Source organism: Paraburkholderia nodosa (assembly GCF_001718195.1).
GTDB classification, from domain to species: Bacteria; Pseudomonadota; Gammaproteobacteria; order Burkholderiales; family Burkholderiaceae; genus Paraburkholderia; species Paraburkholderia nodosa_A.
Genome location: NZ_MCNV01000012.1, coordinates 1 through 115,101, shown reverse-complemented (window position 1 = coordinate 115,101; position 115,101 = coordinate 1). Strand labels below are relative to the sequence as shown.

Below are 115,101 nucleotides of genomic sequence, written 5' to 3'. Positions count from 1 at the left end.
TCCAGAGCGAATCGCGGCGGGCAGCCGACCGACTCATTCCTTGAAGGTCCGGTCTGGAGCCCGTCCGGCCATCTCTATGTGACCGACATCCCGCACGGCCGTGTGTTCCGTATCTCCGCCGCCGGCAAGTGGGAGCTCGTCGTCGAATACGACGGCGAGCCGAACGGCATGAAGCTCGTCGATGACGGCCACCTGCTCATCACGGATTACCGCAACGGCCTGATGCTGCTGGATATCGAACGCGGCGAAGTCACGCCATATCTTGAGCGGCGCAACACGGAACGCTTTCGCGGCGTCAACGACCTCACGTTCGACTCGAAGGGCAACCTGTATTTCACGGACCAGGGCCAGACGGGCCTACACGACCCGACCGGGCGCGTCTACCGGCTCACGCCCGAGGGCAGGCTGGACATGCTGCTCGGCAACTGCCCGAGCCCGAACGGACTCGTGCTTTCGCCCGACGAAAAGGTGCTCTACGTGGCGATGACCCGCGGCAACTGCGTATGGCGCGCGCCGCTTCAGGCCGATGGCTCGGTGAGCAAGGTCGGCCAGTTCTTCACGTCGTATGGCCCGAGCGGCCCGGATGGCCTGACCATCGATAGCGCGGGAAGGCTCTTCGTCGCCAATCCGGGGCTGGGTCGCGCGTGGGTGCTGAATCACCTCGCAGAGCCCGAACTGATCTTGACCAGCCCTGCGGGCGCTTCGCTGACGAACCTGTGCTTCGGCGGCCCGGATATGAAGACACTTTTCATGACCGAATCTGTCTCCGGCACCGTGCTGAAGGCCGAGCTGGACATCGCCGGGCCCCTTCCCAAACAGGCAAAAACGCCAAACCAGGCGACCTGAAGAAAATTGCCGGCAGCGCGCAAACGCCAGCCGGCTTCGAGACAGCAAGTTGCATCGAGCAAAGAGCAACTGAGGAGCGCACATGCAGTTCTCCCAATCCCTCCGCGAGGCGGTTTCGTCTACGGACAATAAGGATGCCGAATCGACTCCTGCGTCGATGTCGGCCGCACAGCACGCTGAAAGCGAGCGCACGCTTGCGCGCGCGTTCCGGCGCATTCTGCCGTTCATTTTCGCGTGCTATGTGATCAGCTATCTGGACCGCACCAATGTCGGGTTTGCGGCGCTGACGATGAACAAGGATCTCGGCCTGACCGCGCAGCAATTCGGCGTGGGTGCGGGGCTCTTCTTCATCGGCTATTTCCTCTTCGAGATTCCGAGCAATCTGATCATGCAGAAAGTGGGCGCGCGTATCTGGATCGCGCGCATCATGATCACGTGGGGCTTGATCTCGATGGCGACGGCCTTCGTTGTCGAGCCGAAAAGCTTCGCCGCCGCGCGCTTTCTGCTCGGCATCGCCGAAGCCGGCTTCACGCCGGGCATCTACCTGTATTTCACGCAATGGTTCCCGGGCAAGTGGCGCGCGAAAGTCACAGCGGCCTTTCTCGTCGGCATTCCCGTTGCGAACATGATCGGCTCGCCCGTATCCGGAGCGCTGCTACAGCTCGGCGGCCTGCACGGGTTGCGCAGCTGGCAATGGTTGCTGCTCATGGAGGGGCTGCCCGCGATTGCGCTCGGTATCGCTTGCCTCTTCATCCTCGCAGACCGCCCCGAAAAGGCCCGCTGGCTGAGCCGCGAGGAAAAGGACGTGCTCGCGCATCGCCTCGCGCTCGAACAGCGCAGTATCGCCGGCAAACACGGCTCCAGCCTGCGCGACGCCATGACGAACTGGCGCGTGTTCGTGCTCGCCTTGATCAACTTCTGCGGCATTGTCGGTTCGATCGGCGTGGGCCTGTGGATGCCGCAGATCATCAAGCAGTTCGGCGTCGGCCACGCAACGGTGGGCTGGCTCGCAGCCATTCCCTATGCGCTCGGCGCCGTCGCGATGCTCTGGTGGGCTCGCCTCGCGAACCGTGCCGCACATCGCATTCCCTACGTGGCCGGTGCGCTCGTCATCGCGGCCGCCGCGCTCGCGATCAGCGCGATGCTCGACACGCCCCTCCTCAAGCTCGTCGCGCTGTGCGTGACCGTGAGCGGCATCCTGGCGTTTCAGGCGACCTACTGGGCGATTCCCTCCGGCTTCCTCACCGGCCGCGCCGCCGCGGGCGGCATCGCGCTGATCGTTTCGATCGGCAATCTCGGCGGCTTCGTCGGACCGTCGATGATCGGCGCCATCAAGGATATGTCCGGCGGCTTCACCGTGCCGCTACTCGCCGTGGCCGCCGTGCTGCTGCTCGGCGCGCTGACGATCGCATGGCTTGGCGACCCCGGCGCGGGCGTCGGAGAAGAGCCGAACGCCTGAATCAATTTTTCGCTTTTTCGTTGTCCGCTTCTCGCCAAAATCCGCACGCACTCAAACCAACAACCGGAGACACCATGCAGGAACACAAGACCTACACGACGCACGCCTTCACGCGCACTTCGCCGCGAGCTTTCGCGGCGACGGCAACGGCCGCGGCAGCAACGGCGGCATTCGCCCTCGCGCCGCACGCCGCTCACGCCCAAAGCAGCGTGACGCTCTATGGCATCGTCGATGTGGGCATCGAGCACATCAACAACACGCCAGGCGGCGGCGCGACCACGCGCGAAGTGTCGGGCAATCTCTCAGGTTCGCGCTGGGGCCTCAAAGGCGTAGAAGATCTCGGCGGCGGCATGAAGGCTATCTTCACGCTCGAAAACGGCTTCAACGTCAACGACGGCACGAGCGCGCAGTCGACCAAGGGCTTGGGCGCGAACGCGGCGACCACCTCGCGCCTGTTCGGCCGCCAGGCGTGGGTGGGCCTCACGTGGCATGGCCAGCAGATCACCTTCGGCCGCCAGAATTCGGTGCTCTACGATCAGGCCGTCGTGTTCGATCCGATGGGTGCATCCTCACGCTACTCCACGCTCTCCATCGACTACGCGACGGCGGGCCGCGTGGACAATTCCGCGAAGTACGTGGGCGCCTTCGGCCCCGTGAGTGTCGCTGCGATGTACAGCACGCGCTACGACACCGGCTACGGTAGCGAAGTGCCCGGCGCGCAACTCACGGGCCGCTACTTCGGCGGCTCGCTCACCTACGCGGGCGGACCGCTCGCCGCCAGCCTCTCGTACGAGCAGCGCAACAGCAACACGGTCGCGACCAACACTGCCACGGAGCGCCGCGCCACCGCCGCCGCAACCTGGCTCGTCGGCAGCTTCAAGGCGTTCGCGGGCTATCGCTACCTGCAGGCGTCGCGCGCCTTCCTGCCCGCGAATGCGATCGGCGCCGCCAACGGCTCGCAGTCGGGTGCGGCCAATCTCTGGTGGGCCGGCGCGAACTACGCGTTCACGCCCGCCTTCTTCGTGACGGCGGCCGCCTATTACCAGGACGTGCACGGCAGCAGCGCCGATCCGTGGATGTCCGTGCTGAGCGCCGACTATCTGCTCTCCAGGAGCACCGATATCTATGCCACCGCTGCGTTCGCACGCAACAAAGGCGGCTCCGCGCTCGGTGTGAACGGCTACGGCACGGTCGCGGCGAATTACGACCAGACCGGCTTCGTGGTCGGCATGCGCAAAAAGTTCTGAGCAAGAAAACCATGCAGATCGTCCACGCCCCGCATCTTCCAGTTCGCGACGCCTGGCTCGCGTTGCATCGCGAAGACGCGCTGCTGCCGGAGCTTCCCATCGTCGATGCGCATCATCACCTCTGGGACCGGCAGACAGGCCGCTATCTCGCCGACGAGTTCCGGCAAGACATGGCAGCCGGGCATCGCATTGTATCGACGGTGTTCGTGCAGTGCCGCTCGATGCTGCGAACCGACGGCCCGGATGCCATGAAGCCCGTGGGCGAGGTCGAGTTCGCCAATGGCGTCGCCGCGATGTTCGCGAGCGGGACGTATGGCGCGATGCGCTGCTGCGAAGCCATTGTCGCCGGTGCGGATCTTGCGCTGGGGCATGACGTCGATGCAGTCATCGAGGCGATGCTCGAGGTCTCCGGGGGCAGATTGCGCGGCATCCGCAACCCGTTGGCGTGGCACGCGGACGAACGGGTTCGCTCGAGCCCGGTGACACCGCCGCGCGATCTCATGCAGAACGCGGCGTTCATCGACGGCGTGCGCACGCTGGGCCGGTACGGACTCTCGCTCGATGTCTGGGTCTATCACACCCAGCTCGACGCGCTGCTCGAACTGGCGCGCCTCGTCCCGGACGTCACCATCGTCATCGACCACTTCGGCGGCCCGGTCGGCGTCGGTATTCACGCCGGCCAAACGACGCAGACGAGAGCGGCGTGGTCGGCATCGCTGCGGCGTCTCGCCGCCCTGCCGAACACACGGCTCAAGCTCGGCGGCGCCGGAATGCCCGTGTTCGGCTTCGACTTCGCCCAGGCCGAGCGTCCTCCTGCTTCGGAAACGCTCGCAGCCGCGTGGAAACCGTACTTCGACGTCTGCATGGAGCTATTTGGCGCCGAGCGCTGCATGTTCGAAAGCAACTTCCCCGTCGACAAGGGCATGTTCAGCTACACCGTCCTTTGGAACGCCTTCAAGCGACTCGCCGCCAGCGGATCGATGACGGAGAGGTCGGCGCTTTTCAGCCGCACCGCTACAACGACATACGGCCTCACGGTACCAGGAGACGAGTAAATGAAAGTGAACACCCCTATCGCCGGTGGGGCGCCCGCGAGTACGAAGCGCGCCGGCATCCGCTCCGTGACTGCGCCTGAGTGGCGGGCGCTGTCTCTCGCGGGACTCGGCTGGACGTTCGAGAGTTACGACTCCTTCCTGCTCTCGCTCCTGCTGCCGACACTCGCCTTGCAGTTTGGCCTCACGAAACCCCAACTCGCCGTGTTCACGAGCATCACGGCCGCCGGTCAGATCATTGGCGGCATCCTCTTTGGCTATGTGTCGGATCGAATTGGCCGCGTGCGCACCGCGCTGCTCTGCATCGGCATCTATTCCCTCTTTTCGGGCCTGCTCGCAGTCGTGCCGAACGAGCACTGGTTCGCCGTCACGCGGCTGTGCGGCGCGCTCGGCATGGGCGGCATGTGGACCGCCGGCGCGGCGCTGGTGGCGGAGACCTGGCACGCGAGCCGGCGCGGCAAGGGCGGCGCGCTCATGCAGATGGGGCTTCCCATTGGCGCGATCATCGCGATCAGCATCGCGGGCATCGTGACCGAACTGAATGGCGGATTGGGCGGTCAGGGCTGGCGCACGCTGTTCCTCATCGGCGCCGCGCCGTTCTTCATCCTCTTCTGGGTTGCGCGCAAAACTCCGGAATCTCCGATCTGGCTCGAGCGCAAGGCATCCGCACAGCGGGCCGCCGCCAGCCGGAACGCGCCGCGCGCACAGCTCAACGTCCGTGGCTTGCTCACAGCTTTCTTCTTCATCTTCTTTCTCCAGTACCTCTACTGGGGCGTGTTCACCTGGACGCCGACCTTCCTCGTCACGGTCAAGCACTTTGATTTCGCACACAGCCTGAAATTCGTGCTCGCACTGCAGTTCGGCGCCATCGCAGGCTTCCTGCTTTTCTCGGCGCTGGTCGACAAACTCGGGCGTCGCCCGATGTTCATCGCGTATCTCCTCGTGGGGGCGGTGGCGGTCGGCGTGTACATCGGCTCGGCGGAGCCGTTGTTGATTCTGTGCGCGATCTTTCTCACGGGGTTCGGCGTCAACGGCATCTTCGCGGGCGCCGGTCCGTTCCTCGCGGAAGTGATTGGTGACACCGCTTCGCGCGGCTTCCTCATGGGCCTCGCCTACAACGGCGGGCGTCTCGGCGGCTTTATCGCGCCTCTCATCATCGGCTCGCTCGCCACCACGCCCAGTGGTTTCGTCGAGGGACTCGCGACGACGATTGTTGCCTTCGCAGCCGCTGCGGTCGTCGTTCTGTTTGCACCTGAAACGCGTGGGAAGACGCTCGCATGAATACGGCGGCACGTCAAAGTGCGTTTTACGACCGGCTCTTCCCGGCGCTCGCGGAGCCCGCGCTGCGTCGCTACGCATGCGGGCAGGTGCTTTCCGTACTCGGCAGCTGGACCCAGAACATCACGCTGAACCTGCTCGTCTATCATCTCTCGGGCAAGGCCTCCGTCTTTGCACTCCTGAATTTCCTGCTCTACGGACCTCAGCTGATCGTCGCACCCGTGGCCGGCTCGCGCATCCGCGCCGCGAATGCACGCCGCGCCACGCTCTGCGTACTTGCCACGTCATTGACGCTGACGTCGATCCTGCTCGTTCTGTGGTTGGCTGGCGCACTCGGCGTGAAGCTCATCCTCCTGCTCGCGCTGGCGATTGGCATTTCGAGCGCAATCGAGACGCCGGCGCGGCAGCTCCTGCTCGTCAACAGTCTGCGCAATCCTTTGCTGACGTCCAACGCGGTCGCCATGAACACGATGGTCTACAACGTCGGACGCATGGTGGGTCCGAGCATCGCCGGGTTCGTCTATCCGCTGCTGGGGCCGGCGGCGGCTTTCGCGATGTACGGGTGCGCGTTGTGCGTGATGGCGATGTGCGTGCGTTCGATCCACCCCGCCAATCTTTCGGCCCGTTCGCGCGCGGACGGAGGCGGACTCCGGAATGCCGTGGGCTACGTCCTCTCGGATATGTTTTCCGCTCGCTACCTTCCGACGCTTGCCTGCATGGGCCTTTTCGCTGCGAGCTATCAGACGCTGGTGCCGCTGCTTGCCGACCACGCCTTTCATAACGCGGCGCGCTATACGGGCATTTTCTTCGCCGCTGCGGGCGGCGGCTCGCTCACTGCTGCGATTCTGCTCTCGTCCGCGTGGGGGCCACGTGCAACCAGGAAGCTGCTCGCTTTCGCACCGTGGCTCGCTGTCACCGCGCTTTTCACGCTGGCGTTCACCAACGATGCCAGCCTTTCCGTGCCCGCTTTCTGCGTGCTCGGCTTCAGCCTCACGTTTTCAGCAACCTCTACAAACGCCACCATCCAGCAGCGGTGCCCGGACCACGTTCGCGGCGGACTCGTCGGCATGTACGGCATGGCCTACAACGGCACGATGCCGTTCGGCTATCTGCTCGTCGGTACCGTGTCCGAAGCGTTGGGCGTGCGTTCGACTTTCACGGCGATGGCGATCGTGCTCGCATCGAGTGTCGTCGCCATTACCGCCCTGCACCATTTCAAGCAACGCCGCACAGGCGCACAATAAACGCATTGGAGACGCGTATGAACATTTCCAGCACTGATTTCGCAACCGAAGTGGAGACCCGGACCATCAAGAAAGTCGTCCTGCGTCTCGTCCCCTTCCTCACGCTCTGTTACCTGCTCGCATTCATCGACAGAGGCAACGTCGGCATGGCTTCGTTGCAGATGAACAATGACATCGGTCTGTCTGCACAGGTATTCGGATTTGGCAGCAGCCTGTTTTTTGTCTCGTATTTCATCTGCGAAGTGCCGAGCAACCTCGCGCTCCAGAAGTTTGGTGCGCGTGTGTGGCTTGCGCGCATCATGATTACATGGGGCCTTGTTTCCGCCGGCACCGCGCTGGTTCGCTCGCCGTCGAGCTTCTACGTGCTGCGCTTTCTCCTCGGTGCCGCAGAGGCCGGCTTCTTCCCTGGCGTGCTCCTTTACCTGTCGTACTGGATTCCGGCGAAGTATCGTGCGCGCATCATCGCGACTTTCATGGTCGCCATCCCGGCGGCAAGCTTTATCGGCTCGCCGATTTCCGCCGTATTGCTGCATATGGACGGATTCGCGGGCATTCGCGGGTGGCAGTGGCTGTTCATCCTTGAAGGCATCCCGACGGTCATTCTCGGCTTGATCTGCCTGAAACTGCTTACCGACAAGCCGACGCAAGCGACCTGGCTGAAGGATGATGAGCGCGAATGGCTCACGGCAGCGCTCTCGCAGGAAAAACGGGAACCCAAAAAAGTCGCTCAGATGTCCCTCGCGAAACTGTTCTGCAACCGCTACGTCCTCTGCCTCGCGCTCGTCGATGTATGCGCGTCGGGTGCGGGGAGCACGCTCTCGGTATGGCAGCCACAGTTGCTGAAGTCATTCGGGCTGACGGTCATGCAGACCGGCCTCCTCAATGCGGTTCCGTACGCGCTTTCCTCCGTCCTGATGGTCTATTGGGGACGTAGCTCCGACCGCCGCCAGGAGCGACGCTGGCACACTGTCATCCCCATGCTGCTGATCGGCCTCGGCCTCTTCGGCACGTCGCTGAGCGGCTCGCTCGGGCCAACCATCGTCATGCTCTGCGCGGTTCTCGTCGGCGCGTACGCCTTCAAGGGACCGTTCTGGGCACTGGCCTCCAGCATGCTTTCGAACGGCACGGCCGCAGCTGGACTGGCCACCATCAACGCCATCGCCAACCTGTTGGGCGGCGGCCTTATGGTCAACGTCTATGGATGGGTGAAGGGCGCAACGGGAAACTACGCGCTCGCGCTGATGCCGCTCGGCGCGCTCACCCTCGTCAGCGTCATCACGCTCGTGTTGCTCACGCGCCCCGGCTCGGGCAAGCAACTCCACAAGAACAAAGTCGAAATCGCCTGAGATGCAGACCAATCGCAGAAAGTTTCTCGCCGCGATCGGCGCGGCTGGAATTACGGCCAGCATGCGCGCGTTCGGCGCTGAAGAAGAAGTCTGGTCGACGGGTGTCAATCCGCCGTCGTTCAAAATGCCGGCAGGTGCTATTGATTGCCACATGCACATCTACGACGACCGCTTCCCCGTTGCGCCTGGCACTTCGCTTCGGCCGCCAAATGCGACAGTCGAGCAGTATCGACGCCTGCAGAAGCGCCTCGGCATTCATCGCAACGTTGTCGTTACACCGTCGACTTACGGAACCGACAACCGCTGTCTCATCGACGCACTTCGGCAGTTCGACGGCAACGCGCGCGGCGTAGCCGTCGTCGACACATCGGTGACCCGCGAGCAACTCGATGAAATGAATACGGCAGGCGTGCGGGCCATCCGCTTCAACCTGAGCTATCCAGGTGCCACGACCATCGACATGCTTGCGCCTCTCGCAGCGCGTATTGCGCCGCTGGGCTGGCACATCGAACTTGTCGTCCAGGGTGCCAGGCTGCCGGAACTCGCACCACGCCTGAACGCCTTGCCGTGCCCGCTGGTCATCGACCACATCGCGCACATCCCGCAACCGGACGGCCTCGGCTCGGAGGCAATGAAGGCCGCGCAGCGCCTCGTCGACAACGGGAAAACGTGGGTCACGCTCTCCGGACCATACGTGGATACAAAAGCCGGCGCTCCCGCCTATGCAGATGTGGCGCCGGTCGCCAAGGCCTTCATTGCGATGGCGCCCGACAGGATGCTGTGGGGAACCGACTGGCCGCATCCTACGGAAAAAGCGCGCAAGCCGGACGATGCCTTGCTGGTCGACGTCATGGCTTCGTGGATAGGACGAGCGGACTGGCGGGAGAAGATCTTCGTCGAGAACCCGGAGAGGCTTTATGGATTCGTGGGCGCAGAGTGAGCGAAACAAATGGTTGTGGGGGTGTACTGAGGCGGAACGGCCACGTCCGCCGCACGCTTTTTCGCGAAACATTGGGCGCTTTCCTCTGTCGATCGCGCACTGAGATTGCCCGGTTTGATGGACAGATTTGCAGTCGGCGATCTGCGGAAGCATCGTGGCGTCCAATACCTGGTTCCCCTCACCTCTACCAAACCGGAAACACGACGTCTGGTTGCGGCGTAAATTCAATGCCCGAGTCGGGGCAGGATACGCGTCCCCTGACGGCAACCCGCTGTTTCAGATACGGCAGCAGGAGCGTGGGGGATGGTTCGCCCCCCTCTCCAAGAAGGATGTCGGACACCACCTTGTGGTTGCAGGGCGAGGTGGAGGGGCGATCCAGCATGATTGTCGTATAGTCACCCGGCGCATACTCCCCGCTGCCACGCTGGACAGTCCCGGTGATCCAGATGTCGTGTTGCAGGGGCAACGTCGGCAGCGGCGGGCTGGCTGACATGGCGTTCTCTGACCATAACCCGGCAATCACAATTGCCGGGACCAAGGCACACAATCGTCTGTTCATGGTGCAAGCCTCTTGACGTCCAGTGACGCTCCCCTGCATGTGACGTTTTCTTTTCACTTCCCTGAAGCATGCCGCCGTGCGTACGTGCCTCACGACGAGCGTGTGCATACGGATCTCCAGTCCGTTGCGTATCTCGACTCTCAGCCGTTCCATTGAAGCACTCCCCTTCGCGCGGGTACCGGTATCGCACCCTCCATGCGGTGCTCGCGCGAAAACCGCTCCGAACGCGGCGCTGAACGCTTCGTGGGACGGCACCGAGTGCACGGCGCGAACGACGGCATACCGTCGTGGCAAACGGTGCCCGCGGGGCAACCGCCCTGCCAACGGCGGCACAGGCTCGACGTGAACTGGTGAAACGTCAGCTACCCGGCGGCGATGCGCTCCGACAGCGTGCGCCGGGCACGCTGCGCAACCGCCTGGAAAACGCCGGACACGGCGACGATCGTACGGGGGACGTGCCCGAACAACGTAGTCGAAGCCGGGCGGAAATGAAGGCAGCTCATCGTATTCTCCTTCGACGCAGCAAGGAAGAGAACGGGCTTGCGCGCTCCAGTTCGCCTGCCATGCTGCGGGGCAAACAAATCGAAACACGCAGCATGCAACCGATCCATCACCGGGCACACTGCCAGAGCTGGATATAAGTTAGTTTCACTGATGAAAATTTTCAAGGTGGCGCGATGGATCCCGCTCACCTGGACCCGACATCCCGGATTACCGGACGCTGAAAGCCGGCGTTGCCTGTCGGACGGATCGCGTCAGGATATGCGCCCGTGGCTCACGGAGGACACCACCTTTTCACGGTGGCGGGCCGGAGTGCAGCCGGGACCGGCTTGATAAAGGCAGTCGTCCCACTGCACCGGCCCCGGCATCGAAGGTGGCATCGCCGTAGGAAGCAGAATCCGGATGTGTGCCAGAGCAGCATGCGCCCGGATCTGGCGGCACAGCTCACACACCGGTCAGCGACATCGTCCAGTCCGTTATGATCAGATCGGTGGCTGGCGCAGGGCATGGTTGAGGGCCTCCACGCCATTGTGTGCGCAGTGCACGCCGTACCCGTTCGAGGGTGAACATGAGGCAGTAGGCGTCGGGCAGTTCAGGCGGGTCGTCGACAGGCAGGATAGAAGGTATTCTGCTGGTCGGTGGACTTGTTTCCGCCAAGCGGAGCAAATTGCGTTCCCGGCTGCCATCCTGGTCATTGTCCATTGACGGTGCGAGGAAACGATAATGTGTCCTCGCACGCAGGTCTTTCGAAATGGTGTCACGCATTGGTACGGATCATGACCGATTCTCAAACGGGAACTACCCTGCAGGCCCTCGCCGGATTTCTACGACGGGAACAGGCGCGCCTGACGGAAAGATGGATGCAGGCCGTCGCTGCCGATGCCGACCTCATCGAAGCCGACCGGCTGACGTGGGAGCAGCTGGCCGATCACCTGCCCGCTATCCTGAGCGGCATCTGCATCGCGCTCGAAGAGCAGGATCTCCAACCAGTCGAGCGGGCCATTGAACGCAATGCGAGGCAGCACGGGAACGTGCGCTGGCAGCAGGGGTACCGCGTTGATGAACTCGTGCGTGAACTGGAGCTGTTCCGGCAGGAACTGGCTGCCGCCGTCCGGGCATTCGCGGCGTCCGACGACACGTTCACACGCGACCACGAATCCCGCGCCCTGCATCTGATCGACGAGGCGCTCAGCTTTGTCACCCTGACATCGATCCGCGAGGTCATCGGCGAGCGTGACCGGACCATCGCCGAATACACGAGCCAGCTGGAGCGTGCTAACGAGGAACTGCGTGAGCAGCAACGCGAGGTCAGCGAACTGTACCGGTCGCGCATGCAGGTCACGCGCGGCCTCGTGCACGACCTGCGCAACTTTCTGAACGCCTTTTCGATCGACCTGCAACTGATTGCGCGCGTTCCGTCCCGAGCCGAGGCCGGACTTGCGCTCGCGACCCGGCAGGCGGAGGACATGAAGCAGCTGGTCGACGAAATGGTGGAATATTCGGTTGTCGTCGGCGACAGCAGCCAGATCTGCATCGAGCCGGTTGATCTGCCCATGCTGTTTGACGAACTGGTCACGAACGCCCGTCCAGCGATCGAAGGAAAAGGCCTGCGTCTGTCCGCCTCGCTTGAGGCCGGACTGGTCCGTGTGCAGTCCAACCGCATCAAGCTCAAGCAGGTTGCGCTGAACCTGCTGTCGAATGCAACGAAATATACCCGCGAGGGGGGAATCGAACTGGTCATCGCGAGATGCGGTGACGGCCGGTGGTTCATGCGCGTGGCCGATACCGGTGTCGGCATTGCGCCGTCAGATACGGAGCGCGTGTTCAGGGAGTTCGAGCGGGCCGCCAGCGACGACATCCCGGGCGCCGGCCTGGGTCTGGCGATCGTCAGGGAGCTGTGCCACGCACTCGAGGGCGAGATCCACTTCGAGTCCCGCGAGGGTCAAGGCACGACCTTCGAAATCCGCTTTCCGGTCGACCTGAAGCCGCGAGGCTGACGCGGCGCCCGCCCGGCTCGTGATCCGAACGGATGTAAGCAGGGTGAGCGCCTTTCGGTCAGTGTTCCCGGCGGGGTCGATATCGCGGATCCAGCCCGACCTGCTCCGCAGGACGGCCTTCGGCCGACGCCTCACGTCCTTGTCGCGCCGGGGGCACACTCCGGCGGCTGCCACCGGCCCGTCTGCAGCCCTGTCACTGGATCGGCGGTGCGGTGCCCAGCTTTTCGGCCAGCATCCGCTCGTACACGCCGAAGTGGAGGTCCACTTCAGACTGATCGACTGCGGTAACGATCAGGGTGATCTGGTCCGGCAGGAGACCAAGCACGCCTGCGATAAACGTTTCGAGCTGCGGCGCGCATACCTTGTCCTTGGCGACGGTCGTCCCGATCGTGACTTCATAGTTTTTTTCCTGTCGGCAGACCACCTCCACCAGGCGCGCGCGGGCGCTCATGTTGTTGTCGACCGCAGTCCGGATGACGTCCACCGCCTTACGCATTGCTTCTGTCGGAAAACCTTTGGTCGAGCGCAGACGCACGCGGTGAGGGCCCAGGGTCAACCAGTCGGTATCGAATTCCATCGTGTCCTCCGCTTGCTACATGTTTCCGCCGCGATGATATGAGCTGGCAAAATTTTTTCAAGGTGCAACGCTGCTTTTGCTCCTTGAAATCCTCGCCAGAGTACCTATCTTAGGATTCGCTCAGGCAGACGCGCGGGTTTCCGCGTCCCGTGCGCTGCGTGTTTCGATTGTTTGCCAGACGCTGGCAGGCGAGCTGGAGCGCGTAGGCCGGTTCGCCTCCTTGCGTCGTTCAAGGAGAACTGCATCATGAGCGATCTCTATTCTGGATCCGGCCTCTTCAGCGAGTTCGACCGGCTGCAGCAGCAGATGGCGAGCCTTCTCGGTACTTTCCCCTCCAGTCTGCGGGCGAGCCGCTTCGGCACGTTCCCGCCCGTCAATATTGGCGCCACCGACGACTCGATCGAGATTGTCGCGTTTGCACCGGGCATCAATGCGGCGGAGCTCAACGTATCGATCGACAAGGGACTGCTGACCATCAGCGGTGAGCGCAAGCCGGCGCAACCGGATACCGGCGAGGACACACGCGTTTATGCGCAGGAGCGCTTCACTGGCGCGTTCCGGCGGGTCATCGAACTGCCGGAGAACGCGGACCCCGACAAGGTTCAGGCACGCTACGAGAACGGTTGCCTGTCGATCGCCATCGGCAAGCGCGAATCTTCGAAGCCTCGAGCCATCACAGTCCAGTAATCCAGGGAGCTGAAAATGAGCGATACCACCGAACTGAGCAGGCGCGACCCGTCAGCGGTCGCGCGCAGCGAAAGCCGGCCCTCCGCACGGCGGATGACGATTACTCCCGCTGTCGATATCTACGAGAACACCCAGGGCGTCACGTTGTGGGCGGACCTCCCCGGTGTTACCCGGGACAAGCTCGATGTGCGAGTCCATGACGGCAATCTCGCCATCGAGGCTGAGGCGGTTGTGCCGACACCGGCAAATCTGCGGCTGCAGCATGCTGAGGTTCGTGAGCCGCGCTTTGCGCGCACGTTCACGCTCTCCCCGGACTTCGATACCTCGAAGATCGAGGCGAGCCTGAAGGACGGCGTACTGAAGCTCACGATTCCGCGCCGCGACGAGGCGCGCCCGCGACGAATCGAAGTGCGGACGGGCTGAGGTCGGCGCGCGGGCAACAACGGCAGGAAGCACCGGGTGGCGGCTGCCTGGCTGCCACCCTCTGACAGCGGAGGCCCGTCGACGGCAGATAAACGGCGGCGCGGGAGGCAAGTAGAGCGGCAGTTGCACGGTATCGATCTGCTCCTGAAGCCTGTCGAAAAGGTCCATAAAGCCCCCGGTGACATGTTGCAGGGCCACTTGAAATTTCCGTTCCTTGCGCTATTTTATGCATCGCTCAGGCAGTCGCGATCAAGCGCTGCGTGTTTCGATTTGTTTGTCGGCGGGGTTTCCCACGGGCAGGCGGACTGGAGCGCGTGGTTCCGTTCGTCTTTCGTGCGCGGCCCCGGTTTCAGGGAGCCAGTCATGAGCGATCTTTTCTTCAGCACCGATCTGCTGGGCGAATTCGACCGCCTGCAACGGCAGATGGCCAGCGTCTTTGCGGGCTTGCCCGCGAGCCTGCGCGCCACGCGCAGCGAAACCTTTCCACCCGTCAACATCGGCAGCACCGACGACAGCCTCGAGATCGTCGCGTTCGCGCCAGGACTCGATCCCGCCGCCATCAACGTTTCGATCGACAAGGGGGTGCTTGCGATCAGTGGCGAGCGCAAGCCGCCCGGACCTGAAGCGGACGATCAGACCCGCGTCTACGCCACGGAACGCTTCATGGGGGCATTCCGGCGCGTGATCGAGCTGCCGCAGCACGCGGACCCCGACAAGGTCAGTGCGCGCTATGTGAACGGCTGCCTGACGGTGAGCGTCGGACGTTCCGAGGCGTCGAAGCCACGCGCCATCGCCGTCCAGTGAGCCCGGCGCAAATGGAGTACGTGAAAGCACGGAGGACATCATGAACGACAGCACTGAACTGGCCGCCCGTGAGTCGCGCACTGACGTTGCCTCGCGCGAGGGTGCGCAACCTGCGAAGCAGCTGACCCGGATCTCACCTGCGGTTGACATCTTCGAGGACAGCCGCGGCATCACGCTATATGCCGACCTGCCTGGTGTGCCGCGCGAAAAGCTCGACGTGCGCGTGCAGGACGGCAGTCTGAACATCGAGGGCGAGGCAGTGATTCCCGTTCCATCAGGACTGCGCCTGCAGCATGGCGAGGTGGTCCACCCGCACTTCAGGCGCGCCTTCACGCTCAGCCCCGATTTCGACGCCTCGCGCATCGACGCACAGTTGCGCGATGGCGTCCTGAAGCTCACCGTTCCTCGTCGTGAGAAGGCAAAGCCGCGACGCATTGAGGTGAACGTTGGCTAGGCGTATGCACAGGGGCAAGGCCGGTCATGCGGCGTGGACCGGGCGGCCCGCGCCGCGTGACCTGTCACGCGGAGGTATTTATGGACGACGTACGCAGCGAATGCTGGAGGGGCTTCGTGATCGAGACCCGCGCGTTTCCGGTTCGGCACTATGCGCTGCCTCATGCCGGCCGCGATACGTACGTGGCCGTCGTGCGCATCCGGCACGCGGAGCAGATGGTCGCGGACTGGCATCTGCCGCGCTACGCCCAGCACTGGGCAAGCGTGGACGAGGCGCATCGGGAGACGGTCGAGTACGCGATACGCGCCATCAACGCAGGCTGTCTGAACGACACGGGTTCGCCGGCGCGATTCCTCGCGTGAGCGCGCCGCGTTGCATGGTAGCGCAGCCCCTTTCCGGCTTGCACTACGTTTCGTTTTTCTGCAGGGGACCGCTGCTTTCGGGACCCTGCCTTACGGGAGAAGAAAATGCTCAGTCCACACGAATTTGCGACCCTGATGCTGGTTCGTCAGGCGCCGGACCAGCTCGACATGGACCGCGCCGAACTCGACGCGCTGCTCGAACGCCAGCTGGTCATGCTGGAACATTGCGCCGAGGGCGCACGCCGCGCATACCTGACCGGGAAGGGCCGAACGTTCCTCGACGCGCTTCACCCGGGCGACGCAGCCCGCCGAAGCCGGAAGACCGCCGGCAACGGCAGTGGGGAGAGGCCGGAGCCGTCCCTCGTGCCGGGCAGCCAACCGGCGGATATCGTGTTGCCGGGACATGCAGGCTGAATGGGTGTGCGATCACAACGCCTGGCTTGTCATCTCCGCGGTCGCGTGTGGGCGCGAGGTTACCGTGAAATTCTCCGGTAACCCCGGTGCGATACAGGTCGTCGTCGGGCGTCCAACCGATGGCCACCCGAGCGTGCAGGTCGGGGAATGACACGTGCTGCGCTTGACGGACTGGACGCGAATTCCGCGTGTCCGGTGATGTTTCGGAAATGATGCTCAGCTGGAGATGTCATATGCAAACGGACAAAGTCATCGAGTATCACGGCTGCGAGGTCCGGCCGGTGGTCACCGCCACCGGGAGTGGCCGTTACGCAGCCGCGGCCGTCGTCACCGACCGGGCGGGCGAAATACGCACGCTCGGTGTCGATGGAGATTTTGCCAACGCCCAGGAGGCACGCGATGAAGCGCTGGAGCTTGCCGTCGCGTGGATCCAGCAGCGCTCGGTCGTTTCAGACCGGTATGTCCGACGAACCTAGCCGCCAATCAGCAACTGCCGTCCGGACGCACGGTGAACAACGGCGGATTCGAGGGTCGATCCGAGTCCGGTTCGCCGTGCTTCCGGAACTGTTTGGGCACAAGCCACATCAAGGAAAAGAGAATGACAGATATTGCAGTCATCGATCCCGACGACGAAGACGCGCTTTATGAACGCATCCGGCTCCTGCTCTTTAGCGCTGACCTGCCGGTGCAGCGTCTGCAAGCCGACATCGACGATATCGGACGTTTCACCACGCCGGATGTGCGCTCACCGCATCTGCACCTGGTCGAGGCCATGCCGCCGCTTACGCCCGCTGCGGAAGCGATCGTGCGCGCCATGATCCGCGCATACGGCATGGAGCTGTTCGGGCGCGGCAGCGCGAATTCCGGGCTGCGTGCCTTGATCAAGGCTGGACCGGTCAAGTTTGGACAAACTGCCTTGATGCTGGGGCCTGACGCCCCCGTTCCGGTGCGTGCCCGTCCACTCGTCGAGGCGTTCAACCGAATTTTCGAGCGCTACCCCGAAAGCGGCTTCCCGCAGGCGCGATACTTTCTTTCGGCTATTGGGCTGCCAGTCGGCCGCGACATGAATTCGCGAGTGCGTCGCTCGCTCCAGCGCAACTAGCACAGGCGTCATACAGCCAAATATCCCGCGTCGGGAACTTCGCTTCATGTCATAGCGGTCACCGAAATCATCGGGCTGATGCGTCACTGGAAATCGATCAGCACGGAACTGGAGTGTATGCAGCGGAACGATTTTTGCTGGGCATAACGTTGCTCGCACCGCTTTGGTCTTTCGGCGGCCGGGGCCTCCGATGCGCAAGGGCGCAGGCGATCCATACCTCCGGTGTCATCGATGAAAACTACCGACGTATTGACGGCAGGATCGGGCGGCCATGCCGACCACTGCGTGCACTTCTATGAAGACGACGCGCCGCTGATCCGGCGCGTCGCGGACTTCGCGGAAGAAGGGCTGGACGCCGGCGGCAGCGCGATCCTGATTGCAACGGAGCCGCATCTTGCCGCGCTTCGGGCGCGCCTGAGCGGTCGCAGCATCCGCGGCGATCCTGAGGCCCGCGAGTCGTCACTCGTCATGCTCGACGCGCAGACGACGCTCTCAGGTCTGAGCGTTGACGGCTGGCCGGACGAGCGTCTGTTCGATTCGACGGTCGGTGCCATTGTCGCCCGCGCTGCGCAACGCAGCGGACCCGTGCACGCGTTTGGCGAGATGGTCGCGCTGTTGTCCGCGCAGGGCCGGCATGACGCAGCCCTGCGGCTCGAGCACCTGTGGAACGCGCTGGGCACCCGGTACCACTTCTCGCTGATGTGCGCCTACCCGCAACGCCTCTTTCCGACTGGCGAAGAAACTGGCGTTTTCCGGCACATCTGCGACGCCCATACGCGCGTGCTGCCAGACGACATTTTCACCGCCGATTCGCCAGCGGAGGCATTCCGGCACACTGCGCTCTGGCGGCAAAAAGCGGGCGCCCTGGAGGCGGAAATCCTGCGCCGGCAGCGCGCCGAGCGACAGCGTGACGGCATGCTGATGAATTCACCTGTCGCCTCCGCACTGCTCGTCGGTCCCGATCATTGCTTCCGCCTCGCGAATCTCGCCTACGCGGCGCTGGCGGGTCATGATGACGTCATCGGTTGCCGCTACGCCGACGTGTTTCCCGGGGATCATGAGATCGTACAGGCGTTGCGGCGCGCGTTCTCGCGCGGCGAGGCGGTCGTCATCGACGAACACCGCCGTCACGGAGCCGCTGGCGCTGGGCGCGTGTTCACCGTGCACATCAATCCGCTGCATCCGGAAAGCGGCCAGCCCGTCGACAGCCTGATCCTGACGGCCGTTGACGTTACGGAGCATGTGCGTACGCGTGAACGGCTGGAACGACTGCATGCGGAACGGGCCACGCTGGTCGCTGATCTCGAGCAGGCAGGTCGCGTCAAGGATGAATTCCTCGCCATGCTGGGTCACGAACTGCGCAACCCGCTGGCACCGATTGTCACCGCGCTGCAGCTGATGCGGCTGCGCGGAGAAACGGCAGTGGCCCGCGAGCATTTGATCGTCGAGCGCCAGGTGGACCACCTCGTCCGTCTGGTCGATGACCTGATGGATGTTTCCCGCATCACACGCGGCGACGTGGTGCTGAAAAAGGAAGCCGTCAATGTTCGGGAGGCGATCGCGAAGGCAGTAGAAATGGCAAGCCCGTTGCTCGAGCTGCGCGGGCACGCCCTCGAGGTCGATATCGGGAGCGACATGATCTGCGACGCAGATCCCGTGCGCTTCGCGCAAATCATCAGCAATCTGCTTACGAACGCGGCACGTTATACCGATGCGGCGGGCAAGATAAGCGTAAGAGCTTCATGCGACGGTCAACATGTCCAGATCCGCGTACGCGATAACGGCATGGGCATCGCACCGGACTCGCTCACGCAAATCTTCTTGCCGTTCTATCGCGGCAACGCAGCCGACGGACGCGGTGCAGGCGGACTGGGGCTCGGTCTGGCGCTCGTGAAAAATCTCGTCGAGCTGCACGGCGGCTCGGTGCGCGCGACGAGCGACGGGCCCGAATGCGGCAGCGAATTCACCGTCGAGCTGCCGCGCGGCAACGTCGAACCGCTGCCTGCCGATGCGAAGGGCGGTATGGCGACTGTGACGGCAGCCGCGGGGCGGCGGGTCCTCGTGGTCGACGATAATGAAGATGCGGCCCTTGCGCTCGCCGAGTGGCTGCGGATCCATGGTCATATCGTAGAGACGCTTCATGATCCGGTCGCAGCCCTGCAATGCGCGCCGTCAATCGATCCTGACGTCGTCGTGCTCGATATCGGCCTTCCTGGCATGGACGGTTACGAATTGTGCAGGCGCTTACGCACCCTACTCGTCTCGCGGGCGCGCACGTACGTGGCGCTGACCGGCTACGGGCAGGACGGCGACCGGGCGCGCAGCCGCGCCGCAGGCTTCGATCACCACTTCGTGAAGCCGTTGCAGCCGCCCCTGCTTCTGGATATGATCCTGGCCTCGCCAGCAGGCAGGGAGCGAAAGTGATGCCATCTCGCCGAACATTGCGGTTTGTTCGCGCGCACACCGACGTTCATTCCTCACAGCCTGGGTCCTCGCCCCTCCGAGCCGTATGTGCAAGCTCGCCGGGAAATATCGCGGACGGCAAGGCGGCTCCGCGACGCACGCCGCCCGCATGGGAGCGTCCAATCGGGACGCCTCGGGACAGTACACGGTCTTCCGGCGCCCTCGCCTGTTACCCGCGCCCCGATCTGCGCGACTCCTCGCAGGCTTCATGAGTAAGTATTCCTATCTAAACCGTAGGAACGTACCCCCGCGTCGCCCCGACGAACGGACGTTCACGCACTCCCAATCGGGCTCTACCCGGTCTTCGGTTCAGTTGAAGTCTTTGTAGATTTATCGACTCGCGCCTGATTTCCTGGACCAGGTACCTGGCACGAACTCTCCTTCGGCGAAGAACCACGCCGACATCGTCCGTGCCAGTTCGAGCACGACTTCCGCGTCGGTCCGGCCGGAGGATGCGCGCACGTGGAACGAATGATCTGCGTCGTCCACCACATGCAGCGTGGCGCGTGGCCCCAGCGTCTCGACGACCGACCTCAGCAGGTGAAGCTCGGCCAGCTTGTCGCGTGTGCCCTGCAGGAAGAGAATCGGCACCGTGACGTCCGCCAGGTGCCGTGCCCGCTCCACGCCGGGCGCGCCCGCCGGGTGCAGCGGGAATGCGACGAAAGCGAGGCCACGCACGCCGTCGAGCGGTGCGATGGCTTGGGCCTGGGACGTCATGCGGCCGCCGAACGACCTGCCGCCCGCGAAGAGCGGCAGGTCTGGCAGCCGCCGGCGGCCCTCTGCGACTGCTGCCTGCACGGCAGCATGTGCCACGGCCGGCGAGTCCACCCGCCTGGAGCCCCGCTCCATGTACGGAAACTGGTAGCGCAATGTGGCGACATTGGCCGACGCAAGCGCGTCGGCCAATGACGACATGCCGGCATGCTGCATGCCCGCCCCGGCACCGTGCGCGAAGACATACAGGGCTCGCGCGTCCTCCGGCACTCGGAGGAGCGCAGAGACCTTGGTGCCGTCGGGCACTGCCAGGGAAAGCGATTCTGGGTCGTCCATGGTATTCAGGTCGTGTCGTTGTGGCCATTGCGCCGATTCTGCATCAAGCGGTGTAATTGCACGCCTGCATCATTGTCAGCGAACTGTTACGACACTGCAATCAGCGTCAAAGGAAGTTCTCGAAGGGCAGTTCATTTAAAGGGCGAAGCGGCCAATCGTCGCCACCGCTAATAATATTTAGGTATCCAATTTACTGAATGCAAACATATTGAATAACATGCATTTTGGTTGCGTTCACGCGTGTTTAGGATATGGTAGATTCGCAATCGAATCCTTCCGGGTTTCTTCTTGACAATTCGATCTGCCTACCTATTATTAGCGAGGCTTAATTACAACTCAACCGACAGGGCACAACTAGTAGGGCATTGACTGTTCGGGGCCTCGCTGTCCAACATTTATCGTCGATGGGTCGGTTTCCCAAGGTCGAGTTCGTCTGACCTGGCAAGCTTCCACCGGCGGGTATTGGAGGGGCTGGCATGGCTGCAAGATCGATTCGTCGCGCATCGTTAAACACTTATGCAGGCGTCGCGCGCGGTCAATTGGCGACATCGCTGACGACGCGGCATCAGCGGCTCAACCCCCTCAACATCCTCCATGCCGTCTGGCTCCTGGGCCTGTCACCCGCGTCGGCGCTGGCACAGCAGATACCCACTGAACTGCCCAATCTCTCCGGGAGCGGAACCATCGACACTCCCCCCAACCACGTCCTGATTGTTGGCACCGACGGCACCGACACCGCTTTCTCCGGCACGATCAACAACGCTGGCGTTGCGAGCGATCCCGTGTCGCTACAAGGCCAGTTTGTCAAAACCGGGGCCGGGACGATTACGATCAACGGCGCGACGATCCAGGGCGGCTCGGCTTTCGTGGTGGGCGGTGGACTGGCGCTCACCAACGGCAGCACCGCGATCGACTATCTTTCGCTGGGCACCGGATCGACGTCTTCGGGCACGTTGAACGTGAGCGGCGGCACGCTCACGTTCAACTCCGCGCTTCAGGTCGGCGACTTCGGCGGCACAGGCACGGTGACGCAGACCGCGGGCAATGTCGTCTTCGGTACGCCGGGCACACCGGTGTCGCTGAATATCGGCAATCAGGGCGGAACGGGCACCTACAACCTGTTGGGCGGAACGGTCACGTTCGGCACCAGCGTCACCGACTTCGTGACGCTCGGGCGCAATACGCAAGGCAACCCGAGCAGCGGCACGCTCAACCTGAGCGGCGGCACCTTCAACGTGGCCAACGGGTCGCTGTTCCTCGGCTCGAACGTCGCGTCAACGGGTACCGAGGGCACCGGTACGATCAACCAGACCGGCGGCACCCTGGCAATCGGCAACGGGTCGAGACTGTTCCTCGCGGCCGCCGGCAACGGTACGTACAACCTGTCGGGCGGCACACTGCAGATTGGCGGGAATTCGCTGTTCGGCGACTTCAACAATCTGGGCGGCACGTATGCATTCAACCTCGGTGGCGGAACGATACAGGTGGTGGGTTCGGTGCTGAACGCAGGCGTCAACGCAACGCTGGTCGGCGGCACGACGTCGACCATCGACACCAACGGCATCGGCGCGACATGGTCCGGCGTGCTTTCCGGAAGCGGCGCGCTGACCAAGGTCGGCAACGGCGTGCTCACGCTGACCAATGCGAACACCTATACCGGCATGACGACCATCTCGGCCGGCACGCTGGCGCTGACCGGCAACGGCAGCATCAATCTGACCAGCGGGATGTTGAACAACGGCACCTTCGATATTTCGGGCGTCACGACCACGCCGATACCGGGGATCCCGACCGGTGTCGTGCCGCTGCCGAACCTGTCCGGCAGCGGCACCGTGATCGATGGCACGAACATCCTGGTGGTTGGCACCGATAACACGAACACCACCTTCTCCGGCACGATCGTCAATACCGGCACGGTGAACGACGCGCTGCACGGCATCTTGGTCAAGACTGGCACAGGGACGTTCACGATCAACGGCGCGCGGATTCAGGCCGGCTCGGCTTTTGTCGTGGGCGGCGGACTGGCGCTCACCAGCGGCAGCGCCGCGATCGACTATCTTTCGCTGGGCCTCGGCAATGCGCTGGCGACGCAGGTGCCCGGATCGACGTCGTCGGGCACGTTGAACGTGGGCGGCGGCACGCTCACGTTCAACTCCGCGCTTCAGGTCGGCGACTTCGGCGGCACAGGCACGGTGACGCAGACCGCGGGCAACGTCGTCTTCGGTACGCCGGGCACGCCGGTGTCGCTGAATATCGGCAATCAGGGCGGAACGGGCACCTACAACCTGATGGGCGGAACGGTCACGTTCGGCAACAGCGTCACCGACTTCGTGACGCTCGGGCGCAATACGCAAGGCAACCCGAGCAACGGCACGCTCAACCTGAGCGGCGGCACCTTCAACGTGGCCAACGGGTCGCTGTTCCTCGGCTCGAACGTCGCGTCGACGGGTAGCGAGGGCACCGGTACGATCAACCAGACCGGCGGCACCCTGGCAATCGGCAGCGGGTCGAGACTGTTCCTCGCGGCGGCCGGCAACGGTACGTACAAGCTGTTGGGCGGGACACTGCAGATTGGCGGGAATTCGCTGTTCGGCGACTTCAACAATCTGGGCGGCACGTATGCATTCAACCTCGGCGGTGGAACGATCCAGGTGGTGGGTTCGGCGCTGAACGCAGGCGTCAACGCAACGCTGGTCGGCGGCACGACATCGACCATCGACACCAACGGCATCGGCGCGACATGGTCCGGCGTGCTCTCGGGAAGCGGCGCGCTGACCAAGGTCGGCAACGGCGTGCTCACATTGTCCGGCCAGAACACCTATACCGGTGTGACCAACGTTCGCGGTGGCGTGCTCAATCTGACCGGCTCGTTGCAGTCGCCGGTCAATGTGGAAGCGAACGGAACCCTGGGCGGGGCAGGAACGGACTTGAATACCGTCACCAATGCCGGAACGGTTGAGCCGGGCTTCGGTCTCCCAGCGGGGCAATTCGGTGTGATGACCGTCAAAAATTATGTGGGGGCCGGCGGCACGCTCGCGCTGCGCACGTTCCTCGGTCTGGATGGCTCGCCGTCGGACAAGCTCGTCATCAACGGCGGCCGCGCCGACCCTTCAGCCGTACGCGTCACGAACGCCGGCGGCTCCGGTGGGTTGACGACGGGCAACGGCATTCTCGTCGTCGAGACAACCAACGGTGGCACCACGGCGTCGGATGCCTTTACGCTCGCTGGCGAGGCGCGCGGTGGCGCGGAAGACTATCGTTTGTTTCGCGGTGGCCTCAACAGCAGCAATCCCGAGGACTGGTTTCTGCGCTCCTCGTTCGTCGTGCCGCCTCCACCGGGGGGAGGCGAAGAGGAACTGGAACCGGGAACCGGCACCGGGCCCCCACCGGATCCGCTGCCGCCTGGCATCTACCCGATCATCGGGCCGGAACTCGCCACCTACGGCGTCGTGCAACCGGTCGCCCGGCAGATGGGTGTCGAGATGCTCGGGACGCTGCATGAGCGCATCGGCGACACGCTTACGACGCAGAGCGGCGCAGCGGGCGGTTCGGGCTGGGCAAGCTCCGCATGGGGACGCGTGTTCGGCGGCCAGATCGACAACCACTACGAGGCCTACGCCGATCCGCGCGCGAGCGGCGGAGTCGGAGGCTTGCAGACGGGTCTCGACGTATGGCGAGGAAGCTTCCTGCCCGGCCATCGCGATGCGGCAGGCGTCTACTTTGCATACGGCTACGGCAGTGCCGATGTCGATGGCCTCGTCACCAACGCCGCGACAACCGGATACGTGCTGGAGCACACCGGCTCGATGCATCTGAATGCCTACACAGGCGGTGGCTACTGGACGCACTACGGCCCCAGCGGCTGGTATCTCGATGCAGTCGTGCAGGGTACGCACTACGACGGCGCCGCGACCACGCAGTTCGCGAATCTGCCGGTTCAGGGTACGGGCTTCGTGACATCCCTCGAGGGTGGCTACCCGATCCCGCTGCCGCTCGGCCCGGGTTTCGAGCTGGAGCCGCAGGCGCAAATCATCTGGCAGCATGTGTCGTTCTCCGACACGAACGACGGTCTGGGCGACGTGTCCCTCGGCTCCACGTCGGGCGCGACTGGCCGTCTCGGCGTGCGCGCGAAATGGACCATCGAAGGCAGCCATGAAGCGGTATGGCAGCCCTATATGCGTGCCAACCTGTGGCGGGATTTCAATGCCCAGGCCACCACGACCTTCGGCAATGAACCGGTGCCGCTGAATGTGCAGGCCACGCGGCTCGAGCTCGCCGGCGGTGTCACCGCCAGGATCAAGGATCGGCTGAACCTTTACGGACAGTTCGGCTACCAGTTCGCCGTAAGTGGAAGTAGCAATGTCCGCCGCAGTGGCGTCGAGGGCGATCTCGGCGTGCGCTTTCTTTGGTAGGTAACGCTGTAACTAGCGCTGCGACGTGTCGAGCGGCGCAGTCTATGTCGCGCGTACTCGACATCGATGCGCAGTTCTCGTTCTCTCGTCAAAGGCCGCCGCTGCACCGCGCGTCAGGTAAACCCCGCATGGCAACCTTGAAGTCCGGTGTTTAACATCCCACGACGTTACCGGTAACGTCGCATGGTACGCAAACATGCTTTCTGGCGAGGCACATCACTATAAGGAGACGGGAATGCGTCCATCGGGAGTCGCCGTGCGTGCACTGTACGCAGGCGTCACATTGCTCACGATTGCGTCGATCTCAGGTTGCGCGCACAACCAAACGGCTGCCACCCCCGATGGATTGCCGCTCGCAGCCGCTCTCACGCAGGCCGTGCCGCAACTGAAAAGCGTGATGGCCGCGCATTTCAAGGTAGGCGCGGCGATTGAACCCGATTCCATCGACAGTCCCGCCGACGCCGCGCTGCTGGCCGTCCAGTTCTCGAGCCTGACCGCCGAGAACAAAATGAAGCCGGGCACGATAGGCGTGGCCGCAGGCGAGTACAACTTCGCGCCGGCCGACCAGATCGCGGCGTTCGCGCAGGCGCATGGCCTGGCCGTGCGTGGGCACACGCTGGTGTGGCATTACAGGAGCGGCGAATGGACCGAGGCGCCGGACTGGTTCTTTGCAGGCGACGCCAAAGATCCGCATTATCACGATATCGTCGCGGCACGGCTCCAACGCTATGTGACCGATGTCGTCACGCATTTTCGCGGCAAGGTCTATGCATGGGACGTCGTGAACGAAGTCATCAGCGACGACCCGCATCAGGTCTATCGCGAAGACAGCCCGTGGTATCGCGCGCTCGGCAAGGACTACATTGCAATTGCGTTCCGCGCCGCGCGTGCGGCCGACCCTGACGTCAAGCTCTATATCAACGAGTACAGCACGGACGACGCGGCCAAGCGCGCGAAGCTGCTCTCCGTGATACGCGATTTGCGTGCTCAGGGCGTGCCGATCGATGGCGTCGGGCATCAAATGCATATCAGCATCAACTGGCCGCCGCTGCAAAATATGAAGCAGGCTTTCGACGACGTCGCCGCCCTCGGACTCGAAAACCAGGTGACGGAACTCGATGTCAGTCTCTACAGCGACCCGGGCGCATGCTGGAGCCATCCGCCTGCGTGCTTGCCCGATCTCGGCCAGCCGGTGCCGAACGACGTGATGCGTGCGCAGGCGCAGCGGTATCGCGCGGTGTTCGATCTGTTCGAGCACGAGCCAAGCATCAAGGCCGTCAGCTTCTGGGGCTATTCGGACAAGCACACGTGGCTGACCTCCATACCGGTGCCGCGTACCAATCTGCCGCTGCTATTCGACGCGAACCTGAAACCGAAAGCCGCGTTCTGGGCAATAGCCGATTCATCGTGGCAGCCGTAAGGCGGATGGCGAAATTGATAGTCCACGATCTTTCCGCCGACGTCCAGGCATCCGTCATATTGCGGCGAGAGAGCTTCGAACAGAATGCGGTCGTCTGGGGGCCATCGGAAGAGAGAGATATCGGACCAGGCCGTAAGGCCCATATGGCGGAAGGCAGCCAGAGTCGAACTGACCCGGGAGCGGCTGACGCCCCCAACCGGGTTTGAAGCCCGGCCGTACCACCGGATACGAATGCCTTCCTTCGTGAAACCCAACCACCTGCAACCACACGCACATATCGATGTGCCTACAACCATTCGCGCATCCGGCTGTCGTGCCGTAGCAGATGCGTATCGCGCTGAAAGCGAGTATATCCAACGCGGTCGAAGTACTCCAGAATCTGGATCGCACGTTTGCGGCCCAATGCCGTGGCGTCGCGAAACGCCGCGGCGTTGACCGCACCGCCCTGCTCCGCGGCAATCTGTGCGACGGCACGCGCGAGCGTCTGCACCATGTCGCGATCGTAGAAGAGATCGCGCACGACCTGATACACCATACCCAGGCGCGCAAGCTTGCGCAGCAGCGCACGCACCTTCTCTTCCGGCTGCCGCGTCTCACGCGCGAGATCCCGCACCCACGGCGGATCGAAACGCCCTTGTGCGAGCAGCGGCATGAGGCGCGCGGCGAGCGCTTCGTCTTCGGCGTCGAGCGTCACCGCGTGTGACGGCAGATGCAGCCACGGCCCGCTGCGTGACACTCGCCTCTCGCGCTCGAGCGCTTCGATCGCGGCGCGCCACACCGCATCGCTCACGAGCGGCGCCGCCATGCGGCGCAACCGTGCCGCGTCCGGCCCCTGCTCATCGGGCGAGCGCGCATGAAACTCGGCGAGCGCCTCGACAATGCGTTCGGTGAGCCTCGACCAGTGCGCGTGTGCGATCACCGCGCCTTCGTCGTCGCGTCCTTGCGGTGCGATGGAAATCGCATCGGCGGGCAAAGCGAGCGCAGCGTCGTCGTAACCGGTCAACTGCGTCAACGTCGCGCGCGCAATGCCACGCGGCGCTTCTTCGATCAGCGGCGCCAGGCTCGCTTCGTCGAGCCATGTGCACAACGCGTCGAGCCAGGCACGCCGTTCTGGCGTCCGGCGCCGCCGCGACGGACCGAATGGATCGAGCACACGCCCGCCACCTATGGTGTGGTTTGCCTGCGCGTTGCGGACAATGAAGCGGTCCCCCGGCAACGCGTGCAACGGCGCTTCGAAGACGAGCTGCACTCGGGCAGCCGCGCCCGGCGCGAGCGTTTCGCCTTCGAGCAACGCAACGTTCGCCACGCGATGCGTCGTGCCGAGATGCACATGCAGCGGCGACCAGTGCTGCAACGTGATACCCGCGTCGTCGAGCAACTGCAGTTCGACGTCGAGACGCACGGCCGGCTCGGCCAGCCGCGCATCGACGATCCAGTCCCCGCGCTCAATCTGCTCTTTGTCGATGCCCGCGAGATTGAGCGCGCAACGCTGGCCGGCGTGGCCTGAATCGCCCGCCTGTACCGCTCGGTTCTGCGCATGCAGGCCACGCACGCGCACAGGCGTGCCGGCAGGTGCGAGCACGAGCGCGTCGCCCGCCTGTACGCGCCCGGCGAATACGGTACCCGTCACCACCGTCCCCTGGCCCGTCAGCGTAAATACGCGATCCACGGCGAGGCGAAAGAGTCCATCGTCTCGTCGCGCCCGCCATGTACTCGCGCGCTCGCGCAACCAGGCGTCGAGGCGCGCCACGCCTTCGTCATGCGGCTGCGTGGCATTGGTCTCGAATACGGGTGCGTCCGCAAGCATCGTGTCAGCGAGCCACGCGGCGATTTCGGCACGCACGGCGTCGAGCTGCGCCGCATCCACGCGATCGCCCCTGGTCAGCGCGATGGCGCCTTGCTGCACGCCCAGCAGTTGCAGAATGGCGAGATGCTCGCGCGTTTGCGGCATCACGCCGTCGTCGGCCGCAATCACGAGCAGCGCCAAGTCGATGCCGCACGCACCCGCCGCCATCGTATGGACGAGCTTCTCATGGCCGGGCACGTCGATGAAGCCCAGCACGTCGCCGTTGGCGAGCGGCAGGTACGCATAACCCAGTTCGATCGAAATGCCGCGCGCCTTCTCTTCTTTCAGGCGGTCGGTATCGACGCCGGTCAACGCGCGGACCAGCGTGGTCTTGCCGTGGTCGATGTGCCCCGCCGTGCCGACGATCACAGACGCAGCTCCGCGAGTTGCGCCACGAACGCCGCTTCGTCCGCGGGTTCGAGGCAGCGCAGGTCCAGGCGCAGGGCGTCGTCGGCAATACGGCCGATCACGGGACGCGGCAGTTCGCGCAAGGCGCGTTCGAGCCTGAGCAGCGCACGGCCACTGCCGCCCTTCCCCGCATGGCGCACGACGAGCCCGCTGCTCGGCAGCACGTCTACGGGCAGTGCGCCGCTACCGATCTGGCTGAACATCGGCTCGACGCTCGCCGCATACGCTTCGCCTATGGCGCGCTGAAACGGGGGCAGCGCGCGCTGCGCGGCCTCTTGCATTTGCAGGGCGGGCCGCGTGAGCAGGCGCAGCGTAGTGAGCCGTTCCTGCAGGAATTCGGGCGCTCGATAGAGCCGCAATACGGGCTCGAGCGCAGCGAGCGTGAGCTTGCCGACCCGCAACGCGCGCTTGAGCGGGTGCTTCTTGATCTTCGCAATCAATTCCTTGCGACCGACGATCAGTCCCGCCTGCGGGCCGCCCAGCAGCTTGTCGCCGCTGAAGGTCACGAGGTCCGCGCCCGCTTCCACGGTCGCGCGCACCGTGGGCTCGGCCGGCAAGCCCCACTGCGCGAGATCGACGAGCGTCCCACTGCCCAGATCGACCGCTACGGGCAGGCCGTGCTGACGCGCTAGCGGCACGAGTTCATCGAGTTCGACACTCTTTGTAAAGCCACTGATCGCGTAGTTGCTGCAATGGACTTTCATCAGGAGCGCGGTGTGCGCGTTGATCGCCGCTTCGTAATCCTTGAGATGCGTTCGGTTCGTCGTGCCGATCTCGCGCAAGCGTGCGCCCGCCCGGCTCATGATGTCGGGAATGCGAAATGCCCCGCCGATCTCGACCAGTTCGCCGCGCGAAACGACGACCTCCTTCCGATTGGCGAGTGCGCTCAACAGCAGCAACACGGCCGCCGCGTTGTTGTTCACGACGGTCGCGGCTTCTGCCCCCGTCAGTTCGCAGATCAGCGAGTCGATCAGGTCGTCGCGGTCGCCGCGCTTGCCGCTCGCGAGATCGAATTCGAGGTTTGCGGGTTGCGTGAGCGCCTGCACCACCGCTTTCACGGCCTCGTCGGGCAGCAGCGCGCGGCCGAGATTCGTGTGCAGCACCGTGCCCGTGAGATTGAAGACGGAACGCAGGCGGCTTTGCGCGCGTTCGGCCAACCGTTGCGTGGTCGCCTCGATCACGCGCTCCAATGAAAATGGTTCGGCATCCTTGTTTTCATGCGCCAGAACGCCAGCTCGCACATCGCGACGCCAGCCGTCCTGCGTGGCGCGAATCGCGTCGATCACCTGGGTGCGTCCGTACTGCGCGATCAGCGGCTGCGCTTGCTCCGAGGCAATCACGCGCTCGACCGCCGGCATTTTCGCGAGCAGCACATGCAGGGCGTGCGCATCGTGCTCCGCTGCTTGTCCCACGGCTTCACTCATGGCGTGCGCGGCTCCTTACTGGTCGCCCGGCACTTCGGGCCATAGCAACGGATTCGGGCTCGCGCGACGGTAGCCCGCGTCGCTCATCAGCAGATCGAGCGTGAGGCTCGCCAGGTCGTCCGCGAGCGGCTCGAAATCGAGGTCCTTCTCCTGATAGCCGATCTTGCGGTACGTATGGCATTCGTCGCACGATTCGGCCTTGAGTGCGGCATTGCCGCCTTCGATGCCGTGATACGCAATGCCCTTGGTCGAATCGCAGTTCGTGCACTTCACGCGCACCACGTGAGCCTCGGTGCCGCACAGGCCGCATTGCGCAAACCGGTAGCCCTGATACACGCCGCCAATGCGCACGATGCTGGCAACGGGCGGCGAGCCGCACACGGGACAGACGCCTGGCGCATCGACATAAGGCACGTCGCGTACGTCGATGCGGCTCGCGAGGTCGGTCCACACCACCTGCAGCGCGGCCATGATGAACGGCGCGGTGGCGGGCGCGACTTCGGTGTAGCGCTGGGCGAGAACCGCATCGGCCTGGGCATCGAGTTGCCCTTCGTTCATGGCGCGCAGGTCGCCCAGCACTTTCGCGAGCGCAGGCGCAACCGCTCCTGCCGCTTCGACCCGATCGGCAAGACGCGATAGCACGGCGCGCCATTGCGGATCACGCTCGCCCGAAAGCGCCGGCAGGATCGGCATGGAGTGATGCTGCGCGTTCGTAATCGCTTCACGCGAAGGCATGGAGGCGCTGCAATGTTCTAGCGCCTCCTGCTGCGCGTCGACGAGCGCCGCCATGAGCCGCACGTAGCCGCCAATGGGATTGTGGTCCGCGAGATGCCGCAGGCGCACGGCGCGCGTACTGAAAAAGGCGACCCGTTCGGGCAGACGAATGCGCGGAATGGCCGAAGGATCGAGCGATTCGATTTGCTGCGGGTCGAGAATGCGTTGCGTCACGACGGGTCGACTCCAGAACGGCTTCACGAAGAAAAAACCGCCGTGCCCTCGCGGGCGCCGGCGGTTTGCCGCTCGCGCCGCCACTGCCTTCGCCAAACGGCGCGGCAGGCGGCGCGCAGCCGGTGCGTTACTTGATGCTCTCGCGGAACCAGCGCGGATGATGCTTTCTCGCCCAGCCCCAGGTGACGTAACCGCGCGTCATCGCGCCGATCGACCCCTTCACCCATATGGCTGCATAAATATGAATGATGATGCCGCAGATCAACACGAATGCCGCTACCGCATGCACCAACGCTGAGAGCCGGATAATTTCGATCGGAAAGTAGACCGAAAAATATCGCCGCCAGATCACGATGCCGCTCAAGAGCAACAGCACGAGGCAAACCACCATCACAAAGAATAACAGCTTCTGGCCCGCATTGTAGCGACCGATCTCGGGCAGCCTGTCTTCGCGGTTGTTGAGCACGTCGCCCATCTGTTTCATCCACTGGATGTCGTCCTTGTCCAGATAGTTGTGATGCCAGAAGCGCAGCGCAAGGATCAGGAACGAGACGAACATCACCACGCCGATGAACGGGTGCAGAATGCGCGTCCACTGGCCACCGCCGAGCACCGCGTACAAAAATGCCATGGCCGGGTGAAACATCGCGAGGCCCGAGAGCGCGAGCAGGATGAAGCAGATTGCGGTGATCCAGTGGTTGCTGCGCTCGTTGGGCGTATAGCGCTCGATCAGTTGCGGTTCATCGTCTTTCATCGCCGCGCTCCTCCGGTGGTTCGCCACGCATGCGCCGCGCCTCTTCGCGCGCCGCGGCTTCGTCTTCAGCCGTCACTTCGTTCGGGCCGACCCGCGTGTAATGGAAGAAACCGGCCAGTGCGGTGAGCGCCATGATGGCGAGCCCAATCGGCTTGGCCACGCCCTTCCAGATCCGCACCATCGGGCTGATGTGCGGATCCTGGGGCAGTCCGGCATAGAGCGACGGCCGGTCCGCGTGATGCAGCACGTACATCACGTGCGTGCCGCTCACGCCCGGCGGATCATAAAGCCCGGCGTTTTCGAAGCCGCGCTCCTTGAGGTCCACGATGCGCTCGGCCGCGTGCTGCTTCATGTCTTCCTTGGTGCCGAAAACGATCGCACCGGTCGGGCAGGTCTTCACGCACGCGGGCTCCTGTCCCACGGCCACGCGGTCCGAGCAGAGCGTGCATTTGTAGACGCGGCGTTCGCTCGACATGCGAGGAATATTGAACGGGCAGCCGGTAATGCAATTGCCGCAGCCGATGCAGTTTTCCTGGTGGAAGTCGACGATGCCATTTGTATATTGCACGATCGCGCCCGGCGAGGGACACGCCTTCAAACAGCCCGGGTCCTCGCAATGCATGCAGCCGTCCTTGCGGATCAGCCATTCGAGGTTGCCCTGCGAGTTCTCGTATTCCGTGAAGCGCATCACGGTCCACGAGTGCTCGGTCAGATCGTGCGGATTGTCGTAGACGCCCGTATTGATACCGATTTCGTCACGCAGATCGTTCCACTCCATGCACGCGGTCTGACACGCCTTGCAGCCGATGCATTTGGAAACGTCGATGAGCTTCGCGACCGTGCCAGTCACCGGCTCGCGCACGCCGGGTGGCTCCGAGGTAGTCGCGGAGAGGCGTTTGACGTCAAGTGATTGCCATGCCATGTCGTCGCCCCCTTATGCCTTTTCGACCTTCACGAGGAACGACTTGAACTCGGGCGTCTGCGAATTGCCGTCGCCCACGGGGGGCGTGAGTGTATTCGTCAGATAGCCCGGGTGCGTGAGCCCCTTGAAGCCCCAGTGCAGCGGTACGCCAACCTGATGCACGGTCTTGCCCTCGATGGTCAACGGCTTGATGCGCTTGGTGACGACCGCCACCGCGATCAGATAGCCGCGATTGCTCGACACCTTCACGCGCTCGCCCGCCACCACGCCCACCTCCTTCGCGAGCGCCTCGCCGATCTCGACGAACTGCTGCGGCTGAATGATCGCGTTCAGCCGAGCGTGTTTCGTCCAGAAGTGGAAGTGTTCGGTAAGCCGGTACGTGGTCGCCACATGCGGGAACTGCTGCGCGGTTCCAAACGTCTTGCGGTCGTCGGGGAACACGCGCGCCGCCGGATTGCTCGTGGCGAGCGGGTTGTTCGGGTGGAACGGGTTATAGCCGAGCGGATTCTCGAACGGTTCGTAATGCTCAGGGAACGGACCTTCGTTCATGCCGTCGCGGGCGAAGAAACGCGCCACGCCCTCGGGGTTCATGATGAACGGCCCCATGCCCTGATCGGGTGCCTCATCGGCTTTGAAGTCGGGTATGTCCGCACCCCTCCATGCGCTGCCGTTCCAGGCAATCAGCTTGCGGGTGGGATCGAAGGGCTTGCCCGCCACGTCGCACGAGGCACGGTTGTACAGCACGCGCCGGTTCGCCGGCCACGCCCAGGCCCAGTTGAGCGTCTGCCCGATACCCGTGGGGTCGTCGTTGTCGCGCCGGCCCATCTGGTTGCCCGCCTGGGTCCACGCGCCGCAGAAGATCCAGCAGCCGCTCGCGGTCGTGCCATCGTCCTTCAACTGGGCGAACGCCGAGAGCTGCTCGCCCTTCTTCACGAGCACCTTGGTCGGATCTTTCGCGTCGGTCTGGTCGGCGAGCGCGCGGCCGTTGTACTCCCTCGCCAGTTCCTCCGGCGTGGGGCTCGCGGGATCCGAATACGGCCAGTCGAGCTTGACGATCGGATCGGGCAGCTTGCCGCCGTCCTTCTGATACGCGGCGCGTACGCGCAGGAACAGGCCCGACATGATCTCGAGGTCGCTCTTCGCCTCGCCCGGCGGCTCCGCACCCTTCCAGTGCCACTGCAGCACGCGGCTCGAACTCACGAGCGAGCCGTTTTCTTCCGCAAAGCACGTGGTGGGCAAACGGAACACTTCGGTTTGAATCGAAGTCGGATCGACATCGTTATAGTCGCCGTACTTCTTCCAGAACTCGGCAGTCTCGATGGCGAGCGGGTCCATGATCACGAGCCACTTGAGCTTGCTGAGCGCCGAGACGGTCTTGGCCTTGTTCGGGGAAGAAGCGAGGACATTGAAGCCCTGGCAGATATAGCCGTTGACCTTGCCCTGATTCATCAGCTCGATGGTCTGCAGCAGGTCGTACGGCTTGTCGAGCTTGGGCAGCCAGTCGTAGCCCCAGTTGTTGTCCTTCGTCGCCGCGTCGCCCCACCACGACTTCATGAAGCTCACGAAGAACGCGCCGTAATGCTGCCAGTAACTGAGCTGGTTCGGCCGCATGGGCTGCGACGCGCGCTTCTTGATGTAGTCGTCGTAGTCCTGCTCCGCTTCGGACGGCAGCGTCATGTAACCCGTGAGCAGGTTCGACATGAGCCCGAGGTCCGTCAGCCCCTGGATGTTCGAGTGGCCGCGCAGCGCGTTCATGCCGCCGCCCGCAATGCCGATGTTGCCGAGCAGGAGCTGCACCATCGCGCCGGTGCGAATATTCTGCGAGCCGATCGAGTGATGGGTCCAGCCGAGCGCATACAGGATCGTGCCCGCGCGGCCCGGCACGGCGGTGGTCGCGAGCATTTCGCACACCTTGAGGAATTTGTCCTTCGGCGTGCCGCACACTTTCTCGACCATTTCCGGCGTGTAGCGCGAGTAATGCTGCTTGAGCAGCTGGTACACGCAGCGCGGATTCTGCAGCGTGTCGTCGGTCTTCACGAAGCCGTCGTCGCCGAGCTCGTAGTTCCACGACGACTTGTCCGGGTACGAATGCTTTTGCGGATCGTAGCCCGAAAAAATGCCGTCGTTGAACGCGTAGTCTTCGCGCACGATGAACGAGAAGTCCGTGTAGTTCTTCACGTACTCGTGCTGGATCTTGTCGTTGGTGAGCAAATAGTTGATCACCGCGCCGAGGAACGCGACGTCCGTGCCGGTGCGGATCGGCGCGTAGAAGTCCGCGACCGATGCGGTGCGCGTGAAGCGCGGATCCACCACGATGAGCCGTGCACCGCGGTGCGCCTTTGCCTCCGTGACCCACTTGAAGCCGCACGGATGCGCCTCGGCCGCATTGCCGCCCATCACCAGAATCACGTCCGCATTGCGAATGTCGACCCAATGGTTCGTCATCGCTCCACGGCCAAACGTCGGGGCAAGACCTGCCACCGTCGGGCCGTGTCAGACACGCGCCTGGTTGTCGAATGCGAGCAGGCCCATGCTGCGGGCCACTTTGTGCGTGAGATAGCCGACTTCGTTGCTGCCTGCCGATGCAGCCAGCATGCCCGTGGTCAACCAGCGGTTCACGGTCTTGCCGTCGGCGGTCTTCTCGACGAAGTTCGCGTCGCGATCTTCCTTCAACAGCTTCGCGATCCGGTCGAGCGCTTCATCCCACGAAATGCGCTTCCACTCGTTCGAGCCGGCCGCCCGGTACTCGGGATACTTGAGGCGGCTCTCGCTATGAATGAAATCGATCAGACTCGCGCCCTTCGGGCACAGCGTGCCGCGATTGACGGGGTGATCGGGATCGCCCTCGATATGGATGATGCTCGTCGTAGCATTCTTCGCGCCATCGCCGAGACCGTACATGAGGATCCCGCAGCCAACCGAGCAGTACGGGCAGGTATTGCGGGTTTCAGTGGTGCGCGCCAGTTTGTATTGTCGGACCTCGGCAAGTGCGTTGTCGGGCGCGAAACCCATCAACGCGAGGCTGGAACCCGCCAGCGATGTTGCCGTGACCTTGAGGAACTGGCGCCGGGACATCTGCAGCATGATTCGTCCTCGGCTTGATTGTGGGTTTTTTCAGTATAAGACGTTTTGGGAGACGGATCGCGCTGGATGCTCGCGAGCGTTACGCGCGTACAGCGCGAGCTCGCCCGGGAACCGCGCTTGCTAATATCGAATGGCGAATGAACCATCTTTGTGACGAAAACGAACCACTGAAGCACCACCGCGGGGCGCACCATCATGTCAACGCTTTCCACCGAACGACTGCAGTCCGCCGCACGCAAGGAAGCGTCGTGGGTGGTGGGCGCGTTGCGCCAGTTCATCGCCAATCGCTGCCCGTCGCTCGCGGCGAGCATCGCGTTCTATTCGGCGTTTTCGCTCGCGCCGACGCTGGTGATGGTGATTGCCGTGGCGGGCTGGTTCTACGGCGTCGATGCCGCGCGCGGTGAACTCTTCCGCCAGGTCCACAACGTGCTCGGCGACGACGCGGCCGCGGGCATCACCACCATCGTGCAGAACGCGCATCGGGCGGGCGGCAAGGGCGGCGTCGCGGCGATCATCTCGCTCGCCCTGCTCGTGATCGGCGCGTCCGCAACCTTCTCCTCGCTCAATTCCGCGCTGAACATCGTCTGGCCGCCGGACGGGCAGCGTCCCTCCAGCGTGATGGCGCTCGTGCGCGTGCGGCTCATTTCGTTCAGCCTCGTGCTGGGCGTCGCGTTCCTGCTGATCGTCTCGCTCGTGCTCGACACGGCTATTACGTTCGTCGGTCAGTGGATCTGGGGCAATTCCCCTTATGTGATCATCGGCAACCTGATGCAGCTTGCCGTGGGCCTCGTAGTGCTGGCCGTCGCCTTCGGCGCCCTGCTGCGCTTCCTGCCAGACGCCGACGTGCGCTGGCGCGACGCGATGGTGGGCGGCGTCGTCGCGGCGGTGCTGTTCTCGGCGGGCAAGAAGCTGTTCGCGCTCTATCTCGCGCACGCGGGCATGGCAACGGCCTTCGGCGCCGCCGGCTCGCTCGCGGTGCTGCTCATGTGGCTCTATTTTTCAGCGGCCGTGCTCCTGCTGGGCGCGGAATTCTCGGCCGCGCGCGGGCGTATGCACGATCCGCGCGGCGCTTGGGGTTTCCTCGAGGAAACGCCACCCGGCAGCCGCGCCAAGCTGGCCTCGGTGCTCGCCGCCTCCACCATCGTCGCGCGGCACGACACGAAGCGTGGGGACCGCCCCGCTGCGTCGGCGCCGCAGGCCGTGCCGATCGGAAACGGCGGCGCAGCCGCCCCGGCAATGCCTGCGGCTCTGGCGGCAGCTGTTTCGGCAGACAAATCGACACTATCGGAAACCCCGCTCGGCGCGATTCGGCGCGCGAGCGCGCATGGTGGCCCATTCGGGAGGCTGAAATCGGGATTGCATATCCGCCGTTCGGTCGTGCGCATGGAAGACAGCGCCACCTACGCGGCCGCGCTCACGCTGGTTCACGCGGGCCGCACGGTCGCCGCCGCCGACCGCTATGTGAAGCGCCATCCGTGGGGTTCGGTGCTGTTCGTCGCGAGCGCGGCGCTCGCCATGACAACCGCCGGCAGGCGCCGCCACCCCCATGCCGCCGCGCCAATTAAGGCTGCTACCAAAGGTCGCAACAAGGCGCAAAAATAACGGCTGTTTACGGAACTTTTATCAAAACCAACAATAATGCTCGATCAACAATCCAATATTTCTTGAAACGGCATAATGGACGGAGTCCCCGCCTGACAAGGGATTCTGGCCGGTGTCAGGTTTTCGCGACAATCTTTATTTTTTCATTTCAGGTCGCCTGGCCTGCTGCGTTATTCTCCAACGCGCAACAACTACACAATTTCTGCGTGGAGAAAACAGAATGAAACGAGTCGCTCTCTCGACCCTCTCGCTGGCCCTCTTGGCCGCAGCAGGCACCGCACACGCTCAGAACAGCGTGACCCTCTATGGTGTGATCGACGAATCGATCCAGTTCGCGCACAACACCGGCCCGGTCGGCGGCGCAGCAGGGAACAAGAATTTCTGGGGCCTCGCTGGCGGCAACCTGTCGGGCAACCGCTGGGGCCTGAAGGGCACGGAAGATCTGGGCGGCGGCATGAAGGCGATTTTCCAATTGGAAAACGGCTTTGACATCAACAACGGCAAGCTCGGCCAAGGCAGCAAGATGTTCGGCCGTCAGGCATACGTCGGCGTGACGCACGATCAATACGGTACGGTCACGCTCGGCCGCCAGTACGATCCGCTGGTCGACATGGTCCAGCCGCTGACCGCCGACAACTACTTCGGCAGCACGTTCACGACGCCGGGTGACGTCGACAACAACGACAACAGCTCGCGTACGAACAGCGCCATCAAGTACGTCTCGCCGAACATCCAGGGCTTCCAGTTCGAAGGCATGTACGCGCTGGGCGGCGTGGCTGGCGCAACGGGCTCGGGTCAGAGCTGGGGCGCAGCGGCTACGTACGGCATCGGCTCGTTCAACATTGCCGGCGGCTACTTCCGCATGGACAACTCAGCGTCGGCAGTTGCCCGCACCGGCTGGTCGTCGACCGCAACGTCGGACTCGATGTTCGGCGACAACCAGATCACCGCTGGCTACGACACGGCGAGTTCGGTCGGTATCGCTTCGATTGCAGCGCAATACGTCGCTGGTCCGTTCACGTTCAGCGGCCGTTACAGCAACGTTCAGATGCGTCGCGACAGCGCTTCGTTGTTCGCTTCGAACCAGCGTTTCAACGTCGCGGGCGGCTTCGTCGGCTACCAGCTGAACCCGGCCCTGTTGCTCGGCCTCGGCTACACCTGGACGCACGGCTCGGGCGACACGTCGAACACGTACAACCAGGTTTCGCTCGGCGCGGACTACAACCTGTCGAAGCGTACCGACCTGTACGCTGTTGCGGCTTACCAGCACGCCAACGGCACGCAGCGCAACGCGGACGGCACGACGACGACGGCTGGCGCAGCAATCGGCTCGTACAGCTTCAACTCGTCGTCGAGCTCGCAGGAAATCGTCAGCCTGGGCATCCGCCACAAGTTCTAAGCAACGCTTTACACCGGGCTCCGGCCCGGCGCCGGAACTGGCGGACGAGCCATTCCGGCGAAGCGAGCGAGACCACGCAGCTGAAAACGACACGCTGCACAAACCAGCCTCGGGCGCAAGCCCTGGCTGGTTTTTTTATGGCCGCCGGTTTTTAGGAGCAATCCCCCAAGGGCGTGTTCACGCAAAGTCGTGACTTACGCCGTTTACACGCCTTTTACACGAGCGCAAGACTCAGCGCAGCCGCGCCAGCGCGGCTGCGGCGTGCCACACGAACGCGTCGCTGAGCGCCGTCGCCGCGCGCTGCGCGCTGCGCACGACATGGAGCGCGCTCGACAGCGTGGGCGTGAAGCGTTTCACGCTCACCCGTGCGCTCGCGTGCTGGGCGGTCAGCGCGTCGACGAGCGCGATGCCCATCCCCGCTTCCACTATCGCCACGACCGATTGCGCGAGCGCCGCTTCGACGCCGGGCTCGCGCACCACCCCGCATTCGGCAAAGAGCCGGTCGATGGAGAGGCGCGCCTCGCTCGTCGCGGCAAACGAAATGAAGCGTTCGCCCGCGCAGTCTTGCGCATGAATCACGCGTTTGCGCGCAAGCCGGTGTCCGCGCGGCACGATGCAGCGCAGCGGCCATTCACCCAGATACTCGAGACGCGCGCCAGGATGCGCGACGGCTTGCGCGACGAAACCGAGATCGCAGCGTTGCGCCGCCACGCGCTCGGCAATCCCGGCGGCTTCGCCAGTCAGCAGTTCGAAATCGACGCCTTCGTGCTCGCTTGCAAACGCGGCGGCCACGCGCGGCAGGAAGTCGGCGCAAAGATCCGCTGAAGCGGCAATGCGCACGACCCCGCGCCGTTGTGCGCGAATCTGCGCGGCCGCCTGAGCCACGCGCTCGAAGCCGAAGAACGCGCGCTCGACTTCATCTTGCAGCGTATGGGCCTCGACGGTCGGCAGCAAACGCCCCTGGCGCCGCTCGAAAAGCGCGAACCCCATCCTGGCTTCGAAGTCAGCAAGCAAACGGCTCACCGCAGGCTGAGAAATGCCGAGCGCCTGTGCCGCGCGCGTGACGGTACCCCAGTGCATCAGCGCGCGAAACGCTTCCACCTGGCGCAAACTGAGGTCGGTTGCCCGCATAACACTATGCTATGGAAATTTAAATTATGTGGTCTACGACATCGTTTTCATACGACACGAATGACAATGATGCCTCTAACACGGGGACATCATACCGGATACCTGACCATAACATCAGAGCATAGATATGCATGTTCTGTGCGCATTGCACGCACCAAATGAAAAATCCCCGTGAGCTCGACGCCAACGGGGATTTTTTGGTACTGACAGGTAACCGCTACCCGAAGGTCGCGGCTTCAAGCGCAATCAGCGCAATCAGGCTGCTGCTGCGTCCTTCAGCTTCTTCAGGGCGCGCGCCTTGATGCGGACCGATGCGGGCTTCGCCGGGAACCAGCGCTCTTCACCCGTGAACGGATCCTTGCCGAAGCGCTTCTTCTTCGCCGGCACGGCCTGGACGACGATCTTCAGAAGGCCCGACAGCGTGAATTCGCCAGCGCCCTTCTTGTGGACCGAACCGAGGATCGTGTCTTCCAGCGCGGCGAGCACGGCCTTGGCAGCCTTCGGCTCGACGCCTGCACGTTCAGCGACGTGGGTAGCCAGCGAGGCCTTCGTGAAGGTGTCCTTGATCGGCGTCGGTACGCCGGACGCCTTCACGGCGACCTTCTTAGCTGCGGCCGTCTTGGTGGCGGGCGCTTTCTTTGCGGCAACCTTCTTGGCCGGGGCAGCTGCCTTTTTTGCGGCCACTTTCTTTGCGGAAGTCGGCATGTTTCTCCTACCAGTGTTGGTCAGTGAATCGAAGAAGCACTGCGGAATGCACGTGCTTCAACGGCGGATTCTACATACGCGCAAGCGTTTTGCGTGAAGCTTTTGCATTGTCGTTACGATTTTGTTGCGCAGCGCTGACTCTCGAACACATTTTGACGCCTGTTTACAGGGGTAAACGTGCACCTGGCGCAGCCGGATCACCGACGGACGACACGCTTCGATGGGGCGCAGCGCACGGCGCATTCGACAGGAAAGCGCCACACGTATGGCGTTTTTCCGCGATTTCGGCTGCCATGCCGGTGTCGCCGCGACGGCAAAATGCAGTCAAAGCGGGCGCAGCAGCGTGGCGAGCGATGTCAGCGCTGCGTCGATACGCTCGGCGTCGACCCCACCGTAACCGAAAAGAAAACCGCTCTGCACAGGTGCTTCGAGATGAAACGGTGCGAGCGGATGCAGCCCGATCGACGCGCTGCGCGCGGCCTGCGCCACCGCTGCAGCGTCGAGCACGTACACGAGCCGCGCCGCTTTCGGCAGCCGCGCGACGACGAGCCCGTCGTGATCCACCGGCACCGGCACGACCTTCGCGCCCAATGCGGCAAAGATGTTGCGCGTGAGCAGATCGAGCGCCTGCTGCGCGCCCTGCGTGACAATCACGTCCTGCCAGATGCCCTGCACCGCGCGGTTGAAAGCAAGATAGCGCGACACCGCAAGGCGCAGCTTCTCCTCGCCCGCCGGATCGCGGTACATGCCGAAACCGCGCGCCTGCACGCGCAGCGCGTCGTTGATGCAGCGCCGCCAGACGTCGAAGGGAAAGCGCGACTTGTCGGTGACACCGCCCGCGAAATCGCAGGCGAGCCGCGTATCGAGGCGCGGCAACGAACCGTGCAGCGCCTCGGCTTGCGCCTGCGCGCCCCGCGCGGCACCTTCCCGGTACGCGCAGAAGTGATCGCCGCGGTGGCCGCGCGTATCTGCGGATTCGGATGACCGTGCTCGCGCGCGGGCAGGCGTTCGAGCGTCTGCGCCACGAAAGTGCCCGAGCCGCGCCGCGATTTCAGATAGCCTTCGGCGAGCAGCCGTTCGAATACGTCGAGCGTGGTCTTGCGCGAAACGCCGAGTAGAGCGCGCGAGCAAAAGCTCGATTGAAAAGCCGCTCGCGGAACCGGTGCGCCTGCGCGCTTCGCAGATCAACGGCTGCGCCTATTGCGTGGACATGCACACCGGTGATGCGCGTAAAGGCGGCGAAACCGATCGCCGGCTCGCCACGGTATCGGTGTGGCGCGAAACCCCCTTCTTCACCGAGCGCGAGCGCGCGGCGCTCGAATGGACCGAATCAGTCACGCTGCTCGCGCAAACGCACGTACCCGGCGAAGTGTGGGAACGCGTGAAGCCGCATTTCAGCGACCAGGAGATCACCGACCTCACGCTGCTGATCATCGCGATCAACGGCTGGAACCGCATCGCGGTGACGTTCCGCAAGATGCCGGCTTGAGTCCGAAGCAGCAAGCGCGCTGCTTCAGCTGCCGCAAATTAAGCGGCGACTGAACGCGGCGCGGGTGTCGATCACCGAGTGCTTTCCGATTGCGGCTCGCACGCCGCTGGCAGTTTTTGCGCGGTTTTTGGCATGGTTGTGGAGCGGCGCGAGATTACAGTGATTCCCGAATCATCGGCACACCGCGTCGGCCTTTTCGATAGCCAAACCTTGACCGGGAACACCACATGGCACTGCAGATCGGATTTCTCGTCTTCCCCAACGTTCAACAGCTCGACCTGACCGGCCCATACGACGTGCTCGCCTCGATGCCGGACACCCGCGCGCGGCTCATCTGGAAGACGCTCGACCCGGTGCGCTCGAGCACCGGCCTCATGCTCACGCCCGACACGACCTTCGAGGACTGCCCGCCGCTCGACGTGATCTGCGTGCCGGGCGGCAGCGGCGTCTCCCAGCTGATTCCAGACGACGAGACGCTCGCGTTCCTGCGCCGCCAGGCGAGCACGGCGCGCTACGTCACTTCGGTTTGCACGGGTGCGCTCGTGCTCGGCGCGGCCGGGCTGCTGCGCGGACGGCGCGCGACCACGCACTGGGCCTTCCACGAACTGCTGGAGCCGCTCGGCGCGCTGCCCGTGAAAGCGCGCGTGGTGCGCGACGGGAACGTGCTGACCGGCGGCGGCATCACCGCGGGTATCGATTTCGCATTGACGCTCGCCGCCGAACTGATCGGCGACGAGGACGCCCAGGCGCTCCAGCTCGAACTCGAGTACGCGCCCGCGCCGCCGTTCGATGCAGGCGACCCCGCCAGCGCGCCGCGTGCAATCGTGGAAAGGTTGCGCGCGCAGACAGCCGCATCGCTCGCCGCACGCGCACGCGTAGTCGCGGCGGCGGCCGCGAAGCTCGGTGCTTGAGCGCCCGTTGAGGCCGCCGGGGTAACTACTGCGGTTACCGGCAAGCCAGGGTCAGCGCTTGCTACCGTCTTTGATGGGGATCGATTACATTGAGCAACGGGCGCGCCGCAGTCGTTTGCGCCCGTCCTCCCAGACCTGGGTAAGTCGTTCAAATCAACCATTAAGGGAATCAATGCGCTCCACAACCAGCAAGCTGACTCTCGCCGCGGCGACCGCCGCATTCCTGATCGGCGTTGCCGCGCCGGCATTTGCGCAAACGGAAGCCAGCGCACCCGCCGCCACGGCCTCGCAACCGCTCACCAAGGAACAAAAGGCGCAGGCCAAAGCTCAAGCCAAAGCGCAGCGCAAGGCCGAACGCAAGCAGGCCCGCGCGAAGAACAATGCCGAGTTGAAGAAGCTGGAAGACGCAGGCTACAAGCCGGCGCTGAACGACCCGAACTATCCGCAGAACCTGCAGGACGCACAGAAGAAAGCTAACGCTGCTGCTGGCGCCAGCCAGTAATTCGCGTCAGCGGTCGTTTTAACCGGCTGTTTTGCCGGTTAAAACGCCTTCACCTTCAGCTTGCCCGCATCACCCGCAGCATGCTGCAACGCTGCGCTTCCCCCGCCTTCGCGCTCGCGCGCTCCCGCTGTACACACTAAACGCTTCATCAGTCGAATGGCAGTACCATCCGCGATGCGAATGCGCTGACTCGTTCGCAAGCCGCCACACCGCCGCTTTTCGATGCTGCATGCGCTCTGCCAGAAGCGACACGCGAGCCATGCCGCGTGCATGCCCAACAGGGAGTCATCGCCATGAACGCACCCCAGCCAGCCGCCAACGCGAGCGCGGCGCCGCAGAAGAAGGGCATACCTGTGGGCCTGATCGCGGGCGTGGTCGCGCTCGTCGTCGTGCTTCTGCTGCCCCTGCCCGATAGCCTCCCGCCCGCCGGCCAGCGCATGCTCGCCATCCTCGCGTTCGCCGTGGTCGTGTGGCTCACCGAAGCCGTATCGTACGAAGCGAGCGCCATCATCATCACGTCGCTCATGGCGTTTCTCGTGGGCACCGCGCCCACCATCGAAAACCCCGCTGTCGATTACGGCACCAACAAAGCCATCAGCATGGCGCTCGCGGGCTTCTCCAATTCCGCGCTCGCGCTCGTGGCCGGCGCACTCTTCATCTCCGCGGCGATGACCGTCACCGGGCTCGACCGGCGCATTGCGCTCGTCACGCTCTCGCTGATCGGCACCACCACGCGGCGCATCCTGATCGGCGCGGTCGCCGTGACCATCGTGCTCTCGTTCGTCGTACCGAGCGCCACCGCGCGCAGCGCGTGTGTCGTGCCGATCATGGTGGGCGTCATCTCGGCGTTCGGCGTCGACAAGCGCTCGAACATCGCGGCAGGCATCATGATCGTGGTCGCGCAAGCCACGAGCATCTGGAACGTCGGCATCCAGACCGCCGCCGCGCAGAATCTGCTGACCGTGGGCTTCATGGACAAGATGCTCGGCGCGCGCGTCACGTGGCTCGACTGGCTCATTGCGGGCGCGCCCTGGGCGATCGTGATGTCGGCGGCGCTGCTCTTCATCGTGCTGAAGATGCTGCCGCCCGAAGCCGATGCCATCGCGGGCGGCAAGGAAGCCGTCGAAGCCTCGCTGCGCGAACTCGGCCCCATGACGGGCCCGCAGAAACGCCTGCTCGGGGTTTCCATCGGCCTGCTGCTCTTCTGGGCGACCGAAGGCAAGCTGCACCCGTTCGACACCACTTCGGTCACTTACGTGGGGCTCGTGCTGCTGCTGTTGCCGCGCTTTGGCGTGATGGACTGGAAGACCGTGCAAAGCCGCATTCCGTGGGGCACGGTGATCGTGTTCGGCGTGGGCATCAGCCTCGGCACGGCGCTGCTCACGACGAAAGCGGGCCAATGGCTCGGCGACCTCGTCGCGCATCACACGGGGCTCGACACCGCCACGCCGTTCATGGCCTTCGCGATTCTCTCGGCCTTCCTCATCCTCATCCACCTCGGTTTTGCGAGCGCAACGGCGCTCACCTCCGCGATGTTGCCGATTCTCGTGTCGGTGCTGCAGTCCATGCAGGGCGACTTCAACCGGCTCGGTCTCACCATGCTGCTCGGCTACGTGGTGAGCTTCGGCTTCATCCTGCCGATCAACGCGCCGCAAAACATGGTGTGCCTCGCCACCGAAACGTTCACGGCGAAGCAGTTTGCGCGCGTGGGCATCGTGCTGACCGTCGTCGGCTATGTGTTGTTGCTGCTGTTCGCCGCGACGTGGTGGCGCTGGCTGGGCTGGATCTGAACACTGCACCCGAACGCTGCACGGTTAGCAAGGAGCCGCTCATGGAAGTCAGGATCGACGACGCACGCCGCTTCGCCACGGCCGTGCTCACGAACGTCTCGGTGACCGAAGACATCGCCGCCGACGTGGCCGACCATCTGATCGAATCCGACCGCGTGGGCTACGCGAGCCACGGCCTGTCGATCCTGCCTAACTACAAGCGCGTGCTGGCCGCGGGCTTCGTCACCGCAGACGGCCGCGCCGAGCGCGTCGTCGACCGCGGCAGCCTGATCGGCTATGACGGCCACAGCGGCTTCGGACAGCACATTGGCAAGGTCGTGATGGAAGACGCGATCGCTCGCGCGCGCGAACATGGGCAGTGCATCGTAACGCTGCGTCATAGCCATCACCTGGGGCGCATGGGCCACTACGGCGAAATGGTCGCGGCGCAGGGGTACGTGCTGCTCGCCTTCACCAACGTGGTCAATCGCGCGCCGACCGTCGCGCCGTTCGGCGGACGCGAGCCCCGGCTCACGACCAACCCGCTGTGCTTCGCGGGTCCGCTGCCGGGCGGGCGGCCGCCCTTCGTCGTGGATATCGCCACGAGCGCCATCGCCGTGAACAAAGCGCGCGTGCTCGCCGAAAACGGCCTGCCGGCGCCTGACGGCTCGGTGATCGACGCGAACGGCCAGCCGAGCACCGACCCCAACGTGTTGTTCGCCGACCCGCCAGGCGCGCTGCTGCCGTTCGGTCTGCACAAGGGCTATGCGCTGGGTCTCGTGGCGGAACTGCTCGCGGGGGTGCTCTCGGGCGGCGGCACGATCCATCCGGACAACCCGCGCAATGGCGTCGCGACCAACAATCTGTTCGCGCTGGTGCTCGATCCGCAGGTGGACTTCAACACGACGTGGCGCTCGCAGGAGGTCGAATCGTTCCTCGATTATCTGCTCAGCTGCCCGCCGCAGGATCCGTCGCAGCCGGTGCAGTACCCCGGCCAGTACGAAGCGGAAAATCGTGCGCGGCACATGCAGACGATCACGCTGCCCGACTCCGTGAGAAAGCCGTTCGCCGACATCGCCACCGAACTGGGCATTGCGCCGCTTACGGCGATTTGAGGCGATCCAACGCGACGCTGTAAACAGAAAACCGCGCGAACCCTGCGGGACTCGCGCGGCCTTTCATGCGTTGCACTTACCTCACACGGCAACCGCGCCCACGTAGTTTTCGGCCATCGCCGTCGCGGCGGCGCGGGACGTGGTGACATGCTCCAGTTCGGCAACCTGCAGGCGCTGCTCGAACGGCGTGGCGTCGTCGAGGCGGTGCATCATGCGCGTCATCCAGTACGAGAAGTGCTCGGCGCGCCAGATGCGGCGCAGCGCCGTTTCGCTATAGCCATCGAGCAGATCGGTGCGGCCTTCCTTGTAGAACGCCACGAGCGCCGCGGTCAGCACGCGCACGTCCGCCACCGCGAGATTGAGGCCCTTCGCGCCGGTCGGCGGCACGATGTGCGCCGCATCGCCCGCGAGAAAGAGGCGGCCGTGCTGCATCGTGGTCGTGACGAAGCTGCGCATGCCCACGATGTTCTTCTGGAAGATCTTGCCTTCCACCACCTGGTGGCCTTCGCGCGAATCGACGCGCGCGTGCAGCTCGGCCCAGATGCGGTCGTCGGACCAGTTGTCGACGTTGTCCGTCGGATCGCACTGGAAGTACATGCGCTGCACGTTCGGCGAGCGCGTGCTGACGAGCGCGAAGCCGCGATCGTGCCGCGCGTAGATCAGCTCGTCGGAAGTGGGCGGCGCCTCGACGAGAATACCGAACCAGCCGAACGGGAACACGCGCTCGTAGTCCTGGCGCAGCGCCGCCGGAATCGAGGCGCGCGACACGCCGTGGAAACCGTCGCAGCCGATCACGTAGTCGCAGTGCAGCTCGTGCTCTTCGCCTTCGTGCGTGAAGCGGATCGACGGCGTGCTGGTTTCGACGCCGTAAATCGACGTCTTCGAGACGTTGAAGAAGAGCTTGCCGTCCGCGGCCACGCGCGCCGCCACGAGGTCCTTGAGCACTTCGTGCTGCGCGTAGACGGTGATGGCTTTGCCCGTGAGGCCGGTGAGATCGATGCGGCGGCGCTTGCCTTCGAACGCGAGTTCGAAGCCGTGATGCACTGCGCCTTCGGCCTTCATGCGCTCGCCGACGCCCGCTTCGGTGAGCACGTCCATCGTGCCTTGCTCTAGCACGCCGGCGCGTATGGTCGATTCGATCTGCTCGCGGCCACGCAGCTCGATCACGACCGAGTCGATGCCACGCAAATGCAGAAGATGGGAAAGAAGCAGGCCCGCGGGCCCGGCGCCAATGATGCCAACCTGGGTGCGCATGAGATGTCTCCTGATGCGGCGTTGCTTGAATTGATTTTTGGCAAGTTTCGCCGCAGCACGCGTTATCGCGCAACGCGATATGGAGAATATGGACTATCTCTATTTTGAATAGTGTTGCAGTCGCCAGCCGTCTCGCATCGCCATTGTGCGGAACGGAAATTGCTCATTGCCACGCTTCGCCTGCGCCCCAGGTTTGCGCACTGGCGCGCTCGTCGCCCCTCAAAAACATCAAGGCCATGTCCTTCCCGTTCCGCTCCCGCACGCCCACATCCGCCACGACATCCCGCCCCGTCCCGTTTGCCGCCACGCTCGCCGCTGCGCTGTGCCTCGCCTGGCCGCTCGCGCAAACCGCCCATGCCGCCGACGCACAAGCCGACGTCGCAGCCTCCGCGAGCGCACCCGCCAACGCGCAGGAATTACAAACGCCCGCGCGATCGGCAAGGCCGGTTCGCTCGCCGGCGCAGCATGACGCCGCAAAAGAGAGCCGGCCCGCCACGCCCGCCGACCTCTATGGCCGCCTCTATCACGACGTGCAGCTCGCGCAGATCTTCCCCGACGGCAAGACGTTTGCCGACATACTGCCCAACGAGCGCCCGAGCCAGATCACGGCCGCCTACGAGCGCTGGCGCCAGCAACACGCGGGGCTGCACGACAGCGCCGCGCGCAAGGCCGCGCTCGCGCAGTTCGTGAACCGGTACTTCACGGCCCCGGCGCAAACCGAAGATCACTACGTTTCCGATCCGAACCAGGATGTCGTCGGCCACATCGACACGCTCTGGAACGTGCTGAGCCGCCGCCCCGACGCAAAGCCGAATCCGTATTCGTCGCTGCTGCCGCTGCCCTATGCGTACGTCGTGCCGGGCGGCCGCTTCAACGAAATCTACTACTGGGATTCGTACTTCATCATGCTCGGCCTGGAAGCGAGCGGCCGCCACGAACTCGCGCTCGACGAGCTGAGCAACTTCGCCGCGCTGATCGACCGATACAGCCACATCGCGAACGGCAATCGCACGTACTACCTGAGCCGCTCGCAGCCGCCGTTTTTCGCGCAGATGGTGAGCCTCGTTGCGGAAAAAGACGGCGACGCCGTGTACCTCCACTACCTGCCGCAACTGCGCAAGGAATACGACTACTGGATGGCCGGCGCGCAGACGCTCAAGCCCGGTCACGCCGCGCGCCACCTCGTGCGCCTGCCCGACGGCACGCTGCTCAACCGCGACTGGGACGCGCGCAACCGCCCGCGCGACGAGTCGTACCGCGAGGACATCCTGACCGCGCGCGCCACGCCGCAACGCGACGCCTCCGACCTCTGGCGCAACCTGCGCGCGGGCGCGGAAACGGGCTGGGACTACAGCTCGCGCTGGCTCGCCGACGGCCAAACGCTCTCGACTATCGATGTGACCTCGCTCGCGCCGGTCGACCTCAATTCGCTGATGGTGATCCTCGAACGCACGCTCGCGAAGGCCTATGGCCTCAAGGGCGACGCGCGCGAGGCCGAACTGATGACGAAGCGCGCGCAACAACGCGCCGACGCCATCGACCGCGTGCTCTGGGACCCGCAACTGCATGCCTACAGCGACTACGACTTCGCGCACCGCACGCTCACGCACCGGCTCACGGCGGCGACCGTCTATCCGCTCTATGCGGGCGTGGCGACGAAGGCCCAGGCGCAGGAAGTGGCCGCCGCGGTGCGCGCCGGGCTGCTGCGCCCCGGCGGCCTCGCCACCACCCAGGTCGCGACCGGCCAGCAATGGGACGAGCCGAACGGCTGGGCGCCGCTGCAATATCTCGCGGTCATGGGGCTGCGCCGCTACGGCGCACAGGACCTCGCGCAGGAGATCGCCACGCGCTGGATCGCGACGAATCTCGCCTACTACGCGCGCACACACAAGCTCGTCGAGAAGTACGACGTGAGCGCGTCGGCCACGAAGGCCTCGTCGGCAGGCGGCGGCGAATATCCGCTGCAGGACGGCTTTGGATGGACCAACGGCGTCCTGCGCGTGCTGCTGCAGATGTATCCGCAGACGGGCGCCGCGCAAGGCGCACCGGCGGCGTCCGCCGCGGCCGCGGCCAGCACGCCCTGAGGCGCCGCCGCGCGCCCGCCGCGCCGCACGCCGGCGGCGCGCGGCGTACACTTTTTGCGCCACCGCAGCGTAATCGTCGTATAGCAACCAGGAGCCCCCCATGCGCAACGAAACGGCCTTTTTGTTCGACCTCGACGGTACGCTCGTCGACAGCGTGTACCAGCATGTGCTCGCATGGAAGGAAGCGCTCGACGCGGACGGCATCGAGCTCTCGGTGTGGCGCATTCACCGGCGCATCGGCATGAGCGGCGGTCTCTTCATGAACCAGTTGCTGCGCGAGACCCACGAGGCCCACGAGTCGATCGCCCCCGAGCGCATCGCGCGCTTGCAAAAACTACACGCCGACGCCTACCGCCGCCACGCCGACCAGGTGCGCCCGCTGCCCGGCGCCCGCGCGCTGCTCGACACCCTCAGCGCGGCGCAAGTGCCCTGGGCGATCGCCACGAGCGGGCGGCTCGCCACGGCGTCCGTGAACCTGCAGGCGCTCGGCGTGGACCCGTCCGTCACGACGGTGGTCACGCGCGACGAAGTGCGCCACGCCAAGCCCGACCCCGATCTTTTCGTCGCCGCGGCACTGCGGCTGAACGTGCCGATCGAGCGCTGCCTCGTGGTGGGCGACAGCGTCTGGGACATGCTCGCGGCCCAACGCTGCCGCGCGCTCGGCATCGGCCTGCAGTCGGGCGGCTACGGCACCGAGGAGCTGCAACGCGCGGGCGCGCTACGCGTGTACGAAGATCCCGCCGACCTGCTCGACCATCTCGACGAAGTCTGCGCTCGCGATTGAGCCGCTGATCGAGCCGCCGCTCGGACTGATTGCGCGCGCCGCCGCACGCGGCGCGAAAATTGCGCAGCTCTCGGCTGTGCAGTGCAGCACCGCGGCTGCGCCGCCCCGCTTCTGGCGCACGTCATGTACTGCATGTCGCGCGCCATCGGCGTATGCTGACATAGGTCAATTCGACAACTCACCGGCCGGCTCCCGCCGCCTGCTGCGATGAACGACTCCGCCCCTGCCCCCGGAACTCCCAGCGCGCCGCGCGTGACGGTGGTCGTCCTCACGCGCAATCATGTACGTCAAACCATCGATACCGTCGCGCGCCTCACCGCCCTTCCCGAACACCCGGACGTCATCGTGGCCGACAACGGCTCCACCGATTCCACCGTCTCCCTGCTGGCGTCGCTCTTTCCGCAAGTGCGCATCGTCCAGTCGCTGGGCGATCACGGCATGGCCGGTTTCAATCGCGCCGTGCTGCTCGCGCGCACCGACTATGTCGCGTGCTGCGACGACAGCACCTGGTTCGCGCCCGGCGCGCTCGCGCGTGCGGCGCACCTGCTCGACGCCCACACGCAGGTGGCCGTGCTCAACGCGCGCGTGGTGAGCGGCGACGAGCGCGAAATTCACCCCGCCTGCCTGATGCTCGCCGCCACGTCGCCGGGTACGGAAGGCGAAGCCGGGCCTGCGCTCGCGAACTTCATGGCCGGCGCGTGCATTTTCCGCGCGGCCGTGTTCCACGCGCTCGGCGGCTACGAGGAGCGGCTGTCACACGGCGGCGCCGAAGAGCTTGCCGCGCTCGACATGCTGTCGGCCGGCCACCAGATCGTTTATTGCGAGCAGGCGCTCGCGCATCGCGAGCCGCTTTACCGCTGGTTCACGCGCGCGCAGCAATGCTCGCTCGCGCGCAACACCGCCTGGGTGGCGTGGATGCGATTGCCCGCGCGCGATGCGATCGCGGCGACCGGCCGTGCGCTCGCGGTGTTCGCGCGCCAGCGCTCGCTCGGGCCCGCGGGCGTGGCGCTGCTGCGCGGCGCGTTCTGGACGTTGCGCGCACGCCGCGTGGTGCCGCCGCACGTCGTGCTGCTCACCCGCCAGGTACGCCGCGCGGAACGCCACGTGCGCGCGGGCATTCCGGCAATGGCCGAAAAGTACGACCGCTCAGGGCAGCGCGCGTGGTAAGCTGCGACGCCCGCTGCGTGCGGGCCGTCCATTCAGGAGGCCGGAGCCTGTTAATCTTGTGAACAGGCCCTATGACAGACCCGAGGACCATGACGACGCCCGACCCCGGCATCGCCCAGCAAAACACCGTCGCCGAAAGCCACCACGAACGCCGCTTCGAGGCGCTCGTGGAGCCGATCGAGGACTACGCGATCTTCCTGCTCGATACGCGCGGCTACATCGTGAGCTGGAATCGCGGCGCGGCCCGCATCAAGGGCTATGAAGCGCACGAGATCATCGGCCAGCATTTCTCGCGTTTTTACACCGACGAAGCCAACGCGCGCCGCTGGCCCGATCACGAGCTGGAGCAGGCCGCGCTGCACGGACGCTTCAACGACGAAGGCTGGCGCGTGCGCAAGGACGGCTCGATGTTCTGGGCCAACGTCGTCATCACCGCGCTGCACGAGAGCGACGGCTCGCTCTCCGGCTTTGCCAAGGTCACGCGCGACCTCACCGCCGAACGCCGCCAGGTCGAAGCGCTGCGTCTTTCCGAAGAGCGCTTTCGCCTGCTCGTGGAAAGCGTGAGCGACTACGCGATGTTCATGCTCGATCCGCAGGGCAACGTGGTGAGCTGGAACACCGGCGCGACCAACCTGAAGGGCTACCGTCCGGCCGAGATCGTCGGCCAGCATTTTTCCGTGTTCTATCCGCCCGACGAGGTCGCCGCCGGTCAGCCCGAACGCGAGCTGCGCCGCGCGAAGGAGTTGGGCCGGGTCGTGAGCGAGGGCTGGCGCGTGCGCAAGGACGGCTCGATGTTCTGGGCCAGTGTCACGCTCACCGCGGTGCATGACGGCCAAGGCCGCCTCACGGGGTTCGCGAAGGTCACGCGCGACATGACCGAAAGCCGCCGCACCGACGAACTCGAGCATTCGAGCGAACAGATGAAGCAGTTCCTCGCCTTGCTCGCGCACGAACTGCGCAACCCGCTCGCGCCGGTGCGCAACGCCGTGGCCACGATGCGCCTCATGGATGCGCCGAGCCCCGAGATCGAGCGAGCGAGCGAAATGATCGACCGTCAGATCGTGCACCTCACCCGGCTCGTGGACGACCTGCTCGACGTCGGGCGCATCACGTCGGGCAAGATCGAGTTGCGCGAGGCGCCGCTCGACCTGCACGAAGTGGTCGCGCACGCCATCGACGCGGCGCAGCCCTTCACCTCGGCACGCGGTCAGCACGTGGACGTGCAGATGCCCGACGAGCCGCTCACCATGAAGGGCGACCACACGCGGCTCGTGCAGGTGCTGCAGAACCTGCTGCACAACGCCTCGAAGTTCTCGCCCGACGGCAGCCGCATCGTCGTGGACGTGCGTTCCGCCGCGCGCGCCGTGCAGATCCAGGTGCGCGACGAAGGCCGCGGCCTGCGGCCCGGCACATACGAGTCGATCTTCGGCCTCTTCAGCCAGGACCGCTCGGCGCCGGGGCCCACGGAAAACGGGCTCGGCATCGGCCTCATGCTGTGCCGCTCGCTCGTCGAGCTGCATGGCGGCACCATCTCCGCCAGGAGCGACGGGCCCGGCAAAGGCAGCACGTTCACGATCCGCCTGCCGTTCGCGCGCGAGGCCACGCATGCCGTGCAGCCGCCGCCGCTCACGCCGGACACGGCCGAGCTTGCCGCGCTGGCCGAAGCCGGCGTGCCGCCGCTGCGCGTGCTCGTGGTCGACGACAACCGCGATTCGGCCGACAGCCTCGCCATGCTGCTCGAACTCAAAGGGCACGACGTGCGCGTGGCCTACAGCGCCGCCCACGCGCGCGAGGAAGTGGACGGCTTCACGCCGGACGCCGCGCTCATCGACATCGCCATGCCCGAGATCGACGGCTACGCGACGCTGCGTGCCCTACGCGCGCTGCCGCCACTCAAGCACACGCTGTTCGCCGCGATGACCGGCTTCGGCCAGGCTGCCGACATCGAGCTCACGCACGAAGCGGGCTTCGAGATGCATCTCGTGAAGCCCGTGGACGTCACGCTGTTCGACGAGGTGCTCGCGCTTGCGGCGGCAAGGCAAAGGCGCCGCAGCGCGTGACGTTCGACTTGTCGCGCCCTTGAGTTACGGTGCCTTAAGGTGAGATAGGTGCGAACGGCCGGTATTCGACCTCGGGCCCGCGCACGACAATGGCCGTCGATTCCGGCACTTCGGCCCATACATCGGGCGCATCGCCAAGTGGCTCGGACACGAGCAGATACGCGTCGTCACCGGCTGCGATGATGCGCGGGTCGTCGGGATACAGTTCGCGCAGATGCCGGAACGCCGTGGTGTGATAAAGCGAGCGGGAATTGCGCTCGCTCGAATAGCGCACAGCGACGATCTGCTCGCCGTCGCATGCGCAAACCGTCATGTTGAGCGCCGGCTCGACGCCATGCTTTTGCGCGGTTGCCTCCACAAAACCCGCCATGCGTTCCAGCGCAAGAACGGGCTCGACTTCGAGGCCGAACGTCATCGCGAGATAGAACATCGTTTCCGAATCCGTCGACCCCTCGAGCGCATTGAAGCGCCCCGGATCGATCGCGACCAGCAGGTCGCGCCGCATCAGCGGATAGCTGCGGATCAGACCGTTGTGCGCAAAGATCCAGCGCCGGTGCCGAAACGGATGGCAGTTCGTTTCCTGCACCGGCGTATGCGTGGCCGCGCGAATGTGCGCGACGAACATGGGCGCACGCACCGCGCGCGCCAGTTCGCGCAGGTTGCGGTCGTTCCAGGCGGGATGCACGCTGCGGTAACGATAGGGAATGTCGTGCGGGTCCTGATACCAACCCATGCCGAAGCCATCGCCATTCGTGGTGGTCGCGCCTTTGGTGGAATGCAGGCTTTGATCGATCAGCGAATGCCGTGCGTGAAACAGCACGGTTTCGAGTTGCACGGGGTTCCCGCTATAAGCGAGCCAGCGGCACATGATGGTCTCCTTCGCGTGAGGACGCTTGTGTACGCCGGCCTGCTCACGAGCTACAGGCGCCGCTACTTCGCGGCGCGCAGGTCGGCGATCGGCGTGAGAAAGCCGGTCAGGCCAGTCAGTATGATCTGCACCCCGATGCACAGGAGCAGAAACGACGACACGCGCATGGCCACGCGCGTGCCTTCCACACCCAGGTACTGCGAAAGCCGCGCGGCGCGGCTGTACACGTAATAGATCACGAGCATGACGAGCGCGGAGATCACGAGCGACGCGAAGCTCGAGAGCAGCCACGCCGAAAGCTTGTGCGTGCGGTTGGCATTCAGCGCAATGGCCGTGGCGATGGAGCCCGGGCCGGTGGTGAGCGGAATGGTCAGCGGAAAAAAGGCTTTTCCGGAAGCCGAACTCGCGCTCACGGGCTTGACCGGATGATCGACCGCGGGCGGCTCCGGCTCGGGCGCGTTGAGCATTTGCCAGCCGGCCACGGCTACGGCGAGGCCGCCGCCGATACGCAGCGCTTCCATTGAAATACCGAAGAAATGCAGGATGGGCGTGCCGACGAAAAAAGCCCCGACCAGCACGAAGAACGCGTTGATCGCCACGCGTTTGGCGAGCAGGCGCCGCTCTTCGTCAGTAAGCGTTGTGGTGCGATCGAGAAAAACAAAAGCACCGCTCAAGGGATTGATGATGCTGATGAGTCCGGTGAAACCGAACAGGATGTCTGAAATCAGGCTCTCGATCATGGAGTCGATCCGTTGAGGGCATGCGCAAAAAGCGCGCCGGGCTGCGAGAAGTGTAGCCGTATCGGCGTCGGGCGTGCCTGATCGATGTCGCTCGATGCCGCGAAAAATGGCGCGTTGCACCAATCTTTACGGCAAGCCCTTCAGTATTTTTGGCGGCTTTACGGGGCGCGTTCACAAGCATAGAGTGGGTGGCTTCGCACCCCGACGCGACGTTTCTTTTCTTCTCATATGAAAGAGGAGTTGCCATGTCACTGCGGTTGCTCGCTGCCTTGCCCTTTATCGGCATCCTGCTAGGGGTGCCGTTCGTCAATCGCACCGAGCCGCTCGTGCTCGGCATGCCGCTCGTGCTCGCATGGATCGTCATGTGGGTGGTGCTGGCCGCGGTGATCATGGGGATCGTCTACCGGCTCGACCCAGTCAACCGGCTCTCGGGCGAAGCGGATGCGGAGGTGCGATCATGAGCGCCCTCATCATCATCGCGGCGATGACCTTCGTCGCGCTCTACCTCGGCATGCGCGCCCGCCGCGGGCACGACATGAACCTCGAGCAGTGGGCCGTGGGCGGCCGCAGCTTCGGCACCGCGTTCGTGTTCCTGCTGATGGCGGGCGAGATCTACACCACCTTCACGTTCCTCGGCGGCAGCGGCTTCGCCTATGGCAAGGGCGCGCCTGTCTACTACATTCTGGCTTACGGCACGCTTGCATACATCCTCTCGTACTGGATGCTGCCGCCCGTCTGGCGCTTCGCCAAGCAGCACCGGCTCGTCTCGCAGCCGCACTTCTTCGCGCGCAAGTACCAAAGCCCCGCGCTGGGCGTGCTGGTGGCTTGCGTGGGCGTGCTCGCGCTCGTGCCCTATCTCGTCCTGCAACTCAAGGGCCTCGGCATCATCGTGACGACGGCCTCGTATGGCGCGATCTCCTCCACCGCGGCGATCTGGATCGGCGCGGCCGTGGTCACGGCTTACGTGATCGTTTCGGGCGTGCGCGGCTGCGCGTGGAACTCGGTCGTGAAGGACACGATGATTCTCGCCATCGCCGTGTTCCTCGGCATTTACCTGCCGATTCACCACTATGGCAGCCTGAGCGAGATGTTCCGCGCCATCGACGCCGCCAAGCCCGGCTTCCTCACCTTCCCGGCACGCGGCCAGAGCGTGACGTGGTTCCAGTCCACCGTGCTGCTCACGGCACTAGGCTTCTTCATGTGGCCGCATACGTTCATGTCGGTCTACACCGCGAAGAACGAGCGCATCTTCCGCCGCAACGCGATGATCCTGCCGCTCTATCAGCTTATTTTGCTGTTCGTCTTCTTCTGCGGCTTCGCAGCCGTGCTCAAGGTGCCGGGCCTCAAGGGCGGCGACATCGACCTCTCGCTGTTCCGTCTCGCCCTGCAGACGTTCGATCCATGGTTCGTGGGCGTGATCGGCGCGGCCGGCGTGCTGACCGCACTCGTGCCGGGCTCGATGATCCTCACCACGGCTTCGACGCTGCTCGCGAACGACATCTATCGCGGCGGCCTCGCGAAGAGCGCGGACGACGCGCAAGTCGCGAAGCTCGCGCGCGCCTTCGTGCCGGTGATCGCGCTCGTGGCAGTCGGCTTCACGCTCAATGGCGGGGACACCATCGTCGCGCTGCTCCTGATGGGCTACAACTTCGTCACGCAGCTGTTCCCGGCGATGGTGTGCAGCCTCTCCGCGCGCAATCGCGTAACGAAGCAAGGCGCATTCTGCGGCATCGTGGCGGGCGTGCTGGTGGTGATCGTCACGACGCTCACGCATGTGAGCGTGGCTCAGCTGATTCCGTTCGCGCCGGACGCGCTCAAGGACGTCAACATCGGCTTCCTTGCGCTGTTCGTGAACGTGATCGTGCTCGTGGTGGTGAGCACGGTGACGCAGCCGCGCACGCATGTGGATCACGAGCATGCGCGGGCGCATTGATATGGCGTAACGCGGTAGCGAGGCGGCCCAATCGGCGAGATCCGATTGGGCCGTTTTCCATCTATGCCGCCTTGCGCGCTTCGGCGATGCGCTGCGGCGCCTCGGGACGCGCGTACAGGCGTTCGAGATACGCCTGCAAGCGCGGAAAGCTCTCCAGCAGTTGCACTTCGTGGGCCCAGTCCATCAGATACACCGTCACGCAGTCGGCGACCGAAAGCTTGTTGCCGACGATGAACTCGCGTCCTTCGAGGTGCCTTTCGAGCACCGCGGCCATGCTGCTGAAGTCCTCCCGCGCGAGTTCGATATCGGCGGGACTGCGCTTTTCCGGTGGATACAGGAACGAATGCCGCGTGATTCTCCAGAGCGGCTGTTCCAGCTCGGTGACCGCGAACAGGGTCCAGCGATACGCCTGCGCGCGCTCGTCGAGATCCGCGGGCAACAGCGCCTTCTCTGGATATTTATCCGCGAGATACAGCACGATGGCAGCCGATTCGGGAATCACGCGGTCGCCGTCGATCAGCACGGGCACCTTGCCTGCGGGATTGATGCGCAGGTATTCAGGCCGCTTGTGCTCGCCTGCGAGCAGATTGACCGAGATGAATTCGAAATCGGCGTCGACTTCCTTGAGGCCCCATAGCGCGCGCTGCGAACGCGTGCCGGCAAAACCATAGAGTTTCATGACGCGCCTCCGTTCACACACCGGGAATCGGCAGAACGGGCATCACCTCGACGGCCTCGCCCGGAAAAATCGAAAAGTGCGGGTGGCCTTCGAACAGCTTCGCTGCCTCTTCGTGCGATGCAGCACGGAAAACGGTATAGCCGGTTAGCGCGTTAGATGTGTCCGCGATGCCATGCTCGCCAATCGATTTCGTCTTGCCGAGCGGGCCGCCCATATCGACGATCGATGCCTTGTGCTTTTCGACCCACGCGTGCCAGGCCGCAATGCCCTCCTTTTCCTTGGCGTGCCGATCGGCTTCGGAAAGCGCCGCCCATCCCTTCATGCGCGCGTTGTCTTTGGTACCGAGAAAAACAGCGAGAAACAGTTTCTGATCGCTCATGTGTCCTCCAACTGCTGGTCTGGTTGCTGGTCTGAAAACGGGAGCAACGGTATGTCGCCCATCCGGCCTTGACAGCATAGGTTGATATCAACATAATTGCAACATGGCACGCGCAAAGAAACTTCCCTTCGAAACCACGCTATTGGTGCGCGATTGCTGCCTGTGTCTGCATATGCAGCGGGCGGCACGCAATCTCGCGCGCATTTTCGACGACGTGCTGCGTCCGCTCGATCTCACGAACGGGCAGTTTTCGCTGCTGATGTCACTGAACCGGCCGCATCCGCCCGGTATGAAAGACGTGGCGTCGCTGCTCGCCATGGACCGCACCACCCTCACGGCCGCACTCAAGCCGCTGGAGCGGCGCGGTCTCGTGGTCATCGAGCAGGACCCGGAAGACAAGCGCAGCCGTCTGCTGAGCCTCACGGACGAGGGGCATCGGCTGCTCAACGCGGCGTTTCCGCTATGGCAGCAAACGCATGAGGAAATCGAAAAGGAGTTTGCCGAGGGCGAGGTGGACAAGCTGCGCGCGCACTTGCGCGCGCTTTCCTAGTCATGGCGCTTCTTCGCCCCATACAGCGTCGATTCCGGAAACCCCTCCGCCGCGAGCACGCGCCCTACGAGAATGAGCGCGGTACGCTCGATATCCGTAGCGAGCACCTTCTGCGCGATATCCGCGAGCGTGCCCGTTACGCGTTCCTCGTCGGGCCAGCTCGCGCGATAGATCACCGCGACCGGGCAATCTTCGCCGTAGTGCGGCAGCAATTCCTCGACGATGCGCGCGATATGGCGCACGCCCAGGTGAATCGCGAGCGTCGCTCGGTGACGCGCGAGGTCGCCTAACTGCTCGCCTTCGGGCATCGACGTTTTGGTGGCGTAGCGCGTGAGAATGAGCGTCTGCGAAATGCCGGGCAGCGTGAGTTCGCTGCCGAGCGCCGCCGCGCACGCAGCGGTCGCGGTCACGCCGGGCACGACTTCATAAGGAATACCGAGCATACGCAACCGCCGGATCTGCTCGCCGATCGCGCCATAGAGCGACGGGTCGCCCGAATGCACGCGCGCCACGTCGAAGCCCTGGGCATGCGCGGTTTCGAGCAACGCGACGATCTCGTCGAGCGTGAGCGGCGCCGTGTCCACCACCTTGTGCGCGCGGTGGCCTTCCAGCACGGCGGGCGGCACGAGCGAGCCCGCGTAGAGAATGACGGGGCAACTGCGCACGAGGCGCTGGCCTTTCACGGTGATCAGTTCAGGATCGCCCGGCCCCGCGCCGATGAAGAAAACGGTCATGCGTGGAAACTCCGCTGAATAGGGTTCGCGAGCGCGTCGATTGCTTCTTGCGCTGATGTGAACTCACATTGCGCGTCGGGCAGCGGCGGGCGCTGCATCATCACCACGGGCAAGCCCTTTTCGCGCGCGACGGCGAGCTTCGCTTCGGTCGCCGCGCCGCCGCTGTTCTTGCTGACCACGACGTCGATGCGCGCTTCGGTAAAGAGCGTGCGCTCGCCAACGGCTGTGAACGGCCCGCGCGCGTCGATGATGCGCGCACGGGCGTGGCCAGGATGCGCTTCGAGGCAACGGACCGTCCAGTGCTGATGCTCCGGCACCTCGTTCAGATGCGCAAGCGGCTCGCGCCCGAGCGTGAAGAGCGGGCGCGCGAACGGCATGACCGCTTCGACCACGCCGGCCCAGCCGCTCACCATGCGCCAGTCGTCGCCGGGCTGCGGCTGCCACGGCGCACGCCGCAGCGCCCAGTACGGCACGTGCGCCGCTTCGCACGCACGCGCCGCGTTGGCGCTGATTTGCGCGGCATAGGGATGCGTGGCGTCGAAAACCAGTGTGATGTTTTCGTCCGCGAGAAAACGCGCGAGCCCTTCGGCTCCGCCAAAGCCGCCCACCCGCACCGCGCAGGCGAGATCGGCGGGCACGCGGCCAAGGCCCGCGAGCGAGTAGACGTGCTGGGGGCCGAGCGTGCGCGCGATCGCCAGCGCATCGCCGGTGCCGCCGAGCAGCAGGATGCGCGCCGTCATGGCTTGACGGCCTCGTAAAGCGTGACGGGCAAGGCCTGACGCCAGGTGTCGAAGCCGCCCAGCGGCTGCGCCTCGCCGATGCCGACGCGCGTGAGCGTGCCGCCGTGCTGCGCGCGCCATGTCACGAGTGCCGCTTCGCTCTGCAACGTCACCGCGTTCGCGACGAGCCGCCCGCCGCTCGCGAGCGCCGCCCAGCACGCGTCCAGCACGCCGGGTACGGTCACGCCGCCGCCGATAAAGACCGCGTCGGGCGCGGCGAGTCCTGCGAGCGCGTCGGGCGCGCGGCCCGCAACGAGTTGCAAACCCGGCACGCCCAACGCCGCGCGATTGTGCTCGATGAAGCGTTGACGCTCGGCGTTCGCCTCGATCGCGATCGCGCGGCAAGCGGCGTGCGAACGCATCCATTCGATGCCGATCGAGCCGCTGCCCGCGCCCACGTCCCACAGCAACCCGCCGGGCGTGGGTGCGAGACGCGCGAGCGTGAGCGCGCGCACGTCGCGCTTCGTGATCTGACCGTCGTGGCGGTAGGCGTCGTCGGGGAGGCCTGGCGTGAGCGTCCAGCCGCGCGCGAGCGTCTGCGCACTATCGCTCTCGCATTCGAACGCGACCAGATTGAGCGCCGCGGCTTCTTCAACGTGCCACGCATCGGCGCGGCCTTCTATGCGGCGTTCGAGCGGGCCGCCCAGATGCTCGAACAGGGCAAGACGCGTGGCGCCGAAGCCCGCTTCGGCGAGCAACGCGGCAAGCGCCGCGGGCGTGCGCCCATCCGCGCTCAACGCGAGCACGCGCGAGCGCGCGTAGAGATGGCGGCGCAGCGCATCGAGCGGACGGCCGACGAGCGAGACCATCGCCGTATCTTGCAGCGCCCACCCCTTGCGCGCCGCCGCGAGCGAGAGCGATGAAGGCGCGGGCAGCACGCGCATTTCACCGGGCACCACGCGGCGCGCGAGTGTCGCGCCCACGCCGAACAGCATGGGGTCGCCGCTCGCGAGCACGCATACGGACTGATTCGACTCGCGGTACGCAAGCAGCGCCTCGACGCTAAACGGCTGCGGCCACGCTTCGTGCCGTGCACGCACGCGCGAGGGCAACATCGCCAGATGGCGTTCGCCACCCGTCACGATGGCCGCGTCGAACAGCGCGCGCCGCGCGTCGCGCCCGAGCCCCGCGTATCCATCGTCGCCGATGCCCACCACCGTCAGCCATACCTGCTTGCCCTGCATTCGCTCTCCCGCCGTTGCCTGTTTGGTTGCCTGTTTCCCTACACCGCCACGGCCCGCAGCCCGATCGTGGGGTGGAGCACGCGTGAAAACGGGCATAATACCGTGTCCGCCGGTGCCGTTAAGGCAGCTTTGCATGAGACCGGAGCAAGCGCTGAAGCGCCAACTCCGGATCGCAAAAAGGGAACACAGCAAGCTGTGGCCGCCCCGCGACTGTGAGCAGCGAGACCGCATCCACCCGAGCCACTGGTTTTACCGGGAAGGCCGATGCGGTTCACGACCTGCGAGCCAGGAGACCTGCCGGCCGACTGTTCGCGCGAACCCATATCGGACGGGGTGTACCGATACCGCTGCCGTTTCCCGCCTGCCGTGCGGGCAACGCGCCACTCCAGCGTGATGCTTACCCGGTAATGCCTTGAAACACGAAACGAAGCCTGTCTCGCCCGCTGCCGCATTGGCCGTGCTCCGCCCCTCGGCGTGCCCGGGGCTCCTGCGCGTGGTCGCGGCGCGCGACGGCGGCCTGTGCCGCATCCGCCTGCCTGGCGGCGCGCTGAGCGCCGCGCGTGCGCGGGCCCTCGCCGACGCAGCGTCGACGCACGCGAACGGCGTACTCGAACTGACCAATCGCGCGAACGTGCAGATTCGCGGCGTGCGCGCCGGCGAAGAAGCGGCATTGAGCGCCGCGCTGATCGACGCAGGCCTCGGCCCTGCCGGCATCGACGCCGCGAGCCCGGTCGAGCGTGCATGCGCCGCCGACGAATTGCGCAACGTGATGCTGAGCCCGCTCGCGTGCCTCGACCCTGACGCGTTGTGGGACACGACGGAACTCGCCGCCGCGCTCATCGACATGATGCAGCGCGAGCCACGCTTTGCCGCACTCTCGCCCAAGTTCGCGCTGCAACTCGACGGCGGTGAACGTGTGGCGATGCTCGAGCATCCGCACGACATCTGGCTCGCCGCGCTGCATGATGGCGCAACGGTGCGCTTCGCGGTGGGCCTCGCAGGTTGCCCAACGGCGCAGCCAGTCGGCACGCTCGCGGCCGAAGACGTTTGCGCATCGATGCGCGCGCTGTTGCATGCGTTCCTCGATCTCGCGGGCGCGGACGCCACACGCATGCGCGACGTCCTCGCCACTCATTCGCTCGACTCGCTGCTACAGCGCGCGCAACAGCATGGCGACTTCACGTTGACGCGTGACGACGCCACGCTGCCCGCTTGGCGCCGCGCGGCGAGCCCCGCCGGCTTGCGCCTCGGCGCACACGCGCTGCACGCCGACGGCAGCGGCTACGTGGGCGCGCAGCCCGCTCTCGGCCGTATCGACGCGCCAACGCTGCGCGCACTTGCCGCGCTCGCGGAAGACTCGGGCGACGCGACATTGCGCGTGACGCCCTGGCAAGGCGTCCTGCTGCCGAATGTGCCCGCGCACGCCATGCCCGCCGCGCTCGAACGCCTGGACGCGCTCGGTCTCATCGCCTCCCGCGCCGACCCGCTCGCGCGCCTCGTCGCGTGCACGGGCTCGACGGGATGTGCAAAAAGCCGCGCGGACACGAAGGCAGACGCACAGCGCCTCGCCGCAATGCTGCCGCCCGACGCCGAAGCCCACCTGAGCGGCTGCGAGCGCTCCTGCGCGGCCGCGCATTGCGCGCCGTTCACGTTGCTCGCCAGCACCCCGGACCACTACGACCTGTACCAGCGCGACGACACGCAAAGCGGCTTCGGCCAGCGCTTTGGCCAACTCATCGCGCGCAACCTGACGATCGAAGCCGCTGCGCTTGCACTCGCGCAGCGGCCCCGGAGTAACCAAGATGTCTGATTACATTCGCGACGGCCAGGCGATCTATCGCGAGTCGTTCGCGACGATCCGCGCCGAAGCCGACCTCTCGCGCATTCCCGCCGACCTCGAAAAACTTGCCGTGCGCGTGATTCACGCATCCGGCATGGTGGATGTGGCCGCCGACCTCGCATTTTCCGCAGGCGCGGGCACAGCGGGCCGCAACGCGCTCGCGGGCGGCGCGCCGATTCTCTGCGACGCGAAAATGGTCGCTTATGGCGTGACGCGCGCGCGCTTGCCGGCGAACAACGCCGTGATCTGCACGCTCGACGATCCCGCTGTACCGGATCTCGCGCGCGAGATCGGCAACACGCGCTCGGCAGCCGCGCTCGAACTGTGGCGGCCGCATCTCGCAGGCAGCGTCGTGGCGATCGGCAATGCGCCCACCGCACTCTTTTATCTGCTCGATATGATTGCCGCCGGCGCTCCGCGCCCCGCGCTCATCCTCGGCTTTCCCGTCGGCTTCGTCGGCGCGGCCGAGTCCAAGGCGCAGCTTGCAGCCGAAAGCCACGGCGTACCCTTCGTCGTCGTGCACGGCCGCCGCGGCGGCAGCGCGATGGCCGCCGCCGCCGTCAACGCACTCGCTTCGGAGACCGAATAAATGATCCGCAAAGGACGTCTGCACGGCATTGGCGTCGGCCCCGGCGACCCCGAACTGCTCACGCTCAAGGCGCTGCGCCTGCTCAAGGCCGCGCCCGTGGTCGCGTATTTCGTCGCGAAGGGCAAGAAAGGCAATGCGTTCGGCATCGTCGAGGCCCATCTCGAAGCGGAGCAGGAACGCCTGCCGCTCGTGTACCCCGTGACGACCGAAGCGCTCGAACCGCCGCTCTCGTACGAAGCGATCATCGCCGACTTCTACGACGGCGCGGCGCAAACGCTTTCGCGCCATCTCGACGCCGGACGCGACGTGGCCGTGATCTGCGAAGGCGATCCGTTCTTCTACGGCTCGTACATGTATCTGCACGACCGGCTCGCCGCACACTACGAGGCCGAAGTCGTGCCGGGCGTGTGCTCGATGCTGGGCGGCGCGGCGGTGCTGGGCGTGCCGCTCGTCTACCGCAACCAGAGCCTCGCCGTACTCTCGGGCGTGCTGCCCGAGGACGAATTGCGCCGGCGCCTGGCCGACGCGGATGCCGCCGTGATCATGAAGCTGGGCCGCAATTTCGACAAGGTGCGCCGCCTGCTGGGCGAATTGGGCCTCGCGCATCGCGCGCTGTATGTCGAGCGCGCAACCATGGCGAACCAGCGCATCGTCCCGCTCGACGACGTCGATCCGATGGCTTCGCCGTACTTCTCGCTGCTCGTCGTGCCGGGGGTGAAATGGCAGTCGTGACGCCGCCCGCCATCGTCATTCTCGGGCCCGGCGCGCTCGCCACGGCGCGGCGCGTGCAGACGCTTTACCCAGGCGCGCAGGTCCATGCGCTGGAGGGCCGCGTGGCGGGCGATGTCGCGTTCAGCGAGCTTGGCGCGCATTTGCGCGAATGCTATACGCGCGGCCTGCCCATCGTCGCGCTGTGTGCGGCGGGCATCGTGATCCGCTGCCTCGCGCCGCTCCTTGCCAACAAGGGCGCAGAGCCGCCGGTGCTCGCGCTCGCCGAGGACGGCAGCGCCGTCGTGCCGCTGCTCGGTGGACTCACGGGCGTGAACGTCATGGCACGCGAAATCGGCGCGGCGCTCGCGGTTGCGCCCGCCATCACGACGAGCGGCGAATTGCGCTTCGGCACCTGCCTGCTCAATCCGCCTGCGGGCTATGCGCTCGCGAGCCTCGCGCAAGGCAAGCGCTTCGTCTCCGATCTGCTTGCGGGCGCAGCGACACGCGTGGACGGCCACGCACCGTGGCTCGAAAATGTCGATCTGCCACGCGAGGCCGCGGCGCGCCATGCCATCCGCGTGAGCGCGCATGTCTGGGACGGCAGTCCCGACGACCTCGTCATTCATCCGCGCGGCATCGTCGCGGCCGTGGGTGCGCCACGCGAAGCGCTTGCCGATAACGTGCGCCGCGCGCTCGATGCGCACGGCCTCGCGCCGCTTGCGCTCGCGACGCTCGTCGCCCCTGCTGCGCACATGCGCGATGCGTCGCTCGCGCAGGCGGCAGCGGAACTCGGCGTACCGCTGCGCTTCGTCGATAGCGAGGAGAACACGGCGCAAGCTACGCTCGCCGCCCTCGACTTCGCGGCGGACGTCGAGCGCTACACGCCGAACGACGACGGCGTCGCCCTCGCCTGCGCGGCTGCGCCGCTCGACCCGCTCACGTTGGGCCGCGCGCGCGGCAAGCTCACGGTGCTGGGCCTCGGCCCCGGCCGCGCCGACCTGCTTACGCCTGCCGCACGCGCCGCGCTCGACAGCGCCACCGATATCGTCGGCTATGCAACCTATGTCGAGATGGCGGGCCCGTTTCGCGCGGACCAGCAGCGCCACGCCACCGACAACCGCGAAGAACTGCAGCGCGCCCGCCACGCGTTCGAGATGGCGAGCGAGGGCCGGCGCGTGGCCGTGGTCTCCTCGGGCGACCCCGGTGTGTTCGCCATGGCGGCCGCCGTGCTCGAAGCGCTCGAAGGCTCGGACGACGCACGCTGGCATGCCGTCGAGCTGGCTATCGTGCCAGGCGTTTCCGCAGCGCTCGCCACGGCGGCGCAAGTCGGCGCGCCGCTCGGCCACGACTTCTGCATGCTTTCGCTTTCCGACAACCTGAAGCCGTGGACGGTGATCGAAAAGCGCCTCCTGCACGCGGCGCAGGCCGATCTCGTGATGGCGTTCTACAACCCCATCTCGCGCGCGCGGCCCTGGCAGCTCGAGCGCGCGCTGGAAATCGTGCGCAGCGTGCGCGCGCCGCACACGCGCGTGGTGCTGGGCCGCGACGTAGGCCGCCCCGGCGAGACGCTGCGCGCCATGACCCTGGGCGAACTGCGTTCGGCGGACGTCGATATGCGCACGATGGTGATCGTCGGGTCGTCGGCCACACGCGGGTTCGCTCGTGGTGACGGCGGCGAATGGATTTACACGCCGCGTTGGTATCGCGAGGATGCCTAAAAAAGCGCTCACGCCTTCAAGGTAGGCAGCGCGTCGCGCGGGTCGGGTGGTGCACCCTCGAACTCGCGCGCTTTCACCTGATTGCGCCCCGCCTGCTTCGCGGCGTAAAGCTCCGCGTCGGCGGCGCGCAGCAGCGCCTGCGCGCCATCGCGCTTGTGCGGCACGCAGGTGGCGCAGCCAATGCTCACGGTCAGCGTGCCGTATTCGCTGTGCTCGTGCGCGATTCCGAGCGCCGCCACTTGCTGGCGCACCGCTTCCGCGATTTTCACGGCGCCGTCCGCCGGCGTGGCCGGCAGGACCGCGGCGAACTCTTCGCCGCCGTAGCGCGCAACCATGTCCGTGGCGCGGCGGCAGGCCTCGCGTATCGCGCGTGCCACGGCAGCGAGCACCTTATCGCCCTCTGCGTGCCCGTAGAAGTCGTTGAAGAGCTTGAACTTGTCGATATCGATGAAGAGCACCGAGAGCGGTTCGCCCGCGCGTCTCGCGTGCTGCCATTCGGTTTCGATGCGCAAGTCGAGCGCGCGCCGGTTGAAGAGGCCCGTGAGCGCGTCAGTAACCGCGAGACGTTCGAATTCTTTTTGCGTGGCGAGCCGCGTGCGCATCGACAGTGCGAGCAGCCACGACGAAGCCGCAATCAGCGCGCCGAAGATCAACGCCATCGGCGCATAGATTTGCAGGCGGTGCCGCCATGCGTCGAGCGCGCCGTCCACGGAAGGCGCGACCACCGCGATGAGTGTCGTGTGCGGAACACGCTTGAACGTGTAGATGCGTTCGACCTCGTCCTCCTCGCCCGCGGCGATGAACGAGCCGGCGCCCGCCTTCAGCATCGGCTGGATGTATTCCAGCTCGCCGACTTGCGCACCCACTTCGTAGTCCGAATAGGGACGGTGCGCGAGCATGGTCCCGTCGCTCAGCAGGATGAACGCGCTGCCCTTCGGGTCGACGTCGACACGGTCGAACAGTTGCTGAAAATACGCGAGCCGCAGCGTGAGCAGCACGACGCCGCCAAACGAGCCGTCGTATTCGCTCACGCGGCGTGACAGCGCAATCGAGTATTGGCCTTCGCGCGTGCGCGAGCGAATCGGGTCCGAAATAAACATGCCGACCGAGCGCTCGCGCTGCACCGTGAAATAGTCGCGATCCGCCAGATTGACGCCGGGATACGCGCGGCCGTCCCGCGATTCCACGATATTGCCGCTCGCGTCGGCACTGAACGCGTCGTCGAGATACGCGCCGGCCGCCACGCGGCCGAACAGCAACTTGCGGCGGATGTCGGCCGGAAGCCCTTGCGTACGCGGGTCGCGCACGCTTTCGGCGGCATCGATCAGCAAAAGGTCGTAGATGCCGAAATTCGCCTCGAGGTCGTTCGACATCAGCGCAACGAGCGCGGCCGAATGGCGCTGCGTGCCGAAGATGGCCTGGGTGCGCTGCTGCATCAGCCCCAACAGCACGATGGCAACGATGGCCGCGCCGACTAGCGAGCCCATCGTGCCGACAATGAACGGATGGCTGCCCACCCACTGCATGAGCGCCCGGTTCCATTGGCGGAGGATTCGCAAACATCGTGTCCAGAGCTTCATGAGGCGTTTCCTCTTGCTCCGCGCGTTCCGTTGATACCGCTCGTACCGCGTGCCGGCCGATTACAGATTGCATTCAGGCGCCATCATACTGCGGCTCGCGAAACCGCCTTCGAATCGCGGCACATACTCAATTTCCCTGTCGTAGCGCCGTAAACCAGGTGAACCCGCGAAGTGAATTCGCGACGCGAACCGCTCACCGTCCACCCTGCGCCGATGACCAACCCGACCACTGAAGATCAAGCCGCAGCCACCGACGCCGCAGCCGACGCTGCAACCGAAGCCGCCCCGCTCACGCCGCAAGCCCTGCCGGTCGGCGAGCCGCTCGCCTGGCCTGTCGTCGATCGGGACGGCGCCTTGCTGCTCGATGCCGGCTCGGTGCTGATGGGTGAAGCGGAACGCGACTTCCTGTTCCTGCATTTCGAGCTGCATCGCGGCGACAAGGAACGGCTCGAGGTTGCACCGGAGAGCGCGACGGCCGCGAATGGGGCTAGCATCGGCGATACCGCGGCCACCACGCGCGACATGCACCTGACCATCGGCGCGCTGATGGGCCTGCGTCCGCAGATGGGTGCGAGCGGCGCGCCGATGCACCCGTGCCGCATGATCGGTTTCGCGCCCAACGAGGCGCTCTTCGTGACGACGCCCTATGTCGATGGCCGCCCCGTCGCCATCACGCCGGGTGAAAACGTGGAGATCGTCGCGATTGCGAGCCAGGCCGTCTATCGCTTCGTATGCACCGTGCATGCGCTCAGCCAGTCGCCGCTCGACTATCTCGTGCTTTCGAAGCCCGCCAACATCCGCCGCCTGCGCGAACGCCGCTCGATTCGGGTGCGCGCGCAATTTCCCGTGCGCTACGGCATCGGCGAGGAAGGTGCGGGTTATGACGGCGTGGCGCTCGCGCGCGGGATCAGCGCGCTCGGGCTTTCGGTGAGCGCCGCGTGGGCGCTCGGCAAGGTTGGCGAGCGGCTGCGCGTGGCCTTCCAGCTGCGCTCGGGCGACAACGCAACGGCGATCGAAACCAGCGCTGTCATCCGCAACGTGCAAGCGGAAACGGGCGACCCCGCGCACGCGACGCTCGGCCTCGAACTCGACCGCCTCACGGCCGCCGAGCAAATGGCGATGAAAGTGTACGTATTCGATCGTCAGGACGACGTACTCTACTGGACCGGCAGCATGCGCTGACGCGCGTTCAGGCGAGCAGCGCCTGAGCGTCCAGGCACTCGCCGGCCCATGCTTGCGCGAGTGCCTCGCAGCGCCCCAGGCGCAGCGCGCCAAGTTCGCAATCAATCACCGTGACGTGGTCGGCGTGGCGTGGCCGCGCGGGCCACTGCGTCGTGCGGCCGTCGCTGAACAGCCAGAGATGGCGGGTGCGCGCCGGATCGCGGCGCGCGGCAGTGTCGAGCACCTGTGCCGCCCAGCCGATGCCCGCTTCGAGCGGCGTGCCGCCGCCCCCGCCGATCGGCTCGATCCAGCGCTCGTTCCACCAGCGCGGCACCGCGGGCCCGAACCTCAGCTCGGCGCCGGCACCCCCAAAAGCAATCAGCGCCACTTCCACACGCTCGGCGCGGGCGCGGTCGAATAGCGCGATCAACAACCCCTTGGCGAGCGCGAGCTGGCCGCGCGCGAGCATCGAAGCCGAGCAGTCCAAGACGAAGCAATGGAGCGCGCCGGACCCCGTCTTGCGTTTGGCGTAGCGGAAATGTCGCGCCTGCAACGATCCGGCGCGTTTGGCCGCGAACGTGGGCGGCCAGGCGATGCGCTCGCCGTGCTTCGCAACTTGTGCGGGACCGCGTCCCGGGCCTTCTCGCCGTCGAGCGCCGCCCTGTGCCGAGGCGGCGGCCTGTGCCCGACGGGTCAGCGTTTTTTTGCGGGCAGCGGGATCACGCCCTTCACGGCCTTCGCCGCGACGGGCTCGGGCGGCAACTCGCCCCAATCGGCATCCGATGATGTTTCGGTATGCTTGTCCTCGTGCCTCGGCGAGGCGGGCGGCTGCGTCTCGGGTGAAGACGGCGCATCCGAACGCTGGGGCATGGCGTGCCGGCGATGCGCGAGCACGCAATCGGCAACCTCGTCGACGTGTTCCGGGCTCACCGCCTGCGCCCCTTCGAACGCGGCGAGCGCGCGCGCCGCACGCAGCATCACGAGATCGGCGCGCAAGCCGTCGACGGCGGCCTCGATGCAACGCTGCGCGGCGCGCTCGTGGACGGCGTCGCTCCAGTCGAGCTTGTCGAGCGCATCGCGGGCCGCCGCGATGCGCTGCGCGAGCGCGCGCTGTTCGGCCTCGCGCACCGCACAAAACGCCTGCGGATCGGCGTCGAATGCAAGCCGCGCCTTGACGATGCGTTGCCGTTCAGCGACGTCATAAGGCGTGCCGAGTTCGACCATCAAGCCGAAGCGATCGAGCAATTGCGGACGCAACTCGCCCTCTTCGGGATTCATCGTGCCAACCAGCACGAAGTGCGCGTCGTGCGTGTGCGACACGCCATCACGTTCCACGGTATTCACGCCGCTCGCCGCCGCGTCGAGCAGCACGTCGACGAGCGCATCGGGCAGCAGGTTCACTTCGTCCACGTAGAGCACGCCGCCGTGTGCGCGCGCGAGCAGCCCCGGCGCGAAGCGCACCGCGCTCTCGCGCAACGCCGCTTCGAGGTCGAGCGTGCCGATCAGCTTGTCCTCGCTCGCGCCGAGCGGCAGCGTGACGAACGCGCCTTCCGGCAAGAGCGCCGCGAGCGCACGCGCCGCCGTGGATTTCGCGGTGCCGCGCGGCCCGCTCACCAGTACGCCGCCTATCGCGGGATCGATGGCCGCGAGCAGCAGCGCGCGCTGCAATGCCGCCTGGCCAACCAGCGCGGTAAAGGGAAACGCGGGACGCGTGGGCGCTGCGCTCATGGTCCTGATCCTTCCAGATGCTGCCCGGCTTCGAGCAGACGGTGTTCGAGTTGTGCGCGATGCTTGCCCGGCTCCTGCCAGAGCCCGCGCTGGATCGCTTCGAGCAGGCGCTCGCACACGGCATGCAGCGCGTGCGGATTGTGGCGCTGCATGAATTCGCGCGTGTCGTCGTCGTGCACGTAGGCGTTCGCGACGAGCGCGTACTGATGATCTCCCACCACGCGCGCAGTCGCGTCATAGCCAAACAGGTAATCCACGGTCGCCGCCATTTCCGCCGCGCCCTTATAACCGTGGCGCTTCACGCCGTCGATCCACTTCGGGTTCACCACGCGCGAGCGGATCACGCGCGCAATCTCTTCGTGCAGCGGACGAATGCGCGGCGCGGCGGGGTTGCTGTGGTCCGCGTGATAGAGCGCGGGCTGGGCCTGCGAAAAATGCCGCGCCGCCACGGCCATGCCGCCCTGGAACTGGTAGTAGTCGTTCGAGTCGAGCAGGTCGTGTTCGCGGTTGTCCTGGTTCTGCAGGACCACGTCGAGTGTCGCGAGTCGCGCGCGGAACGCCTCGCTCGCCTCGTCGCCCGCGCTCTTTTGTGCGTAGGCGTAACCGCCCCACGCCTGGTACGCGTTCGCGAGATCGGCGTCGGTCTGCCACTGGCGATGGTCGATCAACGACTCCAAGCCCGCGCCATACGCGCCGGGGCGCGCGCTGAAGACACGCCAGCCCGCGCGGCGTCGCGCCTCGTCGGCGGCCATGCCGTTCGCGACCAGCGCATCGCGCTCGCGCAGCACGCGTGCGCGCAGCGGGTTCTGGTGCTCCGGCTCGTCGAGATCGGCCACCGCCTGCACGGCGGCGTCGAACAGATGCATGACGCTCGGAAACGCGTCGCGGAAAAAGCCCGATACGCGCAGCGTCACGTCGATGCGCGGCCGGTCCAGCGCCTCGACCGGCATGATCTCGAAGTCGGTCACGCGCTGGCTGCCGGCGGCCCACTTCGGCCGCACGCCGATCAGCGCGAACGCCTGGGCGATGTCGTCGCCGCCGGTGCGCATCGTCGCCGTGCCCCAGACCGAAAGCCCAATGGCGCGCGGGTAGTCGCCGTGCTCCTGCAGATGGCGCTCGATGAGTTGATGCGCCGATTTCATGCCGAGCGCCCACGCTGCTTGCGTTGGAATGGCGCGCGTATCGACGGAATAGAAGTTGCGGCCCGTGGGCAGCACATCGGGGCGGCCGCGCGAGGGCGAACCACTCGGGCCTGGCGGCACGAAGCGGCCTTCGAAGCCACGACGCAGCTGGCGCATCTCTTCGGGGCCGCAGGCGTCGAGGCGCGGCAGCACGTCGTCGCGCAGGCGCGCAAGCACCTGGGTCGCGTGGGGAAGCGACGCAGTCTCCGCATCGCTTCGTTGACCTGAGCAAATGTCTTCGATCAGCGTGGCCGCGAGCATTTCCAGGCGTTCGCGCGTGTCGCCCGCATGACGCCATGGCGTATCGCTCACCGCTGCGAGCCGTGGTGGACGCGGGCCTTGCCACGGCGCAGCCCAATCGACCGTGGCCGGATCGACGAGGTGATCGATGCGCAGGTCTCGCGCGAGCGCATCGATGAGACCTGCGTTCGCGCCCTGCCCGTCCCCGCATGCGTATCGTCCGAGCGCGAGCAGCGTATCGCGCCGCTGCTGGCCTTGCGGCGATTCGCCGAACGTATGCAGGCCGTCGCGAATCTGCGCTTCCTTCAGCTCGCACAGGTAAGCGTCGGCGCGCGTGAGCAATTCGTCTTCGGCAGCCTGATCCTGCGGCGCGGCGACGCTCAATTCCTCGTGCAGCCGATGCTCGATGATCGTCGCGAGTATGGTCTTGCGCAGCAGCTTCGCGCGGCGCGGGTCCACCATCAATGCTTCGTAATACTCATCGACCTGACGCTCCAGGTCTTGCAGCGGTCCGTAGTTTTCGGCGCGCGTGAGCGGCGGCATCAGGTGATCGATGATCACGGCCTGGGCGCGGCGCTTGGCCTGGCTCCCCTCGCCCGGATCGTTGACGATGAACGGGTACAGATGCGGCAGCGGCCCGAGCGCCATGTCGGGCCAGCAGGTGTCGGCGAGCGCCACGCTCTTGCCCGGCAGCCACTCCAGGTTGCCGTGCTTGCCCACGTGCGCGATGGCGTCGATGCCGAAGGTCTCGCGCAGCCAGAAGTAAAACGCGAGATACGCGTGCGGCGGCACGAGCTCGGCGTCGTGGTAGTTCGCGTAGGTGTCGTCGCCGCGCGAGCGCGAAGGCTGAATGCCCACGAACACCTGGCCACAGCGCCAGCCCGCAATCATGAAACGGCCGCGGCGCACGGTGGGGTCGTCCTCCGGCACGCCCCAGCGCGCGATCAGCGCATTTTGCGCCTCGGCTGCCAGCTGCGAGAAGCGCGCGCGGTAGTCATCGAGAGAGAGACTCTGCCATGCGGGGCGCAGCGCGCGGGTGTCCGGATCGTTCGTCACGCCCTGCGTGAGGATGCGCATGAGCGCGGCGCCGTCTTCGGGCAGATCGGCCACGCGATAGCCTTCGTCACGCAGCATGCGCAGGATGCCGACCACCGAGGCCGGCGTGTCGAGTCCCACGCCGTTGCCAATGCGCCCTTCGCTCATCGGATAGTTCGCGAGCACGAGCGCGAGTTTCTTCTCCGCGTTCGGCAGGCTGCGCAGACGGCACCACCGGCGCGCCAGTTCGGCGACGAACGCCACGCGCTCGGCATCGGGCTGATAGCGCACGACATCGACCTGCGTCTCTTTGCAGTGGTATGCGAGGCCCTTGAAGCTGATCGCACGCGTAATCACGCGGCCGTCCACTTCGGGCAGCGCGATATGCATGGCGATGTCACGCGAATTCAGGCCGTGATTGTCCTTCACCCAGTCTTCGCGATTGCCGCCGCTCAGGATCACCTGGAGCACGGGCGCGTCGCCGGCGAGCGCGATCGGTTCGGGGTCGTCGAGCGACGAAGCCGCGAAGGCCGTGGTATTCAGCACGAGCGAGACGTCGTGCTCGGCCGCCAGTTGATCGAGCACGTCGCGGCTCAAAGTGTCCTTGAGCGACGTGATCGCAAGCGGCAGCGGGTTCAGGCCGCGCGCGAGCAGCGCGTCGATGAGGGCATCGAAAGCGGCGGCGTTCGCCGCCTGCAGATGCGCCTTGTAAAACAGCAGCGCGACGACCGGCGCGCCAGGTTGCCAGCGCGCGCGCCATTCGTCGATGGTCGCGACGTCGCGCTGCGGGCAATAGAGCGCAGCGGCGGGCAACGCAATGGGCGGCGCAGGCTCGCTGCCCCAGTCGAATGCGCGCCACGCGAGCGCACGCAGGAACGATTCGGCGTTGGCCGCGCCGCCTTCGCGCAGATAACGCCACAGCAAGCGGCAAAACTCGGGCTCGGCGCGGCTCTTCGCGATGAGATTGGGGTCTTCCTGCAAGTCGCCCGAAAACATCGCGAGCAGTTGCCCGCGGCGCTCGGCTAGCGAGACGACCTGCTCGATGCCATATGGCCAGTACGTTTCGCCGCCCAGATGATCGACCACCACCACGCGCGCGTGCTGCAAGACATCTTCGACGTAGAAGTCCACCGACGCGGGCTGGCGCAAATACGTGACGTTCGCAAGCCGCACGCTCGGAAAACCTGCGGGCAGGCGCGGCACGACGCTCGCCAGCAGCGCGAGCGTCGTGTCCGCCGAACTGAGCACGACGATCTCGGCGGGCTGCTGGTCGATCCGGATAACGCCCTGCGTGTCGTCGACGAAACCGCCTGGCGTAGTGCGCAGCAAATGCATGGGACTGCCTCGTCTAGCTCGGTGCGCTCACTTCGCGGCCGCGGTCTGCACATTCGCCAACGCGATATCGAAGGCCGCTTGCAGCGTCGCGCCATCGAGATCCTCTCCGATCAGCACGAAGCGGCTCGCAAGCGGCTGCGCCGCGCTTTCCTGCGCGTTCCAGCGGCGGTCGAAATAGCTGTCGAAGCGACGGCCCACGCCTTGAATCACGAGGCGCATGGGCGCGCCCGGCAACGCGGCAAAACCCTTCACGCGATAGATCGTGTGCGCATCGACGAGTTGCTGCAGCGCCTCGATCACAGTCTCGCGCGAAGCCGCATTGCCCGACACCACAACCGAATCGAACTCGTCATGATGATGATCGGGATCGTCGGCGGAACCGTGATGGTCGTGCCGCAGATGAATGCTCTCCTCGGAGGCCGCCTCGAGCCCGAGCAGCGTATGCAGATCGAGCTTGCCGTGCTGCGCGCGCACGATCTTCACCTGCGGCGGCAGCTCTTCGCGCAGCTCGGCGATGAGCGCGTCCTGGCCCGCAACGTCCAGCAGATCGGTCTTGTTGAGAATGACGAGGTCGGCCGCCGAAAGCTGGTCTTCGAACAGCTCGTGCAGCGGCGACTCGTGATCGAGGTTCGGGTCGGCGCTGCGCTGCGCGTCCACGGCCTGCGGATTTTCGGCGAACTGGCCGCTCGCGGCGGCGGGGCCGTCCACCACGGTCACGACCGCATCGACGGTGAACGCGTTGCGGATCGACGGCCAGTTGAACGCCTGCACGAGCGGCTTGGGCAGCGCGAGACCCGAAGTTTCGATCAGCACGTGATCGACATCGCCGCGGCGTTCGAGCAGTTTCTCCATCACGGGGAAGAACTCTTCCTGCACGGTGCAGCAAAGGCAGCCGTTCGCGAGTTCGTAGAGCTGGCCTTCCGTTTCGTTGCCGTTCTCGTCGCAGCCAATGCCGCAACCGCGCAGAATCTCGCCGTCGATACCGAGTTCGCCGAATTCGTTGACGATGACCGCGACGCGCAGGCCGCCCGCGTGCTGGAGAATGTGACGCAGCAACGTGGTTTTACCGCTGCCGAGAAAGCCCGTCACGATCGTGACCGGAATCTTGCGCATTTGCATGAAGTGCTCCTTCGGCGCCAGGCCGTATCGAGGGGCATGGTGCGTCGCGCCTGCCGTTCGTGCGGGTGCCGTGTTGCGCACACGCGCGTATCCATGGAGACGCTGTCACGCGCAACGATCCAACAACCTGCAGGGGACGAACGACCAGAAACGCACCCGGGCCTCGCCCGGCTGACGCATGAAAATCACGGACCCGGCACCGCATCCCCGCAGCGCGAATCCCACGTATCTGGCCGGTATCCGGACTGACGAAACACCGCTTCGCCTTCCCGCGCGAGCGGCCTTGCGGCCGGCTTGCACAGTGGCGTGGACTGCGTAAAGTATGGAAGCGGTTTGCGGCATTCGTGCGAACGCCGCGCTCGTTGTACCGTTGCGGGTGCAGTTCAGGTTGGCCACGCCCGAGGCGGGATGGCTCCCTGATTCCCGTTTAACTGCGCGCGCATTATGAATCGCGCGCGCGAGCACCAGAGTGCGTGCGAGTGTAGGCGCGGGGGGCCCGTGCGTCAAGGAAGGCGTGGGAAGCCGCAAAAGCGTGTGCTATCGTAGCGCGCATCCGGCGCCCGCCGGAACGCGACGCTTTTGCTCGTTCTGCCTCTGCGGTCACGCCTTCGATCGACGCCCTCGCCGTGAATCCTGCCGAAAATCGCGCCTCGGGCGCAGCCTCATTCGAAGCCACGCCGGAACCCGCGCAGCGCGTGCCGCCGCTTGCGCTCGGCATCGGCTGCCGGCGCGGCGTGACGCTCGCGCAGGTCGAAGCCGCGGTGCGCGCTGCGCTCGGCGCGTGGCCGGTCGACAGCGTAACGGCCGTGGCAACGCTCGATGCCAAAGCCGGCGAACCCGGCTTGCAGGCGTTTTGCGCGGCACATGCGCTGCCGCTTCAGACGTACACGCGGGAGCAACTCGCCGCGACACCGATACTGGCGCCACCCTCCGCAGCCGCGCAAGCGCAGTTCGGCGTAGACGGCGTGTGCGAACCCTGCGCGCGTCTGGCGGCGGGCGGCGCTCCGCTCGTGCGCGGCAAGCTGGCGCTCGACGGCGTGACGGTCGCAATCGCAGGCATTCTGCCAAACGACGCAAATGCGGACGCGAAAGCGCCGCAACCAAACCAATCCCGATGATGAAAACCGATCCCGAATCGCACCAACGCATGACGCAACGCCGCCGCGAAGGCCACGAGAAGAAGCAGGCCGCCGCGACGCACGAAAAGGGCCTGTTGATCGTCAACACCGGCAACGGCAAGGGCAAGAGCACGGCCGCGTTCGGCATGGCCGTGCGCATGCTCGGCCACGGCATGAAGCTAGGCGTCGTGCAGTTCATCAAGGGCGCGCTGCACACGGCCGAACGCGATTTCCTCGGCAGCGTTGCGCACTGCGAGTTCGTGACGATGGGCGACGGCTACACCTGGAACACGCAGAATCGCGACGGCGACATCGCCACCGCGCGCAAGGGCTGGGACGAAGCGAAGCGCATGATCGAGAGCGGCGAGTACGCCATGGTGATCCTCGACGAACTCAACACGGTGCTCAAATACGAGTACCTGCCGCTCGACGAAGTGCTCGGTGTGATCGCCTCGCGCGCGCCGCACGTGCACGTGGTCGTGACGGGCCGCCATGCGCCCGACGCCCTGATCGAAGCGGCCGACCTCGTCACGGAAATGCGCCTCGTGAAGCATCCGTATCGCGAGCAAGGCGTGAAGGCGCAAAAGGGCGTGGAGTTTTAAGCGCATGAGCGCAACGGTTGCCTGCCCCGCGCTCTTCATCAGCGCGCCCGCTTCGGGCCAGGGCAAGACCACACTCACGGCCGGCCTCGCGCGACTGCACCGGCGCGTGGGCCGACGCGTGCGCGTCTTCAAGACCGGGCCGGATTTTCTCGACCCGATGATCCTCGCACGCGCGAGCGGCGTGCCCGTGCTCTCGCTCGACCTGTGGATGGTGGGCAAAGAAGCGTGCCGCGCCCTGCTCGCGCAGGCCGCGCGCGACGCCGACCTGATCCTTATCGAAGGCGTGATGGGCCTGTTCGACGGCACGCCGAGCAGCGCCGATCTCGCGACCGAGTTTGGCGTGCCGGTGGCCGCCATCGTCAGCGCGAAGTCGATGGCGCAGACCTTCGGCGCGATCGCGTTCGGTCTCGCGCATTTTCGGCCGGAAGTGCCCTTTCACGGCGTGCTGGCGAACCGTGTGGGCTCGCCGCGCCACGCGCAAATGTTGCAGGAGGCATTGCCCGCCGATGTGCGCTGGCTCGGGCACGTCGCGAGCGAAGCGACGATGGCGCTGCCCGATCGCCATCTCGGCCTGCATCAGGCCGCTGAGATCGACGACCTCGACGCGCGCATCGAACGCGCCGCCGACGCGCTCGCGCAAACCGCGCTCGCCGAATTGCCGCCTGCGGTGGCATTCCCATATCCTTCGCACGACGAAACGATTGCACGCCGGCTCGAAGGCCGTCATGTCGCCATTGCGCGCGACGCTGCGTTCTCGTTTCTCTATCCTGAGAACATCGCGTTGCTCGAGATGCTGGGTGCGACTGTAAGTTACTTCTCGCCGCTCGCAAACGAACTCGCGCCCGCCGGCGCCGACGCGATCTTTCTGCCAGGCGGCTATCCCGAGCTACATGCCTCGACGCTCGCGCACAATACGCAGACCGCGAATTCGTTGCGCGCGCATGTATCCGCGGGAAAGCCGCTCGTCGCTGAATGTGGCGGCATGCTCTATCTGCTCGATGCACTGACCGACGTGGAAGGCACGCGCACGCCGATGCTCGGCCTGCTTCCCGGCGAGGCGGTCATGCAAAAGCGTTTCGCGGCGCTCGGCATGCAGCAGCTCGACGGCGCGCATGGCGCGCTACGCGGCCACACGTTTCACTATTCGCGCGTCGCCACGCCGCTGGCGCCCGCGCTCACGGCACACCACGCACAGACCGGCGCGCCCGGCGAGGCGCTGTACCGGCACGGCTCGATCGCGGCCACCTATATGCACGCTTACTGGCCCTCCAACCCGGCTTTCGCGGCCGCACTCTTCCATGGCACAGCCCTTTGACGAAGCCGAACGCGCGGCGGTCTACCGCGCGATTTACGAGCGCCGCGACATGCGGCACTTCGCACCGGGCCCGATCGATCCCGCGACACTCGCGCGCCTGCTCGACGCCGCGCATCACGCGCCGAGCGTGGGCTTCATGCAGCCGTGGCGGATCGTGCGCATCACGGACCATTCGGTGCGCGAGCAGTTGCACGCGACGGTCGAGCGTGAGCGCATTGCAACCGCCGATGCGCTGGGCAAACGCCGCGACGAGTTCATGAAGCTCAAGGTGGAAGGCATGCGCGATTGCGCCGAGGTGCTCGTGGTCGCGCTGATGGATCGCCGCGAAGCCCACGTCTTCGGCCGCCGCACGCTGCCGGAGATGGACCTCGCCTCCGTGGCGTGCGCGATCCAGAACATGTGGCTCGCGGCGCGCGCCGAAGGGCTCGGCATGGGCTGGGTGTCGATCTTCGACGTCGACGAGGTGCGCACCCTGCTCGCCATGCCGCCCGGCGCCAAGCCGGTGGCGATCCTCTGCGTGGGTCAGGTCGACGCGTTCTACCCGCAGCCGATGCTCGAAATGGAGAAGTGGGCCGAACGCAAGCCGCTTGGCGAATGCGTGTTCGAAAACCGCTGGCCGCAGGACGAGCCGGCCAGCGTGCCCGAAGCGGCGCCGGACACACCCGGAAAGTTGCCCTGAACTACTGCTGATTGACGGGTGAGACGGAGAGCACTTCCGGCATGCCCGGCGCTTGATCCGCCGTGCCGGCGCTGACCGGACCCTTCAGCTTGACGCGCCATTGCGGCGCGCCCGCGTACGGCAGCCGCGCCAGTGCGCCCGCCACGAGATACGGCACGGCCTCGCGGGCGTCGGCGTTGCGGTCGCGCTTCACGGCGCTCACCTTGTAGACCTCGTTACCGTCGGGCAACGCAAAAAAACGCAGCGTCAGCGTGTGCACGTAGGGCCGCCCGAACCATGGCAACGACGGTCCCTCGGTCGGCGCGCAGCCGGCGCCGCAGCTAGTGTCCACGACTTTCACCTCGGCGGGATGCGTGTCCCACGCCACCGAGACGAGATAGCGCGCCGCCTCGGGCGCGCCTGCCTTGAAGCCGCGCTGCGCGAGACCGTCGCTCAGCAACGCCTGGTACGGGAGGATCTCGCCCGCATCGGCCTGGGCCGGCGTTGGCGCAAAACGGTAGGTCGCGGGCTGGCTGGTCGCAGCCGTTGCGGGCAGCGCGCCTGTGGCCGCGACGTCGGTCGTCACGCCCGCGCATCCGGCGAGGGCGACGAGCATCGGTAGCAGACAGATCGACAGCAAGGTCTTCACGAAACACTCCATCGGGTTGCCGCCGGCATACGGCCAACGGCATTCGGGTTATTCATGCATGCGCAGCAGGAACGACACGGCACGACTCAAACCGGCGCGCCGATCGCGGGCAGCGACATCGTCAGCACGGTGCCCTTGCCTGGCTCGCTCTCCAGCAGGACGTCGCCGCCGTGGCGCGTCACGACTGTCTTCACGAACGCCATGCCGAGCCCCGCGCCGCTCACCTCGGGCCGCTGTTCCGCATGAAAGCGCTGAAACGGCTGAAACAGCCGCGCCTGATCTTCCTGCGCGATGCCGTAGCCCTGATCGCGAATCGAGCAGACCACGCGCGGCGGAACGCGGTCGTCCAGCGCGACGGTGCAGACGATGCGCGTATCCGCAGGACTGTACTTCACTGCGTTGTTCAGCACGTTCACGAGCGCGCGCGTCATGAGCGAGCGGTCGGCGTTGATCCAGCCCATCTGCTCGCCTTCGAACACGGTGTCGATCTGGATGCGCTTCGCGTGCGCCTGCGGCCACACTTCGTCGCTCGCGTCGATCACCAGCTCCGCGAGGCTGGTGGGCTCGAGCGCGTACACCTGCGACTCGGCACGCGCGAGCTGCACGAAGTCGTCGGCGAGCTTGAGCGAGCGGCGCGCGTAGCGCTCGATGCGCTCCATCACGCCGCGCACGGGCTCGGAGCCAAGCGTGCCGCGCTCGCGCTCCGTCTCGACGAGCGCGACGATCGAGGCCTGCGGCGAGCGCATGTCGTGCGACAGCAGGCGCAGCGCGTCCTCGCGCTGGCGTTCGGCGTCGTGCAGCTCCGTCACGTCGACGAGACCCGCGATCCAGCCCACCGCCTGTCCCTGCGCGTTCGTACAGCACGCGTAGCGCAGCAGATAGTCGCTGCCGTCGCGCGCGCGCACTTCCACGCCGCGTTCCATCAACTCGGCGAACTCGTCGCGCGCCGGGTCGAGCGGCGCGGGCCAATGCGCGTGCGCAAACGCCATCGCGTCGGGCGACGGGTCGATCGGCTTGACGAGCGCGAGGTCGCCGAACACGTCCTGCATCCGGCGCCCTTCCGCGGCGCTCACGTTCAGGCGCTCGAGATACGCACGCGAAGCATGATTCGCGATCAGCACGACACCGCGCAGATCGGCCACGAGAATCGGCTCCGGCACGGAATCGAGGCTATCCCATACGAAGCGGCGCATGTCCTGCAGCCGCTGCGCGGCCTGCGCCATGAGCGCCATTTGCTGGGCGAGCGCGTCGCCGGCGAATTCGCGGCGCGGCGTGGGCGCCTCGGGCAGCAGGTAGGGTTCGTCGGCAAGCTGGCGCAGTTCCTTGCGCAGGTAAGCCATCGTCATCTCGAGGCGGCGCCAGCTCCACACCGGATAGACGATGAGCAGCGCGACGATCGCTGGCACGGGCGGGAGCCAGAGGCGCGCGTGCAGCATGCCCGCACTCACACCGAGCGACACGGCGATCAGGAACGCGAGCAGCAGCAGCGTGCGCAACGGCGAGAGCACGAGAAAACCCGCCAGCAGCACCGCGAGCGGCGCGAGCGAGGCAAACACGACCATGACCGGCGGCGCTGGCTGGATGGCGCTCCCGTTGAGCAGCGTGTCGAGCACGATGGCGTGGATGTACACGCCGGGCAGCGGCCCGAGCGTACCCGAGAGCGGCGTGGCGAAGCGGTCGTAGAGCCCCGAGGCCGTGACGCCGACGATCGCCACGCGCCCGCGCAACTGCTCGGGCGGCACGCGGCCATCGAGCACGTCGGCGAACGAGACCTTGTGGAACGCCTGGGAATTTGCGCCGAACGGAATCAGGAAACGCGCCTCGCTGCCCGGCGCCGCCGCATGCAGCACATCATCGCGCTGCGCGGCGGCGGGCATGCCGTGCGCGAGCTTCACCGCGCCGCTGCGCACGGCCCGCCAGACCGGCACCATCAGTTGCGGCCAGCGCTGCTGCGCGTCGCCTTCGAACAGCGCGACGCTGCGCACGATGCCGTCGCTATCGACTTCGAGGTTGATGTGGCCCATGCCGGCGACCGCCTGCGCGAGCGGCGCGACCGGACGCACGGCCTCGCGGCGACCGGTGTCGTCGGCGGGCGTGAGCAGGATGGGGAGGAACGACGGGCGCGCGTGCAGCGCCTGCGCAAAGTGCGCGTCGTCGGGGGACGATTCGGTGAACAGCACGTCGTAGACGACGGCCGCGGCACCCGCTTTCGCGAGTTGATCGACGAGCCGCGCATGCAGCTCGCGCGGCCACGGCCAGCGCCCGAGCGCCGCGACGCTCGCATTATCGATCTCCACGAGCACGATGTCGGGCGACACCGGCAACGCACGCGCGGAGAGCAGGCGGTCATAGACGAGATGGTCGGCGCCGCTCGTGAGCCGCCAGAGCACGCAGAGCACGACCACGACCACGCCCGCGCAGCCCACGCCGGCCCATTCGAACAGGAAGCGTCGCCCGACGGAGCGGCCAAGGCGCGCGGGCGGCCTCACGCTCATGCGGGGCTCCATCTCGTCCGGCCGAGTCACCAGTCGAGCCTGAATGACTGGACCGGGCTGGCCTTCTGGTAATAGTGGCCGTTGTCGAACTGCTCGGCGATCACCGTCCAGTAGTAGACGCCCTTCGGCAGGTCGCGCACGACCGCATCGCCCGTCGTGATGTCGGTACGGTCGATGAGCGGCACGCGCAGATCGGACGTCGTGCCGAGCACGAAGCGAAAGCGCGTGTTCGGCGCATTGCGGTCGATGAACCAGCGGAACGCGAAGTCGCGCGATCCTTCAATGGGGCCGGCGCTCGTGCCCAGCGCAACGCGCCGGCGCTCGAACGCATACGACGCCGGCATGCCTTCGAGACCGCTGGCGTCGATGGCGGAGAGGCGTACGAAGTAGGTGCCGTCTTCGAGATTGGCAAACGACACGCGCGGGTCGGCGCTGCGCTGGTCGCGAATCATGTCGAGCAGGCCCGCGTCGCGGCCGATCTGCACGCGCCAGGCGCTCGCACCCGCCGAGGGCGCGATTTCGAAGACGACAGCTTCGTCGTCCTGCACTTTGGACGGCTGCAGCAGTTCGGGCGCGTCGAGCAGCGTGACGGGCGCGCCCGCCGGCCGGCCCGTCAGCGTGAGGTTGCCGTGGTGCGCGGCGACGAGTTGCTCGGAGGCGCTGAGCGGGGTGCCCGGTGACGGCGGCCGCGCGAGCGCGCTGCGGCCGTTGCGGGCCACCGAGTCGGCGTCCACGCCCACTGCGCCGTCCAGCACCTCGACCGCCGTCGCACCCTTGTCGCCGTCGTAGCTCACGCGAAACTGCGTGCCGCGCACGCCGGCCACCACGGAAGGCGAGCGGATCTGGAAGCGATCGTCCTTCTTCGTGGCATGCGTGACCTCGTTGCTCACCTCGCCGTGATGGAGATCGACGATGCGGTCGGTCGCGCCCGTGAGCGCCGTTTGACGCAGCGTGGCGAGGTCGAGCGAGGTATCGGGCGGCAGGGCGATATGCGAGCCATCGGCCAGTTCGAGGGTGGCGAAACCGTTGTGGCCGGTCTGCACCCGGTCGCCTTCGACAAGGCTCGCGCCGACGGTGAGCGGCAGAAGCGGGCCGGTGCGGAACGCATGCTGCACGGGACCGTTCGCGGCGATCACCTTCGCGCTCAGGCCGTCCTGGCGCAGCAGCGCGACCGGCACGCGCAGCGTCGTACCCGGCCGAAGGTGGCGCGGCTCGCTCACATGATTGAGGCTCGCGAGCTTCTTCCAGTCGGCGGGATTGCGCAGGTAACGCGTGGCGATGTCGTAGAGCGAGTCGCCGGGGCGCGCGACGTAGGGGGTCATCTCGGGCGGCTGCGCCGGAGCGTTCTCGCGCGCCTCGGCGCCGCGGGGAAGTGCAACGAACGCAAGCGCGAAAGCAAGGAACGGCGCCGCGGTGGCGCGCACCGCACGCGCGCCCCTCACGCGCTGTCCCCCTCGATACGTTCGAGCCGGTAGCCGTAGCCGTAAATCGGCGTGAGGCGATAGCCGTTTTCGGGACGCAGGCCGAGCTTCGAGCGCAGCATGGAAACGTGCGTGTCCATCGTGCGCGAAGGAATGTCGTCGGACTGCTTCCAGATCACGTCGAGAATGTGCGCGCGAGACAGAGGACGGCTCAGGTGCTGAAACAGCAGCAGCGCGAGTTCGAACTCCTTCTGCGTGAGCGCGACGTTGCGGCCGCTCACCGAAGCCTGGCGCGACTTCAGGTCGAACTCGTACTCGCCGAAGGTTTCCTTGAACGCGGGCGTGTGCAGTTGATAGGCGCGGCGCAACAGCGAATTGACGCGGGCGATCAGCACCGGCGCCGAGACGGGCTTGACGACATAGTCGTCGGCGCCGGCGTTGAGCATTTGCGCGATGTCGGCCTCGCGGCTGCGGCTCGTCATGAAGAGCACCGGCAGGCGCGTGGAGAGGCTCTGCCGCACCCAGTGCAGCACCTCGTCGCCCGCCATGTCGGGTACGTTCCAGTCGAGCACGAGCATATCGAACGTCTGCCGCCGAAGCTGTCTGACGAGCTCGCCACCCTTGGCGAACGCGTGGCAGACGTGGCCCGCAGCGCTCAAGGCCTGGCAGACGAACTCTGTCTGCGCTGCATCGTCATCCAGTACTGCAACTCTCATAGCACCCCGCAACCAGGTTTGTTCTTCATCGTCCTGCGATGGACTGCTTCCCTGCCGCACCGCGCTGCCACCAGGACCATTGCCTGGCGGGCGCTGGCGCGCGCTTCGGCGCCGGATCGTGGGCCACCCGCCCGGGCCCTGGCCCTGGCGGCACGCGGGACCCGCCGCGCACCAAAGCCCGCTACTCTCGCCGCGTCTCGAAAAAAATGCGAGCGCGAGGCCACGCTCGACTTCGGTGAACAGATCGCTCTCATGTTAATCACTCATGGTAGTCGAATTTGCCGTCGTTCGAACCGGGCCTGGCCGCCTCGCCCGCAGCTGACGGCGATTGCGCGAGCAGCGCGGTCAGGTGGGAGCGCACGTGCTCCCATGCCGCGTGTGCATAGTCCGGCTGCAAGGCCGCGCGCGACTGCGCCATCACGAACACGCGCAGTACCGTGGACGAACACTGTGTCAGACGCTCGGCCGCGCCGAAACGCGAAAGGTGCAGCGCCTCGCTGAGCCACGGGAGTTCGGCCGCGCAGGAGTCCGCGTAGGCTTCCATCGCGGCGCGCGCATGCTGGTCGCGCGCGAGGTCGAGCTCGATGCGGTCGAACTCGCGGCCACCGTCGGGGCCGTCCGCGCGCGAGCCCGGTGGAAAACGCTTACGGCCGGATCGGAAAAACATGTAGCCCCCGTGAAGACAAGCAGGCAGAGCAACAGAAGTGAAGCGGCCAGGCGTTTTTTCGCGGACGCAACAACGTCGAGCCGCTCGCAATGCGCGAAGCGGCAAAAAGAATGCGTTCTCAAATGCGGAAAAAAATGTGGCGACGGCCGCGTGCTACGCACTGCGTGGTCTCCGGATTCCGCCCCCGGAGTCGGACCGCCAGCGCAGTCATCGTCGTACGCGGCGCGAGCCCCGCTGCCAGCGTCACCGCCCGACGCTGTCAGCGGGCCGCAGCCGCCTCCCTGCACGACGAGGCACGTGCCGCCATCGCCACGTCCACCTCAAAGCACTGGTTTTCCCAGCGTTATCCGGCGAACTCGGGTTCGCTCTGACTTCCTCTTGCTGACTGCGTCGCCAGGTCCCGAGCGAGCCAGCCCCCGTAGCAGAAATCCGTTGCCAGCGGCGCATGCGCGAAGCTCGCGTGGCGCTGGCGGCGTGCGGCCGTGATTGCACTTGCCGCGACGACGTATTCTCACCTGGGTGCCGTGAATTTACTGTCAGGGATTGTTAAATCTGTCAGAGCCGATGAAAAGCGGTGAACAGCCGGGCAGATGGCATGGCTTGGGGGATGGCTCCAGCGAGCCCGCGTAACGCAGCGCATGCCCGTCACGCGCCCGGATTGATTCGCAATCCTAACTCACAGCCGGAAGACGGCAGCGGTGGGATTCCCGCCATGGAGATATCCCGCCGCCGCAGCGAAGCAAGTCAGTATGCGTTAGTGCTCGGATTGCCGGTCATTGCCCCGTTCGCCACTGGGAGCATGCCCGCCCTGACCACCACCCTGAGGCGGCGCAGCCGGCCGCCCCTGCGGCTGTTGAGGTGCGGGCGGGCGCATGCCGGCCTGCGGCTGTTGAGGTGCGGGCCCAGGCGCGCGCATGCCGCCCTGCGGCTGGGGCTCCGGCGGACGCGCATAGCCCTGCGCGGGCGCGCCGGCGGGCGGCCGGCCGCCGAACTGCTGCTGCTCGGGCGGATGCCCCGCCTCGTGGGGACGCATGGTGCCCGGTTGCTCCCCGTTGCCGGGCGGGCGGCCCGCGCCCTGCGGCGGCATGTAGCCCGGCGCACGCGGCGCTTCGGGGTTGCCAGGCGGCCGTTGCGTCCCGGGCGGCGGTGCGCCGCGCATCGGCTCATCGGGTCGCGAGGGACGCTCGCCACCGCCAGGCGCAATGGCGGACGGCCGGCCCGGCGCACCATGCCACGCCGGCGCTGCCGGCGGGCGGCCGCGTTCGGGCGGCGGCACGTGCTCCCAGCGATGCTGTTCGCCATACCACGGCCGGTCGCGATAGAAGCTGCCCCAGTAGGCGCCGAGCGAGAACGAAACGATCGGCAGGCCGATCTGCGCGCCATAGTCGGTGAGCGGCACGTAGCTGCCCTGATACGGATAACTGAGATAACCACCATAGACCCAGCCGCGCAGACCGGGCACGGTGACGTCACACCACGAATAGTCGCCCACGCAGCCCATCACGGTGACGGGCTGGCCGGGTCCCAGTTCGGCTACGACGGGATAGTCGCCTGAAGGCCCCGCGTACAGATCCACCGGTTCGCTCGTGTAGGCCGCAGATTGCGCGCTGGCGGCGGACGACGCGAGCACGAGACCGGTTGCGAGGCACGCGCCGGCGAGCGCAGGTACGACCGCGCGCAGGCGCGTGTTGAAGCGCTTGGACATCGTTTCTCCCTGTTCCAGCTAGTTTGTTTGCCGCTGCGCAATTGCCGTGCCCGGCCCGTCGTGACGACGATTCGAGGTTATTCGTTTTCTTCGAAGTAATGCCCGAACTTGACCTGCTTGGTGCGGATATAACGCTCGTTTTCCTCGCGCATCGGGATCGCGAGCGCCACGCGTTCGATCACCGGGAGGCCGTGCTGCCTGAGCGTGTCGAACTTCTTCGGATTGTTGCTCATGAGCTTCACCGACGACACTTTCAGCAGGCGCAGGATCGCTGCCGCCGAATCGTATTCGCGCGCGTCGTCGGGCAGACCGAGATCGAGGTTCGCCTCGACGGTGTCGCGGCCCTGCTGCTGGAGCTGGTACGCGCGGATCTTGTTCGACAGGCCGATGCCCCGGCCTTCGTGGCCACGCAGATAGAGCAGCACGCCACGGCCTTCGGCCGCGATGTAGCGCAGCGCGAGGTCGAGCTGCTCGCCGCAGTCGCAGCGGTAGGAACCAAACACGTCGCCGGTCAGGCACTCGGAGTGGAGCCGCGTCAGCGTGGGCTCGCCGCTGCCCACGTCGCCCATGACGAGCGCGAGATGCTCGGCACCGCCGTCCTTCACCCGGTAGACATAGGACTCGAACGTGCCGTAGCGGGTCGGCAGCGTGGCGGTCGCGTCGAGCACGACGCATTCGTTGGCGTTGTCGCCGTCCGCACAGGACGACTCAGGAAGCGTAGGCATGATTCTCGAGCAAAAACTGGCAAAACCGGCAAGGGGCCGGGTTGAGGTTCGGAACCGGAGTTTACCGCCATTTGCTCCACCCCGCCGCCCAGCCCAGTAGGGGAGGCTCGGCCCGCACCGCATGCCCTCGGCATAAATGGTGCGACCCCCGCGCATACCCCGAGGACGCACGGCACGCCAGCCGCCTATACTGAAATGGCTTTCCAATGGCTTGACGGGCGATACACCCCGCTTGCCGCACCGCGCAATGACTGGACAACCAGAAGGACGAAGAGGGTCGCCCTATGACAAGCGTTGCACAGGTACTCAAATCGAAACCGGAACAGGTGGTGTACACGATCGAAGCCTCCGATTCCGTCTACAACGCAATCCGCCTGATGGCCGATAAGCAGATCGGCGCGCTGCTCGTGACCGACGGTCCATCGATCGCCGGCATCGTCACGGAGCGTGACTACGCGCGCAAGATCGTGCTGATGGACCGATCTTCGAAAACGACCGCCGTGCGCGACATCATGAGCACGCACGTGCGCTTCGTCCAGCCGGAGCAGACCACCTACGACTGCATGGCGCTCATGACCGAGCGGCGCATGCGTCACCTGCCCGTCATGGACGGCGGCAAGCTCGTGGGAATGGTGTCGATCGGCGACCTGGTGAAGGAAATCATCGCCGAGCAGAAGTTCACGATCGAGCAGCTTGAGCACTACATCACCGGCGGGACTGGCGCCTGACGTAACGCGCCCGCCCCACCAGCCCACCAGACGTGAAAAAGCGCCCAATCCCGACGGGGTTGGGCGAAGCCACCTTTCGGCGGCGGAGGTTCCACGCATGAAAAATCGCGCGATGGTTTGCGCGGGCGGCGTGCGACAAAGGCGGAACGCTGTCCGCCTTCGCCAGTATGGGTTTAGAGCTTTGCTGGGTGGGGGCGCTGCCGGGTCAACTTACGCGTGCGTCCGTGCCTGCTCGCAGCGCCCTGGCACCGGTTTGCGCTGGAACGGCCAGCCTCGGCCGATCGATGTCGCCCGGTCGCCCGCTTAGTTGCCGAAGTACACCGACTGCGACGGGCGCACCGTGGCCGGCTGGCCCGACTGCGTCGAACCGGAGGTCGACGGGCCATAGCCGCTCGTTTCGGCTGCCGGCGCTTGTTGCGCCAACCCTTCCTGCTGGCTCACGCGGGCTTCGGCGGCCTGGATGTCGCTCGGGTACGTCGCGTCATTGGCGGTAGCCGGGTTGTAGCCGGCCTTCTCGAGCTGGATCAATTCGGACTTCACTTCGGCGCGTGTGACCGGACCGTTGCCTTGCACCTGGGCAAACGAAAGGGCCGGAGCAGCCACGAGGGCGGCGACGAATGCGGCTTGAATCAGGGTACGGGATTTCATGTTCATTACCTCCATCACTTGTTTTATGCCGACGGCGGTGTCTGCTTGCATCGCCGAACCAGTGATTTCAGTGTATTGAGACAGTGGCCCAGGGGAAACCCTAATTTTGGGAAAATACACTTTCAATCGCGGCAACAATGCCGCGCGCATGCGATATCGGCCGAACGCCTTGCGGCGCGGCGCTTCCCGCGGATTTCGCCGGAGCGCTCGAGCCAGTCACAGCGGGGCGACGCTGCCTTCCAGCAGCTTACGTGGGCCGCTCACGAACCGGCTGCCCCGTTCGTAGAAACGCAGCGGCCGGTCCATCTCGCGCGAGAGCCCGATGCGTGTCGTCACGCCCACGGGCCGCTCGGGTTCGTCCACGCGGCCGATCCAGAGTCCGTGCCCGCGGCAGAGGTCCACGCCGTCGAAGGCCGCCGCAATGCCGAACGCCTGCGAGAGCCGCCCCGGCCCGCGCGCGAGATCCCGCAGCGGGACGCCGGGGCGCAGCGCCTCCATAGCGCCAATGCCTTCGAGCGGCTCCAGCGCGCGAAACAGGATGCCCGCGCCCACGTCCACGGCTTCGCTCGACATGTTGAACATCCAGGCGCTGCCGTAGGTCAGCCGCACGTGGGCATGACCGCGCTCGAGGAACATTGCGGCGTTATAGGGCCGGCGTCCGATGTAGGCGTAACTCGTGGAGTCGCCCACGGGATACGCTTCGACTTCGACGAGCCGCCCCACCATGCGCCCGCGCGCCAGGTCGCGCACGAGATATTTGCCGACCATGAAGCGCGCCAGTTCGGCGGTGTCGAGCGGCAGGTCGGCGCGGTGCAGTGGCAGGATCGTCATCGAAGCGTTCTCGGGGTGGTCGGCGTGGGCATCGCGGTTTCGCGGACCGGCAGAGTGTAGCGCTGGCCGCGCTCATCCACCGCTCATCCACGGCTTAGCCACGCGCAGCCGGCCATTGCGCTACCATCGTCCGCATATCCGCGCGAACGGTTCGCGCTACCCAAGGAGCCGTACGATGAACGAACAAAGCGCGATTCAATTCCTCACGACCGTGCGCAAGCCCCTGCTCACGCTGCACAAGGCGATTCTCGACCACGAGCGCAAGGACTACGAACGCGAGTTCGGACCGGTCACGCCGGCGGCCTTCCTGCAGGTGCTCATCAACGGCTCGGGCTTTCGCTGGCTCATGCCGCTCTCGACGGTGATCGCCAACGTCGACGAAACGCTCGACGCCAAGGATGCGAGCCCCGACGATCGCATCGGTGCGGCGCAAGGCGTGGCCGCACTCTTTTCCGGCGAGGAATCGGCGGAGTTCTACGAGCGCTATCAGGCGTTGCTGCAGGCGAGCCCCGAGATCCTGCACTTGCACGGGACCGTGGCGCCGCTCCTCAACGCCCTGAAGAACTAAGCGTTTCAGGCGCGCGGCGCCTTGCGAGGCGCAGCGGCCACCGTGGCCTCGGCTGCTGCGCCGCCGCGCTTGCCCTTCGCGGCGGAAAGGCGTCGCCACAACGTCGTCTTGCTGATGCCGAGCATCTCGCACGCGCGGTCGCGATCGCCGTTGCACGCGTCGAGCGCGGCGCGGATTTCATCGGCTTCGGTGTTGAGGCTGCGCTCGCGCAAGGTGAGCGCGCCCTCGCCTGCCGTCGCTGCCGCGCCACTCGCGGCACGGCGCGACTCGAACACCTCCGGCGCGATGGAGCGCAGCACGTCGGGCGTCAGCACGTCCTCTTCCGAATCGGCCAGTTCCACCACCATCCGCTCGACCACGTTCTGCAACTCGCGCACGTTGCCGGGCCATGCGTGCCGCGCGAGCGCGCCGCTCACCCGTGCGAGCGTGCGCGACGCGTCTTCGGGCGTGCGGATGCGCACGGCCACGCGCGGCTCGCGGCGCGAGGCCTGGAACAGCAGTTCCGACGCCAGCAGCGCGATGTCGGCGCCGCGCTCGCGCAACGGCGGAATGGCGAGATTGAGAATGTTCAGGCGATAGAAGAGATCCGCGCGAAACTCGCCCGCTTCGATCTGCTCGGTGAGCGCGCGGTGCGTGGCGGCGACCACGCGCACGTCCACGCGCGTGGGCTCGGTGGCGCCGAGGCGCACCACCTCGCGCTCCTGCAGCACGCGCAGCAGGCGGCTTTGCAACGGCAATGGCATCTCGCCGATTTCATCGAGAAAGAGCGTGCCGCGGTGCGCGGCCTCGATGAGCCCCACCTTGCCGCCGCGCCGCGCACCCGTGAACGCGCCCTCCTCGTAGCCGAACAGCTCGCTCTCCAGTAGCGCCTCGGGAAACGCGCCGCAATTCATCGCGACGAACGGAAAGTCGCGCCGCGGGCTCTCGCGATGAATGCCCTGAGCGATCATCTCCTTGCCGGTGCCGCTTTCGCCGCGGATCAGCACCGTGGCGTCCGACTTCGCATAGCGCCGCGCGAGCTGGCGCACGCGTTCGATGCCGGGCGTCGCGCCGCTCAGGTCGTCCAGCCGGTAGCGCGCGACGAACTGCTGCGTGCGCTGACGCGAGCGCAGCGTGCGGTCGAGCCGCTCCACCGCACGCGACTCCTGAAACGTGAGCACGGCGCCTGTCGTCACGCCGTTGTCGACGAGCGGCCCGCGATGCACGACATAGCTCACGCCGCGCACGGTCTCGAGCGATTCGCCATCGGCTTCGGGTAGCGCGAACGCGATGTCGGGCGCGAGCGCCGCGAGCGACTGGCCCGCGGCCGCCGCCGGATCGATGCCGAGCACGGCCGCGAGGCGCTGGTTGATCGCCTCCACGCGGCCGCGCGCGTCGAGCGCGACCACGCCGTCGCGCAGGTGTTGCAGCACGCTGTCGAGGCGCTGCCGGCGCTGCGTTTCGCGCCAGGTGGCTTGCACGAGATCCAGCGCGTTGTCGAACGCCGCGCGCACCGAGGGCCGCGAGTAGACGAAAAACGGCACGAGCCCGAGCCGGGCCGCGAGATCGTTGACGAGGCCCGGCCCCACGACCGCGCCCACGCCGCGGTCGCGCAGGTCGAGCACGCAGGCCTCGGCGTCCTGAACCGTGCGGTACTGGCCGAACACCACGTCGATGCCATAGGCGCTGGCAAAGCGCCGTACTTCCACAGGCGTCTCACCGTAGGTGACGAGCGCGACGAGATCGGCCTCGCGCCGCGCGCGGGCTAGCGCCTGCATCACGTCGAAGCCGGTGGGCTGCACGAGCACTACGGGCAGGTCGATACGCGCTTTCAGATAGGTGCCGTTCGAGCCCGCCGCCACCACCACATCGGGCCGCTGGTTCGGCCCCGCGGCGGCGAGTTCGGCCACCGCTTCCTCGAAGCCGCGCGGCACCACGCGCAGGTCCGCGAGCTCGTCGTATTCGCGGGCGATGTCGCGAAACAGGTCGCGCAGGCGGCTGATACCCATGGCCCAGACACGCGGGCGGATCGCGGAGGAAGCGGGAGCGGGAAAGCGGTTCATGATGTCCAACGATACGGTCGTGACGCCGGGGCCGGTGCAGCCGATAGCCGACCGTCAGCCAGATTTCGCATTATCGCGCGCCGATTTCATTTTTGAAATTGTGATTTCACCATGGAAATCGGGGCCCGCTACCGGGACACGCGATTCCAGCGCAAAATCAACGCGTTAGCCTCCTGGCGCGGAGCTGGCACGCTATCTGCAGTATCAGGCGGCGATTCAATTGGAGACATCCCGCATGAACAACAAAATCCCCGCCAGCGCCGGCGCGAAATTCCGCGCAGCCGTGGCTGCCGAACAACCGCTGCAGGTCGTCGGCGCCATCACCGCGTATGCGGCCAAGCTCGCGCAGGCGACCGGCTTCAAGGCCGTCTATCTTTCGGGCGGCGGCGTGGCCGCCAACTCGCTCGGCGTGCCGGACCTCGGCATCAGCACCATGGACGACGTGCTGATCGACGCCCGCCGCATCACCGACGCCGTCGACATTCCGCTGATGGTCGACATCGACACCGGCTGGGGTGGCGCATTCAATATCGCGCGCACGATCAAGTCGTTCATCAAGGCAGGCGTGGCCGCCGTGCACCTGGAAGACCAGGTGGGTCAGAAGCGCTGCGGCCATCGCCCGAACAAGGAAGTCGTGGGAACCGACGAGATGGTGGACCGCGTGAAGGCCGCCGTGGACGCGCGCACCGACGACGGCTTCGTCATCATGGCCCGCACCGACGCGGCCGCCGTGGAAGGCATCGACGCCGCGATCGAGCGCGCCATGGCTTACGTGGAAGCGGGCGCGGACATGATCTTCCCCGAAGCGATGAAGACGCTCGACGACTACCGCCGTTTCCGCGCCGCCGTGAAGGTGCCGATTCTCGCCAACCTCACGGAGTTCGGCTCGACGCCGTTCTTCACGACCGAAGAACTGAAGAGCGCGAACGTGGATATCGCGCTCTACTGCTGCGGCGCGTATCGTGCGATGAACGCCGCCGCGCTGAACTTCTACGAGACCGTCAAGCGCGACGGCACGCAAAAGGCCGCCGTCTCGACGATGCAGTCGCGCGAAGACCTCTACCGCTACCTCGGCTATCACGCATACGAAGACAAGCTCGACGCGCTCTTTGCCGCGAAGAAGTAAATCCGCCCACCATATAGTTCACAGATACCTGGAGAGAGGAAGACACCATGAGCGAAGCAGAAAACACCACGCAAGCCGCTGGCGGTTTCAAGCCGAAGAAGTCCGTTGCGCTGTCTGGCGTGGCGGCGGGCAACACGGCGCTGTGCACCGTGGGCCGCACCGGCAACGACCTGCACTACCGCGGCTATGACATTCTCGACCTCGCCACCGCGTGCGAATTCGAAGAAGTCGCGTACCTGCTCGTGCACGGCAAGCTGCCGAACACGTCCGAACTGGCCGGCTACAAGGCGAAGCTCAAGGCGCTGCGCGGCCTGCCCGCCAACGTGAAGACGGCCCTCGAAGCCGTGCCCGCCTCGGCGCATCCGATGGACGTGATGCGCACCGGCGTCTCGATTCTGGGCACCGTGCTGCCCGAGAAAGACGACCACAACCTGCCGGGCGCGCGCGATATCGCCGACCGCCTGATGGCCTCGCTCGGCTCGATGCTGCTGTACTGGTATCACTTTTCGCACAACGGCAAGCGCATCGAAGTCGAAACCGACGACGACTCGATCGGCGGCCACTTCCTGCACCTGCTGCACGGCCGCGCGCCGTCGAAGTCGTGGGTCGACGCGATGCACGTGTCGCTCAACCTGTACGCCGAGCACGAGTTCAACGCCTCGACGTTCACGGGCCGCGTGATCGCGGGCACGGGCTCGGACATCTACTCGGCCATCACGGGCGCGATCGGCGCGCTGCGCGGTCCGAAGCACGGCGGCGCGAATGAAGTCGCGTTCGAGATCCAGTCGCGCTACGAAAACGCCGACGACGCAGAAGCCGATATCCGCGCACGCGTGGAGAAGAAGGAAGTCGTGATCGGCTTCGGCCACCCGGTGTACACGATCTCGGACCCGCGCAACAAGGTCATCAAGGAAATCGCGAAGAAGCTCTCGAAGGAGCAGTCGAACATGAAGCTGTTCGACATTGCCGAGCGCCTCGAATCGACGATGTGGGAAGTCAAGAAGATGTTCCCGAACCTCGACTGGTTCAGCGCCGTGTCGTATCACATGATGGGCGTGCCGACCGCGATGTTCACGCCGATCTTCGTGATCGCGCGCACGGCCGGCTGGAGCGCGCACATCATCGAGCAGCGCATCGACAACAAGATCATCCGCCCGAGCGCGAATTACACGGGGCCGGAGAATCTGAAGTTCACGCCGATCAGCAAGCGCTGATCGCCGGAGGCGATGCGTCGTAGCGTGACGACGTCGCCTTCGATCCCGCGCACTGCCGCTTACAACCCATTTGGTCCCCAAGCCGTGAATACCGCCTACCGCAAGTCCCTTCCGGGCACCCGGCTCGATTACTTCGACGCGCGCGAAGCCGTCGAGGCCATCCAGCCCGGCGCCTACGCCACGCTGCCGTACACCTCGCGCGTGCTCGCCGAAAACCTCGTGCGCCGCTGCGACCCGGCCACGCTCACCGCCTCGCTTACGCAGCTCATCGAGCGCAGGCGCGATCTCGACTTTCCGTGGTTCCCGGCGCGTGTGGTCTGCCACGACATCCTCGGGCAAACCGCGCTCGTCGATCTCGCCGGCCTGCGCGACGCCATTGCCGACCAGGGCGGCGACCCCGCCAAGGTGAATCCGGTCGTACCGGTGCAACTGATCGTCGACCACTCGCTCGCCGTGGAATGCGGCGGCTTCGATCCGGACGCGTTCAACAAGAACCGCGCGATCGAAGACCGCCGCAACGAAGACCGCTTCGACTTCATCAACTGGACGAAGAAGGCGTTCAAGAACGTCGACGTGATTCCTCCGGGCAACGGCATCATGCACCAGATCAATCTGGAGAAGATGTCGCCCGTGATCCAGGCGCGTGACGGCGTGGCGTTCCCCGACACCTGCGTCGGCACCGACAGTCACACGCCGCACGTCGATGCGCTCGGCGTGATCGCCATCGGCGTGGGCGGCCTCGAAGCCGAGAACGTCATGCTCGGCCGCGCCTCGTGGATGCGCCTGCCCGATATCGTCGGCGTGGAGCTGACCGGCAAGCGCCAGCCCGGCATTACCGCCACCGACATCGTGCTCGCCCTCACCGAGTTCCTGCGCAAGGAAAAGGTCGTGGGCGCCTATCTGGAGTTCCGTGGAGCAGGCGCATCGAGCCTCACGCTCGGCGACCGCGCCACGATCTCCAACATGGCGCCCGAGTATGGCGCCACGGCCGCGATGTTCTTCATCGACGACCAGACGCTCGAGTATCTGCGTCTCACGGGCCGCGACGAAGAGCAGGTCAAGCTCGTCGAAACCTACGCGAAGACCGCGGGCCTGTGGGCCGATACGCTCGCTAACGCGCAATACGAACGCACGCTGACGTTCGATCTTTCGAGCGTGGTGCGCAACATGGCCGGCCCGTCGAATCCGCACAAGCGTCTGCCCACATCCGCTCTCGCCGAGCGCGGCATTGCAGGCAAGTGGGAAGAAACGCCGGGCCAGATGCCCGACGGTGCGGTCATCATCGCCGCCATCACGAGCTGCACGAACACGAGCAACCCGCGCAACGTGATCGCCGCCGCGCTGCTCGCGCGCAACGCGAACGCGCGCGGCCTTACGCGCAAGCCGTGGGTAAAGAGTTCGCTCGCGCCGGGATCGAAGGCCGTCGAGCTTTACCTCGAGGAAGCCAACCTGCTGCCCGATCTCGAAAAGCTCGGCTTCGGCATCGTCGCGTTTGCATGCACCACGTGTAACGGCATGTCGGGCGCGCTCGATCCGAAGATCCAGCAGGAAATCATCGACCGCGACCTGTATGCGACCGCCGTGCTCTCGGGCAACCGCAACTTCGACGGCCGCATTCACCCGTATGCGAAGCAGGCGTTCCTCGCCTCGCCGCCGCTCGTCGTCGCGTACGCGATTGCGGGCACGATCCGCTTCGACATCGAACGCGATTCGCTCGGCACGGACAAGGACGGCAAGCCCGTGTACCTCAAGGACCTCTGGCCGAGCGACGAAGAGATCGACGCCATCGTCGCGAAGAGTGTGAAGCCCGAGCAGTTCCGCAAGGTGTACGAACCGATGTTCGCGGCCACCGCGGTAACAGGTGAAACGACCGACCCGCTCTACGACTGGCGCGCGCAAAGCACCTACATCCGCCGCCCGCCGTACTGGGAAGGCGCACTGGCCGGCGAGCGCACGCTCAAGGGCCTGCGCCCGCTCGCGGTGCTCGGCGACAACATCACGACCGACCACCTCTCGCCCTCCAACGCCATCCTGCTGGACAGCGCAGCGGGCGAGTACCTCGCGAAAATGGGCCTGCCCGAAGAGGACTTCAACTCGTACGCGACGCACCGCGGCGACCACCTCACGGCGCAGCGCGCAACTTTCGCGAACCCCACGCTCATCAACGAGATGGCCGTGGTGGACGGCACCGTGAAGAAGGGCTCGCTCGCGCGCGTCGAGCCGGAAGGCAAGGTCACGCGCATGTGGGAAGCCATCGAAACCTACATGGAACGCAAGCAGCCGCTCATCATCATCGCGGGTGCGGACTACGGCCAGGGTTCGTCGCGCGACTGGGCGGCCAAGGGCGTGCGTCTCGCGGGCGTGGAAGCGATCGTAGCGGAAGGCTTCGAGCGCATTCACCGCACGAACCTGATCGGCATGGGCGTCCTGCCGCTCGAGTTCAAGGCGGGCACGAACCGCACGACGCTCGGCATCGACGGCACGGAAACGTACGACGTGATCGGCGAGCGCACGCCGCGCGCCGACCTCACACTCGTGATTCAGCGCAGGAACGGCGAGCGCGTGGAAGTGCCAGTCACCTGCCGACTCGATACGGCCGAGGAAGTGTCGATCTACGAAGCCGGCGGCGTGCTGCAGCGTTTCGCGCAGGACTTCCTCGAATCGTCACAGGCAGCGGCATAAACGGGAAACGGGCGGCGCAGCGCTCACACGCGCGCCGCCCTTCGTTTCAGGACAACACATGGCACACGTACCCCAGATCAAGATTCCCGCCACCTACATTCGCGGCGGCACCAGCAAAGGCGTGTTCTTTCGCCTCCAGGATCTGCCCGCTTCGGCGCAGCAGCCCGGCGTTGCGCGCGACAAGCTGCTCATGCGCGTGATCGGCAGCCCCGACCCGTACGGCAAGCAGATCGACGGCATGGGCGGCGCGACGTCGAGCACGAGCAAGACCGTGATTCTGGCGATGAGCAGCAAGCCCGACCACGACGTCGACTACCTGTTCGGCCAGGTCGCCATCGACAAGGCCTTTGTCGACTGGAGCGGCAACTGCGGCAATCTCTCCGCCGCCGTGGGCCCGTTCGCGATCAGCGGCGGCCTCGTCGACCCGAGCCGCGTGCCCGACAACGGCGTGGCGACGGTGCGCATCTGGCAGGCCAACATCGGCAAGACCATCATCGCGCACGTGCCGATGACGAACGGCCACGTGCAGGAGACGGGCGATTTCGAACTGGATGGCGTGACCTTTCCCGCCGCCGAAGTGCAGCTCGAATTCCTCGACCCGGCCGCCGAGGAAGAGGGCGCGGGCGGCGCGATGTTCCCCACCGGCAATCTCGTTGACGACCTCGAAGTGCCTGGTGTGGGCACGCTCAAGGCCACGATGATCAACGCGGGCATCCCGACGATCTTCGTGAACGCCGAGACCATCGGCTACACGGGCACGGAATTGCAGGACGCGATCAACAGCGACGCGCAGGCGCTCGAAAAATTCGAGACGATCCGCGCGCACGGCGCGCTGCGCATGGGGCTCATCAAGCACCTCGACGAGATCGCCACGCGCCAGCACACGCCGAAAATCGCCTTCGTGGCGAAGCCCGCGGGCTATACGGCGTCGAGCGGCAAGCGCGTGGAAGCCGGCGATGTGGACCTGCTGGTGCGCGCCATGTCGATGGGCAAGCTCCACCACGCCATGATGGGCACCGCGGCCGTGGCGATCGGCACCGCGGCGGCCATTCCCGGCACGCTCGTGAATCTCGCGGCGGGGGGCGGCGAACGCAGCGCGGTGCGCTTCGGGCATCCGTCGGGCACGCTGCGCGTAGGCGCCGAGGCGCGTCAGGAAAACGGCGAATGGACGGTCACGAAGGCCATCATGAGCCGCAGCGCGCGCGTGCTGATGGAAGGCTGGGTGCGAGTGCCGGGCGACGCGTTTTAAGCAGCGGTTTTAGGAAGTACGCGGTTTGCGACGATGAAAAAACCGCCCTGACGTTGTGATGCGTCAGGGCGGTTTTGTTGTTCTCGCCGCACAGGTGGGACGCTCAGCCCTGCGGAGAAGAAGGCAAATAGGGCATCGGGTCCACTGGCTTCCCATCGCGGCGCACCTCGAACAACACCGCCACGCGGTCGTTGTTCTCGCTACCCATCTCGGCGATCTGCTGGCCCTGATGCACCGTGTCACCGGTCTTCACGAGCAGACGGCGATTGTGCGAGTAAGCCGTGAGGAAGTCCTTGTTGTGCTGGACGATGATCAGGCTGCCGTATTCGTTCAGGCCCGTGCCCGCATACATGACCTTGCCGTCGGCGGCGGCGAGCACGGGGTCGCCGGCCTTGCCCGCGATCTCGATGCCGCGCGTCGTGCCCGGCGCGAACGGTTCGACCACACGGCCATGCGCCGGCCACACGAGTGCGACGCTGTTCGAATGGCGTGCCACTTCGGCCGCAACCTGGCGGTTTCCCGCTGCGTTCGGGCTGGCATTCGCCGTCGCTCCGCCTGCTTGCGGCGCGGCGACCTGGACGGTGATCGTCTGCTTTGAAACCAGCTTGATCGACTGGCCTGCGCGCAGGTGAGCGTTCGGCTTCAGGTGATTCCAGGTGGCCAGATCCTTGACCGACACACTGTGCTTTTGCGCGATGCGCTGAAGCGTGTCACCGCGGCGCACGCGCACGTAGGTCGTTTTGGTGACGACGCGCGTGACGGGCGCACTCGTCGCTTGTTGTGCGCTGCTGGCGTCGGCGCTCGCTGCGTCGGAGGCCGGGGTCGCCGCTGCCGCCGTGTCAGGCTGCGGTTGTTGCTGCGGCTGCTGCTGATTCATGTTGGCGCAGCCGCCCAGCAGGGCCGCCAATCCCAACGCGGCCCAGAACCCTTTGAGGCCGCGCTGACCGATACGATCGTCTTCAAACATAACCCTCTCTCCTGCGGTGCCTGCAGCCGTGCGATGCAGCGAATGGCTGCCCCGGACGGTCTGCCGCGTATGCCGCGCTCCCGTCCCTCATGGCGTGCCGGCTCGCCTGCGCCGGGCTGCGTCGATCTGCGTCTAAACCGACGACATCTCGAACCATAAACATTCAACGCACGCGATCGCCCCATTAACGAACGAGCGTGCCATCTCAAATTCGATCCGGCATTGTAAAGCGCAACTCCACGAAATCAGCCCAGGGAGAACACTTTGAAACAAATGTTAATTAGCCGAATTCTTGCTCAGCAGCGCATTGGCAAAGGGCCAGAGGTAATTGCCCAAACCCGCGTCAGGGCGGCGTATGGCGCATCCGCATGATCGTGCCCCATCCCTGCCTTATCGGCACACGTCCCAGAAACTTGAACGGCGCACTGGCCGCGCCCACTGAAAGCTATTTGAAATTACGCTAACATCGGCGGTGTCAACGTAAACCCGCATTCGGCGGGAACCCTCGCGTATTCTTCAGGTCTTTTCCTGCGTTTGTCGTGCGGCCGCCCTGATGGCCACTTCCCGGTTCCCGGCGCAAGGCGCGGCGCGAACGTCGCCCGAATTCCAGATTTCGCGATTTTTAGTCAGGTACTTCCAGCATCTGCCCGCCCGGCCCGTTTTGCATCATCGGCTGCTTCATGCGCCTCATACCGGCCCGGCCTTCTGCCCAAACATGCCAAAGTCATCCAACCGTCTAGTCGAACTCGATTTCTTCCGCGGCCTCGTTCTGCTCATCATCGTCGTCGATCACATCGGCGGCAGCATCGTCTCGCGCGTCACGCTCCACGCCTACGCGCTGTGCGACGCGGCCGAAGTCTTCGTCTTCCTCGGCGGCTTCGCCACGGCCACCGCGTGGGCCACGCTGTGCGCACGCCGCACCGAGGCCGCGGCGCGGCAGCGTTTCATCAAGCGCGCATTCGAGATCTACCGCGCGTTCGTCGTGACGGCGCTGTTGATGCTGCTCGTCACGGCGATTCTCGTGGCGTGCAACGTGGACGCGCCCAACCTCGCCACCACCGATCTCGACGATCTCACGCTCGCGCCTGCCGCCGCTTTGCGCGACATCGTGCTGTTGCGCCGCCAGCCGTATCTGGCCGGCGTGCTGCCGATGTATGCCTGGTTCGCCCTCGCCGCCCCGCTCGCATTGCCGCTTGCGCGCACGCGGCCGTGGCTGCTGCTGGCCATGAGCCTCGTGCTCTGGGGCGTCGCGCCGCACCTGGCACCGTGGCTGCCGCACGTCGAGGACGTGCAATGGGACTTCAACCCGTTCGGCTGGCAGCTGATGTTCGTGCTCGGCGTGATCGCGCAGGCGCAACCCGTGTTCCAGCGCGTGACTGCCCATCGTCTCGGCACGCTCGTGACCCTCGCCGCACTCGCCGTCGTGGCGGGTGCCGCGATCTATCGCCTGCAGCTCGGCAACGTCGCGCTCGACGGCGACTTCAAGCGCAACCTCGCATGGTTTCGCGTGCTCAACTTCCTCGGCATCGCGTGGCTCACGGCGCATGTCATCCGCTTCGGCTGGGCGAAGCGCGTGGCGCATGCGCTGCCCTGGGTGGGCCTCGTCGGTCGCAAGGGGATGCTCTCGTTCGTGGCCGGCGCCGTCATTTCGCTCACGGTCGACTCCGTGCTCTACTGGTACACCGACGGTTATCTGAACGTGCCGCTCGGCCTGTGCGCAGACGCCGTCGCGATCACCGCGCTGCTGCTCGTCGCGCGTGCGTCCGACCCGCTCAAGCGGCTGCTGCCCTCGCGCGCCAAAGCTTCCGCCTGAAACGACGCGGCGCACAGGCCATGCACTGCGCGCCGGCTAACCGATCATCACGGCTTCCGGCACGCATGAGCGGCTGCTAGCATGATGACCCCGCGCCGCCCGCGCGCCACCGCTCTCGATGTCCCTGCCATGCGCAGACTCCTTCGCACCGCGCTGCTCCCGCTCGCTCTCTCCTGCGCGGCGTTCGCCACGCCCGCGGCGCCGGCCGCGGCGAGCACCGTCGTGGTCCGCACGTTCCACGCCGAGGCGCTCAACCGCGACTGGCCATACGTGGTGTACCTGCCGAACGGCTATCGCGCCGACCAGCACCGCTACCCGGTGCTCTATCTCCTGCACGGCAACAACGGCGAGCCGATGGACTGGGTCACGCAAGGCCAGCTCCAGACCACCGCCGACACGCTGATGGCCCGTCACGAGATCCCGCCCGTGGTGATCGTGATGCCGCAGGGCGGCACCGACTGGTACGTCGACCGAAAGGAGAGGATGGAGACGGCGTTCTTCCAGGATCTGCTGCCCGAGATCGAGGCGCACTTCGCGGTGGACGACGCGCGCGACGGCCGCGCGATCGGCGGTGTCTCGATGGGCGGGTTCGGCGCGCTGCGCTACACGCTGGAGCACCCCGACATGTTCTGCGGCGCGTTGCTGCTGTCCCCGGCGGTCTACGCGGGCGACCCGCCACCCAGTTCGGCGGCGCGTCACGTGGGCGTGTTCGGCGATCATCAGTTCGATGCGCAGATCTGGCGCACGCTCAACTATCCGGCGCTCTGGAAGCCGTACTTCGCGCAGCCCCGGCGCGTGCCGTTCTTCATCGCGGCCGGCGACGACGACCTCGTGATCCAGGCCGAGTCGTCGCTGCTCTACACGCGGCTGCGCGAGGCCGGCAATACGGCGGCGCTGCGCATCGTGGACGGCGGCCACGTGTGGCCTGTGTGGCGCGAGCTGCTGCCCGCCGCGCTCAAGTACACGCTCGCCTGCTTCCGTTGAGCAAGGCACGAGGCGCGCCTCGCCCTGAACTGAGCGTCACTCCGCCCAGTTCACCCAAAGCACCATCAGCACGGTCATGAGCGCCGGGCCGATGAAGATGCCGATCAGTCCGAAGGTCGTCGCCCCGCCCAGAATGCCGAACAGCACGAGCAGAAAAGGCAGACGCGTGGAATTGCCGATCAGCACGGGCCGCACGAAATGCTCGGCGACGAACACCACCACGAATCCCCATATCGCGAGCGCCGCCGCCGCGATCAGCGAGCCCTGGATGACGAGCCACAGCGCCGCGCCGCCGAACACGATCGGTGCGCAAAACGGCAGCATAGCCGCGATGGCGGTGACCGTGCCGAGCAGCGCTGCATGCGGCACGCCGGTCGCGATATAGGCGGCGGTCAGCAGCACGCCCTCGCCCAGCCCCACGACCACGAGCCCCGTGACCGTGGCGCGCACGGCGGCGGCCATGCGCTGCAGGAGTTGCGCGCCGTCGGCGCCGAAGGCGCGGCGCGCACCGCGCATCACCGTTGCCGAAAGACGCGGACCGGCCCGGAAGATCACGAACAGCGTGACGAGCATGAAGCCGAACGTCATCGTGGCGTGGGCGGCGCGCGCACCGAAGTGGCGGCCGAACGAGGTGATGGTGTCGCCGTGCAGGCTCTTCATCGCCGGCGAAGCCTTGAGCGGCTGGGCGAGATTGGCCTGCCACCAGTCGCTCACCTGACGGCTGCCGACCGGCAAATGTGAAACGAAGTCGGGCACCGGCACGCCGTTCTCCTGGGCGTCGCGCAGCCACAGGTAAAGCTCGTGGGCCTCACCGCCGGCCTGAATGGCCGTGACGGCGATCGGCAGCAGCACGAGCAGGCCGATCGCGGCAGTGAGCAGCGTGGCGATCAGCGTCTTGCGGCCCTTGAACGGGGCGCGTCGCTCGATCGCCTGATAGGTCGGCCACAGCACGATGGCAAAAACGCTCGCCCAGGCCACGGCGGGCACGAACTCGCGCACGATCCACAGCGCCAGCAACACGAGCGTGGCGTACAGCACCGCGGAGGCGGCGCGCTGGATTTTTTGCTCGTTTGCGGAGTTCGGAGCAGGCGGACGATGAATCATGTAACCTCTTGAAAATTCAAAAACAGCTGGCCGGTTTCGTGGCTGCGCAGGTGCGGTGCCACCCGCCAGCGCGGTGCAGAAAATCGATCCAGCCGGGCCGGTCTTCCCTCAGATCCCAATCCGCCCCAGTCGTTCCGTCCCTATCCTGGAACGCCCTCCAGACGCCCGTTTTCGGGCCCCTCGATGTCGCGCCACGCACAACAGTGCGTTGCACAAATTCGAGATGTCGACCCCAAATCCGCGCAAACCCCCATTCCTTCGTGAATCGCAACGTGTCGCAGGGCGATTGTTGCTGATAATGGAATGGTGTTTCAACGGCGACAGAATGGCACTTGTCAGCGCGCAGGACTACATTCGCGGCACCACACTTACGGAGCCGACAATGAAGAAAAAAGCGTGCCTCTCGCTTGACGGAGCCAACGGTGAGCGTATCGAAATACTCGAGCAGACGGATACGGCGCTGGTGATCCGCTGGGTCGAACCCGGTCGCTGCCATTATGGCGAACAGCGCTGGCGCCGCCGCTCGGCGCATTCGTCGGGCACCTGCGCGGTGTCGCGCCGCAAGATCCGCCGGGGCGACGCCGTCTTCAAGCCGGCCGAACGTCCCGCGCCGCTCAACGCCTCCGTCATGATCGCCGCCGAAGTGTTCGGCGCCCTCATCGGCGCGGAACTGCCGAAGTAAGCGCGGCGACGTCTGCCGCGGCCTCAGCGAGGCGCGAGCGAAATGGCCCGCGCGGCATGGCGCGGCGCGAAGCCCGCCGAGGCGGCGCTCAACGCTGCCACGCGCGCGAGCACATCGGCGTCGAACGGCGCCGCGCGCGGGCCCGAGCGGTCCACGTGCAGGAGCAACTGCTCGCTCGCCGAGACCGGCGAGGCGAGCGCATCGTCAAGATCGCCCGCGAACATCTCCAGATACAGGCGCACGCGTTTCGCGTCGTGCTCGATCACCCGGACGTCGATGCGCACCTGCGCGCCCTCCTTGATCTCGTGGAGATAGTTCAGGTGCGCCTCCAACGTGTACATCGACCGCCCGCGCGCCTCGCGCGCCGCCGCGTCGAGCCCGATGGCGTCGAGCAGCGCGTCGGTCGCGTAGCTGTAGATCAGCATGTAGAACGCATCGCGCAAGTGGCCGTTGTAATCGACCCACTCCGCGCGCACCGTGTCGCGGTAGACCACGGGCGCCGTTTCGTTCGTCATCCAGTCTCCTCTCCCGTCTCCATATTTGGTGCCCGCGTGCAGGCGGGAGCAGTGTAACCGCAGACACGCCTCGTCCGCCGCGACACCGGCATGCTCCGGCGCCGCCGCATGCGCGCTCGCGCCACCGTGCACGCCGCGCGCCGCTGGGGTAAGGTTGAACGGTCGCGGCCCAGCCGCCGCCCTTCGAACGCCCTTCAACTGCCGCTCCCGCGCGGCGCTACGCGAGGTCCGGTCATGGCAGAAAACACGCCCCCGCTTCCATTTCCCCCGCAGCAGTTCTCACTCGACGTGATGCTCGAGAAGTACGCCAAAGGCGACGAGCAGACCGCCGACGACATCTACCGCCGCGTGGCGCGCGGCGTCGCGCAGGTCGAGCCGCCTGCGCTGCGCGCCGAGGTCGAGGCGCGTTTCGTCGACAACCTGCGCAATGGCGCGCTGGGTGCGGGGCGGATCATGAGCGCGGCGGGCGCCGGCATCGAAGCCACGCTGATCAACTGCTTCGTGCAGCCGGTCGGCGACAGCATCCAGGGCGTGGACGACGAAGGCCGCCCCGGCATCTACGTCGCCCTGCTGCAGGCCGCCGAAACCATGCGGCGCGGCGGCGGCGTGGGCTACAACTTCTCGGCGATCCGGCCGCACGGCGCACACGTGAAGTCGACGGGGTCGAGCGCATCGGGCCCGTGCAGCTACATCGACGTGTTCGACGCCTCGTGCCGCACCGTGGAAAGCGCGGGCGCACGGCGCGGCGCGCAGATGGCCGTGCTCGACTGCGATCACCCCGACCTGCCCGAATTCATCGAGGCCAAGCATTCGAAGGGGCGCTGGAACAACTTCAACGTGTCGGTCGCGGTGACCGACGAATTCATGCGCGCGGTGGAAAACGACGCGCCCTGGCAGCTCGTGCATCTCGCCGAGCCCTCGCCCGCGTTGCGCGCCTCGGGCGACCTGCGGCGCCGCGACGACGGCCTGTGGGTCTACGCCGAAACGCGCGCCCGCGCGCTATGGGACGCGATCATGCGTTCGACCTACGACGTGGCCGAGCCGGGCGTGGTGTTCATCTCGCGCATGAACGAGGACAACAACCTGCGCGCGCTCGAATCCATCCGCGCGACCAACCCGTGCGGCGAGCAGCCGCTACCCGCGTACGGTTGCTGCAACCTCGGACCGCTCGACCTCACCCGCTTCGTGATCGACCCGTTCGCCCAAATGCGCGGCGGCAAGGCAGATTTCGACTGGAATCAACTCGCCGAGCGCACGGGCACCCAGGTGCGCTTTCTCGACGACGTGCTCGACGCCACGCTCTGGCCGCTGCCCGAGCAGCAGGCGGAGGCGGCGGCCAAGCGGCGTATCGGCGTGGGCTTCACGGGGCTCGGCGACACGCTCGTGATGCTCGGCATCCGCTACAACTCGCCCGAAGGCTGCGAATTCGGCGCGCGCGTGGGGCGCACGATGCGCGACGCGGCCTATCGCGCCTCCGTCGAGCTTGCGCGCGAGCGCGGCGCGTTTCCGCTCTTCGACTCGCGGACCTATCTCGAGGAAGGCACCTTCGCCTCGCGCCTGCCCGACGACCTCAAGGCCGAGATCCGCGCGCACGGCATCCGCAACAGCCATCTGCTTTCCATCGCGCCCACCGGCACGGTGAGCCTCGCGTTCGCCGACAATGTCTCGAACGGCATCGAGCCCGCGTTCTCGTGGACCTACCAGCGCACACGTCGCATGGCCGACGGCAGCCGCGAAACGTTCAATGTCGAAGACCACGCGTGGCGTGTATTCCGCGAACTCGGAGGCGACGTGAGCGCACTGCCCCCGTACTTCGTGAGCGCGCTGGAAATGAGCGCACAGGAACACGTGGCGATGATGGCGGCCGTGCAGCCGTACGTCGACACGTCGATCTCGAAGACCGTCAACGTCCCCGCCGACTATCCGTTCGAAGATTTCGAAAATCTCTATCTCGACGCATGGCGTCGCGGCCTCAAGGGACTCGCGACCTACCGCCCGAACGAGACGCTCGGCGCGGTGCTGCAGACGCTGCCTCCCGAAGCGGCGGCAACGGCCGACGATGCGCTCGGCGACGCCCTGCTCGACCCGCTGCGCGTGGCGATCGACCACCGGCCCAAGGGCGAGCTGCCCGCCGTGATCGAGAAGATCGAATACATCACGCAGACGGGCAAGGTGTCGCTCTACGTGGCGGTGTCGTTTCTCGAAGTGACGGGCCAGGTGGGCGGCGAAGCCGTGACCATCGAGCGGCCCATCGAATTCTTCATCCCCGTGGGCCAGCGCGACGAGCAGCAGCAATGGATCACGGCGACCATGCGTTCGCTCTCGCTCGCGGCGCGAGGCGGCTTCGTCGCGCGCAATCTGCAGGATTTGCGCAAGGTGTCGTGGGATCGCGGCCAGGTGCGGTATGGCGAGACGCAGCGTCTGGACGGCCGGCGTATTCCGCTGTGGCACGACTCCGAGGTCGCTGCCATCGCCTACGCAATCCAGCAGATCCTGCATCGGCGCGGCTTTCTCGATGCCGAGGGACGGCAAGTGCCGTCACGGCTGCTCGCGCAGCGGCGTGACGGTGCGTTGGCCGCGCAGTTCACCGGCAACGCGCGGGCCGGCGCGGAACATCCCGGCGACCAGGTGCTGGACGGCGATAACGCGCTGCCCGCCGATACCCAGCATGCCTTTGCTCACGCGATGCTCGGCCGCAAGTGCGGGTCGTGCGGGGCGAATGCGGTGATCCGCAAAGACGGGTGCGACTTCTGCACGGCGTGCGGCGAGATCGGGACCTGCGGTTGAGGGCTGGTGCTCAAGTCCGGGGCGGCGTGGTGGCCGCTGGTGCTGTTCTACAGCGCGCATGCGGCCATTTCCCTAGTGTGTATCGCGGTGCTGCAGCGCAAGCAGTCGTCGGCCACGCAAGGCGATGTGGCGATCGCGTTCAGGACTAACGCTCTGCTAGACGGCCGCCGTAATCGCCGCTATCAGCCCGTTCAGCGCAACGCGCCACGCTTCGCTGTTCGGGCCTTCGGTCAGCAGTGCGCCCACCACCTCCCGATGCAACGCGTCGCGTCGCGCGCCGGCGGGCAGAATTTCGCCGAAGCCCGTCAGCGACTGCGCGAGCGGCGTGCTGCCGCCCTCGCCCTCTTCGCGCGTCAATGCGCGCAAGAGGTCTTGCGCCGCTTCGGGCACCGCCGCGATCATGAGCATGCGCTCTTCCCAGATCACGAAGCGGGCGAGCCGCGCCAGGAGGCCTTCCGTTCCAGCGCCGCTTTCGACGTTCGCGGTCGCGGCGAAGGCCGGCGTCGTGTCGAGCCATTCGATGAGACGTGCGCCTTCCATCGGCTTCGCGATGCCATAGCCCTGCGCGCCGTCCACGCCGAGAATGGCGAGCGCGCGAAGGAGGTCGAGCGTATCGATGCCTTCGGCAAGCACGCGCCTGCCCAGCGAATGGCCGAGGCGCGTCAACTGATAGATCACGCGCAGCGTACTGAGCGCGTCGCCGCCGCTCACCTTCACCATCTCGCGGTCGAGCTTGATCCAGTCGAAGGGCAATTCCCGCAGTCGCGTGAGGCCACTATGCCCCGCGCCAAGATCGTCCTGCGCGAGCAGCACGCCCAGCTCGCGGAACTTCGCGAGAATGGCGCGCTGTCCCTGGCTCAGCGACAGTGCTTCGTTCTCCAGAACTTCCAGCGTGAGCCGCTCAGCCGGGCAACGGTGCGCGGCCAGCGCGGTGCGGGCGGCCTCGAAATAGCGGATGTCGTTGAGCGCCGCCGGCGGCAGGTTGATCGAGACGTCGAGATCGCGGCCCTTGGCGTACCAGCGTGCGCGGTCGGCGAGCGCCTGCTCGATGCCGCGTGCGAAGAGTGCGAGCAGATCGTCGGAAGAGAGTGCCGAGAGAAACACGTCGGGCACGAGCAGGCGCTCGCCGTCGCGCAGACGCGCCAGCGCTTCGACCTTGGTCGCCTTGCCCGTGGCGAGGCTGAGCAGCGGCTGATAGTGCATTTCCAGCGCGCCGGTACGCACGAGCGCCGCCCAATGCTGGCGCACGCTCACCGGCACCGCGGCGCTCAGGCCGTCGTTGCCGGCGATGCGCGTCGCGGCGCAGCCGAGCAGCGTTTGCAGTAAATCGACGAAGGCCACCTGATCGGGCCCGACGAAGCCGCCCGGAAACGCGCTATACAGACTCAACACGGCGAGCGGCGGCTGCCCGGGCGCGGCCAGCGGAATCGACACCGAAGAGCGCACGCCCTCGCGCGCCGCGAGATCGCGCCACGGCGCGACGAGCGGATCCGTCTGATAGTTGATGACGCGCTCGGGCTTGCCGCTGCGCCACGCACGCCCAATGGCGCCCTGCCCTTGCGGATGATCGGCGCGCACGCTGATTTCCCGATCGTGCGCGGCAAGCACGTTGAGCATGCCGCCTTGCGTCTTGCCGCCCGCGCCAGCCTCGAAGTGAAAAATACCCGCTTCGTCAGGACGTCCGATGGTGCAGGCGCTCACTTCGTCATGCTCCGCCAGCGCGGCAATGACCTGGTCGATGAAATTCGTGTAGCTGCCTGCCTCCCAGACAAGACGCGTGATGCGCAACAGCGCCTCCTGCTGCGAGTCCTGGACGGCCTGATACGCCTTGAGCTGCCACGCGAGGTCGGCGGTCAGACGGCGCGCGTAGAGCGAGAGTTGTTGCGTGCTCACCGTGCGGCCGACGTCCGCGTAGATCAGTTCCTGAAGAATGCCGCGGCTGCGCACGAGTTCTTCCTTGTCGAGCCCGACAATGGCATGAATGCGGCCGATGCGCTGCGCCATGTCCTCATGCTCGCGCGAGGTCGGCCCGAGACTGGCGAGGGCAAGCAGATTCTGGATCTGCCGCGCCTTGAGGTGCGCGAGTTCCGCACCCGAAAGCATTTCGAGGATGCGGCGGGATTTGGGCAAGCGGCCCAGCTCCTCGTAGAAGCGGTTGACCACGTGGGCCGCGTGCTCGTGTAGCGCGCCAATCAGCGTTTTCATTTTTGAGCCTTCGATATCACCGCCCTGGCGTCACGGCCCGGATCTGCAAATCGGGCAGGATGTCGCGCCACGTTCATGGCCATAGTGGTCATTAGCGGCCGCTCGAACAGCGATTGTGGCTCGCACAGAAGGAATGATACGTCATGCGCCGCAGGCGTCCGCGCACGATGGCATACACAAGGCGGCGCAAGCGGGCGCTAAAAGCGCCCAACGTCCGCCCTCAAAGCGGCGTGAGCAACGCCTCGCCCGCGAAGTGCCGCGCCGCGTTTTCGGCGAAATGTCGCACCGTGGCGGTGCGCACGTCGGGCGACGCGCCGGCCACGTGCGGCGTGAGCACGATGTTGTCTAACCCGATGAGCGCAGCGGGCGGCTGCGGCTCGCCCTCGTAGACGTCGAGCCCCGCGCCGCCCAGCGCCCCCGCCTTCAGCGCGAGGGCGAGCGCGGCCGTATCGACCACGCTGCCGCGCGACACGTTGACGAGAAAACCCTGCGGCCCTAGCGCATCGATCACGGCGCGATCGATCAGATGCTTCGTTTGCGCGCCGCCCGGCGTCGCGATCACGAGAAAGTCACTCCATTGCGCGAGCGCCATCACGCTCTCGAAGTAGCGCGCCTGAGCGCCCTCGCGCGGCTTGCGGTTGTGATAGCCGAGTTCCATGCCGAAGCCCGCCGCGCGCTTCGCAACCTTCTCGCCAATATGACCGTAGCCGACAATGCCGAGCCGCCGCCCCGTTACCGTGGGACGCATGGGCAGCGCGTCGCGCCAGACGCCGGTGCGGCACGCGGCGTCGAACTGCGGCACGGCGCGCACGGCCGCGAGCAGCAGCGCGAGCGCGTGGTCGGCCACGCAGTCGGCATTGACGCCCGCGCCGTTGCACAGCGCGATGCCACGCTCGCGTGCACGGTCGAGCGCGATATTTTCGTAGCCCGCGCCAAGCGCGGCCGCCAGTTCGAGCGCGGGCATGCGGTCGATTTCGTCGGCGGTGAGGCCCGTCGTGCCGTTCGTGAGCACCACGCGTATGTCCTTGCCGCGTTCCGCGACCGCTTTGGTGCGCGCATCGGCATCGGGCGCGTAGATCACGTCGAACTGTTCGCCAAACCCGGCGAGGTCTTCAGCGGGAAGCAGTATCAGGACCAGCAGGCATGGCTTCATCGTCGTGTCACCCTTCCGTCAATGTTTCGATATGCGAATCGAATACCGCACGCCCGCGCGTGGACTTCACACGGCCGTCACATAACGCGGCGGCAACACCTCGACGCGCGGCGCGGCCGCGGCGGCTGCGGCGTCGCGCGCGCGGCGCATCTGGTCGGCCGGGCTCATGCCGAAGAGGCGCTTGAATTCGCGGCTGAACTGCGACGCGCTTTCATAGCCCACGCGCGTGGCCGCCGCGCTCACGGTCAGACCGTCGTGCGTGATCAGGAGCCGCGCATGATGCAGGCGCGTGGTCTTCACGTACTGCATGGGCGACGTCGAGGTGACGGCCTTGAAGTGCGCATGAAAGACGGCAAGGCTCATGCCCGCCTCGGAGGCGAGCGTTTCGACGTCGAGGTCGCCGCGGTAGTCGGTGTGAATGCGCCGCAGCGCCTTCGCGATCCGCCCGAAGTGATGCTGATGCGTGAGCGCCGCGCGAATTGCGTCGCCCTGCTCGCCCATCAGCACGCGGTAGCAGATTTCGCGCACGATCGAGGGGCCGAGAATGCGTGCCTCGTATGGCTGCGCGAGCGCTTCGAGCAGGCGCAGCACGGCGTTCGAGAGCGTGGCGTCGAGCGGCGTGGCGTAGATGCCCGACGGTTCGGACACGGCGCGGCGCGGATCGTCGAGCGCCATGAGCAGTTCAGCGACGGTCGTGAGATCGACGCGGATCGAGATGGCCAGAATCGGCTTCTCGGGGCTCGCCTCGGTCTCGCACTCGAACGGCATCGGCACGGAGAGGACCAGATATTGCTGGGCGTCGTAGATGAACACCTGGTCGCCGAGAAAGCCGCGCTTGCGCCCCTGGCAGACGATGAAAATGCTCGGTTCGTACATGACCGGCTGGCGCGGATGGCTTTCGCTGCCGCGGTAGAGCCGCACGCCTTCGACCGCCGTGGCGTGCACGCCGTCGCGCTGCGTGATTTGCATGAGCAGGTCGACCGTGCGCGCCTGCGTGGCGGCCGCCGGCGCGATGGCCGCCGCGGCGAGGGTTTTGACGTAGCCCATATCGGTTGTGCCCCAAAAGATGAAGTCAGGCAGAGAAACAGGCTTGCCAATCTATCACCGAACCTGTGGATGTGCTGCGCGCCAGGAGAATCAGGCAAGTCTTCGATAGCTTCAGGTATTCCCTGGGTGGGTGCCGATCCTTACGATGGGAACCCTGCCGCAACACCCATGCACTAGAGGAGAGCCAACCCATGTACCCAACCTACGGATACGCCGCCCGCGACGCCGCCTCGCCGCTCGCCCCGTTCGAATTCCAGCGCCGTGACATGCGCGAACTCGACGTCCGTATCGACGTGCTGTTCTGCGGCGTGTGCCACTCCGACCTGCACCAGGCGCGCGACGAATGGCGCAACACGATTTACCCGGTCGTGCCCGGCCACGAGATCGTCGGCCGCGTGGCCGAAGTCGGCAAGGGTGTCACGAAGTACAAGGTGGGCGAACTCGTCGGCGTGGGCTGTCTCGTCGACTCCTGCCGCACCTGCCCGAGCTGCGCCGAAGGCCTCGAACAGTATTGCGAGAACGGCTGGGTCGGCACCTATAACGGCGCCGACCGCGTGAGCGGCGACATCACCTACGGCGGCTACTCCACGCAGCTGGTGGTGGACGAAGCGTTCGTGCTGCGCGTACCCGAGAACCTCGATGCCGCCGCGGCCGCGCCGCTCCTGTGCGCGGGCATCACCACGTATTCGCCGCTGCGCACGTGGGGCGCCGGCCCCGGCAAGAAGGTCGGCATCGTGGGTCTCGGCGGCCTCGGCCACATGGGCGTGAAGCTCGCGCATGCCATGGGCGCGCACGTGGTGCTGTTCACCACGTCGCCGTCGAAGATCGAAGACGGCAAGCGCCTGGGCGCGGACGAAGTGGTGATCTCGAAGGACCCGGAGCAGATGCAGGCGCACGCCAACAGCTTCGACCTGATCGTGAACACCGTGGCCGCGCAGCACGACCTCAACCCGTTCATCGAGCTGCTGCGCCGTGACGGCACGATGACGCTGGTGGGCGCGCCCGAACACGATCACCCGTCGCCACAAGTGTTCAACCTGATCCTGAAGCGCCGCCGTCTGGCGGGCTCGCTGATCGGCGGCATTGCAGAAACCCAGGAAATGCTGGACTTCTGCGGCAAGCATGGCATTACGTCGGATATCGAAATGATCAAGATGCAAGACATCAACAACGCCTATGAGCGCATGCTCAAGAGCGATGTGAAGTACCGCTTCGTGATCGACCTCGATTCGCTGCGCAAGTAACGCGCACGCAGCGCGGCAAACAAGCGCCGCGCATCCAGACGTAACACCCTGCCCCGCCGGGCCATCCGTTCCGGATGGCCCGCCAGCCCTTCCCCTTCGAGGCCTCCTTTTTTGGCCTCCCGTAGTCGAGCCGGCGTCACATGCGCCGCCATCCAATCGTCATGGCTGTTTAACCGCTGAGCGTCGCTTTCCGCGAGACGCCGGCACCGCGAAGCGCAGTGAGCGCTACGCGGCTCACCCTTTTGCTGCAGCAGCGCGGATTTCGTTCAAGCCTCAAGCCCATTGCAGGAGCTCGCCCGTGATCGACCGCATCCAGGCGATGCGCACGTTCGTGCGCATCGTTGACACCAATAGTTTCACCAAAGCCGCGCAGTCACTCGATATGCCGCGCGCCAGCGCCACCACGCTGATGCAAAACCTCGAATCGCTGCTGGGAACGCAATTGCTCGTGCGCACTACGCGGCGCCTTTCGCTCACGCCCGAAGGCGCCGCGTACTACGAGCGCGCCTCGCAGATCCTCGCCGACATCGACGATGCCGAAGCGAGCGTGCGCCAGTCGCCCGGCGCGATCGGCGGGCGCTTGCGCGTGGAAATGCCGGGGCTCATCGCCAATGCGATCGTGCTGCCCGCGCTCGACGCCTTCCACGCGCGCTATCCGCAGATCGACCTCGTGATCGGCGTGAGCCTGCGCAACGTCGACCTCGTCGGCGAAGGCGTGGATTGCAGCATCCAGCTCGGCGAGTTGCCCGATTCGGGACTCGCGGCGCGGCGCCTCGGCGTGCTGGAGCACGTGACCTGCGCGAGCCCCGCGTACCTCGAGCGGCACGGCGCGCCGCAAACGCTCGACGATCTCGCGCGGCATCCGGTCGTCAACTTTCTCTCGCCGCTCACGGGCCGCCCGTTCGAGTTCGACTTCGAGGTGGAGGGCAGTCCGACCAAGGTGAAGGTGGATGGCTTCGTACATGTCTCCGACGAGTTCGCCTACCTCACGTGCGGTTTGCAGGGCTATGGGCTGATCCAGCCGCCGCTGCTCGCTGCACAGCCGTACCTGGACAGCGGTGCGTTGGTCGAGGTGCTGCCGCAGTGGAAGCCGCTGCCCACGCCGGTATCGGTGGCGTTCGTGAAGTCTCGACAGTTGTCGCCGCGTGTGCGCGTGTTTGTCGACTGGCTTGCGGAATTGTTCGAGGATGCTGGCACGGTGAATCGCGATCTCTCGCGGGTGCGACAGTTGCTGGAGGGGCTGCAGTTGGCGCCGGTCTGAGCGTTTGCGGTTTTTGCTTTGGCCTTTAGCTTTGGCCTTTACTTGTGTTCGCGTCGGTATGCAGGCGTTGCCCCTGTGCGGGGCGGCACCTACTTTCTTTGC

The 115,101-nt window shown here is 65.9% G+C and carries 96 protein-coding genes, 1 tRNA gene, 2 pseudogenes and 2 riboswitches (1 of these 101 only partly in view); of the genes and pseudogenes, 56 read left to right on the top strand and 43 right to left on the bottom strand.

Features of this window, described 5'->3' with window-relative positions:
- From BFD71_RS21240 to BFD71_RS21205, 8 genes are all read left to right on the top strand, one after another.
- Nucleotides 1-846 carry the 3' portion of an SMP-30/gluconolactonase/LRE family protein gene (locus BFD71_RS21240; RefSeq protein WP_069266276.1) on the top strand. Its footprint begins 93 nt before the window's first position, so 846 of the gene's 939 nt are visible here — the last part of the coding sequence; its start codon lies off the left edge, out of view; it ends in the stop codon at nt 844-846.
- Nucleotides 847-928: 82 nt separating this feature from the next.
- Entirely contained in the window at nt 929-2,305 is a 1,377-nt protein-coding gene (locus tag BFD71_RS21235; protein ID WP_069266275.1) for an MFS transporter, read from the top strand.
- Nucleotides 2,306-2,379: 74 nt separating this feature from the next.
- A complete protein-coding gene (locus BFD71_RS21230) occupies nt 2,380-3,552 on the top strand; it encodes a porin (protein ID WP_069266274.1) in 1,173 nt (390 codons plus the stop codon).
- An 11-nt stretch (nt 3,553-3,563) separates the two neighbouring features.
- Nucleotides 3,564-4,607, top strand: a complete 1,044-nt coding sequence (locus BFD71_RS21225) for an amidohydrolase family protein (RefSeq protein WP_069266273.1) — start codon at nt 3,564-3,566, stop codon at nt 4,605-4,607.
- Nucleotides 4,608-5,885 carry an MFS transporter gene (locus BFD71_RS21220; protein WP_083245373.1) on the top strand — a complete coding sequence of 426 codons (1,278 nt, stop codon included), beginning with the start codon at nt 4,608-4,610 and terminating at the stop codon, nt 5,883-5,885. It begins immediately after the preceding gene.
- Nucleotides 5,882-7,126: an MFS transporter gene (locus BFD71_RS21215; RefSeq protein WP_069266272.1), complete on the top strand. Its 1,245-nt coding sequence runs from the start codon at nt 5,882-5,884 to the stop codon at nt 7,124-7,126. The genes BFD71_RS21220 and BFD71_RS21215 overlap by 4 nt, the downstream gene beginning before the upstream one ends.
- A gap of 17 nt (nt 7,127-7,143) precedes the next feature.
- Complete coding sequence (locus BFD71_RS21210; RefSeq protein ID WP_069266271.1) at nt 7,144-8,472, top strand: MFS transporter; 1,329 nt, start codon at nt 7,144-7,146, stop codon at nt 8,470-8,472.
- Between the two features lie 61 nt (nt 8,473-8,533).
- Nucleotides 8,534-9,412, top strand: coding sequence for an amidohydrolase family protein (locus BFD71_RS21205; RefSeq protein ID WP_256094840.1), 879 nt, complete (start codon nt 8,534-8,536; stop codon nt 9,410-9,412).
- 184 nt (nt 9,413-9,596) lie between these two features.
- On the opposite strand, the gene BFD71_RS21200 is transcribed toward BFD71_RS21205, so the two are convergent.
- Nucleotides 9,597-9,971 carry a hypothetical protein gene (locus BFD71_RS21200; protein ID WP_069266359.1) on the bottom strand — a complete coding sequence of 125 codons (375 nt, stop codon included), beginning with the start codon at nt 9,969-9,971 and terminating at the stop codon, nt 9,597-9,599.
- A gap of 362 nt (nt 9,972-10,333) precedes the next feature.
- Nucleotides 10,334-10,639: a hypothetical protein gene (locus tag BFD71_RS41515; protein ID WP_176732927.1), complete on the bottom strand. Its 306-nt coding sequence runs from the start codon at nt 10,637-10,639 to the stop codon at nt 10,334-10,336.
- 609 nt (nt 10,640-11,248) lie between these two features.
- Between BFD71_RS41515 and BFD71_RS21195 the strand changes: the two genes are divergently transcribed.
- The gene (locus BFD71_RS21195; RefSeq protein ID WP_069266269.1) at nt 11,249-12,469 is read left to right on the top strand and encodes a sensor histidine kinase; all 1,221 of its coding nucleotides are present in this window, start codon (nt 11,249-11,251) and stop codon (nt 12,467-12,469) included.
- Nucleotides 12,470-12,662: 193 nt separating this feature from the next.
- Here BFD71_RS21195 and BFD71_RS21190 read toward each other — a convergent pair whose 3' ends face one another.
- Nucleotides 12,663-13,046, bottom strand: coding sequence for a hypothetical protein (locus BFD71_RS21190; RefSeq protein WP_069266268.1), 384 nt, complete (start codon nt 13,044-13,046; stop codon nt 12,663-12,665).
- Between the two features lie 246 nt (nt 13,047-13,292).
- On the opposite strand from BFD71_RS21190, the gene BFD71_RS21185 reads away from it, so the two are divergent.
- The 9 genes from BFD71_RS21185 to BFD71_RS21145 all read left to right on the top strand — a co-directional run bounded on the left by BFD71_RS21185 (nt 13,293) and on the right by BFD71_RS21145 (nt 19,716).
- Nucleotides 13,293-13,733 carry an Hsp20/alpha crystallin family protein gene (locus BFD71_RS21185; RefSeq protein WP_069266267.1) on the top strand — a complete coding sequence of 147 codons (441 nt, stop codon included), beginning with the start codon at nt 13,293-13,295 and terminating at the stop codon, nt 13,731-13,733.
- A 15-nt stretch (nt 13,734-13,748) separates the two neighbouring features.
- Nucleotides 13,749-14,156 carry an Hsp20/alpha crystallin family protein gene (locus BFD71_RS21180; protein WP_069266266.1) on the top strand — a complete coding sequence of 136 codons (408 nt, stop codon included), beginning with the start codon at nt 13,749-13,751 and terminating at the stop codon, nt 14,154-14,156.
- Between the two features lie 363 nt (nt 14,157-14,519).
- Nucleotides 14,520-14,960 carry an Hsp20/alpha crystallin family protein gene (locus BFD71_RS21175; protein ID WP_069266265.1) on the top strand — a complete coding sequence of 147 codons (441 nt, stop codon included), beginning with the start codon at nt 14,520-14,522 and terminating at the stop codon, nt 14,958-14,960.
- A 40-nt stretch (nt 14,961-15,000) separates the two neighbouring features.
- Nucleotides 15,001-15,414, top strand: a complete 414-nt coding sequence (locus BFD71_RS21170; RefSeq protein WP_069266264.1) for an Hsp20/alpha crystallin family protein — start codon at nt 15,001-15,003, stop codon at nt 15,412-15,414.
- 80 nt (nt 15,415-15,494) lie between these two features.
- On the top strand, nt 15,495-15,776 hold the full coding sequence (locus BFD71_RS21165; protein ID WP_069266263.1) for a DUF6566 family protein: 282 nt from the start codon (nt 15,495-15,497) through the stop codon (nt 15,774-15,776).
- Between the two features lie 105 nt (nt 15,777-15,881).
- On the top strand, nt 15,882-16,190 hold the full coding sequence (locus BFD71_RS42240) for a hypothetical protein (RefSeq protein ID WP_256094838.1): 309 nt from the start codon (nt 15,882-15,884) through the stop codon (nt 16,188-16,190).
- A gap of 233 nt (nt 16,191-16,423) precedes the next feature.
- Nucleotides 16,424-16,666: a hypothetical protein gene (locus BFD71_RS21155; RefSeq protein ID WP_069266262.1), complete on the top strand. Its 243-nt coding sequence runs from the start codon at nt 16,424-16,426 to the stop codon at nt 16,664-16,666.
- Nucleotides 16,667-16,698: 32 nt separating this feature from the next.
- A complete protein-coding gene (locus tag BFD71_RS21150) occupies nt 16,699-17,292 on the top strand; it encodes a hypothetical protein (protein ID WP_256094837.1) in 594 nt (197 codons plus the stop codon).
- Between the two features lie 231 nt (nt 17,293-17,523).
- Nucleotides 17,524-19,716 carry an ATP-binding protein gene (locus BFD71_RS21145; RefSeq protein ID WP_069266260.1) on the top strand — a complete coding sequence of 731 codons (2,193 nt, stop codon included), beginning with the start codon at nt 17,524-17,526 and terminating at the stop codon, nt 19,714-19,716.
- A 369-nt stretch (nt 19,717-20,085) separates the two neighbouring features.
- On the opposite strand, the gene BFD71_RS21140 is transcribed toward BFD71_RS21145, so the two are convergent.
- Nucleotides 20,086-20,805, bottom strand: coding sequence for an alpha/beta hydrolase family protein (locus BFD71_RS21140; protein WP_069266259.1), 720 nt, complete (start codon nt 20,803-20,805; stop codon nt 20,086-20,088).
- Nucleotides 20,806-21,344: 539 nt separating this feature from the next.
- On the opposite strand from BFD71_RS21140, the gene BFD71_RS21135 reads away from it, so the two are divergent.
- Together BFD71_RS21135 and BFD71_RS21130 are read left to right on the top strand one after the other, a co-directional pair.
- Complete coding sequence (locus tag BFD71_RS21135; protein ID WP_069266258.1) at nt 21,345-25,217, top strand: autotransporter outer membrane beta-barrel domain-containing protein; 3,873 nt, start codon at nt 21,345-21,347, stop codon at nt 25,215-25,217.
- A gap of 235 nt (nt 25,218-25,452) precedes the next feature.
- Nucleotides 25,453-26,637, top strand: a complete 1,185-nt coding sequence (locus BFD71_RS21130; protein WP_141710749.1) for an endo-1,4-beta-xylanase — start codon at nt 25,453-25,455, stop codon at nt 26,635-26,637.
- A gap of 144 nt (nt 26,638-26,781) precedes the next feature.
- Here the strand turns inward: BFD71_RS21130 and BFD71_RS21125 are convergent.
- The 7 genes from BFD71_RS21125 to fdnG all read right to left on the bottom strand — a co-directional run bounded on the left by BFD71_RS21125 (nt 26,782) and on the right by fdnG (nt 36,023).
- Nucleotides 26,782-26,877: transfer RNA gene (locus BFD71_RS21125), tRNA-Sec, on the bottom strand.
- Nucleotides 26,878-26,923: 46 nt separating this feature from the next.
- Nucleotides 26,924-28,852: a selenocysteine-specific translation elongation factor gene (gene selB / locus BFD71_RS21120; protein WP_069266257.1), complete on the bottom strand. Its 1,929-nt coding sequence runs from the start codon at nt 28,850-28,852 to the stop codon at nt 26,924-26,926.
- Entirely contained in the window at nt 28,849-30,315 is a 1,467-nt protein-coding gene (selA, locus tag BFD71_RS21115; RefSeq protein WP_069266256.1) for an L-seryl-tRNA(Sec) selenium transferase, read from the bottom strand. Before selA ends, selB begins: the two co-directional genes overlap by 4 nt.
- 15 nt (nt 30,316-30,330) lie before the next feature.
- Nucleotides 30,331-31,263, bottom strand: coding sequence for a formate dehydrogenase accessory protein FdhE (gene fdhE, locus BFD71_RS21110; RefSeq protein WP_069266255.1), 933 nt, complete (start codon nt 31,261-31,263; stop codon nt 30,331-30,333).
- A 127-nt stretch (nt 31,264-31,390) separates the two neighbouring features.
- On the bottom strand, nt 31,391-32,017 hold the full coding sequence (locus BFD71_RS21105; RefSeq protein ID WP_069266254.1) for a formate dehydrogenase subunit gamma: 627 nt from the start codon (nt 32,015-32,017) through the stop codon (nt 31,391-31,393).
- Nucleotides 32,004-32,939, bottom strand: a complete 936-nt coding sequence (gene fdxH, locus BFD71_RS21100) for a formate dehydrogenase subunit beta (protein ID WP_069266253.1) — start codon at nt 32,937-32,939, stop codon at nt 32,004-32,006. Before fdxH ends, BFD71_RS21105 begins: the two co-directional genes overlap by 14 nt.
- 12 nt (nt 32,940-32,951) lie before the next feature.
- Nucleotides 32,952-36,023, bottom strand: coding sequence for a formate dehydrogenase-N subunit alpha (fdnG, locus tag BFD71_RS21095; RefSeq protein ID WP_141710748.1), 3,072 nt, complete (start codon nt 36,021-36,023; stop codon nt 32,952-32,954).
- 195 nt (nt 36,024-36,218) lie between these two features.
- On the opposite strand from fdnG, the gene BFD71_RS21085 reads away from it, so the two are divergent.
- Both BFD71_RS21085 and BFD71_RS21080 read left to right on the top strand, forming a co-directional pair.
- Entirely contained in the window at nt 36,219-37,625 is a 1,407-nt protein-coding gene (locus BFD71_RS21085) for a YihY/virulence factor BrkB family protein (RefSeq protein ID WP_069266251.1), read from the top strand.
- Between the two features lie 220 nt (nt 37,626-37,845).
- Nucleotides 37,846-39,024, top strand: a complete 1,179-nt coding sequence (locus tag BFD71_RS21080; protein WP_069266250.1) for a porin — start codon at nt 37,846-37,848, stop codon at nt 39,022-39,024.
- Nucleotides 39,025-39,255: 231 nt separating this feature from the next.
- Here the strand turns inward: BFD71_RS21080 and BFD71_RS21075 are convergent, their stop codons facing one another.
- The 3 genes and pseudogenes from BFD71_RS21075 to BFD71_RS42235 all read right to left on the bottom strand — a co-directional run.
- Nucleotides 39,256-40,155, bottom strand: coding sequence for a LysR substrate-binding domain-containing protein (locus BFD71_RS21075; RefSeq protein WP_069266249.1), 900 nt, complete (start codon nt 40,153-40,155; stop codon nt 39,256-39,258).
- Between the two features lie 255 nt (nt 40,156-40,410).
- Nucleotides 40,411-40,860 carry an HU family DNA-binding protein gene (locus tag BFD71_RS21070; RefSeq protein ID WP_069266248.1) on the bottom strand — a complete coding sequence of 150 codons (450 nt, stop codon included), beginning with the start codon at nt 40,858-40,860 and terminating at the stop codon, nt 40,411-40,413.
- Between the two features lie 504 nt (nt 40,861-41,364).
- Nucleotides 41,365-41,975: pseudogene (locus BFD71_RS42235) on the bottom strand (PLP-dependent aminotransferase family protein); the annotation flags it as partial.
- A 2-nt stretch (nt 41,976-41,977) separates the two neighbouring features.
- On the opposite strand from BFD71_RS42235, the pseudogene BFD71_RS21060 reads away from it, so the two are divergent.
- From BFD71_RS21060 to BFD71_RS21035, 5 genes and pseudogenes are all read left to right on the top strand, one after another.
- Nucleotides 41,978-42,349, top strand: a pseudogene (locus BFD71_RS21060) (carboxymuconolactone decarboxylase family protein); the annotation flags it as partial.
- Between the two features lie 227 nt (nt 42,350-42,576).
- Entirely contained in the window at nt 42,577-43,260 is a 684-nt protein-coding gene (locus tag BFD71_RS21055; protein WP_069266245.1) for a DJ-1/PfpI family protein, read from the top strand.
- Nucleotides 43,261-43,432: 172 nt separating this feature from the next.
- Nucleotides 43,433-43,762: a hypothetical protein gene (locus tag BFD71_RS21050; RefSeq protein WP_069266244.1), complete on the top strand. Its 330-nt coding sequence runs from the start codon at nt 43,433-43,435 to the stop codon at nt 43,760-43,762.
- A gap of 293 nt (nt 43,763-44,055) precedes the next feature.
- Nucleotides 44,056-45,552 carry a DASS family sodium-coupled anion symporter gene (locus BFD71_RS21040; protein ID WP_069266242.1) on the top strand — a complete coding sequence of 499 codons (1,497 nt, stop codon included), beginning with the start codon at nt 44,056-44,058 and terminating at the stop codon, nt 45,550-45,552.
- Between the two features lie 41 nt (nt 45,553-45,593).
- Complete coding sequence (locus BFD71_RS21035) at nt 45,594-46,646, top strand: Ldh family oxidoreductase (RefSeq protein WP_069266241.1); 1,053 nt, start codon at nt 45,594-45,596, stop codon at nt 46,644-46,646.
- 81 nt (nt 46,647-46,727) lie between these two features.
- Here the strand turns inward: BFD71_RS21035 and BFD71_RS21030 are convergent, their stop codons facing one another.
- The gene (locus tag BFD71_RS21030; protein WP_069266240.1) at nt 46,728-47,900 is read right to left on the bottom strand and encodes a 4-hydroxybenzoate 3-monooxygenase; all 1,173 of its coding nucleotides are present in this window, start codon (nt 47,898-47,900) and stop codon (nt 46,728-46,730) included.
- 236 nt (nt 47,901-48,136) lie between these two features.
- On the opposite strand from BFD71_RS21030, the gene treF reads away from it, so the two are divergent.
- From treF to BFD71_RS21010, 4 genes are all read left to right on the top strand, one after another.
- Nucleotides 48,137-49,984, top strand: coding sequence for an alpha,alpha-trehalase TreF (gene treF, locus BFD71_RS21025; protein WP_069266239.1), 1,848 nt, complete (start codon nt 48,137-48,139; stop codon nt 49,982-49,984).
- Nucleotides 49,985-50,084: 100 nt separating this feature from the next.
- Nucleotides 50,085-50,768: an HAD family hydrolase gene (locus tag BFD71_RS21020; protein ID WP_069266238.1), complete on the top strand. Its 684-nt coding sequence runs from the start codon at nt 50,085-50,087 to the stop codon at nt 50,766-50,768.
- A 252-nt stretch (nt 50,769-51,020) separates the two neighbouring features.
- Nucleotides 51,021-51,935, top strand: a complete 915-nt coding sequence (locus BFD71_RS21015) for a glycosyltransferase family 2 protein (RefSeq protein ID WP_256094836.1) — start codon at nt 51,021-51,023, stop codon at nt 51,933-51,935.
- Between the two features lie 89 nt (nt 51,936-52,024).
- Nucleotides 52,025-53,995: a PAS domain-containing hybrid sensor histidine kinase/response regulator gene (locus BFD71_RS21010; protein ID WP_256094835.1), complete on the top strand. Its 1,971-nt coding sequence runs from the start codon at nt 52,025-52,027 to the stop codon at nt 53,993-53,995.
- A gap of 34 nt (nt 53,996-54,029) precedes the next feature.
- Here BFD71_RS21010 and BFD71_RS21005 read toward each other — a convergent pair whose 3' ends face one another.
- Together BFD71_RS21005 and BFD71_RS21000 are read right to left on the bottom strand one after the other, a co-directional pair.
- Complete coding sequence (locus tag BFD71_RS21005; RefSeq protein ID WP_069266236.1) at nt 54,030-54,863, bottom strand: class II glutamine amidotransferase; 834 nt, start codon at nt 54,861-54,863, stop codon at nt 54,030-54,032.
- A 62-nt stretch (nt 54,864-54,925) separates the two neighbouring features.
- Complete coding sequence (locus BFD71_RS21000; protein ID WP_069266235.1) at nt 54,926-55,603, bottom strand: MarC family protein; 678 nt, start codon at nt 55,601-55,603, stop codon at nt 54,926-54,928.
- 245 nt (nt 55,604-55,848) lie between these two features.
- Here BFD71_RS21000 and BFD71_RS20995 point away from each other — a divergent pair, with 245 nt between their 5' ends.
- Nucleotides 55,849-56,064 (top strand): DUF3311 domain-containing protein, encoded by a 216-nt coding sequence (locus BFD71_RS20995; RefSeq protein WP_028205546.1) that lies wholly within the window; start codon nt 55,849-55,851, stop codon nt 56,062-56,064.
- Nucleotides 56,061-57,536, top strand: coding sequence for a sodium:solute symporter family protein (locus BFD71_RS20990; protein ID WP_069266234.1), 1,476 nt, complete (start codon nt 56,061-56,063; stop codon nt 57,534-57,536). Before BFD71_RS20995 ends, BFD71_RS20990 begins: the two co-directional genes overlap by 4 nt.
- Nucleotides 57,537-57,597: 61 nt before the next feature.
- Here BFD71_RS20990 and BFD71_RS20985 read toward each other — a convergent pair whose 3' ends face one another.
- Nucleotides 57,598-58,215 (bottom strand): glutathione S-transferase family protein, encoded by a 618-nt coding sequence (locus BFD71_RS20985; RefSeq protein ID WP_069266233.1) that lies wholly within the window; start codon nt 58,213-58,215, stop codon nt 57,598-57,600.
- 13 nt (nt 58,216-58,228) lie between these two features.
- Complete coding sequence (locus BFD71_RS20980) at nt 58,229-58,594, bottom strand: hypothetical protein (RefSeq protein ID WP_069266232.1); 366 nt, start codon at nt 58,592-58,594, stop codon at nt 58,229-58,231.
- A 103-nt stretch (nt 58,595-58,697) separates the two neighbouring features.
- On the opposite strand from BFD71_RS20980, the gene BFD71_RS20975 reads away from it, so the two are divergent.
- On the top strand, nt 58,698-59,144 hold the full coding sequence (locus tag BFD71_RS20975; protein WP_069266231.1) for a MarR family winged helix-turn-helix transcriptional regulator: 447 nt from the start codon (nt 58,698-58,700) through the stop codon (nt 59,142-59,144).
- On the opposite strand, the gene cobM is transcribed toward BFD71_RS20975, so the two are convergent.
- The 3 genes from cobM to BFD71_RS20960 are packed head-to-tail and all read right to left on the bottom strand — an operon-like array spanning nt 59,141 to nt 61,841.
- Nucleotides 59,141-59,878, bottom strand: coding sequence for a precorrin-4 C(11)-methyltransferase (gene cobM / locus BFD71_RS20970; RefSeq protein ID WP_069266230.1), 738 nt, complete (start codon nt 59,876-59,878; stop codon nt 59,141-59,143). The genes BFD71_RS20975 and cobM overlap by 4 nt on opposite strands.
- Nucleotides 59,875-60,618 carry a cobalt-precorrin-6A reductase gene (locus tag BFD71_RS20965; protein WP_069266229.1) on the bottom strand — a complete coding sequence of 248 codons (744 nt, stop codon included), beginning with the start codon at nt 60,616-60,618 and terminating at the stop codon, nt 59,875-59,877. The genes cobM and BFD71_RS20965 overlap by 4 nt, the downstream gene beginning before the upstream one ends.
- The gene (locus BFD71_RS20960) at nt 60,615-61,841 is read right to left on the bottom strand and encodes a bifunctional cobalt-precorrin-7 (C(5))-methyltransferase/cobalt-precorrin-6B (C(15))-methyltransferase (RefSeq protein ID WP_069266228.1); all 1,227 of its coding nucleotides are present in this window, start codon (nt 61,839-61,841) and stop codon (nt 60,615-60,617) included. The genes BFD71_RS20965 and BFD71_RS20960 overlap by 4 nt, the downstream gene beginning before the upstream one ends.
- Before the next feature lie 95 nt (nt 61,842-61,936).
- Nucleotides 61,937-62,155, top strand: a riboswitch (cobalamin riboswitch).
- 98 nt (nt 62,156-62,253) lie between these two features.
- Here BFD71_RS20960 and cobG point away from each other — a divergent pair.
- From cobG to cobJ, 4 genes are read left to right on the top strand one after another with little or no spacing between them, the layout of a single operon-like run.
- The gene (cobG, locus tag BFD71_RS20955) at nt 62,254-63,651 is read left to right on the top strand and encodes a precorrin-3B synthase (RefSeq protein WP_083245370.1); all 1,398 of its coding nucleotides are present in this window, start codon (nt 62,254-62,256) and stop codon (nt 63,649-63,651) included.
- Nucleotides 63,644-64,270, top strand: coding sequence for a precorrin-8X methylmutase (locus BFD71_RS20950; protein WP_069266226.1), 627 nt, complete (start codon nt 63,644-63,646; stop codon nt 64,268-64,270). The genes cobG and BFD71_RS20950 overlap by 8 nt, the downstream gene beginning before the upstream one ends.
- The gene (locus tag BFD71_RS20945; protein WP_069266225.1) at nt 64,271-65,002 is read left to right on the top strand and encodes a precorrin-2 C(20)-methyltransferase; all 732 of its coding nucleotides are present in this window, start codon (nt 64,271-64,273) and stop codon (nt 65,000-65,002) included.
- Nucleotides 64,990-66,699, top strand: a complete 1,710-nt coding sequence (cobJ, locus tag BFD71_RS20940; RefSeq protein WP_069266224.1) for a precorrin-3B C(17)-methyltransferase — start codon at nt 64,990-64,992, stop codon at nt 66,697-66,699. The genes BFD71_RS20945 and cobJ overlap by 13 nt, the downstream gene beginning before the upstream one ends.
- A gap of 8 nt (nt 66,700-66,707) precedes the next feature.
- Here cobJ and BFD71_RS20935 read toward each other — a convergent pair whose 3' ends face one another.
- Nucleotides 66,708-68,279: a sensor domain-containing diguanylate cyclase gene (locus BFD71_RS20935; protein WP_069266223.1), complete on the bottom strand. Its 1,572-nt coding sequence runs from the start codon at nt 68,277-68,279 to the stop codon at nt 66,708-66,710.
- 171 nt (nt 68,280-68,450) lie between these two features.
- On the opposite strand from BFD71_RS20935, the gene BFD71_RS20930 reads away from it, so the two are divergent.
- Nucleotides 68,451-69,461 carry a flagellar brake protein gene (locus BFD71_RS20930; protein WP_256094834.1) on the top strand — a complete coding sequence of 337 codons (1,011 nt, stop codon included), beginning with the start codon at nt 68,451-68,453 and terminating at the stop codon, nt 69,459-69,461.
- Nucleotides 69,462-69,468: 7 nt separating this feature from the next.
- On the opposite strand, the gene BFD71_RS20925 is transcribed toward BFD71_RS20930, so the two are convergent.
- The 4 genes from BFD71_RS20925 to cobW all read right to left on the bottom strand — a co-directional run bounded on the left by BFD71_RS20925 (nt 69,469) and on the right by cobW (nt 76,078).
- Nucleotides 69,469-69,993: a vWA domain-containing protein gene (locus BFD71_RS20925; RefSeq protein ID WP_368602859.1), complete on the bottom strand. Its 525-nt coding sequence runs from the start codon at nt 69,991-69,993 to the stop codon at nt 69,469-69,471.
- Nucleotides 69,994-70,133: 140 nt separating this feature from the next.
- Nucleotides 70,134-71,168 (bottom strand): ATP-binding protein, encoded by a 1,035-nt coding sequence (locus BFD71_RS20920; protein WP_069266221.1) that lies wholly within the window; start codon nt 71,166-71,168, stop codon nt 70,134-70,136.
- On the bottom strand, nt 71,165-74,959 hold the full coding sequence (gene cobN / locus BFD71_RS20915; protein ID WP_069266220.1) for a cobaltochelatase subunit CobN: 3,795 nt from the start codon (nt 74,957-74,959) through the stop codon (nt 71,165-71,167). The genes BFD71_RS20920 and cobN overlap by 4 nt, the downstream gene beginning before the upstream one ends.
- Before the next feature lie 27 nt (nt 74,960-74,986).
- Nucleotides 74,987-76,078, bottom strand: coding sequence for a cobalamin biosynthesis protein CobW (gene cobW / locus BFD71_RS20910; RefSeq protein ID WP_069266219.1), 1,092 nt, complete (start codon nt 76,076-76,078; stop codon nt 74,987-74,989).
- Between the two features lie 215 nt (nt 76,079-76,293).
- Nucleotides 76,294-76,562, bottom strand: a riboswitch (cobalamin riboswitch).
- A gap of 142 nt (nt 76,563-76,704) precedes the next feature.
- Here cobW and BFD71_RS20905 point away from each other — a divergent pair.
- Genes BFD71_RS20905 through bluB form a run of 4 tightly spaced genes read left to right on the top strand, consistent with a single transcriptional unit; the run spans nt 76,705 to nt 79,792 of the window.
- Nucleotides 76,705-77,196, top strand: a complete 492-nt coding sequence (locus BFD71_RS20905) for a cobalamin biosynthesis protein (protein WP_256094833.1) — start codon at nt 76,705-76,707, stop codon at nt 77,194-77,196.
- Nucleotides 77,196-77,798 carry a cob(I)yrinic acid a,c-diamide adenosyltransferase gene (gene cobO, locus BFD71_RS20900; protein WP_069266354.1) on the top strand — a complete coding sequence of 201 codons (603 nt, stop codon included), beginning with the start codon at nt 77,196-77,198 and terminating at the stop codon, nt 77,796-77,798. Before BFD71_RS20905 ends, cobO begins: the two co-directional genes overlap by 1 nt.
- 4 nt (nt 77,799-77,802) lie before the next feature.
- Nucleotides 77,803-79,113: a cobyrinate a,c-diamide synthase gene (locus BFD71_RS20895; protein WP_069266218.1), complete on the top strand. Its 1,311-nt coding sequence runs from the start codon at nt 77,803-77,805 to the stop codon at nt 79,111-79,113.
- Nucleotides 79,097-79,792, top strand: a complete 696-nt coding sequence (gene bluB / locus BFD71_RS20890; protein WP_069266217.1) for a 5,6-dimethylbenzimidazole synthase — start codon at nt 79,097-79,099, stop codon at nt 79,790-79,792. Before BFD71_RS20895 ends, bluB begins: the two co-directional genes overlap by 17 nt.
- A 1-nt stretch (nt 79,793) precedes the next feature.
- Here bluB and BFD71_RS20885 read toward each other — a convergent pair whose 3' ends face one another.
- From BFD71_RS20885 to ribA, 7 genes are all read right to left on the bottom strand, one after another.
- A complete protein-coding gene (locus BFD71_RS20885) occupies nt 79,794-80,420 on the bottom strand; it encodes a DUF4136 domain-containing protein (RefSeq protein WP_176732925.1) in 627 nt (208 codons plus the stop codon).
- Between the two features lie 86 nt (nt 80,421-80,506).
- The gene (locus tag BFD71_RS20880; RefSeq protein ID WP_256094832.1) at nt 80,507-82,915 is read right to left on the bottom strand and encodes a CHASE2 and HATPase_c domain-containing protein; all 2,409 of its coding nucleotides are present in this window, start codon (nt 82,913-82,915) and stop codon (nt 80,507-80,509) included.
- Between the two features lie 26 nt (nt 82,916-82,941).
- Nucleotides 82,942-84,357 carry a FecR domain-containing protein gene (locus BFD71_RS20875; RefSeq protein WP_069266214.1) on the bottom strand — a complete coding sequence of 472 codons (1,416 nt, stop codon included), beginning with the start codon at nt 84,355-84,357 and terminating at the stop codon, nt 82,942-82,944.
- The gene (locus BFD71_RS20870; RefSeq protein ID WP_069266213.1) at nt 84,354-85,052 is read right to left on the bottom strand and encodes a response regulator transcription factor; all 699 of its coding nucleotides are present in this window, start codon (nt 85,050-85,052) and stop codon (nt 84,354-84,356) included. The genes BFD71_RS20875 and BFD71_RS20870 overlap by 4 nt, the downstream gene beginning before the upstream one ends.
- Before the next feature lie 259 nt (nt 85,053-85,311).
- On the bottom strand, nt 85,312-85,719 hold the full coding sequence (locus BFD71_RS20865) for a hypothetical protein (RefSeq protein ID WP_069266212.1): 408 nt from the start codon (nt 85,717-85,719) through the stop codon (nt 85,312-85,314).
- Nucleotides 85,720-86,473: 754 nt separating this feature from the next.
- Nucleotides 86,474-87,424, bottom strand: a complete 951-nt coding sequence (locus tag BFD71_RS42735) for an SH3 domain-containing protein (protein WP_083245369.1) — start codon at nt 87,422-87,424, stop codon at nt 86,474-86,476.
- 77 nt (nt 87,425-87,501) lie between these two features.
- A complete protein-coding gene (gene ribA / locus BFD71_RS20855) occupies nt 87,502-88,149 on the bottom strand; it encodes a GTP cyclohydrolase II (RefSeq protein WP_035513597.1) in 648 nt (215 codons plus the stop codon).
- A gap of 284 nt (nt 88,150-88,433) precedes the next feature.
- Here ribA and BFD71_RS20850 point away from each other — a divergent pair, with 284 nt between their 5' ends.
- Nucleotides 88,434-88,877 (top strand): CBS domain-containing protein, encoded by a 444-nt coding sequence (locus tag BFD71_RS20850; RefSeq protein WP_069266211.1) that lies wholly within the window; start codon nt 88,434-88,436, stop codon nt 88,875-88,877.
- Nucleotides 88,878-89,180: 303 nt separating this feature from the next.
- Here BFD71_RS20850 and BFD71_RS20845 read toward each other — a convergent pair whose 3' ends face one another.
- Both BFD71_RS20845 and BFD71_RS20840 read right to left on the bottom strand, forming a co-directional pair.
- Nucleotides 89,181-89,525 (bottom strand): DUF4148 domain-containing protein, encoded by a 345-nt coding sequence (locus tag BFD71_RS20845; RefSeq protein WP_069266352.1) that lies wholly within the window; start codon nt 89,523-89,525, stop codon nt 89,181-89,183.
- A 216-nt stretch (nt 89,526-89,741) separates the two neighbouring features.
- On the bottom strand, nt 89,742-90,356 hold the full coding sequence (locus tag BFD71_RS20840) for a DNA-3-methyladenine glycosylase (protein WP_069266210.1): 615 nt from the start codon (nt 90,354-90,356) through the stop codon (nt 89,742-89,744).
- Between the two features lie 175 nt (nt 90,357-90,531).
- On the opposite strand from BFD71_RS20840, the gene BFD71_RS20835 reads away from it, so the two are divergent.
- Nucleotides 90,532-90,924, top strand: coding sequence for a hypothetical protein (locus tag BFD71_RS20835; protein ID WP_069266209.1), 393 nt, complete (start codon nt 90,532-90,534; stop codon nt 90,922-90,924).
- Nucleotides 90,925-90,929: 5 nt separating this feature from the next.
- On the opposite strand, the gene prpR is transcribed toward BFD71_RS20835, so the two are convergent.
- On the bottom strand, nt 90,930-92,966 hold the full coding sequence (gene prpR / locus BFD71_RS20830) for a propionate catabolism operon regulatory protein PrpR (RefSeq protein WP_069266351.1): 2,037 nt from the start codon (nt 92,964-92,966) through the stop codon (nt 90,930-90,932).
- On the opposite strand from prpR, the gene BFD71_RS41500 reads away from it, so the two are divergent.
- The 5 genes from BFD71_RS41500 (at nt 92,965) to prpF (ending at nt 99,237) form a co-directional block, all read left to right on the top strand.
- Nucleotides 92,965-93,135, top strand: a complete 171-nt coding sequence (locus BFD71_RS41500; RefSeq protein WP_176732923.1) for a hypothetical protein — start codon at nt 92,965-92,967, stop codon at nt 93,133-93,135. The genes prpR and BFD71_RS41500 overlap by 2 nt on opposite strands.
- A 66-nt stretch (nt 93,136-93,201) precedes the next feature.
- Complete coding sequence (gene prpB / locus BFD71_RS20825) at nt 93,202-94,092, top strand: methylisocitrate lyase (RefSeq protein ID WP_069266208.1); 891 nt, start codon at nt 93,202-93,204, stop codon at nt 94,090-94,092.
- A gap of 47 nt (nt 94,093-94,139) precedes the next feature.
- Complete coding sequence (prpC, locus tag BFD71_RS20820; RefSeq protein ID WP_069266207.1) at nt 94,140-95,306, top strand: bifunctional 2-methylcitrate synthase/citrate synthase; 1,167 nt, start codon at nt 94,140-94,142, stop codon at nt 95,304-95,306.
- 84 nt (nt 95,307-95,390) lie between these two features.
- Nucleotides 95,391-97,988: a Fe/S-dependent 2-methylisocitrate dehydratase AcnD gene (acnD, locus tag BFD71_RS20815; protein WP_069266350.1), complete on the top strand. Its 2,598-nt coding sequence runs from the start codon at nt 95,391-95,393 to the stop codon at nt 97,986-97,988.
- 58 nt (nt 97,989-98,046) lie between these two features.
- Nucleotides 98,047-99,237, top strand: coding sequence for a 2-methylaconitate cis-trans isomerase PrpF (prpF, locus tag BFD71_RS20810; protein ID WP_069266206.1), 1,191 nt, complete (start codon nt 98,047-98,049; stop codon nt 99,235-99,237).
- 103 nt (nt 99,238-99,340) lie between these two features.
- Here prpF and BFD71_RS20805 read toward each other — a convergent pair whose 3' ends face one another.
- Nucleotides 99,341-100,204, bottom strand: a complete 864-nt coding sequence (locus BFD71_RS20805) for a peptidoglycan DD-metalloendopeptidase family protein (RefSeq protein ID WP_069266205.1) — start codon at nt 100,202-100,204, stop codon at nt 99,341-99,343.
- A gap of 715 nt (nt 100,205-100,919) precedes the next feature.
- Between BFD71_RS20805 and BFD71_RS20800 the strand changes: the two genes are divergently transcribed.
- Both BFD71_RS20800 and BFD71_RS20795 read left to right on the top strand, forming a co-directional pair.
- Complete coding sequence (locus BFD71_RS20800; RefSeq protein ID WP_069266204.1) at nt 100,920-102,017, top strand: OpgC domain-containing protein; 1,098 nt, start codon at nt 100,920-100,922, stop codon at nt 102,015-102,017.
- Nucleotides 102,018-102,146: 129 nt separating this feature from the next.
- Nucleotides 102,147-103,001: an alpha/beta hydrolase gene (locus BFD71_RS20795; protein ID WP_069266349.1), complete on the top strand. Its 855-nt coding sequence runs from the start codon at nt 102,147-102,149 to the stop codon at nt 102,999-103,001.
- A 36-nt stretch (nt 103,002-103,037) separates the two neighbouring features.
- On the opposite strand, the gene BFD71_RS20790 is transcribed toward BFD71_RS20795, so the two are convergent.
- On the bottom strand, nt 103,038-104,105 hold the full coding sequence (locus BFD71_RS20790) for an AI-2E family transporter (RefSeq protein WP_069266203.1): 1,068 nt from the start codon (nt 104,103-104,105) through the stop codon (nt 103,038-103,040).
- A gap of 382 nt (nt 104,106-104,487) precedes the next feature.
- Between BFD71_RS20790 and BFD71_RS20785 the strand changes: the two genes are divergently transcribed.
- Nucleotides 104,488-104,787, top strand: coding sequence for a DUF3331 domain-containing protein (locus BFD71_RS20785; RefSeq protein WP_069266348.1), 300 nt, complete (start codon nt 104,488-104,490; stop codon nt 104,785-104,787).
- Nucleotides 104,788-104,810: 23 nt separating this feature from the next.
- Here the strand turns inward: BFD71_RS20785 and BFD71_RS20780 are convergent, their stop codons facing one another.
- Entirely contained in the window at nt 104,811-105,302 is a 492-nt protein-coding gene (locus BFD71_RS20780; RefSeq protein ID WP_069266202.1) for a thioesterase family protein, read from the bottom strand.
- Nucleotides 105,303-105,536: 234 nt separating this feature from the next.
- Between BFD71_RS20780 and BFD71_RS20775 the strand changes: the two genes are divergently transcribed.
- Entirely contained in the window at nt 105,537-108,089 is a 2,553-nt protein-coding gene (locus BFD71_RS20775) for an adenosylcobalamin-dependent ribonucleoside-diphosphate reductase (RefSeq protein ID WP_069266201.1), read from the top strand.
- Nucleotides 108,090-108,245: 156 nt separating this feature from the next.
- Here the strand turns inward: BFD71_RS20775 and BFD71_RS20770 are convergent, their stop codons facing one another.
- The 3 genes from BFD71_RS20770 to BFD71_RS20760 all read right to left on the bottom strand — a co-directional run bounded on the left by BFD71_RS20770 (nt 108,246) and on the right by BFD71_RS20760 (nt 112,494).
- Entirely contained in the window at nt 108,246-110,294 is a 2,049-nt protein-coding gene (locus BFD71_RS20770) for an EAL domain-containing protein (RefSeq protein ID WP_069266200.1), read from the bottom strand.
- 220 nt (nt 110,295-110,514) lie between these two features.
- Complete coding sequence (locus BFD71_RS20765; RefSeq protein WP_069266199.1) at nt 110,515-111,447, bottom strand: NAD(P)-dependent oxidoreductase; 933 nt, start codon at nt 111,445-111,447, stop codon at nt 110,515-110,517.
- A 66-nt stretch (nt 111,448-111,513) separates the two neighbouring features.
- Nucleotides 111,514-112,494, bottom strand: coding sequence for an AraC family transcriptional regulator (locus BFD71_RS20760; RefSeq protein ID WP_069266198.1), 981 nt, complete (start codon nt 112,492-112,494; stop codon nt 111,514-111,516).
- Between the two features lie 191 nt (nt 112,495-112,685).
- Between BFD71_RS20760 and BFD71_RS20755 the strand changes: the two genes are divergently transcribed.
- Together BFD71_RS20755 and BFD71_RS20750 are read left to right on the top strand one after the other, a co-directional pair.
- Nucleotides 112,686-113,738 (top strand): NAD(P)-dependent alcohol dehydrogenase, encoded by a 1,053-nt coding sequence (locus tag BFD71_RS20755; RefSeq protein WP_069266197.1) that lies wholly within the window; start codon nt 112,686-112,688, stop codon nt 113,736-113,738.
- 301 nt (nt 113,739-114,039) lie between these two features.
- Nucleotides 114,040-114,999: a LysR family transcriptional regulator gene (locus BFD71_RS20750; RefSeq protein ID WP_370684299.1), complete on the top strand. Its 960-nt coding sequence runs from the start codon at nt 114,040-114,042 to the stop codon at nt 114,997-114,999.
- Nucleotides 115,000-115,101: the final 102 nt, after the last annotated feature.

What these genes read in the sequence shown, in the direction of transcription:
- treF (WP_069266239.1), top strand. Translation starts at nt 48,137, where the DNA reads ATGTCCTTCCCGTTCCGCTCCCGCACGCCCACATCCGCCACGACATCC.
- BFD71_RS20950 (WP_069266226.1), top strand. Translation starts at nt 63,644, where the DNA reads ATGTCTGATTACATTCGCGACGGCCAGGCGATCTATCGCGAGTCGTTC.
- BFD71_RS20985 (WP_069266233.1), bottom strand. Translation starts at nt 58,215, where the DNA reads ATGAAACTCTATGGTTTTGCCGGCACGCGTTCGCAGCGCGCGCTATGG.
- BFD71_RS20920 (WP_069266221.1), bottom strand. Translation starts at nt 71,168, where the DNA reads ATGAGCGCAGCGCCCACGCGTCCCGCGTTTCCCTTTACCGCGCTGGTT.
- BFD71_RS20980 (WP_069266232.1), bottom strand. Translation starts at nt 58,594, where the DNA reads ATGAGCGATCAGAAACTGTTTCTCGCTGTTTTTCTCGGTACCAAAGAC.
- BFD71_RS21035 (WP_069266241.1), top strand. Translation starts at nt 45,594, where the DNA reads ATGGAAGTCAGGATCGACGACGCACGCCGCTTCGCCACGGCCGTGCTC.
- BFD71_RS21195 (WP_069266269.1), top strand. Translation starts at nt 11,249, where the DNA reads ATGACCGATTCTCAAACGGGAACTACCCTGCAGGCCCTCGCCGGATTT.
- fdxH (WP_069266253.1), bottom strand. Translation starts at nt 32,939, where the DNA reads ATGGCATGGCAATCACTTGACGTCAAACGCCTCTCCGCGACTACCTCG.
- BFD71_RS20945 (WP_069266225.1), top strand. Translation starts at nt 64,271, where the DNA reads ATGATCCGCAAAGGACGTCTGCACGGCATTGGCGTCGGCCCCGGCGAC.
- BFD71_RS20870 (WP_069266213.1), bottom strand. Translation starts at nt 85,052, where the DNA reads ATGAGAGTTGCAGTACTGGATGACGATGCAGCGCAGACAGAGTTCGTC.
- BFD71_RS21085 (WP_069266251.1), top strand. Translation starts at nt 36,219, where the DNA reads ATGTCAACGCTTTCCACCGAACGACTGCAGTCCGCCGCACGCAAGGAA.
- prpB (WP_069266208.1), top strand. Translation starts at nt 93,202, where the DNA reads ATGAACAACAAAATCCCCGCCAGCGCCGGCGCGAAATTCCGCGCAGCC.
- BFD71_RS20960 (WP_069266228.1), bottom strand. Translation starts at nt 61,841, where the DNA reads ATGCAGGGCAAGCAGGTATGGCTGACGGTGGTGGGCATCGGCGACGAT.
- BFD71_RS42735 (WP_083245369.1), bottom strand. Translation starts at nt 87,424, where the DNA reads ATGTCCAAGCGCTTCAACACGCGCCTGCGCGCGGTCGTACCTGCGCTC.
- BFD71_RS21200 (WP_069266359.1), bottom strand. Translation starts at nt 9,971, where the DNA reads ATGAACAGACGATTGTGTGCCTTGGTCCCGGCAATTGTGATTGCCGGG.
- BFD71_RS21105 (WP_069266254.1), bottom strand. Translation starts at nt 32,017, where the DNA reads ATGAAAGACGATGAACCGCAACTGATCGAGCGCTATACGCCCAACGAG.
- BFD71_RS20770 (WP_069266200.1), bottom strand. Translation starts at nt 110,294, where the DNA reads ATGAAAACGCTGATTGGCGCGCTACACGAGCACGCGGCCCACGTGGTC.
- BFD71_RS20965 (WP_069266229.1), bottom strand. Translation starts at nt 60,618, where the DNA reads ATGACGGCGCGCATCCTGCTGCTCGGCGGCACCGGCGATGCGCTGGCG.
- BFD71_RS21205 (WP_256094840.1), top strand. Translation starts at nt 8,534, where the DNA reads ATGCGCGCGTTCGGCGCTGAAGAAGAAGTCTGGTCGACGGGTGTCAAT.
- BFD71_RS21080 (WP_069266250.1), top strand. Translation starts at nt 37,846, where the DNA reads ATGAAACGAGTCGCTCTCTCGACCCTCTCGCTGGCCCTCTTGGCCGCA.
- BFD71_RS20880 (WP_256094832.1), bottom strand. Translation starts at nt 82,915, where the DNA reads ATGAGCGTGAGGCCGCCCGCGCGCCTTGGCCGCTCCGTCGGGCGACGC.
- BFD71_RS20790 (WP_069266203.1), bottom strand. Translation starts at nt 104,105, where the DNA reads ATGATTCATCGTCCGCCTGCTCCGAACTCCGCAAACGAGCAAAAAATC.
- BFD71_RS20795 (WP_069266349.1), top strand. Translation starts at nt 102,147, where the DNA reads ATGCGCAGACTCCTTCGCACCGCGCTGCTCCCGCTCGCTCTCTCCTGC.
- cobJ (WP_069266224.1), top strand. Translation starts at nt 64,990, where the DNA reads ATGGCAGTCGTGACGCCGCCCGCCATCGTCATTCTCGGGCCCGGCGCG.
- BFD71_RS20765 (WP_069266199.1), bottom strand. Translation starts at nt 111,447, where the DNA reads ATGAAGCCATGCCTGCTGGTCCTGATACTGCTTCCCGCTGAAGACCTC.
- BFD71_RS20755 (WP_069266197.1), top strand. Translation starts at nt 112,686, where the DNA reads ATGTACCCAACCTACGGATACGCCGCCCGCGACGCCGCCTCGCCGCTC.
- BFD71_RS21130 (WP_141710749.1), top strand. Translation starts at nt 25,453, where the DNA reads ATGCGTCCATCGGGAGTCGCCGTGCGTGCACTGTACGCAGGCGTCACA.
- BFD71_RS20775 (WP_069266201.1), top strand. Translation starts at nt 105,537, where the DNA reads ATGGCAGAAAACACGCCCCCGCTTCCATTTCCCCCGCAGCAGTTCTCA.
- BFD71_RS21170 (WP_069266264.1), top strand. Translation starts at nt 15,001, where the DNA reads ATGAACGACAGCACTGAACTGGCCGCCCGTGAGTCGCGCACTGACGTT.
- BFD71_RS20935 (WP_069266223.1), bottom strand. Translation starts at nt 68,279, where the DNA reads ATGAAGCTCTGGACACGATGTTTGCGAATCCTCCGCCAATGGAACCGG.
- BFD71_RS21225 (WP_069266273.1), top strand. Translation starts at nt 3,564, where the DNA reads ATGCAGATCGTCCACGCCCCGCATCTTCCAGTTCGCGACGCCTGGCTC.
- BFD71_RS20800 (WP_069266204.1), top strand. Translation starts at nt 100,920, where the DNA reads ATGCCAAAGTCATCCAACCGTCTAGTCGAACTCGATTTCTTCCGCGGC.
- prpR (WP_069266351.1), bottom strand. Translation starts at nt 92,966, where the DNA reads ATGAACCGCTTTCCCGCTCCCGCTTCCTCCGCGATCCGCCCGCGTGTC.
- BFD71_RS21220 (WP_083245373.1), top strand. Translation starts at nt 4,608, where the DNA reads ATGAAAGTGAACACCCCTATCGCCGGTGGGGCGCCCGCGAGTACGAAG.
- BFD71_RS21180 (WP_069266266.1), top strand. Translation starts at nt 13,749, where the DNA reads ATGAGCGATACCACCGAACTGAGCAGGCGCGACCCGTCAGCGGTCGCG.
- BFD71_RS21000 (WP_069266235.1), bottom strand. Translation starts at nt 55,603, where the DNA reads ATGATCGAGAGCCTGATTTCAGACATCCTGTTCGGTTTCACCGGACTC.
- BFD71_RS20865 (WP_069266212.1), bottom strand. Translation starts at nt 85,719, where the DNA reads ATGTTTTTCCGATCCGGCCGTAAGCGTTTTCCACCGGGCTCGCGCGCG.
- BFD71_RS21185 (WP_069266267.1), top strand. Translation starts at nt 13,293, where the DNA reads ATGAGCGATCTCTATTCTGGATCCGGCCTCTTCAGCGAGTTCGACCGG.
- BFD71_RS21145 (WP_069266260.1), top strand. Translation starts at nt 17,524, where the DNA reads ATGAAAACTACCGACGTATTGACGGCAGGATCGGGCGGCCATGCCGAC.
- BFD71_RS21020 (WP_069266238.1), top strand. Translation starts at nt 50,085, where the DNA reads ATGCGCAACGAAACGGCCTTTTTGTTCGACCTCGACGGTACGCTCGTC.
- BFD71_RS20760 (WP_069266198.1), bottom strand. Translation starts at nt 112,494, where the DNA reads ATGGGCTACGTCAAAACCCTCGCCGCGGCGGCCATCGCGCCGGCGGCC.
- BFD71_RS21155 (WP_069266262.1), top strand. Translation starts at nt 16,424, where the DNA reads ATGCAAACGGACAAAGTCATCGAGTATCACGGCTGCGAGGTCCGGCCG.
- BFD71_RS20805 (WP_069266205.1), bottom strand. Translation starts at nt 100,204, where the DNA reads ATGTTTGAAGACGATCGTATCGGTCAGCGCGGCCTCAAAGGGTTCTGG.
- selA (WP_069266256.1), bottom strand. Translation starts at nt 30,315, where the DNA reads ATGAGTGAAGCCGTGGGACAAGCAGCGGAGCACGATGCGCACGCCCTG.
- BFD71_RS21055 (WP_069266245.1), top strand. Translation starts at nt 42,577, where the DNA reads ATGGCACTGCAGATCGGATTTCTCGTCTTCCCCAACGTTCAACAGCTC.
- BFD71_RS21235 (WP_069266275.1), top strand. Translation starts at nt 929, where the DNA reads ATGCAGTTCTCCCAATCCCTCCGCGAGGCGGTTTCGTCTACGGACAAT.
- prpF (WP_069266206.1), top strand. Translation starts at nt 98,047, where the DNA reads ATGGCACACGTACCCCAGATCAAGATTCCCGCCACCTACATTCGCGGC.
- BFD71_RS20785 (WP_069266348.1), top strand. Translation starts at nt 104,488, where the DNA reads ATGAAGAAAAAAGCGTGCCTCTCGCTTGACGGAGCCAACGGTGAGCGT.
- prpC (WP_069266207.1), top strand. Translation starts at nt 94,140, where the DNA reads ATGAGCGAAGCAGAAAACACCACGCAAGCCGCTGGCGGTTTCAAGCCG.
- BFD71_RS21210 (WP_069266271.1), top strand. Translation starts at nt 7,144, where the DNA reads ATGAACATTTCCAGCACTGATTTCGCAACCGAAGTGGAGACCCGGACC.
- cobM (WP_069266230.1), bottom strand. Translation starts at nt 59,878, where the DNA reads ATGACCGTTTTCTTCATCGGCGCGGGGCCGGGCGATCCTGAACTGATC.
- BFD71_RS21215 (WP_069266272.1), top strand. Translation starts at nt 5,882, where the DNA reads ATGAATACGGCGGCACGTCAAAGTGCGTTTTACGACCGGCTCTTCCCG.
- BFD71_RS20840 (WP_069266210.1), bottom strand. Translation starts at nt 90,356, where the DNA reads ATGACGATCCTGCCACTGCACCGCGCCGACCTGCCGCTCGACACCGCC.
- bluB (WP_069266217.1), top strand. Translation starts at nt 79,097, where the DNA reads ATGGCACAGCCCTTTGACGAAGCCGAACGCGCGGCGGTCTACCGCGCG.
- BFD71_RS21050 (WP_069266244.1), top strand. Translation starts at nt 43,433, where the DNA reads ATGCGCTCCACAACCAGCAAGCTGACTCTCGCCGCGGCGACCGCCGCA.
- ribA (WP_035513597.1), bottom strand. Translation starts at nt 88,149, where the DNA reads ATGCCTACGCTTCCTGAGTCGTCCTGTGCGGACGGCGACAACGCCAAC.
- cobO (WP_069266354.1), top strand. Translation starts at nt 77,196, where the DNA reads ATGAAAACCGATCCCGAATCGCACCAACGCATGACGCAACGCCGCCGC.
- BFD71_RS21010 (WP_256094835.1), top strand. Translation starts at nt 52,025, where the DNA reads ATGACGACGCCCGACCCCGGCATCGCCCAGCAAAACACCGTCGCCGAA.
- BFD71_RS20995 (WP_028205546.1), top strand. Translation starts at nt 55,849, where the DNA reads ATGTCACTGCGGTTGCTCGCTGCCTTGCCCTTTATCGGCATCCTGCTA.
- BFD71_RS21075 (WP_069266249.1), bottom strand. Translation starts at nt 40,155, where the DNA reads ATGCGGGCAACCGACCTCAGTTTGCGCCAGGTGGAAGCGTTTCGCGCG.
- BFD71_RS20835 (WP_069266209.1), top strand. Translation starts at nt 90,532, where the DNA reads ATGAACGAACAAAGCGCGATTCAATTCCTCACGACCGTGCGCAAGCCC.
- cobW (WP_069266219.1), bottom strand. Translation starts at nt 76,078, where the DNA reads ATGCAAATGCGCAAGATTCCGGTCACGATCGTGACGGGCTTTCTCGGC.
- BFD71_RS21005 (WP_069266236.1), bottom strand. Translation starts at nt 54,863, where the DNA reads ATGTGCCGCTGGCTCGCTTATAGCGGGAACCCCGTGCAACTCGAAACC.
- BFD71_RS21230 (WP_069266274.1), top strand. Translation starts at nt 2,380, where the DNA reads ATGCAGGAACACAAGACCTACACGACGCACGCCTTCACGCGCACTTCG.
- cobN (WP_069266220.1), bottom strand. Translation starts at nt 74,959, where the DNA reads ATGCATTTGCTGCGCACTACGCCAGGCGGTTTCGTCGACGACACGCAG.
- BFD71_RS21165 (WP_069266263.1), top strand. Translation starts at nt 15,495, where the DNA reads ATGGACGACGTACGCAGCGAATGCTGGAGGGGCTTCGTGATCGAGACC.
- BFD71_RS20895 (WP_069266218.1), top strand. Translation starts at nt 77,803, where the DNA reads ATGAGCGCAACGGTTGCCTGCCCCGCGCTCTTCATCAGCGCGCCCGCT.
- BFD71_RS41500 (WP_176732923.1), top strand. Translation starts at nt 92,965, where the DNA reads ATGATGTCCAACGATACGGTCGTGACGCCGGGGCCGGTGCAGCCGATA.
- BFD71_RS20780 (WP_069266202.1), bottom strand. Translation starts at nt 105,302, where the DNA reads ATGACGAACGAAACGGCGCCCGTGGTCTACCGCGACACGGTGCGCGCG.
- BFD71_RS21140 (WP_069266259.1), bottom strand. Translation starts at nt 20,805, where the DNA reads ATGGACGACCCAGAATCGCTTTCCCTGGCAGTGCCCGACGGCACCAAG.
- BFD71_RS20845 (WP_069266352.1), bottom strand. Translation starts at nt 89,525, where the DNA reads ATGAAATCCCGTACCCTGATTCAAGCCGCATTCGTCGCCGCCCTCGTG.
- BFD71_RS20975 (WP_069266231.1), top strand. Translation starts at nt 58,698, where the DNA reads ATGGCACGCGCAAAGAAACTTCCCTTCGAAACCACGCTATTGGTGCGC.
- BFD71_RS21175 (WP_069266265.1), top strand. Translation starts at nt 14,520, where the DNA reads ATGAGCGATCTTTTCTTCAGCACCGATCTGCTGGGCGAATTCGACCGC.
- BFD71_RS42240 (WP_256094838.1), top strand. Translation starts at nt 15,882, where the DNA reads ATGCTCAGTCCACACGAATTTGCGACCCTGATGCTGGTTCGTCAGGCG.
- BFD71_RS20990 (WP_069266234.1), top strand. Translation starts at nt 56,061, where the DNA reads ATGAGCGCCCTCATCATCATCGCGGCGATGACCTTCGTCGCGCTCTAC.
- BFD71_RS21030 (WP_069266240.1), bottom strand. Translation starts at nt 47,900, where the DNA reads ATGCGCACCCAGGTTGGCATCATTGGCGCCGGGCCCGCGGGCCTGCTT.
- BFD71_RS20850 (WP_069266211.1), top strand. Translation starts at nt 88,434, where the DNA reads ATGACAAGCGTTGCACAGGTACTCAAATCGAAACCGGAACAGGTGGTG.
- BFD71_RS21040 (WP_069266242.1), top strand. Translation starts at nt 44,056, where the DNA reads ATGAACGCACCCCAGCCAGCCGCCAACGCGAGCGCGGCGCCGCAGAAG.
- BFD71_RS21070 (WP_069266248.1), bottom strand. Translation starts at nt 40,860, where the DNA reads ATGCCGACTTCCGCAAAGAAAGTGGCCGCAAAAAAGGCAGCTGCCCCG.
- BFD71_RS21190 (WP_069266268.1), bottom strand. Translation starts at nt 13,046, where the DNA reads ATGGAATTCGATACCGACTGGTTGACCCTGGGCCCTCACCGCGTGCGT.